Origin of the sequence: Marinobacter persicus, from assembly GCF_900114155.1 — a bacterium.
Classification (GTDB): domain Bacteria; phylum Pseudomonadota; class Gammaproteobacteria; order Pseudomonadales; family Oleiphilaceae; genus Marinobacter; species Marinobacter persicus.
On the sequence record NZ_FOSC01000001.1, the window covers coordinates 172,354 to 287,696 of the forward strand.

102 protein-coding genes (1 of these 102 running past the window's edge) are annotated in these 115,343 nt (G+C 57.1%); 45 read left to right on the forward strand and 57 right to left on the reverse strand.

What is annotated here, in order from left to right:
- The 23 genes from BMZ63_RS00840 to BMZ63_RS00950 all read right to left on the reverse strand — a co-directional run.
- Nucleotides 1-115, reverse strand: partial view of a glycosyltransferase family 2 protein gene (locus tag BMZ63_RS00840; protein WP_091700421.1) — the 5' portion only. The gene continues 824 nt to the left of window position 1, outside the view; the window shows 115 of its 939 coding nt (coding positions 1-115); it begins with the start codon at nucleotides 113-115; its stop codon lies beyond the left edge, outside the window.
- The gene (gene fcl, locus BMZ63_RS00845; RefSeq protein ID WP_091700423.1) at nucleotides 108-1,073 is read right to left on the reverse strand and encodes a GDP-L-fucose synthase; all 966 of its coding nucleotides are present in this window, start codon (nucleotides 1,071-1,073) and stop codon (nucleotides 108-110) included. Before fcl ends, BMZ63_RS00840 begins: the two co-directional genes overlap by 8 nt.
- 6 nt (nucleotides 1,074-1,079) lie before the next feature.
- Nucleotides 1,080-2,198 carry a GDP-mannose 4,6-dehydratase gene (gmd, locus tag BMZ63_RS00850; protein ID WP_091700425.1) on the reverse strand — a complete coding sequence of 373 codons (1,119 nt, stop codon included), beginning with the start codon at nucleotides 2,196-2,198 and terminating at the stop codon, nucleotides 1,080-1,082.
- Entirely contained in the window at nucleotides 2,195-3,160 is a 966-nt protein-coding gene (locus BMZ63_RS00855; RefSeq protein ID WP_091700427.1) for a glycosyltransferase family 2 protein, read from the reverse strand. The genes gmd and BMZ63_RS00855 overlap by 4 nt, the downstream gene beginning before the upstream one ends.
- A 118-nt stretch (nucleotides 3,161-3,278) precedes the next feature.
- Nucleotides 3,279-4,295, reverse strand: a complete 1,017-nt coding sequence (locus BMZ63_RS00860; RefSeq protein WP_091700429.1) for a GDP-mannose 4,6-dehydratase — start codon at nucleotides 4,293-4,295, stop codon at nucleotides 3,279-3,281.
- Nucleotides 4,292-5,167 (reverse strand): NAD-dependent epimerase/dehydratase family protein, encoded by an 876-nt coding sequence (locus BMZ63_RS00865; protein ID WP_091700430.1) that lies wholly within the window; start codon nucleotides 5,165-5,167, stop codon nucleotides 4,292-4,294. The genes BMZ63_RS00860 and BMZ63_RS00865 overlap by 4 nt, the downstream gene beginning before the upstream one ends.
- Nucleotides 5,167-6,480: a lipopolysaccharide biosynthesis protein RfbH gene (gene rfbH / locus BMZ63_RS00870; RefSeq protein ID WP_091700432.1), complete on the reverse strand. Its 1,314-nt coding sequence runs from the start codon at nucleotides 6,478-6,480 to the stop codon at nucleotides 5,167-5,169. The genes BMZ63_RS00865 and rfbH overlap by 1 nt, the downstream gene beginning before the upstream one ends.
- Nucleotides 6,481-6,518: 38 nt before the next feature.
- Nucleotides 6,519-7,586, reverse strand: a complete 1,068-nt coding sequence (rfbG, locus tag BMZ63_RS00875) for a CDP-glucose 4,6-dehydratase (protein WP_091700434.1) — start codon at nucleotides 7,584-7,586, stop codon at nucleotides 6,519-6,521.
- Between the two features lie 5 nt (nucleotides 7,587-7,591).
- Nucleotides 7,592-8,365, reverse strand: coding sequence for a glucose-1-phosphate cytidylyltransferase (gene rfbF, locus BMZ63_RS00880; protein WP_091700436.1), 774 nt, complete (start codon nucleotides 8,363-8,365; stop codon nucleotides 7,592-7,594).
- 18 nt (nucleotides 8,366-8,383) lie between these two features.
- Nucleotides 8,384-9,373: a 2Fe-2S iron-sulfur cluster-binding protein gene (locus BMZ63_RS00885; RefSeq protein ID WP_091700438.1), complete on the reverse strand. Its 990-nt coding sequence runs from the start codon at nucleotides 9,371-9,373 to the stop codon at nucleotides 8,384-8,386.
- A 3-nt stretch (nucleotides 9,374-9,376) separates the two neighbouring features.
- The gene (locus tag BMZ63_RS00890) at nucleotides 9,377-10,282 is read right to left on the reverse strand and encodes a glycosyltransferase (protein WP_091700440.1); all 906 of its coding nucleotides are present in this window, start codon (nucleotides 10,280-10,282) and stop codon (nucleotides 9,377-9,379) included.
- 16 nt (nucleotides 10,283-10,298) lie between these two features.
- Nucleotides 10,299-11,021: an FkbM family methyltransferase gene (locus tag BMZ63_RS00895; RefSeq protein WP_218141206.1), complete on the reverse strand. Its 723-nt coding sequence runs from the start codon at nucleotides 11,019-11,021 to the stop codon at nucleotides 10,299-10,301.
- Complete coding sequence (locus tag BMZ63_RS00900) at nucleotides 11,005-12,333, reverse strand: flippase (protein WP_218141207.1); 1,329 nt, start codon at nucleotides 12,331-12,333, stop codon at nucleotides 11,005-11,007. The genes BMZ63_RS00895 and BMZ63_RS00900 overlap by 17 nt, the downstream gene beginning before the upstream one ends.
- A 422-nt stretch (nucleotides 12,334-12,755) precedes the next feature.
- A complete protein-coding gene (locus tag BMZ63_RS00905) occupies nucleotides 12,756-14,078 on the reverse strand; it encodes an MBL fold metallo-hydrolase (protein ID WP_091700446.1) in 1,323 nt (440 codons plus the stop codon).
- Between the two features lie 214 nt (nucleotides 14,079-14,292).
- The gene (locus BMZ63_RS00910; protein ID WP_091700449.1) at nucleotides 14,293-14,628 is read right to left on the reverse strand and encodes a MarR family EPS-associated transcriptional regulator; all 336 of its coding nucleotides are present in this window, start codon (nucleotides 14,626-14,628) and stop codon (nucleotides 14,293-14,295) included.
- A 182-nt stretch (nucleotides 14,629-14,810) separates the two neighbouring features.
- Nucleotides 14,811-15,683: a hypothetical protein gene (locus BMZ63_RS00915; RefSeq protein ID WP_091700451.1), complete on the reverse strand. Its 873-nt coding sequence runs from the start codon at nucleotides 15,681-15,683 to the stop codon at nucleotides 14,811-14,813.
- A complete protein-coding gene (locus tag BMZ63_RS00920) occupies nucleotides 15,683-16,324 on the reverse strand; it encodes a hypothetical protein (RefSeq protein WP_091700453.1) in 642 nt (213 codons plus the stop codon). Before BMZ63_RS00920 ends, BMZ63_RS00915 begins: the two co-directional genes overlap by 1 nt.
- 12 nt (nucleotides 16,325-16,336) lie before the next feature.
- Nucleotides 16,337-17,209 (reverse strand): TIGR04255 family protein, encoded by an 873-nt coding sequence (locus BMZ63_RS00925; protein ID WP_091700455.1) that lies wholly within the window; start codon nucleotides 17,207-17,209, stop codon nucleotides 16,337-16,339.
- 227 nt (nucleotides 17,210-17,436) lie between these two features.
- Entirely contained in the window at nucleotides 17,437-18,369 is a 933-nt protein-coding gene (locus BMZ63_RS00930; protein WP_091700457.1) for a hypothetical protein, read from the reverse strand.
- 137 nt (nucleotides 18,370-18,506) lie between these two features.
- Nucleotides 18,507-19,196 carry an ATPase gene (locus BMZ63_RS00935; protein WP_091700459.1) on the reverse strand — a complete coding sequence of 230 codons (690 nt, stop codon included), beginning with the start codon at nucleotides 19,194-19,196 and terminating at the stop codon, nucleotides 18,507-18,509.
- Nucleotides 19,184-19,450 (reverse strand): hypothetical protein, encoded by a 267-nt coding sequence (locus tag BMZ63_RS00940; RefSeq protein WP_091700461.1) that lies wholly within the window; start codon nucleotides 19,448-19,450, stop codon nucleotides 19,184-19,186. Before BMZ63_RS00940 ends, BMZ63_RS00935 begins: the two co-directional genes overlap by 13 nt.
- A 46-nt stretch (nucleotides 19,451-19,496) precedes the next feature.
- Complete coding sequence (locus BMZ63_RS00945; RefSeq protein WP_177187002.1) at nucleotides 19,497-20,822, reverse strand: MBL fold metallo-hydrolase RNA specificity domain-containing protein; 1,326 nt, start codon at nucleotides 20,820-20,822, stop codon at nucleotides 19,497-19,499.
- Nucleotides 20,823-20,942: 120 nt separating this feature from the next.
- A complete protein-coding gene (locus BMZ63_RS00950) occupies nucleotides 20,943-21,728 on the reverse strand; it encodes a Wzz/FepE/Etk N-terminal domain-containing protein (protein ID WP_091700465.1) in 786 nt (261 codons plus the stop codon).
- Nucleotides 21,729-22,141: 413 nt separating this feature from the next.
- Here BMZ63_RS00950 and BMZ63_RS00955 point away from each other — a divergent pair, with 413 nt between their 5' ends.
- Nucleotides 22,142-24,844 (forward strand): response regulator, encoded by a 2,703-nt coding sequence (locus BMZ63_RS00955; RefSeq protein WP_177187003.1) that lies wholly within the window; start codon nucleotides 22,142-22,144, stop codon nucleotides 24,842-24,844.
- 35 nt (nucleotides 24,845-24,879) lie between these two features.
- Here the strand turns inward: BMZ63_RS00955 and BMZ63_RS00960 are convergent, their stop codons facing one another.
- The 5 genes from BMZ63_RS00960 to cysQ form a co-directional block, all read right to left on the reverse strand.
- Nucleotides 24,880-25,644 carry a SapC family protein gene (locus tag BMZ63_RS00960; protein ID WP_091700468.1) on the reverse strand — a complete coding sequence of 255 codons (765 nt, stop codon included), beginning with the start codon at nucleotides 25,642-25,644 and terminating at the stop codon, nucleotides 24,880-24,882.
- 49 nt (nucleotides 25,645-25,693) lie between these two features.
- Nucleotides 25,694-27,337, reverse strand: coding sequence for a ShlB/FhaC/HecB family hemolysin secretion/activation protein (locus tag BMZ63_RS00965; RefSeq protein WP_091700470.1), 1,644 nt, complete (start codon nucleotides 27,335-27,337; stop codon nucleotides 25,694-25,696).
- Nucleotides 27,337-44,787 (reverse strand): leukotoxin LktA family filamentous adhesin, encoded by a 17,451-nt coding sequence (locus tag BMZ63_RS00970; protein ID WP_177187004.1) that lies wholly within the window; start codon nucleotides 44,785-44,787, stop codon nucleotides 27,337-27,339. Before BMZ63_RS00970 ends, BMZ63_RS00965 begins: the two co-directional genes overlap by 1 nt.
- 396 nt (nucleotides 44,788-45,183) lie before the next feature.
- Nucleotides 45,184-45,663 carry a transcription/translation regulatory transformer protein RfaH gene (gene rfaH / locus BMZ63_RS00975; RefSeq protein WP_091700474.1) on the reverse strand — a complete coding sequence of 160 codons (480 nt, stop codon included), beginning with the start codon at nucleotides 45,661-45,663 and terminating at the stop codon, nucleotides 45,184-45,186.
- 4 nt (nucleotides 45,664-45,667) lie between these two features.
- A complete protein-coding gene (gene cysQ, locus BMZ63_RS00980) occupies nucleotides 45,668-46,435 on the reverse strand; it encodes a 3'(2'),5'-bisphosphate nucleotidase CysQ (protein ID WP_091700476.1) in 768 nt (255 codons plus the stop codon).
- Between the two features lie 163 nt (nucleotides 46,436-46,598).
- On the opposite strand from cysQ, the gene BMZ63_RS00985 reads away from it, so the two are divergent.
- Entirely contained in the window at nucleotides 46,599-47,243 is a 645-nt protein-coding gene (locus BMZ63_RS00985) for a transposase (RefSeq protein WP_227663694.1), read from the forward strand.
- A 14-nt stretch (nucleotides 47,244-47,257) separates the two neighbouring features.
- Here BMZ63_RS00985 and BMZ63_RS00990 read toward each other — a convergent pair whose 3' ends face one another.
- Entirely contained in the window at nucleotides 47,258-48,619 is a 1,362-nt protein-coding gene (locus BMZ63_RS00990; protein ID WP_091700478.1) for an MBL fold metallo-hydrolase RNA specificity domain-containing protein, read from the reverse strand.
- A 299-nt stretch (nucleotides 48,620-48,918) separates the two neighbouring features.
- On the opposite strand from BMZ63_RS00990, the gene BMZ63_RS00995 reads away from it, so the two are divergent.
- Together BMZ63_RS00995 and BMZ63_RS01000 are read left to right on the forward strand one after the other, a co-directional pair.
- Nucleotides 48,919-49,449, forward strand: coding sequence for a c-type cytochrome (locus BMZ63_RS00995; protein WP_227663695.1), 531 nt, complete (start codon nucleotides 48,919-48,921; stop codon nucleotides 49,447-49,449).
- Nucleotides 49,450-49,578: 129 nt separating this feature from the next.
- Nucleotides 49,579-49,968, forward strand: coding sequence for a glutaredoxin family protein (locus BMZ63_RS01000; protein ID WP_091700481.1), 390 nt, complete (start codon nucleotides 49,579-49,581; stop codon nucleotides 49,966-49,968).
- Between the two features lie 89 nt (nucleotides 49,969-50,057).
- On the opposite strand, the gene BMZ63_RS01005 is transcribed toward BMZ63_RS01000, so the two are convergent.
- Nucleotides 50,058-51,293, reverse strand: a complete 1,236-nt coding sequence (locus tag BMZ63_RS01005) for a hypothetical protein (protein ID WP_143072187.1) — start codon at nucleotides 51,291-51,293, stop codon at nucleotides 50,058-50,060.
- A 227-nt stretch (nucleotides 51,294-51,520) separates the two neighbouring features.
- On the opposite strand from BMZ63_RS01005, the gene BMZ63_RS01010 reads away from it, so the two are divergent.
- Together BMZ63_RS01010 and BMZ63_RS01015 are read left to right on the forward strand one after the other, a co-directional pair.
- Nucleotides 51,521-51,952: a nucleotidyltransferase substrate binding protein gene (locus tag BMZ63_RS01010; protein ID WP_227663696.1), complete on the forward strand. Its 432-nt coding sequence runs from the start codon at nucleotides 51,521-51,523 to the stop codon at nucleotides 51,950-51,952.
- Nucleotides 51,933-52,256: a nucleotidyltransferase family protein gene (locus BMZ63_RS01015; protein WP_091700485.1), complete on the forward strand. Its 324-nt coding sequence runs from the start codon at nucleotides 51,933-51,935 to the stop codon at nucleotides 52,254-52,256. The genes BMZ63_RS01010 and BMZ63_RS01015 overlap by 20 nt, the downstream gene beginning before the upstream one ends.
- 97 nt (nucleotides 52,257-52,353) lie before the next feature.
- On the opposite strand, the gene BMZ63_RS01020 is transcribed toward BMZ63_RS01015, so the two are convergent.
- Nucleotides 52,354-52,545, reverse strand: coding sequence for a DUF2283 domain-containing protein (locus BMZ63_RS01020; protein ID WP_091700487.1), 192 nt, complete (start codon nucleotides 52,543-52,545; stop codon nucleotides 52,354-52,356).
- Between the two features lie 2 nt (nucleotides 52,546-52,547).
- Nucleotides 52,548-52,871 (reverse strand): DUF4258 domain-containing protein, encoded by a 324-nt coding sequence (locus BMZ63_RS01025; RefSeq protein WP_308429657.1) that lies wholly within the window; start codon nucleotides 52,869-52,871, stop codon nucleotides 52,548-52,550.
- A gap of 39 nt (nucleotides 52,872-52,910) precedes the next feature.
- Between BMZ63_RS01025 and BMZ63_RS01030 the strand changes: the two genes are divergently transcribed.
- Nucleotides 52,911-53,114 (forward strand): nucleotidyltransferase family protein, encoded by a 204-nt coding sequence (locus BMZ63_RS01030; RefSeq protein ID WP_177187005.1) that lies wholly within the window; start codon nucleotides 52,911-52,913, stop codon nucleotides 53,112-53,114.
- 46 nt (nucleotides 53,115-53,160) lie between these two features.
- Here BMZ63_RS01030 and BMZ63_RS15210 read toward each other — a convergent pair whose 3' ends face one another.
- The 3 genes from BMZ63_RS15210 to BMZ63_RS01045 form a co-directional block, all read right to left on the reverse strand.
- Nucleotides 53,161-53,604 (reverse strand): pilin, encoded by a 444-nt coding sequence (locus tag BMZ63_RS15210; protein ID WP_091700492.1) that lies wholly within the window; start codon nucleotides 53,602-53,604, stop codon nucleotides 53,161-53,163.
- A gap of 80 nt (nucleotides 53,605-53,684) precedes the next feature.
- Complete coding sequence (locus BMZ63_RS01040; protein ID WP_091700494.1) at nucleotides 53,685-55,175, reverse strand: O-antigen ligase family protein; 1,491 nt, start codon at nucleotides 55,173-55,175, stop codon at nucleotides 53,685-53,687.
- 187 nt (nucleotides 55,176-55,362) lie between these two features.
- On the reverse strand, nucleotides 55,363-55,866 hold the full coding sequence (locus BMZ63_RS01045; RefSeq protein ID WP_091700496.1) for a pilin: 504 nt from the start codon (nucleotides 55,864-55,866) through the stop codon (nucleotides 55,363-55,365).
- Between the two features lie 407 nt (nucleotides 55,867-56,273).
- Here BMZ63_RS01045 and pilB point away from each other — a divergent pair, with 407 nt between their 5' ends.
- The 10 genes from pilB (at nucleotide 56,274) to BMZ63_RS01095 (ending at nucleotide 67,426) form a co-directional block, all read left to right on the forward strand.
- Nucleotides 56,274-57,992, forward strand: coding sequence for a type IV-A pilus assembly ATPase PilB (gene pilB, locus BMZ63_RS01050; RefSeq protein ID WP_091700497.1), 1,719 nt, complete (start codon nucleotides 56,274-56,276; stop codon nucleotides 57,990-57,992).
- Between the two features lie 2 nt (nucleotides 57,993-57,994).
- Nucleotides 57,995-59,215 carry a type II secretion system F family protein gene (locus tag BMZ63_RS01055; RefSeq protein WP_091700499.1) on the forward strand — a complete coding sequence of 407 codons (1,221 nt, stop codon included), beginning with the start codon at nucleotides 57,995-57,997 and terminating at the stop codon, nucleotides 59,213-59,215.
- Between the two features lie 93 nt (nucleotides 59,216-59,308).
- Nucleotides 59,309-60,184, forward strand: a complete 876-nt coding sequence (locus BMZ63_RS01060) for a prepilin peptidase (protein WP_091700500.1) — start codon at nucleotides 59,309-59,311, stop codon at nucleotides 60,182-60,184.
- A gap of 21 nt (nucleotides 60,185-60,205) precedes the next feature.
- Complete coding sequence (gene coaE, locus BMZ63_RS01065) at nucleotides 60,206-60,982, forward strand: dephospho-CoA kinase (RefSeq protein ID WP_091700502.1); 777 nt, start codon at nucleotides 60,206-60,208, stop codon at nucleotides 60,980-60,982.
- Nucleotides 60,983-61,007: 25 nt separating this feature from the next.
- The gene (locus tag BMZ63_RS01070) at nucleotides 61,008-62,072 is read left to right on the forward strand and encodes a hypothetical protein (protein WP_227663686.1); all 1,065 of its coding nucleotides are present in this window, start codon (nucleotides 61,008-61,010) and stop codon (nucleotides 62,070-62,072) included.
- Between the two features lie 2 nt (nucleotides 62,073-62,074).
- The gene (gene tsaA / locus BMZ63_RS01075; RefSeq protein WP_091700505.1) at nucleotides 62,075-62,827 is read left to right on the forward strand and encodes a tRNA (N6-threonylcarbamoyladenosine(37)-N6)-methyltransferase TrmO; all 753 of its coding nucleotides are present in this window, start codon (nucleotides 62,075-62,077) and stop codon (nucleotides 62,825-62,827) included.
- Between the two features lie 71 nt (nucleotides 62,828-62,898).
- Complete coding sequence (locus BMZ63_RS01080) at nucleotides 62,899-64,800, forward strand: response regulator (RefSeq protein WP_227663685.1); 1,902 nt, start codon at nucleotides 62,899-62,901, stop codon at nucleotides 64,798-64,800.
- 163 nt (nucleotides 64,801-64,963) lie between these two features.
- A complete protein-coding gene (locus BMZ63_RS01085) occupies nucleotides 64,964-65,524 on the forward strand; it encodes a YfaZ family outer membrane protein (RefSeq protein WP_091700507.1) in 561 nt (186 codons plus the stop codon).
- Nucleotides 65,525-65,622: 98 nt separating this feature from the next.
- Complete coding sequence (locus BMZ63_RS01090; RefSeq protein WP_091700509.1) at nucleotides 65,623-66,510, forward strand: glucosaminidase domain-containing protein; 888 nt, start codon at nucleotides 65,623-65,625, stop codon at nucleotides 66,508-66,510.
- Nucleotides 66,511-66,532: 22 nt separating this feature from the next.
- Nucleotides 66,533-67,426 carry an acyltransferase gene (locus BMZ63_RS01095; protein WP_091700511.1) on the forward strand — a complete coding sequence of 298 codons (894 nt, stop codon included), beginning with the start codon at nucleotides 66,533-66,535 and terminating at the stop codon, nucleotides 67,424-67,426.
- Between the two features lie 191 nt (nucleotides 67,427-67,617).
- Here the strand turns inward: BMZ63_RS01095 and zapE are convergent, their stop codons facing one another.
- Nucleotides 67,618-68,715 (reverse strand): cell division protein ZapE, encoded by a 1,098-nt coding sequence (zapE, locus tag BMZ63_RS01100; protein ID WP_227663689.1) that lies wholly within the window; start codon nucleotides 68,713-68,715, stop codon nucleotides 67,618-67,620.
- A 229-nt stretch (nucleotides 68,716-68,944) separates the two neighbouring features.
- Between zapE and BMZ63_RS01105 the strand changes: the two genes are divergently transcribed.
- Entirely contained in the window at nucleotides 68,945-69,394 is a 450-nt protein-coding gene (locus BMZ63_RS01105; RefSeq protein WP_091700515.1) for a Z-ring associated ZapG family protein, read from the forward strand.
- A 242-nt stretch (nucleotides 69,395-69,636) separates the two neighbouring features.
- Here BMZ63_RS01105 and BMZ63_RS01110 read toward each other — a convergent pair whose 3' ends face one another.
- The 11 genes from BMZ63_RS01110 to BMZ63_RS01165 form a co-directional block, all read right to left on the reverse strand.
- The gene (locus tag BMZ63_RS01110; protein ID WP_091700935.1) at nucleotides 69,637-70,380 is read right to left on the reverse strand and encodes a Nif3-like dinuclear metal center hexameric protein; all 744 of its coding nucleotides are present in this window, start codon (nucleotides 70,378-70,380) and stop codon (nucleotides 69,637-69,639) included.
- A gap of 222 nt (nucleotides 70,381-70,602) precedes the next feature.
- Nucleotides 70,603-71,664, reverse strand: coding sequence for a histidinol-phosphate transaminase (hisC, locus tag BMZ63_RS01115; protein WP_091700517.1), 1,062 nt, complete (start codon nucleotides 71,662-71,664; stop codon nucleotides 70,603-70,605).
- A gap of 8 nt (nucleotides 71,665-71,672) precedes the next feature.
- Nucleotides 71,673-72,977 carry a histidinol dehydrogenase gene (gene hisD / locus BMZ63_RS01120; RefSeq protein ID WP_091700519.1) on the reverse strand — a complete coding sequence of 435 codons (1,305 nt, stop codon included), beginning with the start codon at nucleotides 72,975-72,977 and terminating at the stop codon, nucleotides 71,673-71,675.
- 364 nt (nucleotides 72,978-73,341) lie between these two features.
- A complete protein-coding gene (gene hisG, locus BMZ63_RS01130; RefSeq protein WP_091700521.1) occupies nucleotides 73,342-73,989 on the reverse strand; it encodes an ATP phosphoribosyltransferase in 648 nt (215 codons plus the stop codon).
- A gap of 28 nt (nucleotides 73,990-74,017) precedes the next feature.
- Nucleotides 74,018-75,280 (reverse strand): UDP-N-acetylglucosamine 1-carboxyvinyltransferase, encoded by a 1,263-nt coding sequence (gene murA, locus BMZ63_RS01135; protein ID WP_091700523.1) that lies wholly within the window; start codon nucleotides 75,278-75,280, stop codon nucleotides 74,018-74,020.
- Between the two features lie 20 nt (nucleotides 75,281-75,300).
- Nucleotides 75,301-75,549, reverse strand: coding sequence for a BolA family protein (locus BMZ63_RS01140; protein ID WP_091700525.1), 249 nt, complete (start codon nucleotides 75,547-75,549; stop codon nucleotides 75,301-75,303).
- 60 nt (nucleotides 75,550-75,609) lie between these two features.
- Nucleotides 75,610-75,927 carry an STAS domain-containing protein gene (locus BMZ63_RS01145; RefSeq protein ID WP_091700527.1) on the reverse strand — a complete coding sequence of 106 codons (318 nt, stop codon included), beginning with the start codon at nucleotides 75,925-75,927 and terminating at the stop codon, nucleotides 75,610-75,612.
- Complete coding sequence (locus BMZ63_RS01150; RefSeq protein WP_091700529.1) at nucleotides 75,924-76,577, reverse strand: MlaC/ttg2D family ABC transporter substrate-binding protein; 654 nt, start codon at nucleotides 76,575-76,577, stop codon at nucleotides 75,924-75,926. The genes BMZ63_RS01145 and BMZ63_RS01150 overlap by 4 nt, the downstream gene beginning before the upstream one ends.
- A gap of 39 nt (nucleotides 76,578-76,616) precedes the next feature.
- The gene (mlaD, locus tag BMZ63_RS01155; protein ID WP_091700531.1) at nucleotides 76,617-77,066 is read right to left on the reverse strand and encodes an outer membrane lipid asymmetry maintenance protein MlaD; all 450 of its coding nucleotides are present in this window, start codon (nucleotides 77,064-77,066) and stop codon (nucleotides 76,617-76,619) included.
- A 23-nt stretch (nucleotides 77,067-77,089) separates the two neighbouring features.
- A complete protein-coding gene (mlaE, locus tag BMZ63_RS01160; RefSeq protein ID WP_091700533.1) occupies nucleotides 77,090-77,872 on the reverse strand; it encodes a lipid asymmetry maintenance ABC transporter permease subunit MlaE in 783 nt (260 codons plus the stop codon).
- The gene (locus BMZ63_RS01165; protein ID WP_091700535.1) at nucleotides 77,869-78,681 is read right to left on the reverse strand and encodes an ABC transporter ATP-binding protein; all 813 of its coding nucleotides are present in this window, start codon (nucleotides 78,679-78,681) and stop codon (nucleotides 77,869-77,871) included. The genes mlaE and BMZ63_RS01165 overlap by 4 nt, the downstream gene beginning before the upstream one ends.
- A gap of 202 nt (nucleotides 78,682-78,883) precedes the next feature.
- On the opposite strand from BMZ63_RS01165, the gene BMZ63_RS01170 reads away from it, so the two are divergent.
- From BMZ63_RS01170 to yjgA, 12 genes are all read left to right on the forward strand, one after another.
- Complete coding sequence (locus BMZ63_RS01170; protein ID WP_091700537.1) at nucleotides 78,884-79,873, forward strand: KpsF/GutQ family sugar-phosphate isomerase; 990 nt, start codon at nucleotides 78,884-78,886, stop codon at nucleotides 79,871-79,873.
- 25 nt (nucleotides 79,874-79,898) lie between these two features.
- Nucleotides 79,899-80,468, forward strand: coding sequence for a KdsC family phosphatase (locus BMZ63_RS01175; protein WP_091700539.1), 570 nt, complete (start codon nucleotides 79,899-79,901; stop codon nucleotides 80,466-80,468).
- Nucleotides 80,465-81,067, forward strand: a complete 603-nt coding sequence (gene lptC / locus BMZ63_RS01180; protein ID WP_091700540.1) for an LPS export ABC transporter periplasmic protein LptC — start codon at nucleotides 80,465-80,467, stop codon at nucleotides 81,065-81,067. Before BMZ63_RS01175 ends, lptC begins: the two co-directional genes overlap by 4 nt.
- On the forward strand, nucleotides 81,051-81,617 hold the full coding sequence (lptA, locus tag BMZ63_RS01185; protein ID WP_091700542.1) for a lipopolysaccharide transport periplasmic protein LptA: 567 nt from the start codon (nucleotides 81,051-81,053) through the stop codon (nucleotides 81,615-81,617). Before lptC ends, lptA begins: the two co-directional genes overlap by 17 nt.
- Nucleotides 81,595-82,320 carry an LPS export ABC transporter ATP-binding protein gene (gene lptB / locus BMZ63_RS01190; RefSeq protein ID WP_091700543.1) on the forward strand — a complete coding sequence of 242 codons (726 nt, stop codon included), beginning with the start codon at nucleotides 81,595-81,597 and terminating at the stop codon, nucleotides 82,318-82,320. Before lptA ends, lptB begins: the two co-directional genes overlap by 23 nt.
- A gap of 165 nt (nucleotides 82,321-82,485) precedes the next feature.
- A complete protein-coding gene (locus BMZ63_RS01195; protein WP_091700937.1) occupies nucleotides 82,486-84,018 on the forward strand; it encodes an RNA polymerase factor sigma-54 in 1,533 nt (510 codons plus the stop codon).
- 21 nt (nucleotides 84,019-84,039) lie between these two features.
- Nucleotides 84,040-84,348, forward strand: a complete 309-nt coding sequence (gene hpf / locus BMZ63_RS01200) for a ribosome hibernation promoting factor (protein ID WP_091700545.1) — start codon at nucleotides 84,040-84,042, stop codon at nucleotides 84,346-84,348.
- A 92-nt stretch (nucleotides 84,349-84,440) separates the two neighbouring features.
- The gene (ptsN, locus tag BMZ63_RS01205; RefSeq protein ID WP_091700548.1) at nucleotides 84,441-84,911 is read left to right on the forward strand and encodes a PTS IIA-like nitrogen regulatory protein PtsN; all 471 of its coding nucleotides are present in this window, start codon (nucleotides 84,441-84,443) and stop codon (nucleotides 84,909-84,911) included.
- Nucleotides 84,912-84,938: 27 nt separating this feature from the next.
- Nucleotides 84,939-85,823, forward strand: coding sequence for an RNase adapter RapZ (gene rapZ, locus BMZ63_RS01210; protein ID WP_091700550.1), 885 nt, complete (start codon nucleotides 84,939-84,941; stop codon nucleotides 85,821-85,823).
- 4 nt (nucleotides 85,824-85,827) lie between these two features.
- Nucleotides 85,828-86,097 (forward strand): HPr family phosphocarrier protein, encoded by a 270-nt coding sequence (locus BMZ63_RS01215; RefSeq protein WP_091700552.1) that lies wholly within the window; start codon nucleotides 85,828-85,830, stop codon nucleotides 86,095-86,097.
- A gap of 94 nt (nucleotides 86,098-86,191) precedes the next feature.
- Nucleotides 86,192-87,553: a magnesium transporter gene (gene mgtE / locus BMZ63_RS01220; RefSeq protein WP_091700554.1), complete on the forward strand. Its 1,362-nt coding sequence runs from the start codon at nucleotides 86,192-86,194 to the stop codon at nucleotides 87,551-87,553.
- Nucleotides 87,554-87,561: 8 nt separating this feature from the next.
- The gene (gene yjgA / locus BMZ63_RS01225) at nucleotides 87,562-88,089 is read left to right on the forward strand and encodes a ribosome biogenesis factor YjgA (protein WP_091700556.1); all 528 of its coding nucleotides are present in this window, start codon (nucleotides 87,562-87,564) and stop codon (nucleotides 88,087-88,089) included.
- Nucleotides 88,090-88,351: 262 nt separating this feature from the next.
- Here yjgA and BMZ63_RS01230 read toward each other — a convergent pair whose 3' ends face one another.
- From BMZ63_RS01230 to BMZ63_RS01260, 7 genes are read right to left on the reverse strand one after another with little or no spacing between them, the layout of a single operon-like run.
- Entirely contained in the window at nucleotides 88,352-89,179 is an 828-nt protein-coding gene (locus BMZ63_RS01230; protein WP_091700558.1) for a carbon-nitrogen hydrolase family protein, read from the reverse strand.
- Nucleotides 89,180-89,193: 14 nt separating this feature from the next.
- Nucleotides 89,194-92,847, reverse strand: a complete 3,654-nt coding sequence (locus BMZ63_RS01235) for a YhdP family phospholipid transporter (protein ID WP_091700560.1) — start codon at nucleotides 92,845-92,847, stop codon at nucleotides 89,194-89,196.
- Between the two features lie 6 nt (nucleotides 92,848-92,853).
- Nucleotides 92,854-94,335: a ribonuclease G gene (gene rng / locus BMZ63_RS01240; protein ID WP_091700562.1), complete on the reverse strand. Its 1,482-nt coding sequence runs from the start codon at nucleotides 94,333-94,335 to the stop codon at nucleotides 92,854-92,856.
- Nucleotides 94,332-94,940: a Maf family protein gene (locus tag BMZ63_RS01245; protein ID WP_091700564.1), complete on the reverse strand. Its 609-nt coding sequence runs from the start codon at nucleotides 94,938-94,940 to the stop codon at nucleotides 94,332-94,334. Before BMZ63_RS01245 ends, rng begins: the two co-directional genes overlap by 4 nt.
- 4 nt (nucleotides 94,941-94,944) lie before the next feature.
- Nucleotides 94,945-95,421: a rod shape-determining protein MreD gene (mreD, locus tag BMZ63_RS01250; protein ID WP_091700566.1), complete on the reverse strand. Its 477-nt coding sequence runs from the start codon at nucleotides 95,419-95,421 to the stop codon at nucleotides 94,945-94,947.
- On the reverse strand, nucleotides 95,421-96,296 hold the full coding sequence (gene mreC, locus BMZ63_RS01255; RefSeq protein WP_091700940.1) for a rod shape-determining protein MreC: 876 nt from the start codon (nucleotides 96,294-96,296) through the stop codon (nucleotides 95,421-95,423). Before mreC ends, mreD begins: the two co-directional genes overlap by 1 nt.
- A 29-nt stretch (nucleotides 96,297-96,325) precedes the next feature.
- The gene (locus BMZ63_RS01260; protein ID WP_091700568.1) at nucleotides 96,326-97,369 is read right to left on the reverse strand and encodes a rod shape-determining protein; all 1,044 of its coding nucleotides are present in this window, start codon (nucleotides 97,367-97,369) and stop codon (nucleotides 96,326-96,328) included.
- Between the two features lie 202 nt (nucleotides 97,370-97,571).
- Between BMZ63_RS01260 and gatC the strand changes: the two genes are divergently transcribed.
- The 4 genes from gatC to BMZ63_RS01280 are packed head-to-tail and all read left to right on the forward strand — an operon-like array spanning nucleotide 97,572 to nucleotide 101,519.
- Complete coding sequence (gene gatC, locus BMZ63_RS01265) at nucleotides 97,572-97,859, forward strand: Asp-tRNA(Asn)/Glu-tRNA(Gln) amidotransferase subunit GatC (RefSeq protein ID WP_091700943.1); 288 nt, start codon at nucleotides 97,572-97,574, stop codon at nucleotides 97,857-97,859.
- A gap of 50 nt (nucleotides 97,860-97,909) precedes the next feature.
- A complete protein-coding gene (gene gatA, locus BMZ63_RS01270) occupies nucleotides 97,910-99,367 on the forward strand; it encodes an Asp-tRNA(Asn)/Glu-tRNA(Gln) amidotransferase subunit GatA (protein ID WP_091700570.1) in 1,458 nt (485 codons plus the stop codon).
- 22 nt (nucleotides 99,368-99,389) lie between these two features.
- Nucleotides 99,390-100,841 carry an Asp-tRNA(Asn)/Glu-tRNA(Gln) amidotransferase subunit GatB gene (gene gatB, locus BMZ63_RS01275; RefSeq protein WP_091700572.1) on the forward strand — a complete coding sequence of 484 codons (1,452 nt, stop codon included), beginning with the start codon at nucleotides 99,390-99,392 and terminating at the stop codon, nucleotides 100,839-100,841.
- Between the two features lie 9 nt (nucleotides 100,842-100,850).
- Nucleotides 100,851-101,519, forward strand: a complete 669-nt coding sequence (locus BMZ63_RS01280; RefSeq protein WP_091700574.1) for a carbonic anhydrase — start codon at nucleotides 100,851-100,853, stop codon at nucleotides 101,517-101,519.
- A 4-nt stretch (nucleotides 101,520-101,523) separates the two neighbouring features.
- Here the strand turns inward: BMZ63_RS01280 and rimO are convergent, their stop codons facing one another.
- Complete coding sequence (gene rimO, locus BMZ63_RS01285; RefSeq protein ID WP_091700576.1) at nucleotides 101,524-102,864, reverse strand: 30S ribosomal protein S12 methylthiotransferase RimO; 1,341 nt, start codon at nucleotides 102,862-102,864, stop codon at nucleotides 101,524-101,526.
- A gap of 228 nt (nucleotides 102,865-103,092) precedes the next feature.
- Between rimO and BMZ63_RS01290 the strand changes: the two genes are divergently transcribed.
- From BMZ63_RS01290 to BMZ63_RS01315, 6 genes are all read left to right on the forward strand, one after another.
- Entirely contained in the window at nucleotides 103,093-103,551 is a 459-nt protein-coding gene (locus BMZ63_RS01290) for a PilZ domain-containing protein (protein ID WP_227663692.1), read from the forward strand.
- A gap of 116 nt (nucleotides 103,552-103,667) precedes the next feature.
- Nucleotides 103,668-104,582, forward strand: a complete 915-nt coding sequence (gene cysD / locus BMZ63_RS01295) for a sulfate adenylyltransferase subunit CysD (RefSeq protein WP_308429655.1) — start codon at nucleotides 103,668-103,670, stop codon at nucleotides 104,580-104,582.
- A gap of 1 nt (nucleotide 104,583) precedes the next feature.
- Nucleotides 104,584-106,242 carry a sulfate adenylyltransferase subunit CysN gene (gene cysN / locus BMZ63_RS01300; protein WP_091700580.1) on the forward strand — a complete coding sequence of 553 codons (1,659 nt, stop codon included), beginning with the start codon at nucleotides 104,584-104,586 and terminating at the stop codon, nucleotides 106,240-106,242.
- Between the two features lie 198 nt (nucleotides 106,243-106,440).
- Nucleotides 106,441-106,644, forward strand: coding sequence for an addiction module protein (locus tag BMZ63_RS01305; protein WP_091700582.1), 204 nt, complete (start codon nucleotides 106,441-106,443; stop codon nucleotides 106,642-106,644).
- The gene (locus BMZ63_RS01310) at nucleotides 106,641-106,931 is read left to right on the forward strand and encodes a type II toxin-antitoxin system RelE/ParE family toxin (protein WP_091700584.1); all 291 of its coding nucleotides are present in this window, start codon (nucleotides 106,641-106,643) and stop codon (nucleotides 106,929-106,931) included. The genes BMZ63_RS01305 and BMZ63_RS01310 overlap by 4 nt, the downstream gene beginning before the upstream one ends.
- A 71-nt stretch (nucleotides 106,932-107,002) precedes the next feature.
- Entirely contained in the window at nucleotides 107,003-108,019 is a 1,017-nt protein-coding gene (locus tag BMZ63_RS01315; protein ID WP_091700586.1) for a nucleoid-associated protein, read from the forward strand.
- A gap of 23 nt (nucleotides 108,020-108,042) precedes the next feature.
- Here BMZ63_RS01315 and trmH read toward each other — a convergent pair whose 3' ends face one another.
- A complete protein-coding gene (gene trmH / locus BMZ63_RS01320; RefSeq protein ID WP_091700588.1) occupies nucleotides 108,043-108,777 on the reverse strand; it encodes a tRNA (guanosine(18)-2'-O)-methyltransferase TrmH in 735 nt (244 codons plus the stop codon).
- Between the two features lie 359 nt (nucleotides 108,778-109,136).
- On the opposite strand from trmH, the gene miaB reads away from it, so the two are divergent.
- Genes miaB through lnt form a run of 5 tightly spaced genes read left to right on the forward strand, consistent with a single transcriptional unit; the run spans nucleotide 109,137 to nucleotide 114,348 of the window.
- Nucleotides 109,137-110,483, forward strand: coding sequence for a tRNA (N6-isopentenyl adenosine(37)-C2)-methylthiotransferase MiaB (gene miaB / locus BMZ63_RS01325; RefSeq protein WP_091700590.1), 1,347 nt, complete (start codon nucleotides 109,137-109,139; stop codon nucleotides 110,481-110,483).
- A gap of 29 nt (nucleotides 110,484-110,512) precedes the next feature.
- Entirely contained in the window at nucleotides 110,513-111,499 is a 987-nt protein-coding gene (locus BMZ63_RS01330; RefSeq protein ID WP_091700592.1) for a PhoH family protein, read from the forward strand.
- Complete coding sequence (gene ybeY, locus BMZ63_RS01335) at nucleotides 111,496-111,969, forward strand: rRNA maturation RNase YbeY (RefSeq protein WP_091700594.1); 474 nt, start codon at nucleotides 111,496-111,498, stop codon at nucleotides 111,967-111,969. The genes BMZ63_RS01330 and ybeY overlap by 4 nt, the downstream gene beginning before the upstream one ends.
- A complete protein-coding gene (locus tag BMZ63_RS01340; RefSeq protein WP_091700596.1) occupies nucleotides 111,966-112,811 on the forward strand; it encodes a CorC family transporter in 846 nt (281 codons plus the stop codon). The genes ybeY and BMZ63_RS01340 overlap by 4 nt, the downstream gene beginning before the upstream one ends.
- A complete protein-coding gene (gene lnt / locus BMZ63_RS01345) occupies nucleotides 112,801-114,348 on the forward strand; it encodes an apolipoprotein N-acyltransferase (RefSeq protein ID WP_091700598.1) in 1,548 nt (515 codons plus the stop codon). Before BMZ63_RS01340 ends, lnt begins: the two co-directional genes overlap by 11 nt.
- On the opposite strand, the gene BMZ63_RS01350 is transcribed toward lnt, so the two are convergent.
- Complete coding sequence (locus BMZ63_RS01350) at nucleotides 114,349-114,897, reverse strand: zinc ribbon-containing protein (protein ID WP_091700600.1); 549 nt, start codon at nucleotides 114,895-114,897, stop codon at nucleotides 114,349-114,351. It lies immediately after the preceding gene.
- Nucleotides 114,898-115,343 lie beyond the last annotated feature (446 nt).

The window sequence follows — 115,343 nt, forward strand, 5'->3', positions numbered from 1 at the left end:
CAGACAGGGCGCCAGATTCCGGTCCGAAACAGGAAGGCCGATCAGTAGTCAGGCGACGGGTGGTGGAGTACCCCGAGCTTGTCATAGCTGTGTCTTCAAGCAAGTGATCAGCCACGTAGTTCTTCCTGATGCTTCAGAAACCAATCATAGGTCTGCCGCAGACCATCTTCCAGAGATATGCTCGCCTCCCAGCCAAGTGCTTTTAACCGTGAAACGTCCATCAATTTACGCGGCGCGCCGTCTGGTTTGCTGGAGTCAAACACCAGATCACCCTCGAAGCCAGTCACAGCTTTCATGGTCTGAGCCAACTCACGGATAGTGCAATCCAGACCCGTCCCCACATTGATGTGCGACAACGTCGGTTGGGTGTTAGCCTCGTATGTTTCAGTCTCCAGGTTCATTACATACACACTCGCCGCAGCCATGTCATCGACATGCAGAAACTCTCGCATGGGTTTTCCGCTGCCCCAGACTACCGTGCTGTCTGACCCTGTGGTTCTGGCCTCATGAAAACGCCGCATCATAGCGGGAATTACATGGCTATTTTCTAGATGAAAATTATCATTCTGGCCGTAAAGGTTCGTCGGCATTACGCTGCGGTAGTCCCGGCCGTATTGCCGGTTGTAACTCTCACAAAGCTTGATACCGGCGATCTTTGCAATCGCGTAGGGTTCATTAGTGGGCTCAAGCGTGCCGGTAAGCAAAGCCTCTTCTTTCATGGGCTGCTCTGCCATCTTCGGGTAAATGCACGAAGAGCCCAGGAAAAGCAGCTTCTGCACGCCAGCAAGGTGGGCAGCATGGATGATATTGCACTCCATCATCAGGTTTTCGTAGATGAACTCCGCCGGATAGGTGTTGTTAGCATGTATGCCCCCGACTTTCGCTGCGGCGAGATAAACTTGGTCAAGGTTTTGATCCTGGAAGAACTGTTGCACTGTGGCCTGATCCAGCAGATTCAACTCCGACCTGCTACGGGTGACCAACTCTACATTCGGATTTTTCTGCAGCTGCCTTACAAGTGCAGAGCCCACCATACCATTGTGCCCTGCTACAAAAATACGTTGCCTCGCCATAACTGATTAATTCTCCAACGAAACTGGAATTTCGTAACCGTGCCGTTTAAGCAGCGCATGGCGCTTGGCGGTCTTAAGGTCGTCTGCCACCATTTCCGCACACATTTCCTGCGTGGTAATTTCCGGCGTCCAACCCAGCCTCTCTTTGGCTTTTGAGGGGTCGCCCAGCAGGGTTTCGACTTCCGCCGGGCGGAAATAGCGCGGATCAACGCGTACAACCACATCGCCAACGTTCAGCGCGGGGGCATCGTCACCTTCTATCGAATCAATCACTGCGACTTCATCAACACCCTGACCTTCAAACCGAAGCGTGACACCCAGCTCTCTGGCAGACCACTTAATAAATTCACGAACCGAATACTGCTTACCGGTCGCTATTACAAAATCCTCCGGCTCGTCCTGCTGCAGCATCATCCACTGCATACGCACGTAATCCTTTGCATGCCCCCAATCGCGTAGCGCATCCATGTTGCCCATGTACAGGCAGTCTTCCAGGCCCTGGGCGATATTGGACAGGCCACGGGTAATCTTGCGGGTAACAAAGGTTTCACCACGACGCGGCGACTCATGGTTAAACAGCACACCATTACAGGCGTACATGCCATAGGCCTCGCGGTAGTTCACCGTAATCCAGTAGGCATACAGTTTGGCCACGGCGTAGGGGGAACGCGGGTAAAACGGTGTCGTTTCCTTCTGGGGCGTTTCCTGTACCAGACCATACAGCTCTGATGTAGAGGCCTGATAGAATTTCGTCTTCTTCTCCAGACCCAGCAGGCGGATAGCCTCTAGCAGGCGGAGTGTGCCCATGGCATCCACATCCGCTGTGTATTCCGGAGCTTCGAACGAAACAGCAACGTGGGATTGCGCGCCTAGGTTATAAACCTCGTCTGGCTGAACTTCCTGCAGAATCCGCGTCAGATTAGACGAATCAGTCAGATCCCCGTAATGGAGAACAAAATTCTGGTTTTCGACATGGGGATCCTGATAAATATGATCCACTCGCTGGGTGTTAAAAAGGGACGCCCGGCGCTTGATGCCGTGTACTTCGTAACCTTTCTCAAGTAGAAACTCAGCAAGGTACGAACCATCCTGGCCAGTGATTCCGGTGATAAGGGCTTTTTTCATTTTTTCGTCCCAAATATGCGGTACATTTTCCTGTAAGCTCGAGCTGGCATTCTGCGCAATTGGTTCAAGAAGATCAAAGATACTAACAAGTAATTGACATTAACTTCTCTAAAGAAAAAGTCATCTACCTTCTCAATACCGAAGCGGCTGTGCCTAGGATAGGCTTTTAGCAAAATCCAGGTTTTAGCAACAACTCTGTCGACGATATCTTCTTGATAACGCTCTGCAAAATATGCACGAACCAACATGTAATGGAGCGGCAACTTTCCATCTCCGGAAGAAATACTTATCGAGCCTGGGTGCGACCTAAAAAAAGACAAAGGCTCCGCCACAAATCCAAATTTTTTATAATCCTTTGCTGTTAATAAAAACAGGAGAAGATCATTTCCGATTGCATGCATGGCGAAATCACTATTGACTTTCGTTTCAACATCCACTAGAAGGTTATTTATTACATCTTCCAAACGGAAAATCGCACAACCAGGGGAAACTGGTACGTTATCGGCTAGTAATGCCTTGGTTAGGTACTCAGATGAAGACCTATGCCCGGTTCTTCCAATAAAATAGTGAGGCGAACCTCTATCCGGATCGCTCATGAATATTTTTACGCCACTGTAAACAAAGGCGGTTTCTTCATCCATTAAAGGTATGCATTTTTCGATGAAGTCATGGGAGATTAGATCATCAGACCACAAAATCTTTGCGTAAAATCCCTTAGCCTCCTCAACACACCTTCTCCAGTTCCTGACCGGACCGACATTGCTTTCATTTCTAAACGCACGAATTCGGGTATCATTCTTTGATAATTTTTCAATAACGTCCCATGTGCCATCCGTGCTTGCATTATCCACAACTACAACTTCTATATTCTTATAGGATTGACTTAGCGCCGAACAAATGGTCTCAGCTATAATTTCTTCCCGATTAAAAACGGGAATTAAAATCGAAACTAACTTATTCATTAAAAATGTTGGCCTCGAAGAATAATGGCTTAAAATTTAAAAATACAAGGATGCATTTATGAAAAATAGAAACCAGACAAAGATCACCTAATACCAAATAATCTCAACATATTAGCTACTAGCTTTCTATCCATTCTATCATTTTCTTTATACCCAATGTTTTACTAACTTCAGGCTTCCATCCAATTAGCCGATAAGCCTTATCAATATCAGCCACAAATACTTTCTGATCGCTCTCTCTTGGAGGCAACTGATCGTAGTCCATCGACACTTTGAGCTCTTTCTCCAAGAACTCAAACAGCTCTAGCAATGACGAAGAATTCTTAATTCCACCACCAATATTGAATGCTTGACCCTTAATACTCTCAATATTATCAGCAGCCTTAAGATAAAGTGATACACAGTCGCTAGCATAGAGGAGGTCACGAACTTGCTTTCCGTTTCCGGAAATTGCAAATCGCTCTTTCACCGAACCGTTTTTTATCTCAATGGCTTTCTGAGTAAACCATCCCAACCAACCCTGATCGAAAGTTGCAAACTGTCGGCCTCCATACATTGATGAATGACGAAATACAGCCGTTTTCAAACCATAAATTCGCGCAAAATCTAGCATATATTGATCTACACTTCCCTTCGACGTACCGTAAGGCGAATGAAAATCGAGATTCACACCTTCATCAAACCCGTTAGGTTTTTCTATACATTCATATCGTGTTTCATTCTCACGATAACTGAATTGCTCTAGATCTCCGTATACTTTATTTGTTGATGAGTAAATAATCGCGCTTTCAGGAGAATAAAGCCGAACGGCATTCAAAAGGTTAAAACTTCCGCAAACGTTTACCTCAAAATCCATGCGAGGATTGGCTATAGAGGTTGTCATTGCAACCTGCCCAGCCAAATGATAAATCACTTGCGGCCGGTGGTTAATGATAGATCGCTCTACATCGTTTGTACTACGGATATCGCCATGAATGAATTCAAATTCACCTTGTTTTTTTAACCACTCAAGGTTCTGGTAGCTTCCAAATCGATATAAATTATCAAATATTATAACTTCATGACCTTGCTTCAATAACTCGCTAGATATATTAGAGCCTAAAAAACCACAGCCACCTGTAACCAAAAACCTCATAAAACCGCTCCTATCAACCTCTCCAACCCTTGTTCCTGAGACACTTTCGCTTCCCAGCCTAAACGTTTCAATGCTGTATTATCTACTTCTACAGACATCAACTCGCCCTCTCTCATTGGTATATCACCAAAGCCAAGCTGAGTTTTAATATCAGGTCTTTTACTTTTATATATGTCGTACAAAGTGGCCACAAAACTTCGCACACTGCTTAATTCACCAGTGCCAACATCGAACTCGCTATATGATAGTAGCTGTTCAGATTTCTTCAGTGCTGTCAAATAGGCCGAAACCACATCATCAATGTATATGAAGTCCCTTAATTGCCTTCCATCTGTTAAGGGAATTCGATCACCGCCTTTTTCTAACTGACTCACTAACCATGGCACGAACTTTTTCTGATCGTCCCCAGGGCCATACATATGTTCCAGCCGAAAATTTACCACCTTAATATATTCGCTTTTCCTCTTGAGCCATTCGGAAAAATGCTTCTTCGACAATGAATAGGCATTCAAATATTTGGGGAGTAAAGTGTCAGTATTAAAAAAGGTATGTGTATTGGAGGAGATGGCGGCGTCAACTACCTTCAAACCGAATAGTAGATTGCTTTCGATAACCTCATAATCCGTCTGTCCATGACGCCCATAACTACAGGCTGTATGAATAACAAAATCGACTTTTTTGGATTTAAAGGCATGGTCTATCGCCACCAGATCAACGTCAAACACGCTAACCTGGTCCAGTAGGTGTTTTATTCTCCAGGTATCCGAAGTAGAACGCTTTAGAATCGTCACTCGGTAGCCCTGCGCAAGCAGAGCTTCCAGTAAATGACTACCTAAAAATCCGGTCGCACCAGTGAGGAGTACGTGCTTCATCAGAAATTCAGCCCAAAAAACTCTTCGAGCTTTTCACCAACAAAATCGAAGTGCTCCTGGCCCAATGACGGCTGAACACCCAGCCAGAATGTCTGATTCATCGTCCGGTCAGTATTTGTCAGCTCACCGACTACGCGATATTCCACATTCTGAAAATAAGGCTGACGGGTCAGATTGCCGGCGAATAACAGGCGGGTGCCAATCTTGTGTTGATCCAGAAACTTCAGCAGGTCAACGCGCTGCACCCCGGCACTTTCTTTCAACGTTACCGGGAAGCCAAACCACGAAGGATCGCTGTTGGGCGTTGGTTCAACAATCTCCAGATAATCCCCAAGACTCGCAAGCCGGGCCTTCAGGAGGTCGAAATTGCGCCTGCGGGTGGCGATGAAGTCAGGCGCCCGTTCCAACTGGGCCAGCCCGCATGCCGCCTGCATATCGGTAATTTTCAGGTTATAGCCCAGGTGCGCGTACACATACTTGTGATCATATCCAAACGGCAAGGTACCAAACTGCTGACCGAAACGGTTACCACAGGTATTGTCGCAACCCGGCGCACAGTAGCAGTCGCGGCCCCAGTCCCGAAAAGATTCGGCAATCATTTTAAGTGTCGGATTATTGGTAAAAACAGCGCCGCCCTCACCCATGGTTATATGGTGCGCGGGATAAAAACTCAGTGTGGCAATATCACCCCAAGTACCCACCATCTGGCCATCGTAGGTTGCACCGAGCGCATCGCAGCAGTCCTCTACCAGCCAGAGGTTGTATTTCTCACAGAGGGCTTTGACTTTTGCCAGATTAAACGGGTTGCCCAGGGTGTGCGCCAGCATGATGGCTTTGGTTTTCGGGGTAATTGCGTCCTCGATAAGGTCAGCATTGATGTTATGGGTTCTACCATCGACATCCACGAAAACCGGCACCGCGCCAAACTGGACAATAGGGTTTACCGTTGTCGGGAAGCCAGCCGCCACACCGATGACCTCATCGCCTTTTTTAATCGCACGTTCGCCCAGCTTGGGCGACGTCAAGGTGCTGAAAGCAACCAGATTGGCAGACGAACCGGAATTAACCGTGAGCAGGTGCTTTACTCCAATGAATCCAGCCAGTTTCTGCTCAAATTCTACGTTGAACCGGCCAGTGGTAAGCCAACCATCCAGAGAAGCCTCAACCATCAGCTGCAACTCTCGTGCGCCGATGACCTTACCGGATGGCGGAATTACTGAATCGCCCGGAGCAAAGGGCTTCGGGGCCAGTGCTTCACTGGCGTACTTCTCAACCAGTGTACCTATCTCTTCGCGAATGCTTTCTAGTGTCATGAGTTGCCTGCAATAAAATCTTTACGTGAATATAGAATTCAGTGAGCCTGATACCGGGCGATCTGATCCAGAGTCATCTGGTGGACGTCGCCCTGCCCTAGCCAGCATTGGTGCCACTCTACAATGCTGCCCAGAGTCCGGGCCAACGACCAGCGAGGTTGCCACTTCAGGCAGGATGTCGCCTTCGATATGTCCAGCTTCAATAATTGAGCTTCGTGGGGCTGCGGGTTGTTATCCAGTTGCCAACTGGCACCATCCCCCCAATGTGTGACCATGTGATCCAGAATCCATTCCACTGGTTGAACGTCTTCATCCCGCGGGCCAAAGTTCCAGCCTTCAGCGTAGGTCTCACCTTCGCTATACAACTTTTCAGCGAGCATCAGATATCCGCTGAGCGGTTCCAGAACGTGTTGCCAGGGGCGGGTTGCCAAGGGGTTACGGATCACAACCGGCTGTTTCTGCTCAAAGGCCCTGAGGATATCCGGAATCAGGCGATCTTCCGCCCAATCACCGCCACCGATTACATTACCAGCGCGAGCTGAAGCCATCGCTGCCGAGTCCGGTGAGTTAAAAAAGGAACTTCGATACGCCGCCGTCACCAGTTCCGAGCAACCTTTGCTGTTGCTGTAGGGGTCGTGTCCGCCCATTGGTTCGTGTTCACGGTAGCCCCAGACCCACTCACGATTCTCATAGCACTTATCTGTAGTAACATTAACAATGGCTTTCAGGTCTGGGCATTGGCGTGCCGCCTCCAGTACATGTACCGTTCCCATTACATTGGTGCTGTAGGTTTCCACCGGCTTCCGATAAGACAGTCGCACCAGAGGCTGGGCCGCCATATGGATCAGAATGTCCGGGCTGAAAGCTTTCATGCTAGCACTAACAGCCGCCAGATCACGGATATCGCCGGTTTCAGATTGCATACCATCTGCCACCCTGGCTTCCAGAAACAACGCGGGCGTGGTTGGTGGCTCAAGTGCGAAACCTTTTACTTCTGCCCCCATACTTTGAAGCCACAGTGACAACCAGCTGCCTTTAAACCCGGTGTGGCCGGTTAGAAATACCTTTTTGCCTTTCCAGAAGGCTGGATTTACCGCTGAAACCATGCTGTTTAATCCCAGATTTTCCAGGGAGCATTGCCACTTTCCCAGAGTTCTTCAAGATGGTTTTTGTCCCGCAGGGTATCCATTGGCTGCCAGAAACCCTGGTGTTCATAGGCCATCAGCTCACCGTCTTCTGCGAGGTTAATCAAAGGTGACTGTTCCCAGATGGTGCTGTCGTCAGCCAGATAATCCAGAACCTTTGGTGTCAGCACGAAGAACCCGCCATTAATCATGGCGCCATCCCCTTTGGGCTTTTCTTTAAAGTTCATCACCTGCCGATTCTGAATATCCAGGGCTCCGAATCGCCCCGGCGGATAGGTGGCTGTCAGCGTGGCCGCTTTGCCATGATCCTTGTGGAAACGAAGAGTATCCGCAATATCAATATCACCGACACCGTCGCCATAGGTGAAACAGAAAGCTTCTTCATCCTGAACATATTTCGCAACACGGCGCAGGCGCCCGCCGGTCATTGAGTCCTCGCCTGTATCCACCAGAGTTACGTTCCAAGGCTCGGCCCGCTTGTTGTGTACTTCCATATTATTGTCACGCATATTGAATGTGACATCCGACATATGCAGGAAGTAGTTGGCAAAATACTCCTTGATGACGTAGCCCTTGTAACCGCAGCAGATCACGAAATCATTGATGCCGTGTGCAGAGTAGATTTTCATGATGTGCCAGAGAATTGGCTTGCCACCAATTTCCACCATCGGCTTGGGGCGCGTGCTGGTTTCTTCACTCAGACGCGTACCCAGACCGCCTGCCAAGATAACTGCCTTCATCCTTCCTCCAGAATTGAATTAGTTCGAGCTTACAAATGCATCAGAATAGAACCGCGAGGCCGGAAGACCCGCTTCGCCAAGCATTTCCCGTGCTGAATGGATCATTACCTCTGAACCACAGGCGTAAACGATCGCTTTCTCGACGTCGAATTCCGCTTCAAGCAGTGCGTCCTGCACGTACCCGGAAGCGCCCGACCACTCATGGCATGCTTGTGACAAAACGGCCGTGAAGTCAACGTTGATATTGGCGAAGTCCGGTTTCCAGAAAAATTCTTCAGGGCGGCGATTGCCCCATAAGACAAGCATCCTCCGGCCATCGACTTCTTCAGGGTTTGCATCCAGGTGCTCAAGCAACGCTTTTACCGGTGCGATACCTGTACCCGTGGCAAGGAACACAACCGTATCAGGCGGATCCTCCCGGAAGAAAAATGTGCCGAGCGGCCCTTCCAGCCTTAGCAGGTCATTTGTCTGGGCCTCGTTGAACCAGTAATGGCTCATCTCCCCGGCTTCAACCTTTTTTATATATAAAGCAATGCAGCCATCCTGCCTCGGTGAATTGGAAATCGAGTAGCTTCTTCTGATGCCGCCTTTACCAATCACATCAACGTATTGCCCCGGAAGAAACCTGACCGCCTGCCCCGGGGGAAACCGGAGCACTACCTCTATAACCTGTTCAGTCAGCTTCGTGAGCGAGCTGATCCGGCAAGGGACCGTCCTGGCCGGGTAGTCAACCAGTACGCCAAGATCCTCCGCATCCAGGGCAACATCGGAAACAGCCGTTCTGCAGCAGGTTAAAACAGCCCCACTCACGACATCTTCAGCTGTTATGGACTCCTCAGCTTTGATTGCCTTCGTTTCGCCTTCAAGAACCTTCGCTTTACAAACCCCGCACCGGCCAGTCCTACAGCTGTACTCGAGAAAAATACCCTGCTGAAGTGCGGCATCCAGGATTGTCTGCTCGCCACTGACACTGAATGTCTTACCATTGGCTAATTTTACTGAGGCCATATTTTAACGTTTCAATGATCTTTTGAGTTTGCCGGCCAGCCTACGGGCAAAACCAGGACGTGACTTCCACAGGAAATCCTTGATTCGGCTAACCACTTCAGGGTCTTCGCAAATATCCGACGGTAGTTCATGAACCGCTTTTTCTGAGACCTCTACCCGAAGCGTGCTGTTACTTCCACAGTGCTCACCAGACCCGTCAAACCCGATATTCTGAACCAGGGACTGGGTCGGGCCCAGGCATAGCCCACCGACCTTGAATATCGAAGCGTACCAATAAATTGCCCAGGTATTGATGCTGCCAGATTTATTCAACTCAACCTGTGACCAGAAATTATGATTGTCATCCAGATTGAACCGATACCTGTCCTGGCTGGAAAACTCAGAGAACAACTTATCTGCATCTTTTTCAAAGTGCGCCCACCGATCACTCCAGGTTGCCCAGCCCCAGCAGTTCATAACCCGCCAGAGGAAAGCATCGGCCAGGCCCGCAGTATCGATAGGGTAATTCCAACCGCTAATATGCCAGACTCTTTTTTCATCTTTATAGAAATCAAGCGCATCGTTCATAAACCGTAAAAACACCGGGCTGGTCACCATATCGTCTTCCATAACGATAACCATTCCGTAACGCCCAACAACATCCGTAACGCCATCAATGATGTTTGCAGCCAGGCCCCAGTTCTGCTCCCGCTCAACAACCGTTATGCTTTTAAAGCCAGTCAATGTGCTTATGTAATCCCGCACTTCCTGAACCTGACCGGTAGCCTTAGAGTTTTTCGCTCCATCAGCATAAATAATCAGGTCGCTATCGCTGGCAAGTGCATTTTTTTTCAAGGATTCCAGAGTCTGACGTGTATGCCAGGGGCGGTTGTAAACAAAAACCACGATTGGGGCTACTTCAGATTGCACAGATTCACCTCTAGAATTAAGACTTCGCACCTTCCAGCCTCTTGAAAAATACAGTATTCATCGATTTTGCGAAAATTGAATACTCATACTGCATCAGATAGTTTGAGACTTCAGAGTCTCTCAAGCCATCCAGAGAAGTTCCCAGTATTTCGACAAGAATAACACCCGGTGTGTATTTCTGAAGATCCAGAGACTTAAGAACCGCAAGATCCAGCCCCTCTACGTCCACACTCAAAAAGTCTATCTGCTTTCCGTGAGGCAGATGCTCATCAAGTATTTTATCAAGCCTCATGGTCTCTAACTCAACGACGGACTCAATCTCATATCCACCCTTACCATTTCGCTCTTCTGAAATAGCCGGGTCAAAGCCGTTCAAGGCAGGTTCGTTGAACATATAGTATTTGAGTTTTTCAGGCTGCTCTGAAACAGGGACTTCAAGGTTGACATCCCGGGGCCTAACCCTGGAGAAATCCTGCATACTTCCCGGCCTTGCATCTATATTGATGCCATTCCACCCTTTTCTATAGAAATAGTAGGTGTTAGAAAATCTTTTCGGGTGATGCGCGCCTACGTCAACGTAGAAACCAACGCTTTTTCTATCAAATATTCTTTTTAGAATCATATCCTCACCTTCCTGAGAATATGACTTTTCCCAATATCTCGGGAAATATTTATTCCTTATCCTCGAAAAAACACCGAAAAGGAATTCAGGCATATACTTTTTAATCGTTCTTTTCAACCAGTGCCCCTCCAAATATGCTTTTATTCAATCGATAGAAATTCGGCCTTGTTTCTACCCAGAAAAGATCAAAAAGGTACGCGGCAAATGCGTATGAAATAATTGTTGATAAAGCTGCGCCGAGTAATCCATAGCTCTCAATGAGATAATAATTGAGAATGATATTCATAACGGCGCCCAGAAGCTGGTTGATAAACCTGTACTTTTGTAAGTTTTCAGACAAGTACCACTTCCCGCTCGCAGCTCCCGCGAAGACGAAAATACAGGCCCATATATGTATCTCCAGAACCTGAGAAGCTTCTTTATAATCCGGCCCATACAGAAACTCGACCAACTGGCCGCCGAGAACGGAAAAGGTTACACCGAAAAGAATCGCTAGCCAGATCAGGAAAAAGTACAACCTCGACAACCGCTTTTCGTACAAAGCTTTCGACTGCGCTTTGGCATTCAGAATTGCCGGAAATAACGAGGCAGAAATCATCACTGGAACGAAATAAACCGCTTCGCTCAGGCGAACCGCGGCAGAGTAGATACCAACTTCATGCGCCCCGAGCATTTCCTTTACCATGATCTGATCGATGCGCATATAAATCATCACCACCAGTGATGACAGGATCAAGGGCCACGAATCTTTCAGTAACGCTTTTGCAATATTCCAGTCAAAGTTCCTGAAAAAGCCAGTATCTGTTTTCAACCGGAAAGCAACGAAATAGCTTAGAGCCAACCCGAGAACATCAGAGGCAGCCACCACCACAAACCAGAGAAGGTCTGCCTCCGTGAGCACCAGATACACCTTGATGAGGGACGACAGAGTAAGCTGGAAAACCTTACAGATGGAGATGAGTTTACCCAGCACCTGCGACTGGAAGTAGAACTCCACTACCTCAAAACCCTGAAAAACCAAACCTGCTGCAATAATGAAAATATACAGATTGGTGGAGGCATCGTTAGAGGTAAATGGCATAACCAATGCCATTATAGCCATCACCAGAAACGCGCCAGCCACTTTCAGCCAGAAGGCAGTACCCAACCAAGTGTCTCGCAACTCGGGCTGGTTGACCAGCTCACGTATCAGAATCCCGTCCAGCCCCAGCTTGGCAATACCACCGAAGATTGCGGTGAAAGCCAGCACATAGCTAAACACGCCAAATTGTTCCGGCCCAAGATAACGGGCGACCCAGACACCAACCAACAGGCCGGCGAAGATACGCAGTATTTTCTCAGCCATCATCCATGAGGTATTTGCCGCGTAACGCCGAAAGCCTTTGTGGCGTTTCAGTGCCCGAATCTTTCCGTGTAGAGCAGTTAACACCGGCCAGTTTCCAACAGTGACCTGAGTTCTTTTACTTGCTTACCTGCTCCGTATAGATCAACACTGACGTCAGTATTCGCCCCCAACAATAACTTTGTTTCGGAGTACCGCCACAAGTTTACGAGCAAATTCAAAAAATCCATGCTTAAACCGTCGCTTTCATTGACCTTCGGAGTTTCGGGTATAAAGAATTCGGCGCTTTCATAATGCAGGTCTGTAGATTCCCCACCTTAAAATTGATTTCTCGACTGTAGTGGTAGAATTTCTGGCGTTAATCAACGAACACTGATAGCGAATAGTCTTTTCGCACACCAAAGCCTTGACTCTCGATCAACTTTTCAATGTTACTCAAGACGGTGCGACCTGTTCCAGTAACGGGCTTGGAAGACGCTTCACCTTTTCCAAGTTCCAAGCCATCTTAGTTATGCGATAGCACTATCCAACCATTCTTTAAGGGCTCGCTTGGCACACTCTTCACCATGCACCAACCGGATGTCTTTCGGCATGCGGTTCATGCCCTTCACAAAACCCACCAATCCCTGCTGATCAGCATGCGCAGAGTAACCACCAATGGTTTCCACTCTGGCACGGATGGTGTGTTTTTCGTCATCCAGCCACACATAGCCGTTGTTGGGACCGTAGCGTTGTATGTCGCGGCCGGGGGTGCCTTCGGCCTGGTAGCCTACGAAGAGTACATCGTGCCTTTCATCGCCCAGCATCGCCTTGAGGTAGTTGACGATGCGCCCGGCGTTGCACATGCCGCTGCCGGCGACAACGATGGCCGGGCGGGCGCTGCGGGCCAGGTGGTGGACCATTTTCAGGTGTTCGTGGTGGCCTTCCACGGTTAGCAAGTTGCTGAAGGCCAGCGGTTTGCGGCTCTGTTGCAGTCGGGCGTGAGCTTCTTCGTCCCAGTAGGGTTGCAGTTCGCGGTAGGCGGCGGTGAATTTGGCCGCCAGGGGCGAATCGAGTATTACGGGCAGTTCCTCGCTGATGATCTCTTCGAGTTCGTACAGCAATTCCTGTGTTCTGCCGATGCTGAAGGCCGGGATGAGTACGGTGCCTTGGTTTTGAAGAGCCCGGTCTATGGCGGCTTTCAGGCGGTGTTTTCGGTCTTCCCGGCTTTCGTGGTTTCGGTCGCCGTAGGTGCTTTCGAGTACCAATACGTCGGCTTTTTCAGGCGACTTTGGCGCCGGCAGCAGCGGTGTGTGGCTGGCGCCCAGGTCCCCGCTGAAGACGATGCGGGTGCCGTTGTGGTCAACCTCTACATAGGCGGAGCCGAGTATGTGGCCGGCCCGTTGCAGGCGTATGTCTACCCGGTGTTCCGGGGTGTCTATTACAGTGTGCCATTGGTTGTAGGGTAATGGCAGCAGGCGTTGTTCGATGGTGGCCAGGTATTGTTCCACCAGTTGCCTGTCGCGGCTGATGCCGAGTTTGAAGGCGTCTTCCAGTACCAGGGGCAGCAGTTTGGCCGAGGGCCGGTAGCAGATGATGGGCCCGGTGTAGCCTGCGGCCAGTAGCCAGGGTATGCGGCCCACGTGGTCTATGTGTACGTGGGTGGCGATGAGCGCCTGGATGCCGCCGGTGCCGAAGTCAATTTCCTGGGTGCTGCGTGTGTTGCCGGCTTCCTGGCCCTGGAACAGGCCGCAGTCTACTAGCAGGCTGTTTTCGGGGTTGATGTGGAGTTGGTGGCAGGAGCCGGTTACGCCGGTTTTGGCGCCGTGGTGTTCTATGTTTACGTTTGGCATTTCCTTTGCCCTCTTTACTGATACTGATAAAGATTGTTTTTTGCCACGGAATCCACGGAAGGACACGGAAAAAGACAAGGATTAAAAGATTTTTTTGCCACTAAACCCACGAAAGAACACGAAAAAAAGATTTACTGCGGTAAGACGGTCTTTGTTTTTCTTTCCTGGGTTTCCACCGTGCCGTTCTGGGGGTCAGCTTCATCTCAAGGGTTGCTTAGCTGGCATCATGCCCTGAGGCGACGACTTCTTCTTTTAACTGTTCTATCTCCACCCTAAGCCGCTCATATTCAGCCATCTTGGCCTGCAAGTAATTGGCGGTAAGCCGGGTTTTATTCTCGATACCGCTGGGCGTCAGCAGGTAGGCGTATTGCAGCTTGTTGTCGTTGTTCTTGAAGTTACGTGCCTTTACCCACCCTTTTTCCAGCAGTGCTCGCAAGCAATAGTTGGCTTTGCCCAGGCTAACGCCGAGCTCTCTGGCCATGTCTCGCTGGGAGATGCCGGGGTTTTGTTCAACGAGCCTCAATACCCGGAGGTGAGTGTCTTCATTCATGGGTCACGAACTGAAATTTGGGCACGCTACCGCCCTACCCTGTTGCAGGCATCATGGACGATAAAGCTGTGACGATTTGTTGCGTTCATTGATTGAACGCATGGATGCTAGTGATTTGGGGCGTGGGTTGCAACTGGAATTGGGGGAATAAAAAGTAGAAAAAAGCATTAAAACTGTGAAGGTCACCCAACGTCAGGCCCCAAATCCTCATCCCCTTCTCGTAGAGACAAGTAATCCAGGTTGATTTTCATATATTGGGTCAGCTGCGCGACGGTGACGGCACTTTCTCTTTCAGCGTTGCCGGGCAGACTGGAGTGCTCCGCCAGCGTGAAGCCTTCTTTCTCTTCCAGCTCCTGAATCAGGTCTTCTACCTGTTCTTCGATGGCAAGCCTCTGGGCGTCTGGTGTTTCGTGTTTCAACAATGCGAGCAGTGCAAACTCGTAGTTGGCTGCATCTTCCTCAGAAGTATCAAGGTGCAGGTACAAGCCTCTTACGCAGCAGTTACCGTTTTCTGTGGAGTAAGCACCCAACTTATCGGCGTATTTTTCAAACAGGGGAATGAAGGCATGGTTAAAGCGGTCTGGGAGCGCGGCACGCTGATAGCGGTTTGCCTTCCATGCGGTCAAAATGCGCAGGTTTTCCGGAGTTAGCTGCGCAATATTCGCGCTTTCCGTATTCGCCTCTAACCATTCCAATAGCTGTCGCTTTGGCACAGTGACCGTAGCTCGAACCTTACCCTCATGGTTCTGACCATCAATGTTTATTTGTAGCGTGCGAGAGCTCTTGGCGTACTGGTTACCCGGGAAGAGTTTTTTCGGTTTGATGGGCGCCAGGGGTAGCAGTTCTATTTCTGGCTCCAGCTCATCTTTCGCAGCGATGTCGCAGTCCTGGCTCTGTACCAGTAGCAAGCAGTCTTTTTTAAAGCCTTTATCTCGCATTTCAGGATTGGGGCGAAAATGGCACCAGTCTTGCGGATATTCCGGAGCTGCAATGTAACTTCCCTGGCGGATACCCCAATTGACGAGCAACTGCTTCCCTGTTAAGTCCGTAGTCATCAGCAGTGCCGTGTCAGCTCATCCAGAGTGCTTTGATGGTGCTTTGCCGGTGCGGCGCTATCCATTTGTTCCACCAGCTGGTGGGCCAGCGCTTTCAGTTGCTCCAGGTCTGGTTTTTTCTGCTTTAACAACGACAACAAGGTTTCACCTTGCTCGTTCGCAACTCGTTTGGCCAAAGCACCAGGGCTGGCTGGGAAAATATGCCCCAGCTCGCTGATTTGTTTATCAACTTCCTGTAGGCGCTTCCAATTCGCATCGCTCGATTGATCTTTCTGTTTTTTGTAGTTGTAGAGCGTTTGCCGAGACACGCCATACACAGTTGCCAGGTCTTTCAGGCTGAGGCCGGTCACGGTTTGCGCATGAGTAATCATGCTAGCGGCGGTGATACTCGCACTGCCGTTCTGCGCTTCACTGGCGACTAGCCTTTTGGTGAACACATGTACAGTGGAAACCGCATTATTAGCGGCGTCAGAAACTACCCGCACACTTTCCCAATCTGACTTTGGAGCCTCCCACTCTGGCCAGCTTGGCTGGTCAGTAGCCAAGGTGCTGAGTGGAGGCGCTCCGGCAACCACTTGCTGATCCTGAGAATGGTAGGTGCTCAACAGCATTGCTTCTGCAGGCATGTCGGCGGCAAGCATGATTGGCTCCTTTTAGGTCCAACTGGCTATGGCAGTTTCGGTGGTGACTTCCCGGAATACGCTACTACAAGTTGCCTGGAGCTCCCGAAACTTGCCCAAGATATCAAACTCCTGTAACTGCGGGCTTTGCTGGAGCTGGCATATGTGCTGAGTATCGAGAATACCGTAGGTTTCAGTGGGTATGTTCCACCAATGCTCTTTTGCCTGAATACTTAGGCCACAGCGCTTGTCGTGCTCGGCGAGGTGGTCTGGCAGCACCTTTGTCAGGCCTCGGTTATTAACCGGAACTTCCTCAAACGCCACTCTCAATCTTTGGTCAGGTGCGGTTTCCACCAAGCGGAAGCTGCTACCAAACAGGAATTTCTGATCTTGCACGGCGGCTAATTGCGGCGGGCATATTTCCGGGGTGACTAGCTCACCCATTGTCTGGTTACCCGCTGGAACGATCAGGTCTACGTAATTGAGGGCGACACCTTTCAGGGCCGTTTTACCGAGTTGAGGCAGGCAATGTTTGAAAATGCCCAGTAATTGCTCCAACAGAGCGAAAAATTCTTCTTTACCCTGGTAGTCCGTGACTTTAAGAATCAAGCGGCCGGTGCCTTCCACCTGGTTCTGGGTAAACTCCACCAACCTGGTTTTACCCGCGTTGCGAAACACCAACCTTTTTATTTGGGTGACTTTCTGCTCCGTTTGCTGCTCAGATTCGGGAGCGGAAACCACTACCTCTACAGCTTGGCGAATTGTGTCAATCCGTTCCGGGAACCCGGCATCCAGCAACTCTGAGTGCAGGCGCTCAATCACATCTGAGGCGGGCTCAGGCAGACGCGAGAAGCTTATGTCGGCGACCACGTGCACCAGGGGTGCGTTTTTCATCACAGGTGTCATAACAGGCTATCTTTGGTTGCGGTGGGCACAACTTTACACGTTTTTTGACAGTTTAGCACTTGATGGCGCTTATAGCCGGGCGGGCGCTGCATGATTACCTGCTTGAATCAGCTTTTTCGTCAAATTCATGTCGCAACCGCTCATCTTCGTGAGCCATTGTGGACCACTCCCACTGGTGATCATCGCTCTTCCAGATAACCGCTCGGTTCATCAGTTTTGTAGAGGATTTATAATGCCCCAATTCTTCCAGCCTCATGATCCATATAAATCGGGTTAGACACAGATTTCCAGCCGTTAATGCCCTCCACCACGTCGTATACCAGGTCGCTCAGGGCTGCATAGTAATCCGGATTCACCACGTAACCATTCAGTGGCTCTGCGCTTGGTTGCGTGTCGAGGATCGGCTTGACGTCTAGTGTTACCGATTCGCCTGTCCCCAGGTTGTCAAAAATCAACGCGCATAGATCTTCCTGGACGATTTCAGTTCGAAACCCGTGAAGCTTCACACTGGACTTGAGAAAGACGTCATGATGAAGGGCGAGGAAAGCTTCGAGCATTTTGACCACTTCAATAAGGTAGATAATGGCTCTAACCTGGCTGTCACTCAGCCGTTCCATGATGAAGGCATTGGAGAGTACACCCTCAAGCCGGTTTAGTTCATCGCGCAGTGACAGGTCGGTCAGTTGAAATGCCAGATAACGCCCATCTACCAGGGCTTCAAATATACTTTCCCGTTCAAAGTCCAACAGGTTATCGATATCAGGCTTTACGTTTTCGGCTTCCTCTTCCTGAACGTAGATTTTGAGGTTCTCAATGTCTTCATCGTCAATCAGGAATCTGCCACTTTCGAAATATGCGAATGCGCCGCCGACTAACAGCTCAAGCTTTGATTTGACGGCTCTGATGCTTACTCGCATCTGGTTTTCCGCAAACTCGTACACGCTGTTGTTGAGCTTGCGGTGGGATTTCTCTTGCCAGATTTCGTAGAAGATGAAAGCCAGCGGAATAGAGACCAAACCGCCACCGATGCCGATTACCAGGCTTTTGAAGTCGCCTTGGAGCCAGGTTACGGCCAATCCGTAAAGACCAAAACCGGCGACAATGACGAGCAGCTTTGGCCAGAGGTTGTGGATTGCGGTTCTTAGTTTGGTTTGGGGCATTGGGTGTGCACGTATTCACGCAGCGCGGTGAAAAAACTCCTTTCAATGAGTCTAAGGGCTAGAAATATAAGATGCACCCCTCTGACTATAATGTTTTTAAAGCTGATAAGGCCTGCTTATCCGGGTCTAATCCAGCACTACAAACTTGCAATCCGCACCTTTTCTCTCGGCCATTTCTTTAACAAATGCTCAACAAACCAGGTTGGCTCTACCTGATTAAACTGCTTTTCGAAAATGTCGAGGTAGCCATCTGGAGTGATTTCGGAGAAATGCAGGTGTCGCTGGCTGGAGTTGTCAAAGAAGTACACCCTTCTGCATTTTCGGGCCATTTCACACAACAAGCTCAGGCTGCGATGGTATCGACCAAGAATTTTGTCTTCAGGTACTGGGTGTCCGCCAGATTCCACACGCTGCGCCACCCTTGCTTTATTGATATCCGGGTCCGAGGTGCAGATGTAGTACAGATAAGGCTCAAACCCTGATTCGATTGCCTTATCCACAAAATCCAGGTGACTTTTGTGGCTCATCACTGATTCGTACGTCAGCGAGAGATTGTAGGCCAGCCAGTCCTCACGCAATCCTGTGGCGATGCTCTGTGCCATGATAACAGCGAGATAGCGCTCAACTTCCACCGAGAAATCCTGGCTGTTCTGGCCAATGCCAAGTTCTTGATTGGTGCGTTTTAGGGTTGAGTTGAGGCTTATGTGGCGGGCGATGTCATCAGGATTGATGTACTGCCCTACTGGCACTTTGTTTTTTACTAGAGTTTTAAGCAGTGTTGTTTTGCCAGCCCCGTTTGGGCCGGCGATGAGCCTTATCCGTGGCACAGGTACTCCCTCAGGTCGAACTTTTCCTTGTTCTGCAGTTTCTTGACCACGGTTACTTCGTGATCCGGGTCTTCGCGAACGAGCTGTCCGTCTTTCATGTATACAACAGAGATGCCGGCTTCAAACGACTCACCTATCGCGTTACGTGACGCCAGTTGGGCATAACGCAGTAATTTTCGATTATCGTCAAAGGCGTTGATTCGGTTGTGTTTGCGTATTTTGGTCACGGTTTGTTTTTCCTTGCAGGTACTCATTTGAACACCTCCAGTCACATCAATTCTCAAGAGCATACGCCTTTGGCTATTTGTTCGCCAGCTTTGCTCGCAGGGCCTGTTTGGCGTGTTCTTCGCCGTGCACCAGCCGTATGTCTTCCGGCCTGCGCCTCATACCCTTAATAAAGTTCACCAACCCCTGCTGGTCAGCATGCGCGGAGTAGCCACCAATGGTTTCCACTCTGGCGCGGATAGTGTGTTTTTCGTCATCCAGCCATACGTAACCGTTATCTGGCCCGTACCGTTGTATGTCTCGGCCCGGAGTGCCTTCGGCTTGATAGCCCACAAACAGCACATCATGCCTTTCGTCGTTCAGCATCGCCTTGAGGTAATTGACGATGCGCCCGGCGTTGCACATGCCGCTGCCGGCGATAACGATGGCCGGGCGGGCACTGCGGGCCAGGTGGTGGACCATTTTCAGGTGTTCGTGGTGGCCTTCCACGGTTAACAGGTTGTCGAAGCCCAGCGGTTTGCGGCCCTGTTGCAGCCGGGCGTGGGCTTCTTCGTCCCAGTAGGGCTGCAGTTCGCGGTAGGCGGCGGTGAATTTGGCCGCCAGTGGCGAGTCGAGTATTACGGGCAGTTCGTCGCTGATGATTTCTTCGAGTTCGTACAGCAGTTCCTGCGTTCTGCCGATGCTGAAGGCCGGGATAAGTACGGTGCCCTGGTTTTGCAGGGCGCGGTCTATGGCGGCGTTCAGGCGGTGTTTTCGGTCTTCCCGGCTTTCGTGGTTGCGGTCGCCGTAGGTGCTTTCGAGGACCAGTACGTCGGCTTTCTCTGGCGGCTCTGGCGCTGGCAGCAGTGGCGTGTGGCTGGCGCCCAGGTCGCCGCTGAAGACGATGCGGGTGCCGTTGTGGTCTACCTCTACATAGGCGGAGCCGAGTATATGGCCGGCCCGCTGCAGGCGTATGCTTACCCGGTGTTCCGGGGTGTCTATTACGGTGTGCCATTGGTTGTAGGGTAATGGCAGCAGGCGTTGTTCGATGGTGGCCAGGTATTGTTCCACCAGTTGCCTGTCGCGGCTGATGCCGAGTTTGAAGGCGTCTTCCAGTACCAGGGGCAGCAGTTTGGCCGAGGGCCGGGAGCAGATGATGGGCCCGGTGTAGCCGGCGGCCAGTAGCCAGGGTATGCGGCCCACGTGGTCTATGTGTACGTGGGTGGCGATGAGCGCCTGGATGCCTTCGGTGCTGAAGTCAATTTCCTGGGTGTTGCGTGTGTTGCCGGCTTCCTGGCCCTGGAACAGGCCGCAGTCTATTAGCAGGCTGATCTCGGGGTTGATGTGCAGTTGGTGGCAGGAGCCGGTTACGCCGGTTTTGGCGCCGTGGTGTTCTATTTGGACTTCTGTTGTTTCTGGCATTTCCTTTTGCCTCTTTTTGGTGCTTCCTGTTGGTTTTTCTGTTCGGTGCATCCTGTTGGATGGGGTCAGCCCCCTGAAAGGCGGGGTCTGACCCCGTGAGGGCCGTGACTCTTTCGTCCCTCAGGCTTTTTCTTTCATTGCCTGGCGGACCTGGCTGGCGAATTCGGCCATGAAGGCGGCGAATATGCCGAGCATGAGGCCGAGTACGATGGCCAGGGCAAGGATGAGCTTTTTGCTGGTGCCTTTGTTTTCCAGGCTTTCGCGGGCGACTACCAGGGTTTCGGCGGGCTTGAGGGATTCAAGCTGGGCCTGTACATCAACCTGCTCTTGTATGGTTTGTGCGAGTGCTTCGCCGGCTACGTCCTGGCTGCTTAGGCGCTCCAGGGTGTTGCTGATGGACTCCAGGCGTTTCTCCAGCACTCGTTGCTGGCGTTTGAGCAGTTCAGACTGGCGCTGGGTGATTTTTTCTACCAGTTGCTGATGAACTGTCTCTACCTCACCCGCGTTTTCTGGTGACGTCTCGGTAGACAGCTTGATCAGCGTGGTTTCTTTGGGATTGCTGGCGTTGATACGGATCGGAAGCCTTTCGCCTTCAGTTTCCGCGTAGACCGCCTGCAACTCCGGGTACCAGCGGTTTTCAATAGCCGCTATAACCGTGGCGGGTTGTTCCAGCGGCTCCCGGCTTTCTTCTCCCTGCTGTTCACCCAGTTGAATCAGCGTGCTGTATTCCTTTACTTCACCCACAAAGACCAAAGCATACGCCGCTGCCAGTACCACCACGGAAACAACCACGGCATAAAACACCCGCCTACGACGGATAAAAGTGGTGGCCAAGTCTACCAGGCTGATCTCGTCGTCGTAGTACGGTTGCTGAGGCTGTTGCGGCTGCTGGTTGTTCTCGTTCATCGGTTTCCCTGTAATTGCCTGTTTTCCACGCTACCGCCCCACCGACCCGTTCACAGTGCATTCTGGCAATAGCTTTGGTTGTTGGTAATAGCGTGGGCCTAACTCGGCCATTAAAAATTATGGCGCAATTCTACGCACCCCACCAAGGGTGGCAAGGCGACCTATTAACTATCTCTGCCGGGATATGTGTCTTTTGGTAACGAATGAAACAGGCTCGCGTTAAGCCTTCCAGCCAAACAGCTCGTACCCTTCTCTTTAACGCACCGGGGTAAATTCCACCCGGGCCGTCCTTCCACTACAATCACCCTTTCCGCGGGAGGCAGCACAGGGAGCCATTAACAGTGAACCAACCGAGTATAAAAATAACACAGCGGTTTTTTGCCGCTTTTATCCTTTTTTTAATGGCGGGTTTAATGTGGGCCGGGCCGGTTGCCGGCGCCCCCCAGGACCGCCTGCAGCCACTGGACAGCGGCTGGGCATTTTACTGGCGGGAGTTTGTGCCACCGGGGCAGGTGCCGGAGGCCGGCAAGCCGCTAACCACGCAATTGTCGCTGCCCGGCAGTTGGACGCAACTGGCGGTTTCCGGCGCACCCCTGCCGCCTACCGGTTATGCCACCTATCGCAAGGTGCTGACGTTGCCCGACACCGCCGGGCCCATGGTGTTGCGCATTCCCATGGTGTATTCGGCCTACCGGTTATTTGTGAATGGTGAACTGGCCGCCCAGGTGGGCACGCCGGGCACAACAGAGGCCGCCACCCGGGAGGATTACGGCGAGCGGCAGGTGATTCTGGATACCGCCGGTGAGCGGGTGGAGCTGGTATTCCATGTAAGCAACTACCACTCCCGGAATGCCGGCTTTCCGAAAGTGCCCATGCTGGGCGCGCCGGATGAGATCAAGCAGAGCCTGGCCGCAGAGTTGATCACCAACAGCGTGCTTACAGGCGGCTTTCTGTTGATAGCCCTTTTCCAGCTTGCGCTGTTTTTTATTCGCCGGGAGTACACTTATCTGCTCTTTTCGCTGTCTGTCGGGGCCTGGGCGCTGCAAACCCTGCTCTCCGGGCAGTTGCTGAGTTATTACGGGTGGCATGTACCGCTTTCTGTTGCCCGGCCCCTGGATGGCTTTACCGCGCTGGCTTCCGGCGTTACCTACCTGCTGTTTCTGTCCACCCTGTTCCCCCGTTATATTCCCATGCGCTGGACCCGTTGGGTGGCGCTCACGCTGGTGATTTATGGGGTGGTGGCGGTGTTTTTCCCCGGCATGCCGCGCAGCCTTACTATTGGCTGGTTGCTGTATTTTGTGGTGGCCACCCTGGTTCTGGCCCTGGCGGGCGTGGTTCGGGCATGGTTGAACAAACATCCGGAATCGTCATTGATCTTGCTGGCCAGCGCGGTGATTGCGGCCACGGCCACCATTCAGATTTACTGGATGAACGAATCCGGCATTCGCGACATTATTGTCGGCTTTGGTTTGTTGGCGGCCATTGGCCTGCACGCCATTACCCTGGCCCGCCGTTACGCACGAGCCTTTGAGCGCACCCAGGCGCTGGAGGCGGACTTGCGCCGGGCTGACCGGCTGAAGGACGAATTTCTGGCCAATACCTCCCACGAGCTAAAAACACCGCTGCATGCCATTGTCGGGCTGGCCGACACCCTGCCCCGGGATAACCCGGCACAGCGCAAAACCATTGACCTGATTATGCACAGCGGCCACCGGCTGGCGCGTTTGGTGGAAGACATTCTGGCGTTCACGAAGATTCGCAACGATGCACTGGAGATCACGCCCGAGCCCGTGGCGGTCGCCCCGGTTGTGGAGGAGGTGGTCACCACCTGCCACCCGCTGATTGGCCAGCGCCCGGTGCGCCTGGTTACCCAACTGCCCGACGGTTTACCGCCGGTGATGGCGGACAGCGACCGGCTGTACCAGGTGCTTTTCAACCTGATTGGCAATGCAATCAAGTTTACGGATGAAGGCACAATTACCCTGGCGGTGGAGCAAACCGGCGAGGCATTGTGCTTTCGCGTGGAAGACGAAGGCATGGGCATTCCGCAAGACGAGCTCAGCCGCATGATGAAGCCCTACGAGCAGGGGCAGGATTCTTCTCTGGATGGCCACGGTGGCGTGGGCCTGGGCCTGGCGATCAGCCGGCAGATTCTGCTGGCCCATGGTTCCGACCTGACCCTGCGCCCGGCACAAACAGGTGGTCTGGTGGCGTCTTTTTCCCTGCCCGTGAGCCACGAGCCCGTGGCCGGCCAGGGTCGCCGCCTGCGCCGGGCGCCACCGGAGGCCATCATGCAAGGCGGGGAAACCGCCCATGACTCCCCGGCAGTCTGGCCCGGGGCCACGAAGTCAGCTGCCCCCGGGGCTTCAGCGGCCCGCATTCTGGTGGTGGATGACGACGACACTTCCGCCATGGTGCTGCAGCAACAACTGACCCAGGCCGGCTATGCCGTTGACCGGGCCGCCAATGGCCCGGAGGCGCTGGCCGCAGTTGCCAAGGCACCTCCACAACTGGTGTTGCTGGATGTGATGATGCCCGGCATGAGCGGCTTGGAAGTGTGCCAGCGCCTGCGTGAAGAGCACGACCCCAGCACCCTGCCGGTGATTATGGTGACCGCCAGAACCCGACCGGAGGATGTGCTGGAAGGCTTCAACGCCGGTGCGAACGATTATCTGGCCAAGCCGTTCTACCAACAGGAAATGCTGGCCCGGGTGCAGGCCCAGTTGACCATTCATGAAAATGAGCAGATGCGCTGGGAGTTGCAGGAGTCTCGCCAAAGCCCCGTACAGGCGTCGTCTCAAGACGAAAAATGCCCGCGCGCTTTACTGGTAAGGCTTTTGGAACAGTGTGTGCAAACCTGGGAACTTGAAACCGGCCAGCCCCGGGCCGATCTTGCCGAAGAAAGCGGCCTCTGGACCGTTACGCTGGATGGCTCTGTGCGCAAAACCCGAACGCTGGACCGCTATCTATCTGAGGATTCCCTGCCCAAACGCCCCCGCTGGGGCGTGGTGAGCAAGACGGCGGATTTTGTCAGGGAGCAGTTTCCGCAGTCGGCTCATGCCCAGCAGGTGGAGCAGTTGCAGAAACGGTTGCAGAAGCTCCTGAGCGCCGGCTAGGGGCGCTCAGGGGTGTTGGGGAAATCCCGGAGCAATCAGTGCAATTCGGGCTCTGGTTCGGGGTGGGTTTTAGGGGAGCCCTGCCGGCGTTTGAGATGGCTGTCAAACAGGCGGTTGGCGCTGCCCAGGGAGATCAGGTGGGCGTAGACCAGCCCCAGGTAGCCTTTCTGGTTGAGTTCCAGCACCTGTTTGTCATCCAGTTGCGCGAACTTTTCTTCATCCACCGCGTGGAAATCGTCAATCCGGTAGGTGGCGCCCTCCGGATGCTTCAGGTTCAGTGTTTTCCTGCTGAGCAGGTCCATATCATTCAGGGTTTTCACGAAATCGTCCGTGCGGTTCATTTCGCCAGTGAACCCTTTCAGGAATTCGATAACTTCATCCAGAAACGCGGTGTTCTTGCCGTCGCCATCAAAGAGCGGCTGGCCCTCTTCTTCGTTCCAGCCTTCAAAACCGGCGTCAAAGCATACGGAGAAACGGTCCTCGGCGTTGGTGGCCAGCACAAACGGGTAACGGCGGATAAAGGCCGGCACATAGGCACCCTGGGTCCAGGCACCCTGCTCGTCTATGTGCAGGTTAACGCCCTCTTCAAGACCGAGCAGCGCCAGGGGCGCCATGGTCTCGCCCTCTCCCACGAACAGGATGGGGTAGTCCCTCGCTGCCTGGTAAAACTCCTGGGCCGCCAAAGGTACGTAATGGGTGCCTGCGGCAAAGCTGAAACTGCTGGCCGGCTGCAAACGCAGGTTACGGTGCCGCTCACGGTTCAACAGGGTAATTTCATCGTAGAGCAGTAAGGTTTTCATTGTTCAGGTTCCTTCTCGGGGTGTTTAAAACGAGTTGCCTGGCGGCCAGTCACCACCGCCATTGCAGCTGGACGTAGAGTTGCCCGCTGTCCTGTTCGGGGACAACGTCATTGAATGCGCCGGCGTAGAGGGCGCTGAAGCTGAAAGGGCCGCCTGCGTTGTAGCCCAGGCCGAGGCCGGCACTGGTAATGGTGCTTTCCGGCAGGTCGTCGTCCACTACGTGCCCGGCGTCGATCAGCATGGACAGTTCCCACCCCTCGGTGAATGCCCAGTGGCCCTCAAGGCTGAGGTCTATACCGTGGGGCGCGGCCAGAATGCCTGATTCATAGCCACGGGTGCTGGCCAGGCCACCAAGCTGAAACAGTAGCGTGGAAGGGAGATCTTCCTCGGCGGACGCCCATTGCCAGCGGGTTTTACCAACGAAGCGGACCGTGTCTGTCCAGCGCCACTGGGTAAAACCGTTGCCCATCAGGCGCTGGTAATTACCGGTTGCGCCGTTCACCTGGTTCTCGGTGGAAGACGTATCGATTATTTGCTGGTATTGGGCAAACCAGTCGCCCTCGCGATAACGGGTGGTGCCTGTAAGCCGGAAACTGTCCACTGTGGTTTCGCTCAGGGTGAAGCCATCAAGCAGGGTGGTTTCGGATTCACTGCGCAGGTATTCAAGCCCTCCAGTGAGGGTCCATCGGCGGTTCAGCCACCAGGGCTGCTCATAACCAAGCCGGTATTCCATGGATTCACCCTCGATTTCCAGGTCCCGGTACGGACCATTGAGGATTTCCAGTTGGTTGCGGCTGACACCAGCAAACACTTCACCGTTGTATCGGTTCACCGGAATCCGGTAATCAAAGTCACCAAAGATGGTGCCCTCGGTGGCCTGCACCGTGGCAGAGAGAGTGTCCGCGTTGTTGGTGGGTGAAAACCATTTGCCCCGCAGCCCGGCCTGGTACTCACCAGAGGATTCGCTGCCGTAGTTGTTGGCGTACATGCGCAAGCCCCAGGGTTCTGGTTCGAACGGCTCCAGCGCCAGGCGGCTTGTGCCGAATTCGCTACCAGGCTCAAGGTTGACGGACAGCTGCGGGCCGGGTGTGGTGGCATTCAGCCGCTGTACGTCGTTCAGGAGCCGGGCGGTGTCCAGGGTTTCTCCCGGTTTGACCCTGATCCGCTCGGTGAAGAATGAGGCGGGTACCTGCTCTGGGTCTTTGGTCCACGCCACCCCTTCGAGCCGGGCTTCCACCAGCACGACTTTGAGCCGACCGTCGCCAATATCCTGGGGTGGAATCACTGCCCGTGACGTGAGCTGGCGTTTTTCCTGGTATATGGCGTTGATCTCATCCAGCAGGGCATTCAGGTCTTCGAAGCCAATGGTTCGACCCGTGTACTGGCTGGCGATGGCTTTCAGCCTTTCTTCGGTTATGTAGACCGAGGGGTTAAAACCGATGGCGTTGATGACAAACCGTTCGCCGGTTTCCGGCAGTTGCTGGCTGCCGGCATCGCCCCCACGCAGGGCCGGCACCTGGATTTCGTCCGCCTTGTCACGCAATTGAATGTCGCGCTCGCGCTGTTGTTTGTCCTGCAGGTCAAGGCCGGGGTCAAACAACCCGGGCCGGTCTGCGGGTATGGTTTGCTGCCCATGGGCGGTCCCGATGGCCATGGGCACGATCAGTGAGGCGTTGATCAGTAATGCTCGCATCAAATCTCCCGCCCCTTTTCCGGGCGTTGTTCGGTGTTGTCTGCAACGTCTGGCGTCAGGTCGAGGTTGACTGCGTTCAGCATGACACTGCCCGTATCCGGCACGTTGATTTCCGGCATTGTGGGCGCGGGAATCACACCGGTCTCCGCCACGCGGAACTCCCGCTCAATGCGGTCGATGTAACGGGATGCGGAAGAACCTGTGTAGTCCACACCTTCGGCTTCGTTGTGATCGGCCGTGAAGTTGGGCACGGTCACCTGGTGAGTGGGCTTGCGGTGCAGCACGTAGGCGTTGGTTTCACTCCAGTTGTGGTCTTGTGTCAGCCAGAAGGCTTTATCCAGCTCAACCAGTTGCACATCGGCACCGGCCCAGGCCGAGTTGGTGTTGTCCATCACTATCCTGGCCTGGTTGGTTTCCAGGTCCAGAACATCAATGTACTGGGCATCGTCAAAGGCCGCGTAGGTGCCATCCTGGCGAATCCGGGTATTGCGTGAGTAGAGCACGTTGCTCTCCACCCGCTCGGCTGTCAGGTTGGCTTCAACACGGTTTGCCGCTGCGCTGTTGAGACCGCGCACATCCAGGCCCAGGGCCTGGTTACCGGTGTAGATACCCCGGCTGATGTCTATCCAGGTGCTGGCGATATCGAGCAGGTCTGAGGAGCGTACTTCGTCGATGGATACTCTGTCGGCGGCCCGCAAGGTAATGGCCGAGCCGGTCATTTCACCCACTGAAAGCCCGCCATTGTCGGTGTATTGTGTGCGGTCGCGGCTGCCCACGTTCATAGTGAGCGCATCACCGGCCAGCGCCCGCTCCAGGTCCAGTTTCGGGCCGCCGGTAATGACATCCATGCGGGTGCCGGCGTGCAGCTCGCGGGTTGTGAGGCTGTCGTTGACATCGATATCCATGGTGCCGCGCTCTGCGGTGATGGATTCGCTGACGTCGAGATCACCACCAGAGCGCCAGCTCAACGATTCGCCGGCATTCACTCGCTGGCCAACCACACTGAACTGTCCGGATGTAAGGGCAGCCGAGCCCCCGGCAGTAATGAAGTCACCCACCTGCAGCTGCTCGCCGGTGGCGATTTCGAGATTGCCGCCAGCTGTGATGAATTCACCCACTTCCAGCCGGCCGCCGGCGTCGATCTGCATTTCGCCGCCCGCTTCCAGTTGTCGGTCAAACAGGATGTCTTCGCCCGCCGACAATGACATATTGTTGCCCGCCTTGGCGCCATCTGCCCGGATAAAGCCGGTGTGGGAGGTGATCTCCATATCGCGCCCGGCTTCTATCTGGCCGGTCAGGTCAATATCACCACCGGTGGCGACGGTGAGATCCCGACCGGCTTTCAGTGAGAGCGTGCCGCCCCAGCGAGTGTCGTCCAGCTTCAGGGTGTCGCCAGCCACAATGCCCAGGTCCCGGTGGGCCACTACACGCGCACCAGTGACGTTGCGTTCGGCCTGCAGGAATACATCCAGGGCGGAGCTGGTGACGTGGCCGAAGTTCAGGTCAAAGGCACGCATGTCGAGCCTGTTTACCGCGCGGGCGTTGCCACCGTAGATGTTGCCGGTGGCCAGCATATGCAGGGTATCGCCGGCATCCAGGTGGAAGTTGTTGTCTATCGGCTCGTCCGAGTTTTCCGGATAGCCGAAGGTGATGTCGCCAGCGCTGGAATGACTGGCCTCAAGGCGCATGGCGCCGCCGGTGCTGGCCTCACGTACGGTCATGTTGCCGTTGGCGGTGAGGAAGTCGGCTCTACCGGCGACATCGGCTTTCCGGACGCTCATGTCGCCCTGATCTACGGTGGCGTTCAGCTGGCCACCAGTCTTGAGCCTGTCTGCGCTGAGGTGGTTGGCTGCCTCCAGCACCATATCGGAGCCGGCTTGTGCCCGGCTGATGGTGGCTTTACTACCGGAACTGAGCGACAGAGTTTCATCCACCTCCATGGCCCAGTCGGTGTCGCCATCCTGGCCGATGACCACTTCGCCGGCATTGCCGTGGTTAATGGTGGCCTGACCGCCCACAACCGTGTGCTTCAGATAGAGGTTGCTGTTTCCGGTGCCGGTAACCCTCAGCTCAGAACCCGCACTCAGAGAACCAACGTTCATATTCCCTGTATTTATGGTGAGATCGGCCAGAGCCTGAACATCCGCGTCATTCATGAGCAGATTACCGGTGTTGACCCGGATATCGGCTGCGCCATCCACATCGGCGTTCACCAGCGACAGGTTGCCGTTAGACGTTTCCGCATCCAGGTTACCGGATACTTGGAGGTCGGCAATCTTCAAATCACTATTGTCACCGATCAGTGACGCCCGACCATCCGCTTTCAGATAGTCGGCTTCAAAGCGGCCGTCGCGGGTGGTGAGTTCAAGGGTGTTGGCTGCTTCTATCCGGCCGCCCTGAGCATCACCCTGCCAGTTCAGGTGCAGGCTGCCCGTGCCGGCTTTCACAATATCGAAAAAGGGCACACTGGCCAGCATGGGCGCATTCGCCATGCCAATGCTGCCGCCGGCAATCAGGCTCAGCGTGCCGGTATCAGTGCTGGCCAGGTTGGCACGGTTGGCGTCTGCCCGGGTAATGTCGCCGTCTGCACGGATGGACAAGTCGCCATTGCCCACAGCTACCTGCGACAGCACAGCATCGCCAGAGGCCTCCAGCGAGACCAGGTTCTCCCCGTAAATCCGGCTGTTTTCGGCCATAGTGAGCTGTTCCGTGATGCCAAGCAGCTTGGCTGCGTTGACACGAGTATCGATGCCAAGTTGCCAGTGATCGGCGTCAATCCGGCTCAGGCCGGCCACCTCCAGGTTGTTGTTGGCACCCAATGCCAGGTCCGCAGCATTCAGTTGCAGCTCGCCACCGTTTACATCCATGGTGAATCCGGTGCCGGTGGTCAGATTGCCGCTGCTTGTTATGTCCGCGTCATCGGCAACAACCACCGAGGCATCGGCACCGAAGTCTATTGTGGCAGCCGACAGATCAAGGTCATCGCCGATTCGGAGGCTGGCGTTATCCAGTAGTGAAAAGCCTTCGGTCACATCAAGCTGGATGCCGCCGCTGGCATCCAGCAGGCTCGTCCGCAGGGTGTTTTCGTGGCTTGTCAGGTACATTGGGCCATCCGCCGTGGCACTCAACGCACCATCGTCGCTGGTCAGGCGCAAATCCAAAGCGCTCGACGGCCCGCCGATGGCTCCGCCAGTGGCCAGCTCGATCGACTGCCCGCTGATGTTCAGGCCGTCGACTGTGCGGTACAGAGACCCGTTCGGTACGGATAACAACACGCCACCATTGGCGATAATGCGCTCAATGCCAAGATCGCCGTTGAGCCATTTGAGGGCGATATCGCCGGACGCCGACGCACTCAGCAGTTCACCGGCCACATCCAGCTCAAGGGCCGAACCATCCACGTTACCGATGGAACCTGCAGCCGCTCCGAGGGTCAGATCTCCGCCTACTTTGATCAACCCTGGCGCATTACCGGCCACAGTGATGTTGTCGTTGGTCAGTGCACGGACGTCGCCGGCAACGTCTATTTCCCCAATGCGCAGGTTACCAAGCCCCTGAATAAAGGTTGAGCCTCCGGAAAGCAAATCGAAACGACCGGCGGAATCCACATACAGCGGAATGGTCTGGTTCACACTCAGTGAGACGATGTCGCCATCGACGTTTTTCTCCAGGGTAACGTCGCCGGCTGTCCGTGCCATGGCGAGTGCACCAACGGCGGATTCGCTCAGGTTGCCGTCGATCAGGTCCTGATAATTGATCGTCAATGGGTCTGCAACTTCACCGATATCGCGGGCAGCTTCCAGCGTAACGTCCCGGGCCACAACATTCGGATTTTCAATATCGATGGTCGAGCCAGTGGTCGCTGCCTCAAGGGCGACCACATTGATGGAACGTCGAAGCTCGCTGTCTGTCCAGATTGCGTTTTCTGTCAACTGTTCCTTTTGGGCTGCGCTGGCCTGGAAGGAGAAATCTTCCCGATACCCGGCAAGCCGGTCATCATCGCGCCAGTCATTACCGAAGGCCTCTGTGAAGATTTCAGTAGCCTGCCGGTATTGCTCCGCAGCATAGTCTTGAACAGCTGTATCATCGGAGGATTGGCCCCGGGCGGCGAGCAAAGTGCGATAGTGTTCAATGCCATCTTTGCTGAGGTTTAGCTCTCCATTCTCGACAGTGCCTGAGTCAAGCAGGCGCCAGTAATCGGCATAGGCTCTTTCCACTTTTGCCTCGAATGCCGGAATGGTCAACTCACGTGCCCTGGCCTGGCCTCCGTCTTCTGCCCTCAGCCTGAGGCGTTTCCAAATTTGTTCGCGGGTTTCGGCGTTTACGGAATCACCGCCAACGCGGCGTTCAACATCCCGAATCCGCCCGGATTCTGCTACCAGGCGGGCATCGCCAAGTTCAGAGGTGACAGAGCTCACCCACAGGTCTCCCTGCCGGTCTTTAATACCTATATCCCGGTTGGCATTAACACTCAGAATACCGTCACGGGGTGCACCATCACCATTACTCCCTTCGTACAGATCAACCACCAGGAGTTCAGTGTTATTGATGCCACCTATCGAACCCAGCTCACTTGAGAGATTCAGATTACGGGCTTCAATATGGGCAACACCGCCCATCCGTATACCGGCCAAAAGTGAGTCGGTGGCGTTGATGAAGACATCACCTTCGCCCTCGCCGGCGTGGATACGATTCAGCTTCGCCCCGGAGTCAATCATCAGGTTGATGCCTTCAGCGCCGGATACGGCGTCAAGGTAGCCTTCTCCTGCCAGGTCGAGCCGCAATGGCAGGGTGGATGAGCCAATCGCTTTTTCCGCCGCCAGGCGGACTTCAGCGGACTCAATCATCCGGTCACCGGAGAGTATGGCGCCTTCCCGGGATGTAATATCGGTCAGGCCGGAGCTGTTCTGGATATTGCCACGCAGGCGAACGTCTCCGCCGTTATCTATTTTTACGCGGCCTTCATCAAAACCGGCAAAGTTGATGCCGATTTCATAATCGGCGCGCACTGAGCGGCTAACTTCGAGATAGCCTTTGGTGGGAAATGCTGCACGCCAGTAGGCAATACCGACATCGTCCCCATCGCTGTTTTTTTCGATGGAGGAGACCAGCATTCCGTTATCGCATTTGCCATCAAGCTCTGCCGGGCAGCCTTTGGTATATTTTCCTTTCCAGGCCGTTGTCCCGGAGAAGCGTCCATTGGTCTCCTGGCGATAGGCGCTGCTGTCACCCGTGTCCCTGACCAGGCGACCCGACCGTGAAACGTCCCAGGGATCCCTCTTGTCCTCGAAAGTCCAGTTCCCGATCCAACTGCTCAGATCTTTTGATTTGTCATAATCGCGGGAAAAGTCTGCCCGCTCTGTCCATTCCCAACGGATACCGGATTGTGGGCTGAAAGAGGCAGACTGGCCACTGAGGACCTGGCGGTTTGCACTGCCCATGGACACATTTTCTGTGCCTTGTGCAACAAATTTTTCCAGCCCTTCTCCCTGGGTATAACGATACCAGGCGGTCACGTCTTTCAGTTCATCGGCGATAACCACCATGCCTACCGAGCCGCTGCCGGTATCCAGCCGATTGACTTCGAGATCCGCCGACGATTCGTTGACGATGTCGATATGGCCATAGCCACTTTCAACGTCGATCTGCCCCATGCCGGTGGAGTTGATTACTTTGCCTTTCATGTAAAGGTAACCACCACCGGTGGCTTTTACATCGTCAACAACCACCTGATCACGGGCAAAGTCGTAATACACGGTCAGTTCTTCGGACCAGTCATCCCCCGGAGCCTTCGACAACGTCTTTACTTCCCCGGCCGTTAAGCTAAGAAATATCTCAGGAATTTCGACCCGGCCCGATTCCACTCCCAGTAATTTGAGTTCCTCAACCCAGTCATCCACTGCGGAAAAAAGGTGAATGCCCTGCGCGGTTTTTCGCCCGGTTTTCATGGTGCCGTTCAGATCGATCACATCTGCATCGATGGCGATGGCCTCACTTCCCTCCCAGTCCGCTGTGCCTTCATATCCGGAATCACTGCGTTTGTCCGCAACTTTATCCAGAGACCAGCGAGGTACAACCGGCACATGAGACTGGCGATCAGCATCACCTGTGCCGTTGATATCCAGGATCTGGGTGATTCCAAACCCGTATTTTTCGGCAGTGCTTTTCGTACAGGCATCAGTGCCGTTGCGGTCATAGACACCCGGCACACAGCCACCAAACAGAATAATGCTTTCGCCATCGTAGTCGGAGAAGTCTGTGCCGTCTTCAAGTAACGGCTTGTTTTTATTGTCAAGTTTGTCGTCGTAATACACGTTAGCGGCGTAGACAACCGCGTCTCTGGCATCCGTTGGCAAGTCGGCATAATTATCCCAGATATCCATAGGGTGGTTACCGGGGAACCAGTAACTGCCTTCCTGGGGACTGACAATCATTGGTCCGTCAACGTTTACCGAGACCAATCGGCCACGCAGAGTAGACAACGCGGCGAAGGCACCATTGGCGACGTTGATTTCAACAGTACCACTCTCGTTGGTAATTTCGTCTTCCTGGAAGAGTGCGGCACCGTAATCCGCACCAGACAGGTTGTCGGTGCGCGTATTTCGAATGGAGATTTCCGCACCTTTGTCTGCACCGGTTTTCGTGACGCTGATGGAACCTGCCACTGAGTCGGCCACGCCTTTGAACTGCAGGTTGCCGCCAGGGTTGTCCGGTATGGTGACCTTGCCAAGACGCAGGTATTGCAAGCTGTTATTTTCAACAGTGATGGAGGGGCCACCCCTGGCTTCAATATCGCCAGTGCCGTCCACGGTATCGGCCCTCAGAATGACATCGCCGCCCGAGGCAAACAGGCCATCGAGGAACCAGGCCTCTACATCCCGATCAACAATGCCTTTCTTGACCACTTCGGCTACTGCGGCATCCATATCAGCGCTATTGATCAGGTCTGTCGGGTTGAATTTCTGAGCCACGGCCAGGAAGGGCGCGGCGGAATCCTCGTTGTACGAAAGCATGCCATATTCGTCGATGACGATGTCGAGCCGATCGAAGACACCCGCTTTCAAGCTGCCATTCAGCCGAATATCGGAGCTAACTTCCTTCGCGCCTTCGCGGGAGTCCTTGTCTTCAATGGGGATGAAACCTGCCTGATAGCCTTTGGCCATTCCCTCGACGGTGTAGGAAATGGCATCGTTGTAGGCCGTGAGTTCCACATCACGACCGGCACTGAGGCTGGCCCCGTTACCCACGGAAATGCTGGCGTTGCTGGCCTGGTTGGCTGTCGCGGTGGCATCTGCAATGGCAATAATGCCCCTCACCAGGCTATTGGCTGTGGTTATGGTGGACAAGCGGTTTTCCTGCCCCCAGTCTGCCGCCAGGCCCGGTGCCAGGCTGAGGTAACCCCAGGCCAGCAACGATGCATTATCACCTATGGTGATCGACTGGTTATCATTGATGTTGGTGGTGGCTTCGGCATCCGTGGCCGCCACGCCGCCCCAGGTATTGGCAGAGGCATCGTGAAGCACGGAAGACCGTGTCAGTGTACTGACGGTAATATCACCACGGGAAGACAGGGTTGCTTCGCCTACACGAACACCTGCATTCAGATCGGCCTCGACTTGCGAGTAAACACCGCCGCCGGCCAATGCCCCGCCGGTAGCGAGTGAAGCGTTGGACTGAACAGCGAGACTGTTGACCGCTTCAATTATTAACTCGGGCACTTCACTATTGCCTCCACCGAGGAAGCCAACCCGGACAATCGCGTCATCCTGAATGATAACGTCGGTATCCAGGTCAAGGTCCGTTTTGTGATCCACCGCCTGACCGGAAGCCACACCTCCACCGGCGGCACTGGCGGATTGGTTCCCCGGATGGATGGAGCGTACGTCACTCTCGGCCACCAGGCTTGTGCCATTGGCCACATCCAGTGCGCTGCTACCAAGCGTCAGCGTATTGCTGCTATCAAGACCCGCCCGCGAGAAGGCACCGCTGGCTCCGAGAGCCGACGCGTTGATGCTATTGGCATGGGAGCCAAAATCGCCCCGGTAATCGCTACGGAAACCGGCATCATCGGATACGATGCTGCCACCATTGCCAATGGTTAGTGAAACGGTGTCGGCACCACTCTGCCGGGCAACGGATGCATTGCCAGACACCAGACCACCGCTGCCGGCAAGCGATTCCGCCAGATACTGTTCATGAGCATCGATGGCCAGGTTCACCCGTTCCATGGCAACTCCATCGCCAAGAGCAACGTTGTCACCCAGCGTCAATTTGGTGGTACTGCCACCCCCGGTTTCCGCCCACGCGGTGCCGGCAGCCAAGGCTCCACCCACGGCAAAACCATGGGCCCGGGATTCACGACGGGCATCGGTTGCCACACCCACGTCCAGGACAGCGTCGTTCATGGTCAAGCTGCTGCCCACATCCACTTCGGTGGTATCAGTCCCACTCACAAAAGCCAGGCTGGCATCCGCCCCCAGGAACGCCCCACCAGTAGCACTGAAGCTCTCCGCGCGGACATTGGCATCATCGCCTTCGCGCTTCTGTTTGGCGCTAACCGTGAGGTTATCGCCATCGTTCACCGTGACGTTATTGCCCAGGGTGGTTTCGATGGTGCGTTCGCTGTCGGCAAACGCGAGTGAAGCCCCCATGGACACGTTAAGGCTGACAGAGGCGCCCTGAGCCACGGACTCGACCTTGCCGCTACCCACCGAGCCAATCGAGGTGTCGCCCTGCAGATTGACGCCATCACCAATCACCGTGCCCACCGATGCCTCATCCTTGGCCACGGAAACCGCGCCGTTAAGCGCGACGCCAAGACCACCCGTGGCACTGCGTGCCCAGGCTTTGGAGCCGCCGCTGCTGTCGCTGTCGATGTGAATAGTGGGCGCTTCAAGCTGACTGTTTGCCGCCACCTTGCTTTGGATGACAGAGTCACGCTCACTGACCGCGATGGACACGCCAGCGGCAGCCGCCCCGGCAGCCGCACCATCGGCGCGACTGCGCAGCGACAAGGCGTCTTCCGCGTCAACATCGATGGAGGCACTGTCGTCGTCGCTGACTGACTGGTTGGCGGTGATGGTGCCGCCGAGGTTGGCGTTCACGGAATTTTCGAGGCTTCCAACGGAAACGGCGGCACCCAGGCCGGCACCAAAACCGGCGGCACCGGATACGCTATAGACATCGACGCCCCGATCACCGCCCAGATCGCCGGCCGTGGCTTTCACCCGAACGGTGTCTGCCTCGAGGGTTGCGTTGGTTATTTCCGCAGTCACGGCAGACCGGAGGAAGGTCATGGCGCCGGCAGCGCCCAAACCGGCGGACCCGCCCTGGGCCGAACCGGACAGATTGTAGGTGGCAAGGCGTTCGTCGGCATCGACTGATACATTGCCGGTGCTGTTAACGGTACTGTCGGTGATGGTTGCACGGGTTTCCTGCTGGCTTTCCTGCTCCAGCCGGTTGCCCACGGCAAAACCGGTGCCCTGATTCACCCGCGTTTCGGTCTCGCCGTCCAGCGCATCGCCTTCGATGTCGGCGCCATCGGCAACGTTTGTCCGCTGTGTAAGCGCCGTGCCATCGCCGGAACCGATGCTGTCGAAGATACTGAGTGTGCCGCTGCCGCCTTTGTTGAGCTCGTCCCGGGCGTCAACGTCCACACTGCCATCGTTGCCGGTATCGTCACTGTATTCCTGAACCGGCGCTCCCGGGCCAACCAGCAACAGGCCAAAAGAGCCGCCAATGGCGGCGCTTGAGGGAGACAGTCCGCCTGTGGCGGTGATCAGGGATGCGTCGAGTTCGTGAACCGCATCAAGATCCACCTTGCCGCTGGTACGAAGGTCACTGCGTTCAACAATGGCTCGGGTGGCATTATTGGTTACCACCACGTTGGCGCTGGCACCCAGGGTGCTGCCGCTGGTGGACACACCCGCCGTGCCGGAGTTGCTGAGAATGTCGCTGCGGTCTAAGGCATTGACCGTCAGGCTGCCGGCACGGGTGTCACCGCCATTCTCACCCCTCAGAGTGGCACCGGTTACCCGGGCCTGGGTAATGTTCTCAGCCGCTATGACGTTGGCGCTGCCGGCAATGCTGCCGCCGGCGGTGAAGGAACCTGCCGCCGAGTTAACCAGAAGATCGGTCGTTGAGTTTGCATCAACCGTGACATCACCGTCGGTGTTAACCCGGGTGTCTCTGTCTTCGTCGTTTTCGTCCGTGTCGCCGAGCAATGCGCTGACTTCGGATTCGTTCAGCCCCAGTGAAAAGGCGCCACCAGCAGAAACGCCGCCAACAACCACCGAGCCGGAGGTGACGCTCATGCGGGAATCGCCATTGGCGCGGATATCGAGCGAACCGGTTTTGGTGGTGCCACCCACAACCCGGGCCTGAGTCAAACCGGCCAGGCGGATCACACCAAGGGTTCCTGTGCCGTTGGCCACGGCACCGCTGGCGCCGGTGACGAAATTCGCGGCCGAGCGCACGCTGTCGGCCTGTACCTGCATGTCGCCTGCGGCCCGGGTATCGGCGCCGTCGACATCGGCTTTCGTGTCGTGATCAATCAGGGTGACATCAAGCGTGCCGCTCAGGGCCGCTGAACCAGACAAGGCACCGGCAAAGAGATAACCGACGCTGTAGGCGTTGCTGCCCGCCGACACATGCACATCCTGGCCGGCGCCAAGGAGTTCTTCATTGATTTGCGCATCTTCAATTCGGGCCTCGGTGCGTCCGCCCAGAACAGACGTGGTGCTTACGCCGGCCATGGCGGCGGAACCGAACGGATCTGGAACGGTGCCGGAAACGGCCGCCGAAAGAGAGCCAACCTGCTGGCTGCTCGCGGCGTTGACGGACAGGCCGGTTCGCTCTTCACTGCCGCGTTCCAGATCGGTCACCGGATTGAAATTGCTGGCATCGGACCAGTTGGTTACATCCGGGGCGTTGGCGATGTCGGTGGTGCCAACCGCGAGCCTGTCGTCGGCCAGGGAGCCACGGGCTTCCACCAGGGTTTGCGCGCCACTGATGTAGGCTTCGGTGACCGAATCAATCACATTCACCCCGACACCACCAGCTGCCCCGAAACGGGAACCGCCAATAGTCAGAGCACCGCTGACCGCCTGAATACGGCTGTCGTTGGTGGCATTCAGGCCGATATTGCCCACGGCCCGGACCTGCGCGCCCTCGGTAATGGCGGATGACACGCCGGCGTTAATCACGTTGACCGCCAGCGAGCCGGAAACACCGGCCGTACCACCACCGCCAGCCCCGGCGGCGACGGTGCGAATGGTCTGGTCCGCCTTGGCGTTCAGAGTGACACGGTTGGCATCCAGCGACAGCGGATCGTTATTGGTGTCCAGCGCATGGCCGGTGATACCGACATCCGTGCTGTTGCTGATGTAGTTAACCGCAGAGGCCGCGCCGCCGCCAAAGGTGCCGCCAATGCCCGCCGCCAGGCCAAATGAATAAATGCTGGATTGGTCATCAGCGGTCAGCGATACCTCGCCGGCCTGGCCATGAACGCTGTCCAGCATGACTTCATTGATGGATTCGATGGTGCCCACTGTGGCAGCCCCGGCCACACCGCCACTCTGTGACGCCGAGCCGGCGACTGACAGGCTGTATATTTCACCGGTTGCGCGGGAATTGAAGTTTGCTTCGCCCTCAACGTCGAGTTCAGTGTCGGTCAGTGAAATCGACCGTTGCTGGGCGATGGACGCCTTGGCCACGGAACCGCCCACGGCAGCGCTGCCACCACCGTTAATATTACCCGCGAGGGTGGCGATGCGGCTGGCGCCGTCGGTTACGTCGGCATCAACACTGTCTGCCGCCAGTCGGCTGCCGGTTACCGATACCAGCGACTCATCGTTAATGTAGTTGAAGGAAGCCGAGCCACCGGCGGCCACTGACTGGCTGGCCTGGCCACCCACCGCCAGGGAATAGATTTCGTTGGCGGTGCCGGAATCCAGCACCAGTTTTCCACTGGCATCGAGCGTGCTGTTTTCCACCCGGGTCTCTCGCTTGCCTTCGGTCAGGTTGATGGCGATTGAACCACCCACAGAGGCCGAGCCGGACGCCGCAATACTGCCAGCCGCTGACCAGATACTGGCGCCGGTTTCGGGCTGGGCCGAGCTGACGGTTAGCTGACTGGCATCGAGCGTTGAATCTTTTACCAAGGCGGTGGTTGTGCCATCAATACGGTTGTAGCTGAAGGCGCCACCGATGGCGGTGCTCTTGGATACGGCACCACTGACTGCCGCCGAGCGGATAACATTGGCACCGGAGGCAGTCACGTTCAGATTGTCGCTGCCGGTGTCGATATCGGTGTTGCGCAGGGACGACTCAACGGTATTCTCAATGTCGGTAATGCCGATAGCCGCGCCACCGGCGGCGGATTTGGAGGCCGCCAGCGCACCGGCAAAAGAATAGTAGCCGCCGGAGTGCAGGGCGTTCAGGTTGACCTGTCCTGTTTCAACATTCTCACCGGTGGTGTTATCCGTGAGTTCAGCGCTTACCTGGCCCCGGTCAACCAGTGCGGTCGCGGAGCCCAGCATGGCAACGCTTTTCGAACCCGCCGCACCCACGGCAACGCCAAGTGTTTCAACGCCATTCTCCGCCTCCACGTCCAGGGCTCCGGTGACTTCCAACTGTTTTACATTGCGCACGGTGGCGGAATAGTCAGAGCCGGAATAGATGACACCGGCTGCGCCGCCACCGGAGCCTTTACCACTGGCAGCCAGGGTGCCGGCGATCCCTACCACGAACTCGCCGGCCAGGTCGGAGTCAAACAGTGACTGGGTTTCAACGCCGGCTTCTTCATCTTCGTTGGCGACGTTTTCATCTTCCACTTCAACGTCGCTGTCCAGGTCTGCCAGCACGTTGCCTTCGAAATCCAGCCCGGCGTCGGTAACGCTGGCGTTGGCACCGGCCTGGAATAGCGAATCAAAACCCGAAAGCCCTTCCACGCTGTGAGCCCGGACCGACAGCGCGTCGGTTTTGATGGCTCCGGTGTTCTGGCCGTCCACCAGTGCTTCCACCGTGTTCGCCATGTAAACGGTGAAGCCGGAGCCCGCCAGGGCGGCGCCCTTGCCACCGCTGACGGCCGCCCCCAATGCGCCCGCCAGCACTCGGGATTGCGAGGCGGATTCCACAGAAACATCCACTGCATTTTCAACATTGGTACCCGTCAACCCGGCGGCAAGCTCGTTGGCAAGATAGCCGACAGCTACTGAACCACCGGCACTGCCACCTTTGCCCGAAGCACCGGCCAGGGCACCGCCACCGATCAGGTTGCGGGTGCGGTCGTAGCCCCGGATATTCAGTGCCCGATCGGCCTCTTCCGAATCGACAAATGTAAAGTTGCTGTCGAAGACTTCCGCCGCTGTGCGGGTCTGGTTGGCGGCCACGGAACCGGACATGGCGACGCTGATGCCGTCTGTTGAGCTTGTGTTCACCGACAACCCGGCGCCAAAGGCGATGTGGTCACCACCGGTGATGGCTGTGGTATCCAGCCGATCCAGCGACAGCGCTTCTACATTGTCGACGGTGGCGGTGGAACCGCCCTGTACCCAGTTAAGCGACAGTGCGCCGGACAGCGCAGAGCTGAACTTGCTGCTGTCTTTGCCGCCCATGGTCAGCGCGCCAGCGCCGGAGCCGCTGTATTGCTGCATCTGGGTAAGCGCACGCACATCCACATCCTGGCCTGTGGCCGGGTCAGCGTCATAGCCTTCAATGACCACATCGGCAACGCCAGCATGGGTGCGTTGGTCGGCAATATTGATCGAAGCGGAGCCAGCGGCCGACAACTCCACCGGCAGGGACTGGTCTTCGGTTTGTACGTCGGTGCTTTCGGCGGGTTTCTTGTCACCGGATTCCTGGTAACCGGCAAGCTTGCCTTTCCATTCACCGAACTTTTCGGTGACCGGGCTGACCGCCGATTTCAGGGAGCCGAACAGTCCCTCGCTTTTACCCTGTGCCTCGTCGCTGGATTTGGCGGTGTCGTCTTCGTTTTTGTCTTCTTCCGAACGCGCCACTGCACCGGCGATACTGAACGCCCCGCTTTGCCCCCGGGTCTCGGAACGCACCACCAGCGCGTCTATTTTCCAGGTTGCGTTCTCACCCGGTTCCCTGCCCGGCAGTCGTGTTGGCCGCCAGGCGGTCATGTCACCGACAACGGACTGTACATCGGTATCCACCTGGTTCACGGCAAGGCCGGCGCCAACACCGGCGTTCTCTGCGGCGGCAACCGCTCCGGCCACGCTCCACTGGCCAATATCGTGAAACGCCTGCAGACGCGCAACGGGGGCCTGGACGGATGTGGAAGAATCAACACCTGCAATCACATCACTGTCAACCAGATTGATGATCGCCGTGCCGTTGCCGGCAACGCTCTTGCCTTTGCCGGCAGACGGGGCCAGCATCATGCGCAGGTTGCGCTCGTCGGCCAGGACATCGAACCGGCTTGCTGAATGAACCTGACCATTGACGCCCATGCCCGCCAGGGTTCGGGAGTTGTGGTTGGCCATGTTCAGGGCCGCGCCGACAGAGCCCCCCTTCCCGGATTTGGACCCGAAAATCAACGCACCCAGATTACCGGCAACCGCCAGGCGCTCCATGTTGCTTTCCGAAACGATCTGGACACCACCCTGCCAGTCATGCTGGTCATCTTCCCGGTCCGCCGGATCGGTCTCGCTGCGGCCTTTCGCTGTCCACACCGCTTGCTGATTGCCATCTTCATCCAGCTCCCGGTACAGAACACTGCTCCAGGGCGTGGGATCGGTGGCGGTGGCTGTCAGGGAAACGCCATCGCCGGCCCAGGCTTCGGTGTTGGTGGTGGTGTTCATGACCGAGATGGCGCCGGCCATGGCGAGTTTCTCGCCCTCACCACTGGCGTTGGCGTATTGGCTGGGAAGATCCGCAACTGCTTTGCCGGCGTCCAGAACATCCTGTTTTGCGCGCTGAATGACCGACTGAAAAGAATCCCATTTGGAGAAATTACCCAGCACTTCACCCAGAGCGGTTGTCAGTGGCATTTCGGTGCGCGCGCCAACGGCGATGTTCGAGGCAGTGACTGTGCTGTCGTCGCCAATCCAGGCCCAGGTGTCCTGCCGGGTGTCGCTGTAAGCCAGCGCCACGCTCAACGCGATATTGGCGGCATCTTTGCGCTTGGCGGTGGAATTGACTGTACTAAGCGCGTGATTTCGCAGTTCTGCCTGATTCTGCAGGGCTACCACTTCCACATTTCCACCGGCATCGACGGTTGCGCCGCCGCCACTGCCAAGGCTGGCTTTGGCCTGATGGTGGGAGTCAGCCCAGGCCATGGCCGAGGCCAGCCTCAGGCCAGTGCTTCCCGAATCGTTATCGCTGGAGGCAAGGTTGAAGGTGTTGTTCACCTTTTTCGTTACGAAATCCAGATAGGGCGCTTTCAGCCCGTGTTTTTCCCGGAAGGTTCGCTGGACATGATCTGCGATACCACTACCGGCTTTGGTCTTGGCGCTGTTGCGTTGCTCAAGTACCCGGTTCAGCGCCAGGACTGAGAGGTCATCACCCCGGCTCAGGTCGGTATTAAATGCGGCTGACAGGGAGCTGTCGAAGTTGGCATAGGCAATGGCCGGGGCGGCGCTTGCACCCTTGCCAATGGATGAAAAGCTCACTTCGTTACTGAACATCTGCTCTGCCCGGGCACGCACCTGCACATCGGAGCTTGCCGATGTGGTGACTGTCGCACCGTCAGCCACTTCGGCTGATGTCCGGGTGTCAGCCATGGCGATGCCCACGGCCAGGCCGGTTGTTGTCAGCGGGTTGCCTTCGGCGTCGTGTCGATTCAGGCCGGCAGCGGTCTGCATGAGGGTGTTCTGGCTGCTGGCATCGAGGGACAGGTCTCCTTCAACGTTCAGCACCGCGCCGGAGCCAACGTTAACGGATGTTTCGCCGGCCAGTTCGCCATACGAGAAGCCGAAGCTGAAGGGCACGACGGCGTTGTAGGACTCAAGGCTGCCATCGGCGATGTTGTCGATGTGCCGGGTGGCGTGGGCATCGATATCCAGGTCACGTTCGGCAGTAACAGTGCCATTAATATCCACACCTGCATCAGCATCGGCAATGGAAACAGACACGATATCCTGGATCGACTGCAGCTGGGTGAGATCGTCTGCTTCAACATCAAAGGCGTCTTCAACTCCGGTGAATCCGGTCCTGTCGATAGTGGCGAAGGTGTCGTACAGGTTGACGAAGGTGTCTTCGTCATCCAATGCGAAATTCTCCAGAAAGCCGGCGCTGGTCATGGCGAGTGACCGGGCTTTGATGTCCACGTTGCCGCCGGCCACGTCGCCATCAACTGTAACCTGGGCACTGGTGGCTGCCTTGCCGGAGATCTGGACATCCTCGGCCTCGGCGGTGATTTCGACATCGCCGGATTTTGCGGCATCTGCCTTATTCCTTGCGTCGACAACGGCGCCGGCTTCAATGGTGACGCTGGCCCGGTTTGCACTGGCGTTCAGAGCGTCCGGGGCTTCGACCTCGCTTGTCTCAACCGTTGTGTTCTCTGGGTCACACGCCAGGCAACGGTCAATGGCGCTGGCGTGAAGCCGAATATCGCCGGCCTGATTGTTGTCAACCTCGCCGCTCACAACAGAGCCCGTGGCCCCTACGGTGATCTCGGAGCCGCGTATTTCCACATCGCCGCGGCCAGGATCGTCATCCCATTGGTTTTCCGCCTGCTCCATCAGGGTGGCCAGCCGGCCATCCACCTCGACCGTGTCCCCACCGATGGTTATGGCGCCAGCCGGATCTTCCAGCCCATCCACGTTCACTGCGGAGCGGAAGACTTCCCAGGCGTCGTCACGAACACTTACGGAGAGCTCGGCGCCATCGACAATGACTGCATTGGCGGCAAACAGGTTGATACCACCTTCCGCGTTGACCTGGCCCTCAATGCGGATCTCACCATCGGAAGAGGATTGATAATCGCCCCGCATCAGTCGGGCAACCTCTCGGTCCATGGCGGCGCCGTCGACTGAAGCATTGGTGGCAGAATCAAGTATGGCGTCCATTTCGCCCTTGGTTGGCGTGGTCACTACCAGGCTGCCAACGTTAACGACGCCTTGTGACCCAACCACAAGGCCATGAGGATCGGCGAAGATAATATTGCCGCCGATCTGGCCACTCTTCATGCCATTCAGGGTGCCGTTGATTTGCGCCTGGGCGTCATGGACAAGGTTAACCAGGTTGTCTTTGCCCGATGGGACGTGCAGATTGACGGTGTTGCCGGAGGCCACTTCAAAACGGCCGAAGGAGTTGAAGCCCGAGTTGCCTTTTATCGTGCCTGTTCTGATGTCTGTCTGGTTGCCGTCCACCTGGATCGAGGTGTCGGTTGAGCCTTCTTTGGTGATGTTGTTACCGAAAACAACCGCCGGCGAGGCCAGCACTGAAACCACCGCGGCCGAGAGCGGGTGCCGGCGAAACATTCGGTTAGCAGCACCTACGCGCGCGTGACGGGGTTTGGCAGGATGTGGACGGGCAGAACGCGAACTGGCCAGCGGCATTAACGGAACCTCCGAGATTGTTCTTTTAGTGCAGACACCCAACGGGTGATGGCCACGAAGCACTCCAGGCTTCCGGCCAAACCTTTACACTTTGTTACTGGCCGTTAACCCTAGTTTATGTACGACCAATGCCAAGGAACAATTCGGAACAGGAACTAAATATCGTTATATTTCAAAACCTTGGAAATCCATAAGGCCGTCAGGAACTGGAACCCTGTAAAAAAAATTGAACACACAACCCGTCACATCCTGTTACACATAACTGACAAAACGATGGGGTCGGGTACGGGGTCGGGTACAGTACCCGACCCCGTTAGATTAAGGCTTGATGGCGGAGACGGGGACTTTGACGGTTTGCTGCTTCTGCATGAAGGTGATGAGGACGATGGCGCGTTCTTCGCCGTCGTAAGCCTGGAAGATGGCGTTGATGCCTTTGAAGGGGCCGTCTTCGAGTTCGACTTTCTGGCCTTTTTTGATGCCGCCCTGGGCAGCGACTTTTTCCATGCTGGCTTTGATCTGGTCGATCACGGCGTCTGCTATTGGGGCGGGTTTGCCGGAAAACTTTACGACACGCAGCACACCAAGAGTGGAGCGCAGCTTGGCCCAAACAGGATCGGTTTGCTCAAGGTTTATGAAGATATAGCCGGGGAACAGCGGTTCCAGGCGTTTTTGGCGTTTGCCCGCGCGGATCTTTTCCACCTCGATTTTCGGGTAGAAACACGGCACCTCCTGGTTCTGGAGGTTGTGTACAGCGCGGTCGCCCTGGGCGGGTTTGTGTTGGAGTGCATACCAGGTCATGCGCCTAAAAATACCAGTTGCCGGCGGCGATGAAAAACGGGTTTTCAATATTTTCTTTCCCGTATTTCAACGGCTTGCCGTCTGGCGTTTGTACTTTACCGCCAGCTGCGAGCAGCACGGCGTGGGCCGCGGCCGTGTCCCATTCGCTGGTTGGACTCATGCGCGGGTAAATGTCGGCGTGCCCTTCGGCCAGGCGGCAGAATTTCAGCGAGCTGCCGGCCTGTACCGTTTCGTGGGGACCAAGCCTGGCGATAAAGGCACGGGTTTCTTCGTTCAGGTGGTTTTTGCTGGCCACCACACGCAGGCTGTCGCGGAGTTCGGCCACGCGAATACGATGCGCTTTGCCCGAGCGGTCTCGCTTGTAAGCGCCCTCGCCCTTCACGCCCCAGAAGGCTTCTTTCAAAGCTGGCGCGACAACCACGCCCATCACCGGCTCACCGTCTTCAATCATGGCGATGTTGATGGTGAACTCGCCGGAACGCTGGGTGAAGTCTTTGGTTCCATCGATGGGGTCGATCAACCAGAACCGGCGCCAGTGCTTGCGCTCTTCCCAGGGTGTTTCCGGGCTTTCTTCGGAAACAATGGGAATATCAGGGGCAATACGGCGCAGGCCCTTGACGATGATTTCGTTGGCTGCCAGGTCGGCGGCGGTAATGGGGGTTTGGTCTTCCTTGAAATGCACCTTGAAGTCGGACTGGTAGATATGAAGCACTCGTTCGCTGGCTTCGTCGGCGATTCTGATAACGTCCGTAAGGATGGTGCTGTAGTGCATTTTGGCGTCCTGCTTGGCATTTGCCGGTATTTTAGCAGAGTTTGGGGTCGGGTACGGGGTCGGGTCCTGTACCCGACCCCGTACCCGACCCCCAAAAAACAGTTGAAATATTCCTGCTCGTGCGGCAAGGTTTTAATTCCATTCAGTTCACAAGGATTTTGTGATGGCTCGCCGAACAAGGATTTGTCCGGCCGGGATTCCCCAGCACATTGTGCACCGGGGTAATAATCGGCAGGGCTGTTTCCATGATGTTTCTGATTTCGCCACTTATTACGCCTTTCTCGAGCAATATTCTGATGAGTTCCCGGTAGATATTCACGCCTGGGTGCTGATGACCAACCATATTCATTTACTGGTTACGCCACGTGAAAACGATGTGATCGCGCCCTTCATGAAGGCGGTTTCGCAGCGGTACGCGCAGTATTACAACTTCAAGAACCAGCGCACCGGCAGTTTGTGGGAAGGGCGGTATCGGGCCTGCGTGGTGGATACAGAGCCCTACTTTCTGCATTGCCAGCGCTACATCGAGCTGAACCCGGTGATGGCGCGCATAACCGGCCACCCGGATGGTTATCAGTGGTCGAGTTATGGAAATCATGCCCATGGCATGGCAACGGCGTTTCACACGCCTCATGAGTGTTATCTTGAGCTGGGTGCGCCTGGGCGGCCCAGGCAGCGGGCCTGGGAAGAATTTGTTGCCAGCCAGACACCCAAGGGCATGGCCGACCAGATTCGGCATTCGGTGATGTCCAGTTGGGCTCTTGGCTCACTGGCATTTAGAAAGCGGGTGCAGGCGCTGGTGGAATAGCGCCTGCCCGGCCCTCAAATCTCCACTTCTTCGAACAGCTCCGGCACTTCGGCATTCCAACCGAAGCGCTCCCGGATTCGCTTGCGCATGATGTCGCTGGCCACCGGCTCTCCGTGGGTTACATACACTTTCTCTGGCCTCAGACTGCCCTGCCCCAGCCACTCAAGTATTTCGTTGTAGTCCCCGTGGGCACTCATGGAATCGAGATTGTGGATTTCCGCCTTCACCGGCCAGTATTCACCGTGGATTTTGACTTTCTCCGCGCCATTCACCAGTGCATCACCCCGCGTGCCGGGCGCCTGGAAGCCGGCGAAAATCACGCTGTTTCTCTGGTTTGGCAGCAAGGTTTTCAGGTGGTGCAACACACGACCACCGGAGGCCATGCCGCTGGCCGAGATAATAATGCAGGGATATCGCACCATGCCCAGCTCGATGGACTCTTCAACCGTGCGCACAAAGTTGGTTTTATGGTCCATCAATTCGCACTGGGCATTGTTCAGTTTGTGTTCTTTGTGGTGCTTGCAGAAAATTTCAGTGGCGCGGATGGCCATGGGACTGTTCAGGTACACGGGCAGCCTGGGAATGCGCCCTTCACCCATGAGTTTGTGTACAACGTAAAGCAGCATTTGGGCCCGGCCGACGGCAAACGCCGGCATCAATACCAACCCGCCACGGTTAGCGGTGCGCGAAATGATGTCCGCCAGCTCCGTTTCCGGGTCACTGTCGCCGTGGGTGCGGTCGCCATAGGTGGATTCACACACCAGCACGTCTGCATGGTTGATCGGTTCCGGCGGGCGCATGATCATATCGTTCTGTCGACCAACATCACCGCTGAAGACGACGGTGCGTGCGGAACTGTTGTGGCGAACATGCACGCAGGACGAACCCAGAATGTGGCCGGCGGGAGTAAAGCTCACTTCAAACCCTTTTACCGGTTCGAACGTTTCATGGTAGTGCAGTGATTCAAAGTGTTTGAGCGCTTCCCGCGCATCTTTTTCGGTGAACAGCGGCTCCGGGTGCTCGTGTTTGGAAAACTTCTTGCGAGCCGCGTACTTGGCGTCCTCCTCCTGCAAGTAACCGGCGTCCGGCAGCAGTACTTTGCAAAGCTCGTGAGTGGCTTTGGTGCAGTAGATCTTGCCCTTGAACCCGTTTTTAACAAGAGCCGGGAGGTAACCGGAGTGGTCGATATGTGCGTGCGTGAGCACAACCGCGTTAATACTGGATGGCTCAACCGGAAACTGGGCCCAGTTTCGCCGGCGCAGGGTTTTCACCCCCTGGTACATGCCGCAGTCCACCAACAACCGGTGTTTGTCATCTGAAAGCAGGTAACGCGAACCGGTCACCGTACCGGTACCACCGAGAAAGCGTAGTTTCATGGAGTGTCCTTGTTCCTTGTGACTTCACCTCAGCATAACCTATTTTTTGGGGTCGGGTACGGGGTCGGGTACAGGGCCTGACCCTGTACCCGACCCCAGTGATAAATGCAGAATTTCTTGATCTTTCGCAAGAAGCGGCTAGGGTTGGCGGTTTACCCTTTAGACTTCATGACAGTGGTAGGAAAACTATGCGTCGAAATTTCTGGACGAAAACTCTGATAATTGCATTGGCTATGGCGGCTTCACCGGCGGTATTTGGCCAGTCCGTTTATAATGCAATTCAACAGGTTGAAGCCATTATGGCTGACGACGAATTACGCCAGCAGGCCTACGAAGAGGGCCATACCCGTATCCGTTTCTGCGGCTATTGTCACGGGGAAGACGGTAACAGCGAACGCACTTATATTCCGAACCTTGCCGAACAGCACCCGCTGTATTTGTTTAATCAATTCGAGAAATTCGGTGACGGCACCCGCGAGCATTACGTGATGACCAAGCTGGCACAAACGTTGACGCTGGAAGAGCGCATTAACGTTGCCATTTACTACAGCCAGCAGGAAGCCAAGCCCCGTGAAGCCGAAGACCCCGCCCTTGCCGCGGCCGGCGAGCCGATTTTCCAGCGCCGGTGTCAGGCCTGCCATGGCAGCAAAGCGGAAGGGTTCCAGGATATGCCACGCCTGGCCGGCCAGCCCGCCCGTTATGTGCGCGAGGCTCTGCAGCGTTTCAAAGACATGGAGCCGGGCGAGGACGACTCACCCATGATCGGCATTGCCGAACCGCTGTCAAAGGACGATATCCGCAAACTGGCCGCTTACGTGCAAACACTTTAAGCATAAGGGGCGCCGGCTGGCGCCCTGTTTTTATGTAGAATACCTTCCGAGGGTTAGCGGCCAGTGGGCGTTGTGGTACCTTAGCGCCCACCAAACTTACCGCTTTGCTGATTCATAAGGTACCCCTCTATGCGACCGATTATCCGCGCATTCTTCCGCCTGCTCCGGCTCGTGCTCACGCCGTTCATGCTGCTTTCCGAAAAGCTGTCCACTCCCAGGGCTGAAATCAAACGCAACCCGGAACAACAAGCCGAAGTGGACAAGCAAACCGCGAATCTCGCGCTTTACCAGTTCCGCGCTTGCCCGTTCTGTGTAAAGGTCCGTAAAGAAATGGCCCGCCTGGGACTGAACATTGAACTGCGCGACGCCCAGCACGATCCCACCCATCGGGAAGAACTCGAAAAAGGCGGCGGCCGCGTGAAGGTACCCTGCCTGCTGATTACCGATAACCTGGGAAACAGGCAGTGGATGTATGAATCAGATGACATCAATGCCTTTCTGAACCGCCAGTTTGGTTGATGATTTGGGGTCGGGTACGGGGTCTGACCCCGTACCCGACCCCAAAAAGAGCGGCTTACAACCTCTGTGTAACTGCAACAGGTGCCTGGTTAGTCCTTTTGTGCCAGGTTCTGCAAGCCCTCTTCATAAGCTGCTAATGCATCCTCCACCCTTTTGGTGGAAAAGCCCATTCTGGCCTCAATGCTGATGTTGCCATTTGGCGCTTGCTCCACCGTATGGGAGTTAATACCCAAGGTGCGGCTCAGTACGGTCACTCTCTGGTCGCTTTCAAGGTCGATCACATTAATTTTGCGAGTGCCGGCTTCCTGGACAACCGCAAATGGGCCTTTCGGGGTGTCCATCCAGTCGATACGCCAGAAATAATGGCCAGAGTTTCTGCTGCCGTCTGGCTCATACATGCTTTCATACACGTTCATGCCAGAGCATTCATTAATGAAGTCGTTCCTGGGCTGGCAGTTATAAAGCTCCTGAACTTCTTTGTCTTCGATGCTGATATCAAACTGAACGGTTTTTCCGGTTTTTGCGTGAAGCAGCATGTATCCGTCCGCTTCAGAAAGACCTACAGAAGAGCCCAGGGAGTTCACGATGCTGCCAAGTTCTGCCACCGAGCCTTTTTCAGGCGGCAGTTTCTCAATCAGCATGTAACCGGTCGACGCAAAATCACCTTTCTGCAAAGGTGCGACACGGTAGCCGTCGGGAACAACGGCACTAGTGGTGCTATGCCCGGGCACGTAGTGAAACGCCGAACCTTCGCGAGTCACCAAAACGCCCTTGGATGTGCCGATAACACTGTTACCGTTGATGGTTTGCCCGGTTACCGAACGGAAGGTTTGGCCTGTGGCGCCACGGGTAACTGTGCCAATAGTCACTGGGGTCAAAGCGCCAGTAGCTGAGACGTATTTCATTTTGATTTCGTCTCGGCCCACTCTTACAGCGTAGACAATGTCTCCCGTCAGCGCGTTTGCGGAGAAGTTGGTGATTTCCCCTTCAGGGTCAAGGTAAGGCTGCCCACCCAACCGCAAGCCATCACGGGAGCGCTGAATGGCAACTGGCTGGCCATCGCCTTGTACAGCAGCAATTTTGTCTGCCAGCGCTTCTTCAGAAATCGCTGGCTGCGCCTGAGCTTGCTGTTGGGTTTGAATACCTCGGGATTGGTTTGCCAACATCTTCTGGGTGCCGGCCTGCATTCGCTCAATGAACGCCTGCTGCATCTGTTGCTGCATGGCTTTTTGTTCAGCGGTTAACGGCGGCTGCTTGGCGGCGCAACCAGCCAGAGAAATGGAACCAATCAGAATTGCGGTAGACAGAAGTTTTTGCTGAGTCATGGCCAACCTTTTCATTTTTCCTTATGAACGAGTGGGTTAACAAGCATTAATCTAACGCTTAAAAAGTGCGGATGGATTGACCAAAGATAAAATTTTGCAAATTTTCACATCTGGGGTCGGGTACGGGGTCTGACCCCGTACCCGACCCCAGATGATTGGTAAGCCACCCACCCCGCCAGAAGGTGTCGTGTTATGCTTCTCTAAAAGATCGTGAGGAGATAATACTGGTGGAGCAAGATACGCGCTGGCTTCAGCGCCTCAGCAATTTCAAGAAAGCACTCAAACAGCTGACCTCTGCGGTTGAGTTGTCTCGATCCCGCGAGCTATCGGATCTGGAGAAGCAGGGGATGATCCAGGCGTTTGAATATACTTACGAGCTGGGCTGGAATTTGATTCGCGATTACTTTCGATGGCAGGGAAACACCAATATTGCCGGTTCGCGTGATGCCATTCGAGAGGCTTTTGCCAACGGCCTGGTGGAAGATGGGGAAAACTGGATGCGCATGCTGAAGGACAGAAACCGCACGTCCCATACCTACAATGAAGAAACCGCCCAGGAAATTCTGAACAACATCATTCAGCACTATCACTCACTGTTCATTGCACTGGAAATAAAAATGGACGACGAAGCCGCAAAAAATGACCTCACCAGCCTCTGAACCAACTGACCGTTTCGGCCTGCCTTCTTATGTACTGGAAAGCTTAAAAAAAATCTTCCAGAGACACACCCGCATTGAACATGCCACGGTTTACGGCTCTCGTGCCAAGGGCAATTACCGATACAACTCCGACATTGATATTATGCTAACCGCACCCGACCTACCATGGCAGGAGTTTATTCAGATGGAAATGGAAATTGATGATCTGCTGCTGCCTTGGAAGGTGGATCTGGCCTTGAAGCACCACGTGGAGAATCCAGACCTGCTGGACCATGTCGGCCGGGTAGGTGTACCAATTTATTAATTGCCTTGGGGTCGGGTACGGGGTCTGACCCCGTACCCGACCCCATTCAACTGGCAACGCACCCAGTAAAGACTTGTGTGAATGACTTGTAAGGCTGCTATGCCGCCTGGCTGCGCAGCAGCGGCCATGCCCCTTGCTTGGATGCCTCCAGAACCACGATCTCAACAATCGTGCCATCCTCGGCATAACTGATATGGGTGTTCCAGTCTTGTGAAACCTCTTTGGCTATAGCTTTTTCGGAAATGTGCAGGACCAGAATATCATCGGCCTCATCGTAAGTAGTTCGCATCTTTACCCCTGCCATTCAAAATGGTGCATTACGGTCTTCACCACCAGTGCGTCTTCGAGAATCACAGCTGCGCAAATGAGATTATCGTTACGGCCCGGCAGCGCCTTGGCCACCCAGGATCTTAACTCATCCTTAAACCGGGCATCACCGGTTTCCAGCAAATCGTGCAACATCGAATCATCGATATTACGCTGAACCATGCGCTCTCTGGCATGGCGTGTTACATAGACAGCGAGACCAAACCTTTCGCAATACATTCCTTGTTGTCGCCACCAGTTGCCAAGTATTGCTGTAAGTTTAGCACATCGCTGGCATTGGTACGCCATGCCCGGAAACAGTGATGATCAGTGCCGGTCCATCACACCGTGGCCAAGGGCAATTACCGATACAACTCCGACATTGACATTATGCTAACCGCACCCGACCTACCATGGCAGGAGTTTATTCAAATAGAAATGGAAATTGATGATCTGCTGCTGCCTTGGAAGGTGGATCTGGCCTTGAAGCACCACGTGGAGAATCCAGACCTGCTGGACCATGTCGGCCGGGTAGGTGTACCAATTTATTAATTGCCTTGGGGTCGGGTACGGGGTCTGACCCCGTACCCGACCCCATTCAACTGGCCACGCAGCCGGTAGGCAGATAGCTGTTTCGCCAGCCGGAGGCCGCACCCGCATCAATCACACATTGCCAGCGCCCTTCCGTGTTCCGCTCGAAACGAATCACCGCCCCCGCCAAACCACCTTGCACTCTGCCGCCGAGTGTCACCTGAAGGTGACCAGATCCGTCAGTATTGGCCGTGGAGATTTCGGTGGCCTTGTCGCCGGTGGTGAGTTGCGAGGGCACATAACCCAGGCTGGCGTTGTTGATTGCTTCGTTGTTGCTGAGACTGGTTTCGTACGCCGTTCGGTAGGCTCCGAGCTCGCTAACCGCCCGACTTACCTGGCTTTTGGCCACAAACCCTTGATAAGACGGTATCGCCAGTGTGGCCAGGATCCCCATGATGGCGACAACGATCATTAATTCGATAAGGGTAAAACCCCGGTGTTTTTGCTGCATGGCGGGTTCTCGCACGGCGTTGATAGCGGATTATGTGCGGAAAGCAGCAAATTGAGGGCCAGGATATGAGCCTCATGGTATTAATCCCGCGGGTAGTTACCGTGAAACCAGAACCTGGGGAGAGTTCCTTCACTTTCATGCTCGTAGTAGTAAGCCTCATCCGCCCGCATGTCCTGATAATACTGCCAGACCTCATTCATCCAGAGCGCCCACAAAATCAGGAAAGCGGCTGATAGCAAACCCGCGACAATCATGCGACGCCGAGGATTAGCGGTCGACCTAGCCTCTTGCAACGAATCTCCTGCAGGCAGGATCAAAGCCCAAAAACCTATCAGGACAAACAACCCCACCAACATAGATCCTGGTGCCATAAAAACAGCCGAGACCCCGGCGTGAAACAACGCAGCAGAAACGGATGCCGTGAAGCCCGCCAGCAACAGCAGCTGGTTGGAGTCGCCAGACTCAAACAACTCCGCCCTCCGCCGCCAAAAATTACGGATGGCCTGAACAACCACCAATCCCATGGCAGCAATCAAAAGCCAACCATATTCGGCAGCCCACATCAGGTACATGTTATGGGGGTGACCGAACTTCTTGCCGGTAGCATAAGCTTCTGTGATTGGCTCATGGGTCAGCCAGGATTGAGGCCCCATTCCGAACGGAAAGTTTTGCAGGCTCATCTTCCAAGCTTCCACAAACAGAGGAATACGGCCGGAACTATCCGTTTTGATGCTGCGAACCTGAACACCACCCTCCATAAACGAAGGAATAGCGACAGACAGCAAAAGCCAGATGACAATACCTGCGAAGAGATACTGCAGAAACACTTTCAACCAGGGAAACGCCTTCCGGCCAAATAACAGCAAAACGAGTACAACGCCAAAAGCGATTCCCAATGCGGAACCGCGCCCTGTGGTGAGAAATAGAATCCACCACCACATGCCCGCACCTAAAAGCACGACTCCTCGCCATAAACGAACGTCTTTGAAAGGACCGACCAATACAGCGAGCGGGATGAGTGGCAGGCACCAGGTAGCTATGTGGCTCCAATAGCGGATATTTACGAAGCCCCAGGGGATGAAATCAATGAGTTTGGTTACGCCGTCGAAGGTGGCGAATAGATAGACGTTCACCGAGGCCAAACCATAGAGGGCGCACAATGCAGCTACGAGTACTATTAGCCAAAATCCGAAAGCAGCAGCCCCGCCAGACCAGACGAGCCATCTACCACCGGCAACCGTTGCCAAGAAAAAGAATGCATACATTCCCGGCTCAACCCAGACATAACGTTGGCCCTGGAAAGACAGAGACAACAATAAAAAAGTGAGGCACAAAACCAGTGTCGGGAAAAACGCCTTCGCTGAAACACCCCGGCTTAACGGACTATGCCTTGCCTGTGCCCCGATGGAGGCCAAAATCAGAAATCCTGAAATGAAGGAAAGGGCTAAGCGCTGATCGGCATAGCCTCCGAAGGGAGTATTTAGGAAATCAGAGAAGAGAACTAATACCAATGCCGGCAAGGCTGTGCCGACGATGACGAGCACCCAGGCTGAATCGACTTCCTTATACATTTTCACTTTACTCCCTAAGGATCAGGTTAGTTGCCCTATACATGGCTTGCCAAGCTGAAACTGACTAGGTCAGCACAGCTGGTCACTACAACCAAGCAATAAAATAAAAAGGCCCGGCGGTTCTCACCGCCGGGCCTTTTCTAGTCAGACTTGGCCTGAATTACAGCTTCTTATACTAATGCCGACTTTAAGAAGCTGGGCACCCTGCAGGGGCGTAGCTGTCTTTCCAGCCACCGCTATTGCCAGACGGATCAACAATACAAGTCCACCGACCTTGCGCATCACGGGAAAGCTCAACTACCGCGCCAGACACAGCGGCGGAAGCCTGACCACCCAAAAATGCTTCAATGGTTGGAGTAGCAGTGCCACCGTCGGTAATGGTCACGCCGTTTGTACCCTGGGTGCCATCCAGCAGATTAGATTTCGTGGAATCGTATGCCAACGCGATTTGATTATTGGCGATATCGTCGGTGTAGCCATCCACGATAGTCGCACCACGCTGTAGAGCGTCCTCAATATTGGTCTTCAGTGCATTAACTTCACCAACGACACGAGTTACCTGCGACCGCGCCGTATAATCCTGATACTGCGGAATAGCCACAGCTGCCAGAATACCAATAATCGCCACAACGATCATCAGTTCGATCAGGGTGAAACCCTTCTGACCGTGATTCATCTGAATCTCTTTCATAATCAGTACCTTTCTTCGTTTTGGTTACCAAATATCGGCTTACGGCTCCGGGCATGGAGCTTTTGCCACTGCTCCCTGTGAGCCTATGCCGGCTACTGCACCCGCCATGCCAATTGTAAAACCACGTCAAAAACCATGCTCGCTTCATGGGCTTATAAACTTATGTGAAATGTATCACATTCATTTTTCAGCACTTTTTTGTGCCGCACCGCGACCAGGTGTGACGTTTTTTGTCACATCGATGTTGCGCATTTCGACAGGGTTACTGTGACTACATGTACACAGTATCCGCTTGAGTAAGGTCAAAGCTGTGATCCAGGCGGCTTTCCAAACCCCCTTCAGCCATCTAAACTCTGTTCTCATAAACACGAGATTCAGCGACTTACAAAACCTTCCTCAGAGCATTTATGGCGAGCAGCAACCGAAACGTGACGCTGACGGGTCTGGCCCGTCGATTTGTGGATGACGGGCTTCTGGATGAAGACACGGCAAAGGATGCCTTTTTACACGCCTCCCATAACCGCATTCCTCTCATAACCTACCTGGCCCAGCACGAGATGGCCGATAGCGCCAGAATGGCGTTTTCTGCCGCCATGGAATTCGGCGTTTCGGTGCTGGACCTGGACGCCTTTGCCCCGGAAATGCTGCCGGAGAAGCTGGTTGACGAGAAGCTGATTCGCAAACACAACGCCCTCCCTCTTTATAAACGCGGTAACCGCCTGTTTCTCGCGGTGTCGGATCCCACCAACATCCAGGCTCTGGACGAGATCAAGTTCAATACCGGCCTGAGCACCGATGGCGTGCTGGTGGACGACGCCAAGCTGCGCATTGCCATCGAGAAGTATCTGGAATCCCAGGACACCACCATGGGTGACCTGGAAGATGCCGACCTGGGAAGCGTTGAAACCGAAGGCGGCGATGGGGATGACGACAGCGATGCGGTCAAACCCACCGAGGTGGATGACGCGCCCATCGTCAAATATGTGAACAAGGTCCTGCTGGATGCCATTCGTACCGGCGCCTCGGATATTCACTTCGAGCCCTACGAGAAAGTTTACCGGGTACGCTACCGCACGGACGGCATCCTGAAAGAGGTTTCCCGCCCCAGCATCAAACTGGCACCGAAGATTTCCGCACGCGTGAAAATCATGTCTCAGCTGGATATTTCCGAGCGTCGGGTGCCGCAGGATGGCCGCATCAAGATGAAGCTTTCGAAAACCAAGGCCATTGATTTCCGGGTGAACACCCTGCCCACACTATGGGGTGAGAAGATCGTGTTGCGGATCCTGGACCCCAGCCAGGCGCAGATGGGCATCGATGCGCTGGGTTATGAGGAAGACCAGAAAGAGATGTACCTGAAGGCCCTGGAACAGCCCCAGGGCATGATCCTGGTAACCGGCCCCACGGGCTCGGGTAAAACCGTTTCACTGTATACCGGCCTTAATATTCTGAACACCACAGAGCGCAATATTTCCACGGCGGAAGACCCGGCGGAAATCAACCTGGAGGGCGTGAACCAGGTAAACGTGAACAACAAGGTGGGCCTGGGCTTTGCCGAAGCCCTGCGGGCGTTCCTGCGTCAGGATCCGGATGTCATCATGGTGGGCGAGATCCGGGACCTGGAAACCGCCAATATCGCCATCAAGGCGGCACAAACCGGGCACCTGGTACTGTCTACCCTGCATACCAACAGCGCCGCGGAAACGCTCACACGGATGATGAACATGGGCGTGCCCGCCTTCAACATTGCCACGTCGGTGAGCCTGATTATTGCCCAGCGCCTGGGACGGCGCTTGTGCAAGAGCTGCAAGGAACCTCTGGATGTACCCCATGAAACGCTTTTGAAGGAAGGGTTCACAGAAGAGCAAATTGACAGCGGCTTTACATTGTACCGGCCCAAAGGCTGTGATAAATGCAATGGTGGCTATAAAGGCCGCGTTGGTATTTATGAAGTGGTGAAAATTACCGACGAGCTGGCCAACATGATTATGGAAGAGGCCAGCTCGATCCAGATAGCAAAGCAGGCTCAGAAAGAAGGCTTCCGCACGTTGAGGCAATCCGCCCTGCGCAAGGTGATTGAGGGTGTGACCAGCCTTGAGGAAGCCAACCGCGTGACCAAGGATTAAACATGGCAGAGAAAGCACAAAAGCTCGAAGCGTTTGTCTGGGAAGGCAAGGACCGCAAGGGCAATAAAACAAAGGGCGAGATGGCCGGCTCCAATGTTGCGCAGATCAAGGCCCAGCTGCGCAAGCAGGGCATTCTGCCGGCCAAGGTCAAGAAAAAGCCCAAGCCGCTGTTTGGCGGCAGCAAGAAAATTACGCCGTTCGACATTGCCATGCTCACCCGCCAACTGGCAACCATGATGAAAGCCGGCGTCCCCCTGGTACAGAGCTTCGACATTGTCGCCGATGGCCTGGAAAACAAGGGCCTGCAAGAGCTGGTTATGACCCTGCGTAACGACATTTCCTCTGGCACCGGTTTTGCCACGGCGCTGCGCAAACACCCGAAGCACTTTGATGACCTGTACTGCAACCTGGTGGATTCCGGCGAAAAAGCCGGTGCGCTGGAGCAGATGCTCGACCGCATTGCGGTGTATCTGGAAAAAACCGAGATCCTGAAAAAGAAAGTCAAAAAGGCAATGACCTACCCGATCGCGGTTATTGTGGTGGCGATCATCGTGACCGCGATCCTGCTGGTGAAGGTGGTGCCGCAGTTTGAAAGCCTCTTCCAGGGTTTTGGCGCAGACTTGCCGGTGTTTACCCAGTTTGTTGTCGAGTTATCGGAATGGATGCAGAAGTGGTGGTTCGTGGTGCTGATTGGCATTGTGGGTTCCATTTTCCTGTTCAAAGAAGCCCGGCGGCGCTCGCAGAAATTCTCGGATTTTGTCGACAAATGGATTCTGAAACTGCCTGTGGTGGGTGAAATTCTGGACAAATCCGCCGTCGCCAAGTTTGGCCGGGTACTGTCCACAACCTTCGCCGCCGGTGTGCCACTGGTGGATGCGCTGGATTCTGTGTCCGGCGCCACGGGCAATGCGGTTTACCGGGACGCAGTGACCAACATCAAGAACGAGGTGTCCAGCGGTACCCAGTTACAGGCCGCCATGCGCAACCAGAATCTGTTCCCGGTGATGGCGGTGCAGTTGACGGCCATTGGTGAGGAATCCGGTAACCTGGATGAAATGCTGGGCAAGGTGGCCGAACATTACGAGGCCGTTGTTGATGACATGGTGGACAACCTGACTGCACTGATGGAGCCGATGATTATGGCGGTTCTGGGTGTGCTGGTGGGTGGCCTGATTGTGGCCATGTATCTGCCGATCTTCCAGATGGGTCAGGTTGTTGGTTGATGTTTCCGCTTGCGCGGGACTTTTTCACCCCCTCTCCCCTAGCCCCTCCCCCACCAGGGGGGAGGGGGATAAGACAACATTGATGAGTTTTTGATGCCAAGTTTAGACATATTTCTTTCCATCCCCTGGCTCCTTTACACCACCGTCGCCCTCTTCTCTCTCTGCATTGGCAGTTTCCTGAACGTGGTGATTCTGCGCCTACCGAAGATGATGCAGCAGGGCTGGCGCTGTCAGTGTGAGGAGTTTTTGGAGCTTCCGGCGGAGCAGCGTAAGAGTGATGAGCCGGTTACGCTGTCCAAACCCGCGTCTACCTGCCCTTCCTGTGGGCACAAAATCCGCGCCTGGGAGAACATTCCGGTCATCAGCTGGCTGGCACTCAGGGGAAAATGTTCTTCCTGCGGCGAGCGGATTTCGCCACGTTATCCCATTATTGAGGCGGTGACCGCCATCCTGGCGGTGGTTACCGTAATTCTATTGGGACCGACCGAATCAGCGCTTTGGGCGTTGCTGCTGGTATACGCCCTGGTGGCGCTCACGGTCATCGATTTTGACACTCAACTGCTGCCTGACAGCATCACCCTGCCCCTGATGTGGCTGGGGCTGGTGTTGAACTACTTCGGTGTTCTGACTGGTTTTGAGAGTGCTTTCTGGGGTGCCGTGGCCGGTTACCTTTCCCTATGGTCTGTGTACTGGCTGTTCAAGCTGGTCACTGGCAAGGAAGGCATGGGACACGGCGATTTCAAACTGTTGGCAGCACTGGGTGCCTGGCTGGGCTGGCAACTGTTACCGGCGGTGATTTTGCTGTCGTCGCTGGTGGGCGCCGTGGTGGGCATCAGCCTGATGGTGTTCCGCAAGCACGGTCGTGAGGTGCCGATTCCGTTCGGCCCTTATCTGGCCACGGCCGGGGTACTTTGTCTGTGGTTTGGGGACGAGATTGTGCGGGTCTGGTTTGGCATACTGGGAGTGTGACCGGTGGGTGATCGTCATGACATGGGGTCAGACCCCGTTCGGGGTCTGACCCCGGCCGGGCCTGAAACCCATATCGTCGGACTAACGGGCGGAATTGGCTCGGGCAAATCCACGGTGGCGAGGCTTTTTGGTGAGCTGGGTGTGCATTGGGTGGATGCCGATGATGTGGCCCGGCAGGTGGTGGAGCCAGGTACCCACGCCCTGAAGGCAATTACAGAGCATTTTGGGCCGGAGGTACTGCAGGCGGACGGTTCGCTCAATCGCGCCTGGCTGCGGCAGCGGATTTTTGAAGCGCCGGGGGAGAAAGAGTGGCTGGAGGCGTTGCTGCATCCCATTATTCGTAAGGAATTGATGAATCAGCTTTTATACCCCCTCTCCCCATCCCCTCTCCCACCAGGGGAGAGGGGTTACACAACATTAGGGGCAAACATTCCCTCTCCCCTGGCGGGAGAGGGCCAGGGAGAGGGGCGCAAAAGTACGTACGACTTACCGTACGTACTCCTCATCTCCCCCCTGCTTCTGGAAACCGACCAGCACGAACTGGTGGAAAGAGTTGTCGTGGTAGACGTTCCCGAATCCGTACAACTTGAACGCACGATGGTAAGGGATGATAATTCCCGGCAACAGGTAGAACGGATTATGGCAGCCCAGATGGCCAGGGACGAGCGGTGTGCACGGGCAGACGCCATTATTAATAATAACAACCCCTTGGCCGATGTGAGGCGTCAAGTTCGTGAATGTCATGATCGCTTCGTGCAGGAGTTTGTTAAAACGCCCGGCAAAGAGTCCGGCGGCTAGTCGGGCCAACTTTCCGGTAAAACAGATGACGCGAGGCTGGCTTTTTCTCGCCGCCCTGGCGTCTCCACTGACCTCCCAGGCCGAAGATCCCTCTCCGGGTGCCTTCGAGCCTCTGACCAATGAGTTGCTTTCGCCTTATCGGCTGCCAGCCTCTTTTTATACATTCGGGCCGGAAGAATACTGGGCCGAGCCACAGAAAAGCTGGTGGCTGGGCGCCAGCAACTGGGTGATTCACCAGGAGCGCGAATACAGCCCCACCGTGCAGGCAATCGGTGCCTGGGCCGACCGGACCTTGTCGGGTTCGTCGCGAGTATTACCAAACAACGAGAGTTATCTGCGCCTGGGAGCAGCTGCCAAATCGGAAACCGGCAACCTGCTGGATTTCGAGCCGGAAGTGCGGTTTCGCCTGGAGGTCCCCACGGCCGAGGAAACACTGAAACTGGTCATCGACAGTGAAAGTGAAGACCTGGTGCCTCTTGAGGAGCGAGACAGAGACCGGCAACTGGTTGACTCTGAAAGAACAGACTCCACCGCAACTGGCGCTTTGCGTTACATCACCGAAATTGGCGATGCGGTGAACTTTTCCACCGACATCGGCGGGCGTTTGCGCCTGCCGCCGGAAATGTTCTGGCGCGCCAAGATGGGCAAGGGCTGGCAACTGACCCCTGAGTGGAATGTGGCCGCCGAACAACGGGCTTATTACTACCACACCGAAGGCTGGGGTGCCCGTAGCTGGTTCGGCGCAAATCGCCCGCTGCCGGATGGCTGGCGTTTTTTTGCCTCCTCGGAACTTGAGTGGCTGCACGACGAACGGAAGTTTGAGGCGGCGCAGATTTTCAGTGTCCGGAAGCGCCTGAATAACCGCTCGGAACTGCGTCCCCGGCTGGGTATTCTGGGCGAAAGCCAGCCAGTCTGGCGAACCACGTCGTATTTCGCTGACCTGACCTGGCGTTACCGGGTTTACGAAGACTGGCTGTTTGCCGAGCTGATCCCCGCCCTCTCCTTTCCCCGGGATGAAAGTTTCCGGGAGCAGGCTTCCATTCTGTTTCGCCTGGAAATGTATTTCGCAGGAACGCTGGACCGAGACTAGTCATGCCCAAACTTCCCCACAAGAGCAAACCGGCAACAGAAGCCCTGACGCTAACCCCCATCGCCCTGACTCACTCCTGTTTCAGGGACAAGTTCGGGGTGCCAAGGCAGCCGGGCCTGACCCGCCATGCCCATGCCGAGCTGGTGATTCAGCCACCCTTCGACCGGGAAGACGCTTTTCGCGGCCTGGAATCGGCCAGCCACCTGTGGCTGACGTTTCAGTTCCACGAAGCGGTACGGGCCGAATGGCGGCCGGTGGTGCGTCCACCCCGGCTGGGAGGAAACAGGAAAATGGGGGTCTTTGCTTCACGCTCACCATTCCGGCCCAACAGCCTGGGCTTGTCCGTGGTGCGTAACGAAGGCCTGGCAAGGCGGGCCGATGGTCGGCTGGTATTGCGCATCCGCAACCATGACCTGATTGAAGGCACGCCCATTCTGGACATCAAGCCTTACCTGCCGTTTGCCGATTCGGTACCGGAGGCGTCTCTGGGCTGGGCCGATTCGGCCCCCACCGAGCGGCTGGAAGTGGTGTTTTCCGACGAAGCCGAAACCCAGCTTGCCCGGCTGCCAGAGGCCGACTATCCGGACTTCCGGGCGTTGATCGAAGATGTCACCGCCTATGACCCCCGCCCCTCGTTTCGACGGGGCCGTGATGAGGACCGTACCTACGGCGCCTGCCTGTATGACAAGAATGTCCGGTTCCGCTTTGTTACAGAGAACGGCCGGCACTGGGTGTTTGTGGTGTCGGTCTGTTAGACTTTGCCGGTCAGTTTTTAAACGAAACCTCAAAACATTAAAAAGTCTAACCGACACAGGGATTTGGTGCCTTGCCCTCGCTACTGATTGTGCTGCTATTACTGTGCCTGCTGCTTGGCGGAGTGCTGCTGTGGGCCTTGCGCTCCCGTGCCTGTATGGCAAAACAGTTGCAGACCATGGCCTCGCAGGTGCGCAAGCTCGACCTGGTCACACTGGTGGAGCCGGTAACGCCCGGCAGAGGCCGGCGGGAGCCGTCGGTTTCAGAGCTGGAGAAAGCCCTGAACACCATGCGCCTGAAACTGCTCGAGCGCGCCCGGGCGTTGCGCCAGAGCGCACACGAGACAGGCGTTGAGCGTGACGAAGCGCTCAAGGCAAACGAAGCAAAAACCCGTTTTCTCGCCAATATCAGCCATGAACTGCGCATTCCACTGCAGTCCGTTTCCGGTTATGGCAGCCTGCTGGCCGACACCCCGCTGGATCCGGAGCAGAGGGAATACACGCAGACCCTCCTTAGCGCCGCCGACAGCCTGTCCACCATCATCAGTGATCTGCTGGATATATCCAGCATTGAAGCGGGCAAACTGGAACTGGAAGACGCCCCCTTTGACCTTCGGGACATTCTGAACGACCTGGTCCACATGCTCGGCTCCCGGGCCCGGGAAAAGGGGCTGGAGCTGGATGTACGGGTAGATGGCAACCTGCCCTGGGAGTTGGCCGGTGACCCGGTTCGCATACGCCAGGTGCTGCTGAACCTGTTATCCAACGCCATCAAGTTTACCGACTCGGGGCATGTCCTGATCAGTGTGGAGGTACTGGCCCGCAAGGATGGCCAGGTCCGGCTGAGGTTGTCGGTGGAGGACACGGGCATTGGCATCCATCCCGAGGATATCGAGCGCATCTACGAGCCCCATGTACAGCTCAACCAACGGTTCAGCCAGCCACTGCCGGGAGCCGGCCTGGGTCTGACGGTCAGCCGGCAACTGGCGCAGTTGATGGGTGGTTCGGTGGATGTGGAAAGCCAGCCCGGCCAGGGCTCCACTTTCTGGACAGAACTGGTCCTGAAGGATTCCGGTAGCAGCTCGCAAGTTCTGGTGCGGCCGGACAACCGGCAGATTCGCGGCCGCCGTATTCTGGTACTCGACTCCTACGAACTGTCCCGCAAGATCACCCTGGAGGTGTTGTCGCGTCACGAGCTGGCGATTGATTCCGTGGGTTCCGGAGCCCGGGCGCTGGCATTGCTGGAGCAGGCCAGTGAGTCTGGCAACGGCTACGATGCGCTGATCATGGATGGCTTTGTTCCGGACACCGACAGCGAGCGTCTGTGTCAGCAGGTTCACAACGACCCCCGCTGGGCGACCCTGCGCGTGCTGATCCTCACCTCCAACCCCCAGCGCGGCGATGCGGAGCATTTCCGGGCAGCCGGGGCCGATGCGTTTCTGAGCAAGACGCTGCGCGAATCCTGGCTGATTCCCATGCTCAACCAGTTGTTTATTGATGCAGCCAATCAGGATCGGCGTTTTCTGACTCGCTTCTCGCTACAGGCTGTCACCGACATCAGCCGTCGCCACCAGAAGATCAGTTGCGGTCGCATGCGGGTATTGCTGGTGGAGGACAACCCCGTTAATCAAACCCTCACCCGTCGCGTCCTGGAGAAGCTCAGTTGTCAGGTAACCACCGCCAGCGATGGTCTGCAGGCCTCGCGCCTGTGGCAAAGCCGGGCATTTGACCTGATTCTGATGGATTGCGTCATGCCCGAGATGGATGGTTTTGAAGCCACCCGCCAGCTGCGGCGATGGGAGAAGGAACAGCGCCGCCTGCGTGTGCCGGTGGTGGCGCTGACCGCCAGTGCCTCTGAAGAAGATGAGGAACAATGCCATGCCGCGGGCATGGACTCGTTCATTGCCAAGCCGGTCAAGATGGATATGCTCAGGGCGGTGCTCGAACAATACTGCCCGGTGTGCGAGCCATCCTAGCCAGGCCAATGCAGATGTACGGCATTTAAACGCCCTGTAAGTTGTGCCCGGCGCCATGGCTGGTTACCATCTCAAGCAATACCATTGGGCTGCAATCAGGCCCCGGACCAAGCTGCTTTCATTCAAACCACGTTTCCATAACTTTGATAATAAGGGTGACCTCATGAAACTGACCCGTGTATCCGTTCTGGCGCTCTCCATGGCCGCTGCACCGGCATTCGCCTCCGACCTGGACCTGAGCCTGACCAATGATTCCGTCAAAGGTCAGTACAATTTCATGTCCAGCAAGGATGACATCCAGTTTGGCGCCGGCTACACCTACCACGAAGGTAGCCGCCATATCGCCAATGGTGATTTTTACGCCCAGGGCCAGACCGCACTGGGCAACCTGCCGACTACCGCCGGCCTCGGCGCCCGTGCCATTGGCTGGGATGACGACAGCGATGCCAATGGCGGCGCGGTTGCCCTGGGCGGCTTCAGCCAGGTTAATATTCCGGCAGTGCCCGGCCTGTCTGTCAGTGGCAGCCTGCACTACGCACCGAGCATTCTGTCGTTCGGTGATTCAGACGACATGACCAACGTGGAGCTGCGCGGCAGCTACCGGATTATCCGCAACGCCGAGGTGTTTGCCGGCTACCGTTACCTGAACACCGATATCGATGGTTCCAGCGCAGACATCAACCTGGATGAAGGCGTGATGGCAGGCATGAAACTGATGTTCTGACCCCCTTGCCATAAGCGCCCGGTCAAGGAGCCTTTGATTCACTCAGAGGCTTCTTAAGCTGTTATAATCCGTCTCTTTCCAAAGGAACGAGGAGAGTTATGACCGCGGTTTCACGGGCGCTACCGTTGTTTGTTTTTCTGGGCGTGTTTGTCCTGGCCGGAGCGCTGTATTCACCCCCTGTTTCCGACTCCGGCGACGAAGCCGATATCTCCCTGGCAACCCTGCCACCCCTGCCCAAATGGGCCAAGGCACCCCTGCCGGATTTTTCCCGGTACCGCGATGTAAACAAACGCAAGGCCGCCTTTTTCAGCTATCTTTACCCACGTATTGTTCTGGCAAACTCACGTATCCTGGTGGAGCGCCATTACCTGCAGAGCCTGGCGGGCAAAGAAACCCTGACCGAAGCCGAACAAACCTGGCTGGAGAGCCAGAGCGAACGCCTGCGGGTGACGGCCGGGGGCAAGGCCCGTTTCGCCGCGCTGAAAAAGAAACTGGATGTTATTCCGCCGTCACTGGTATTGGCTCAGGCAGCCAATGAATCCGCCTGGGGTCAGTCACGCTTTGCCACCCGCGGCAACAACCTGTTTGGCCAGTGGTGCTTTACGCAAGGCTGTGGGCTGGTGCCAAAGGGCCGCCCGGAGGGCGCCAATCATGAAGTGGCCACCTTCTCAAGTCCTTATTTTTCGGTGCGCTCCTACATCCAGAACCTGAACCGGCATAATGCCTACCGCGAGGTGCGGAACCTGCGTGCCGCCGACCGCCGCAATAACCGTCGTATCTCCGGCATTCGCCTGGCGGGAGGCCTGATGAGTTATTCCGAGCGGGGCGAGGACTACATCGAGGAAATCCGCTCGATGATCCGCTTCAATCAACTACAGGACTATGACCGGGCATTTGCCGATCTGCTGGAAGACCGCTCACCGGCCCGTCTTACACTGCTGGCCGCTGCAGAAACCGGGGCAGAGCTGCTGCCCGAGCAACTCTAAACCGACGTTGTGAGATTGAGACATGCTTGATTTTCTGCCCTCTCCCATAAAAGGCGCCCTGGTGGTGGTGCTGATTCTGCTCAATACACTGGTGCTGTTCCCTTTCCTGTTATTGCTGGGGATCATCAAGCTGCTGGTGCCGGTTACCGCCGTTCGCAAACTGTGCTCGGCCATTCTCAACGCCATCGCCCGCTACTGGATCGGATTCAATAATGTGCTGATGAAGGTGTTCCACAAGGTGGAGTGGGACATTCGCGGCGTGGAGGGGTTGAGTCGCAACCAGTGGTACTTTGTTACATGCAACCATCAGAGCTGGGCGGACATTCCCGCTATCCAGTACGTGCTGAACAGCGAGATTCCACTGCTGAAGTTCTTCCTGAAAAAACAGCTGCTGTACGTGCCGCTGCTGGGTATTGCCTGGTGGGCGCTCGATTTCCCGTTCATGCACCGGCACACCAAGGAGCAGATCGCGAAAAATCCGGCACTGAAAGGCAAGGACACCGAAGCCACCCGCCGCGCCTGTGAGAAGTTCCGTTATATGCCGGTGACCATTTTCAATTTCATGGAAGGCACCCGTTTCACCCCGGAGAAACACCGGCGGCAGAACTCGCCCTACAAGTACCTGCTCAAGCCCAAGGCCGGGGGCACGGCGTTTGTGTTCAGCGCCATGGGCGAGATGATCCACACCATGCTGGATGTCACCATCGTGTACCCCGATGGCCGGCCCGGCATCTGGGATTATCTGAGCGGCAAGGTACGCAAGATCGTGATTGACGTGAAAGTGCACGAGGTGCCAGCGCATTTCCTGGGAATGGATTACGAGAACAACCGGGAGGTGCGGGTGGAGTTTCAGCGCTGGGTGAGTGGTTTGTGGGCAGAGAAGGATGAGCGTATTGAGGAGCTGTTAAAGGGTTAACCAGCTTTTTATCCCCCTCTCCCTGGCCCTCTCCCACAAGGGGAGAGGGAATGTAACCCGCTAACATGGAAGCCAAAACTCCCCTCCCACAAGGGGAGAGGGAATGTAGCCCGCTAACATGGAAGCCAAAACTCCCCTCCCCCCTGGAGGGGGAGGGGCCGGGGGAGAGGGGGATAAAAAGACATAAGCCTTCAAGGCTTATGCGGCGCCTCGAGATATTCCTGGGACTGCATTTCCAGCAACCGCGATTCGGTGCGTTCGAATTCAAAGCTCAGTCGACCCCCGGAGTATAGTTCGGTAATCGGGGCCTCGGCCGAGATGATCACTTTCACGTTGCGGTCGTAGAACTCGTCAATCATGTTGATGAAACGCCGTGCCTGGTCGTCGTTGTGGGTGCCCAGAACCGGCACGTTGCTGACGATAATCGCATGGAACTGGCGAGCCAGTTCGATGTAGTCGTTCTGGCTGCGAGGGCCATCACACACGGCCTTGAAATCAAACCAGACCACATCGTCTGCGTGAGCCAGGGCCGGAATGTTACGGCCGTTGATTTCAATCGTTGCATCATGGGCGGCGCATTCCACCGCCAGGCCGTCAAAACTCTTGCGCAGGCTGATATCAGCGTCTTCATCCAGCGGGCTGTGGTACAGCTCGGCCTGCTCCAGCGTTCGCAGGCGGTAGTCCACGCCACCATCCACGTTCACCACATCGGTGTGTTTCTTCACCAGATCAATCGCCGGCAAAAAGCGGGCACGCTGCAGGCCGTCCTTGTAGAGGCCGTCGGGCACGATGTTGGAGGTACACACCAGCGTGACGCCACGGCTGAACAGGCCGTCCATCAGCGTGGCCAGGATCATGGCGTCGCCGATGTCGGAGACGAAGAATTCGTCGAAGCAGATAACCCGGGTTTCATCGGCGAATTTTTTCGCCACCTGGTCGAGCGGGTTTTTCTCGCCCTTCAGGGCCTTGAGTTCGTTATGTACGCGCTGCATGAAACGGTGGAAGTGCACGCGCATTTTGCGGTCGAACGGCAGGGCCTCATAGAAAGTGTCCATGAGGTAGGTTTTGCCCCGGCCAACGCCACCCCAGAAGTACAGCCCTTTGACGGGGGTTTCCTTGCCACCATTGAGCTTGAGTTTCAGCTTTGTGGCCAGGCTGTCGCGCTGGTTTTCCGCTTCCACCAGTTTTTCGTAAAGAGCCTGCAGGCGCTGCACGGCGTCTTCCTGGGCCGGGTCCTTCGCAAAGTCCGGGCGTTCAAGGTCCTGTTGGTAACGCTCCCAGGGGCTCAGGTTCGCTTCGGTTTCGGAGGACATGGCTTCTGTCATCTGGGTTTTCCCGGCTGTTGGTTGGAAATTTGAGCTGCGTATTGTTACTTATTTCGGGCTTTTTCTCCACATTTTGGAGCTTTTTCGGCCATACGACGATTGGCGACCGGTTTAGCCATGGGATGATACGTCAGGGGGCGTTATACTGATCTTAAGGTTTCCTCAATTGCGGGCAATAAAGGACGATTTTTCTATGACGAACCTGATTCTGGCGGCGGCTGCCGCGCTGGTGGTGGGGCTTATCATTGGTGTTCTGGTGGGCCGTTCGGGCCAGGGCGCGAATCTGCGTCAGCGCCGTGCGGAGCAGCAGATTGATGAGTTGCGAGGAGAATTTACGCGCTATCAGGCTCAGGTGAATGAGCATTTCATGGAGTCTGCGCATTTGCTGCGTCGGTTTAATGATGTATACCACGATGTGAATCAGCATATGGCACGCGGGGCGAATCGGCTGTGTAATGATGATGAGTGGCTGGATGAGTTGGAGCAGCAGTCTTCTGGCCGGCTGAGTCACTCTGAGGATGAAGCGCCTTCGGAGCCACCCCGGGATTATGCGCCGAAGTCTGAGCTGGATGATTCTGGCATGCTGGCCGAGGATTATGGACTGGATAAGGAGAAGGCCAAGGCTCGGAAGGAGTCTGCCTGATTTAGTTTGGGTTGGGTGCTGGCCTCTCTTGCGAGCCTGTTGAGTGTGGGGGAGGCCAGGCCAGGAAGGCCTTTCCAAAAACCGCTACGAGCACATCCCTGGCAGATTTTTGCTCCTGCAAAATCTGCACTTCCGCCATCCATGGCGGTCGTGCGCTATATCAAGCCACCCATGGCCTCAAAATTTTTGTGAAGGGCCCTGCCAACCCGGCTGATCTTAATGATTCACCGCCTGCCCTTACATTACACCGGATTATCACAGTCGATGAACTGGTGGCTCACTCCAAACTCCTTTGCCAGAGCTTCCCCCAGAGCCTGTACACCGTAGCGCTCAGTAGCGTGGTGGCCGGCGGCGTAATAGTGGATGCGGCATTCCCGGGCGGTGTGGGTGGTGGGTTCGGAGATTTCGCCTGAAAGATACGCATCCACATCGGCTTCGATGGCCATGTTGATGAAGCCCTGGGCAGCGCCGGTGCACCAGGCAACGGTTTCGATGGTGTCTTTACCCTCACCGACATGCAGCGGGTTTCGGTGCAGGGCCCGGGCGATGTGCAAGCCGAACTTCTCCGGGCTCATGGATTCTTTAAGCTTGCCCTGCCACACCAGCCCGCCTAGTGGCTTGGGATTCTGGATTTCGAGTACGTCAGCCAGCTGCCGGTTATTTCCGTATTCCGGGTGGTCATCCAGCGGCAGGTGGTAGGCGACGAGGTTGATGTCGTTTTCCAGCAACTGCTTGATGCGGTTCTTCTTCATGCCCCGGATGCACTGGTCCTCGCCTTTCCAGAAGTAGCCATGGTGTACCAGAATCATGTCGGCGTTGCGTTTGATGGCTTCGTCGAGCAATGCCTGGGAGGCGGTGACGCCGGTGATGATGGTGTTAACGTCTTCTTTGCCTTCGACTTGCAGGCCGTTTGGGGCGTAGTCCTGGAAGTTTTCGGGTTCCAGCCATTCGGTGATTTTTGCGAGGATTTCTTTGCGGTTTGCCATGGTGGTTGCCTCCGCCATGTTTATGAAGGTATGGGGCGGTTCTGGCGCGCAATGAGGTGCAATAGCAAGGGGCGGGGATGGGTTTCCGAAAATTTTGAGGGCCAGGGATGGCCCGAAATAAGCGCACATGGATGTGCTTGTAGCGGTTTTCGGAAACCCATCCCCGCCCCGCAGCCACTCTCAAGCCGAAGCGCCAGAACCTTGCTCGGACTTCTCAGTAGCCTAGAGTTCAGACAAGGCTTTGATCAAGGAATTGTTCTGATCAGAGGTGCCTATCGTGATACGCAGGAAGTCACTGATCCGTGGCTTGTCGAAGTGGCGGACGATGATGCCCTGCTCTCTCAGGCTAGCTGCGATATCCGCACCGGCTTTTTCCTTGTGCCGTGTGAACACGAAGTTGGCTTTCGACGGCAGAACTTCAAAGCCAAGCTCTTCCAGCTTTTCTGTAAGACGTTCGCGTTCGTTGATCACTCCGTTGCAGGAGTCTTCAAACCACTGGTTGTCCTCGAATGCTGCGACGGCACCCACAAGGGCCAGGCGGTCCAGTGGGTAGGAATTGAAGCTGTCTTTGACCCGGTTCAGGGCTTCAATCAGTTCTTCATCAGCCACCGCGAAGCCCACCCGCAAGCCGGCCAGGGAGCGGGCCTTGGACAGGGTCTGGCTGACGACCAGATTCGGGTAGTCGTTCACCAGGGTAATAGCCGTCTCGCCGCCGAAGTCGACGTAGGCTTCGTCGACCACCACTACGCTGTCCGGGTTGGCCTCGAGGATTTCAACCACGTGCTGCAGCACCATGAAACGGCCGGTGGGGGCGTTCGGGTTCGGGAATATAATGCCGCCGTTCGGGCGTTTATAGTCCGCCGGGTCAATTTCGAAGCTGTCGGTCAGCGGGATGGTTTCGCTTTCCACCTGATACAGGCTGCAGTACACCGGGTAAAAGCTGTAGGTGATGTCCGGAAACAGGATGGGCTTGTCCTGTTTCAGCAGGCCCTGAAAGATGTGAGCCAGTACTTCGTCCGAGCCATTGCCGACAAACACCTGCTTTGGTTTGATGCCGTGGTCGGTGTAGTAATGGGCGATGGCTTCTTTGAGCGCCTTGCTTTCGGGGTCCGGGTACAGGCGAAGGTTGTCGTTCAGCTCTTTCTGGATGGCTTCGATGACCTTCGGCGAGGGGCCGAACGGGTTTTCGTTGGTGTTCAGCTTCACCAGGTTGGCCATTTTTGGCTGTTCACCCGGCACGTACGGCTTCAGGTTCTCAACCAGGGAACTCCAGTATTTGCTCATTTAAAGCCTCAATCTTTAATACGGTATTCGGCAGAACGCGCATGCGCAGTCAGGCCTTCGCCACGGGCCAGCACGGATGCCACACGGCCCATGCGGTCGGCACCTTCGGGACTGAAGCCGATCAGGGACGAACGCTTCTGGAAATCGTACACGCCCAGCGGCGAGCTGAACCTTGCGGTGCCGCTGGTGGGCAGTACGTGATTCGGGCCGGCGCAGTAGTCGCCGAGAGCCTCGGCGGTGTGGCGGCCCATGAAGATGGCGCCGGCGTGGCGGATGTCGTCCAGCATGGCCTGCGGGTCTTCCACCGACAGCTCCAGGTGCTCAGGAGCCACCCGGTTGGATACCTCGGCGGCTTCCTTCAGGTCGGCCACCTGGATCAAGGCGCCACGGCTGGTCATGGAGGTGCGTATCATGTCTTCGCGCTCCATGGTCGGCAGCAGTTTGTTGATGCTGGCTTCCACGGCATCGAGGAAATCCCCGTCCGGGCTGACCAGAATGCTTTGCGCCTGCTCGTCGTGCTCGGCCTGGGAGAACAGGTCCATGGCGATCCAGTCCGGGTCGGTGTTGCCGTCGCAGATCACCAGGATTTCAGACGGGCCTGCGATCATGTCGATGCCGACCACCCCGAAGACTTCACGCTTGGCCGTGGCCACAAAGATGTTGCCCGGGCCAACGATTTTATCCACGGCCGGCACGGTCTCTGTACCATACGCCAGCGCACCCACAGCCTGGGCACCACCCAGGGCAAAGACGCGATCCACACCGGCGATGGCGGCCGCCGCCAGCACCATGTCGTTCACCACGCCATCAGGCGTTGGCACCACCATGATCAGCTGGCTCACACCGGCCACCTTGGCCGGAATCGCGTTCATCAATACAGACGACGGGTACGCGGCCTTGCCACCCGGCACGTACAAACCGGCCCGGTCCAGCGGCGTCACTTTCTGGCCCAGCACGGTGCCGTCTTCGTCTTCGTATTGCCAGGACTGCTGGTTCTGCCGTTCGTGGTAGTCCCGAATGCGCTCGGCGGCTTTCTCCAGGCCTTCACGCTGGTCCTGGGGAATCTTCTCCAGGGCAGCCTGCAGCCGGTCCTGGCTGATTTCCAGCTCGGCCATGGAGCTGACTTTCAGCCGATCGAATTTCTCGGTGAATTCCATCACCGCCGCATCGCCACGGGTTTTCACTTCATGCAGGATATGCCGCACCGACTCGTTCACCTGATGGTCAACACTGTCATCCCACGCCAGCAGCTTGGCCAGCGCACTGTCAAAGTCGCTCTGGGAGGCATTCAGTCTGGTGATCTTGTCGGTCATAACTTTAATCCTGCATGTGGATTGTTTGCTTAAAAGTGTGCCGGTTTGTCCGCCGGCACTTTCGGAATACTGCCAAGATGCCTATTACTCTGGGAGTAGCCGCCGTCAGGGAGGACCTTCCAAAAAGCGCTCCTGCGGCACGTCCATGTGGCGCTTATGCTCCGCCATCCATGGCTCCGCAAATTTTTGGAAGGCCCTCCCTGACAGCGTCTGAGCTACAGAGTCGGCAAAAGCCCTTGGGTAGGCCTTTCCAAAAATTTTGAGGGCCAAGGATGGCCCGAAATAAGCGCACATGGATGTGCTTGTAGCGGTTTTTGGAAAGGCCTACCCAAGGGCTGACAGCACCCAAACCAAACGGGAAGCCTTACTCCGGGGTCCGCCGTTTTTCGACTGCAGCCGCCATCTTCTCGATAATCGGATTAATCTGCTCATGCTTCATCTTCATCGAAGCACGATTCACCACCAGTCGACTACTGATGTAATCAATAAGTTCCCGAGGCTCAAGACCATTGGCCTTCAAGGTATTGCCGGTATCCACAATATCGACAATCTCATCCGCCAGATTCAAAATCGGCGCCAGCTCCATCGCCCCGTAAAGCTTGATGATGTCCGCCTGCCGGCCCTGGGCCGCGTAATAGCGGCGGGCAAGATTTACGAACTTTGTGGCCACCCGGATCCGGCCGGCCGGCGGATTGACGCCTTTCTTGCCGGCGGTCATCAGCTTGCAGCGGGAGATGTTCAGGTCCAGCGGCTCGTACAGGCCTTCACCGCCGTGTTCCATCAATACGTCTTTGCCGGTTACGCCCAGATCGGCACCGCCATATTGCACATAAGTCGGCACATCTGTGGCGCGAATAATCAGGATACGCACGTTCGGATCGGTGGTCGGGAACACCAGTTTGCGGGACTTTTTCACGTCGTCGACCAGCTCGATGCCGGCTTCGGCCAGCAACGGCAGGGTTTCTTCGAGGATGCGTCCCTTCGACAAGGCAATGGTAATCGTGTCTGTCATGGGTCTTTCCGGGTTCCCGTTTGTCGGTTTACGCAGGCAGGCGGCGGATACTGGCGCCCAGCAGCTGCAATTTCTCTTCAATACACTCGTAGCCGCGGTCAATGTGGTAAATACGGTCCACGATGGTGTCGCCGTCGGCTACCAGGCCGGCGATGACCAGGCTGGCTGAAGCGCGCAGGTCGGTGGCCATGACCGGGGCACCGGTCAGATGATCCACGCCTTTTATGATGGCCGCGTTACCCTCCAGGGTAATATCGGCGCCCATGCGGATCAGCTCCTGCAGGTGCATGAAGCGGTTTTCAAAAACCGTTTCCACGATGGTGCCACTGCCCTCGGCCACGGTGTTCATGGCCGCGAACTGGGCCTGCATGTCGGTCGGGAAAGCCGGGTATGGTGCGGTACGCAGGCTCACGGCTTTCGGGCGCCGGCCTTTCATGTCCAGCTCGATCCAGTCCGGGCCGGTGGTGATGTGGGCGCCGGCTTCCTCCAGTTTCAGCAGGACCGCTTCCAGAATGTCTTCGCGGGTGTCTTTCAGTTTCACCCGGCCACCGGTGGCGGCCGCGGCCACCAGATAGGTGCCGGTTTCAATCCGGTCCGGCAGTACTTCGTGGTGGCAGCCGTGCAGGCGCTCTACCCCATTGATTTCAATGGTGGCGGTACCATGGCCCTTGATGTCCGCGCCCATGGCAATCAGGCACTCGGCCAGATCCACGATTTCCGGTTCGCGGGCGGCGTTTTCCAAAATGGTTTTGCCCTCGGCCAGGGTGGCGGCCATCAGCAGGTTTTCGGTGCCGGTCACGGTCACCGTATCCAGGAAAATGTGCGCACCTTTCAGGCGTCCATTGGTCTTGGCGTTGATGTAACCATTCTCAACGGTGATTTCCGCGCCCATCATTTCCAGTCCATGGATGTGCAGATTCACCGGCCGGGTGCCGATGGCACAGCCACCAGGCAGGGATACCTGCGCTTCACCAAAATGCGCCACCAGCGGGCCCAGCACCAGGATGGAGGCGCGCATGGTTTTCACCAGCTCGTAAGGCGCGTGGAAGTGCTTGATGGTGTTGGCGTGTACTTCCACCGACATTTTTTCGTCCACCATCAGCTCAACGCCCATGCGCCCGAGCAGCTCGATCATGGTGGTGACGTCGTTCAGGTGCGGCAGGTTGCCGATACTGACCGGTTCATCCGCCAGCAAGGTGGCCGCCAGAATCGGCAGGGCCGCGTTTTTGGCGCCGGAAATACGGATTTCGCCATCCAGGGGCCGGCGGCCCCTGATCAGAAGTTTATCCACAATAATCTGTCCTGTTCGGTTCAGGCGTTGGCCTGTCGCTCGGCCCACTCGCTCGGGGTGAAGGCTTTGGGGTGCAGAGCGTGAATGGTGCCGTCCATCACATACTGGAACAGCGCCTTGTTGATCATTTGCTGCCGTTTGATGGTGGGCAGACCTTCAAACACGTCACCCACAACCACGACCATGTAATGGCTGCCATCGACCTGTGCCTCAACCTGGCAGTCAGGGAAGGCTTCTTTGACCAGTTCGGTAACCTGGGCGGCGTCCATAGGAAATCCTCAAATGTCTTGAAATCAGGGGCGGAATTGTACCCAATTCGGGGGCGGCGGTCAGCCGTGTGATGCAAATCCGGGGATCTGGTCATCCAGATTGCTGAGCGCGGCCAGGGAGACCAGCCGCTGGCCGGCTCCCCGGAACGTCAACTGGCGCTGATGGCGGCCAGCCAGTCGCTGCCAGCACAGCAGCATGGAAAGCACCGCGCTGTGGGCGGTTGCCAGGCCGGAGAGGTCGACAACCAGGGCGCCGCTCGCCTGGCGAATCAGGCGCTCACCCTCGGCGCGCAGGGGCATAACGTTGTCGGCATCCACCTCGCCGGACACCGTCAACACCTGGCCATCGAGTGTTACCCGGGGGGCCGGGCTACTCATGATTCGTCCATTTCCTTTTCCAGGTTGAGCGATTCCACCGCATCGCCCCAGCCATCAATCACGGTCTGAATCTGACCACGGTTCTGCTCCATCTCCTGGGCGAAGCGGTCCCGGAATGCCAGACCAATATTGACCCCTTCAACAATCACATTCTCCATCAGCCAGCGACCTTCACCGGTCTTGTACATGGAATAGGTGATGGCGTAGCGATTGCCGTCCGAGGACGTCAGCTGCATCTGCACCGAAGCGCGGTTACTGTTGTCTGGCAGGATCTCCACGTCCTGCACCGCCATTTCAAAGTTATCGGATTCCACCAGCGCCTGGGCGTAAGCGTCGAACAGGCTGCGTTTGAAGCGTTCGACAAAATCGTCACGCTGTTCCGGCGTGGTCTGGCGGGCATAGCGGCCCATCACCCGGGCGGCGATGCGGCGGAAATCAACGAACTCGTCCAGGGTTTCTTCCATTAACCGGTAAAAGGCCTGAGGATCTTCCTCGAACAGGCCCTTTTCTTCGGTCAGCTTTTGAACCAGTTTCTGGGTATTTTCATCCACATACACCCGCAACTCTTCTTCGGCGCTGGCGCGGGCCTGGCCGGCGGCCAGCACCAGCATGGCCAGAATCAGTAAAACTCGTGCTTTAAGTGCGCGCATGTTGGTCTCCTTGGTCAGGTTGTCCGGTTCCGTTCTGCCTCATCGGCCGGAAGCAAAGTTACTGATCAGCCGCTCCAGATTCATGGCCGACTGGGTCGAATAAAAGGTATCACCCGGTTGCAGCGACTCCATATCACCGCCCACCGAAACATCAATATACTGGTCACCCAGCAATCCGGATGTGCGGATGACGGCGGCACTGTCAGCGGGGATGTTGTCAACGTCCGCATCAATGGCCATTTTCACCCTCGCCTGGAAGGTTTCCTTGTCGAGCGTCACCGATTCAATGGTGCCGATGGTCACACCGGCCATGGCCACCCGGCTCCGGGGTGCCAGACCACCGGAATCGTTGAAGTTGGCATACAGCGTGTAGCGGTCGCTGGTGGCCTGCGGCGACAGGCCGCTGACCTGCAGCGCCAGGAATAACAACGCGGCCAACCCGGCAATCATGAACAGACCGACGATCACTTCAATACTTCTGTTGCCCATGGCAGGCTCCCTGAATAACTTGGTCAGAAATCACCAAACATAACGGCGGTCAGCGCGAAATCCAGCCCCAGCACCGCCAATGATGAGTAGACAACGGTTTTGGTGGTGGCCGAACTGATGCCGGCCGAGGTCGGCAGGCAATCATACCCCTGGTACACCGCAATCCAGGCACAGACAAACCCGAATACCACGCTCTTGACCAGCCCGTTGAGTACGTCATCAACGAAGTCCACCGAGCTTTGCATGTTGCCCCAGTAGGCACCGTCAAACACGCCCAGCCATTCCACGCCCACCAGCATGCCACCCCAGATACCCACGACGGTGAAAATCACCGCCAGCACCGGCATGGCGATAAAGCCGGCCCACAGCCGGGGCGCTATCACCCGGCGCAGCGGGTCCACCCCCATCATTTCCATGCTGGAGAGTTGCTCGGTGGCTTTCATCAGGCCAATTTCGGCGGTCAACGCCGACCCCGCCCGGCCGGCAAACAACAGCGCCGTGACCACCGGCCCCAGTTCCCGCACCAGCGTGAGCGCAATCATCTGGCCAATGGCCGATTCGGAACCGAAATCACTGAGAATGGTGTAGCCCTGCAAGGCCAGCACCATACCGATGAAGAGCCCGGATACCACCACAATGGCCAGCGACAGTACACCGACTGAATACAACTGTTGCACCAGCAGGGGAAAGCCCTTGATGGGCCGGGGCACCCCCATCAACACACCGGCCAGAAACCGGCCGGAACGGCCCAGGGAAGCGACCACCGCAATGCCCTGGCGGCCCAGGGCGGCGAGTTTATCGGTCATGCCCCACCTCCTGTCAGGCCAAAATCTGAAGCAGCGCCGGCCACCGGGTAATGAAACGGCACCGGGCCATCCGGCTGGCCATTCAGAAACTGCTGAACCCGCTCGGACGGATGCTCACGCAACTGGTCCGGTGTGCCCTCACCAATCACCTTGCCATCCGCAACAATGCAGGCATAGTGGCAGATACTGAGGGACTCGGGCACATCGTGGGACACCAGCACGCTGGTCAGCCCCATGGAGCTGTTAAGGTCCCGGATCAGCTTGACCAGCACACCCATGGCGATCGGGTCCTGCCCGGTGAACGGCTCGTCATACATGATCAGCTCCGGGTCCAGGGCAATGCTGCGAGCCAGCGCCACGCGCCGGGTCATGCCTCCGGACAGCTGGGCGGGCATCAGGTCCCGGGCGCCACGCAGGCCGACGGCCTCTAGCTTCATCAACACGATATCGCGGATCATGTCTTCCGGCAGGCGGGTGTGCTCGCGCAGCGGGAAGGCGACGTTCTCGTACACACTCAGGTCCGTAAACAGCGCGCCGCTCTGGAACAGCATGCCCATTTTCTCCCGCAACCGGTACAGGGTCTTGCGGTTAAGCTTCGGGACGGGCTGCCCGGCCACCATCACCTCGCCGGAATCCGGCTTGAGCTGGCCACCAATGAGCTTGAGCAAGGTGGTTTTACCAGTCCCGCTCGGGCCCATGATCGCGGTGATTTTCCCCCTGGGAATCTGCAGGGACACACCATCGAAAATGCGCCGGCCGGAGCGGGAAAACACCACATCCGTCAACGTTATGTAGGCAGAAGATTCCATAATCCATCCTTTCCGGGGAGCGGCTACAGTATGACAAGCGCCGGCCAAGCTCAATTACCCGATGATAAAATGTCGATATTGCAATGCAGATTCACTGGCCACGACGGGAATCCGGCCGGGCAGAAGTGATATACTGCCGCCCTGACACCGGCACCGGGTCTCTCCGGGCCTCCCTCACGGAACCAGCATACAGTCGGCCAAGATGACAGATTCAAACGCTCCGGCAAACCGGGATTTTTGCGCCTCCGCGCTGCGCGCCATTCGTATTGAGCGCGAAGCCATCGAAGCACTTGAACACCGGATCAACGGTGATTTCAGCCGCGCCTGCGAGGTCATTATGGCCTGCAAAGGGCGGGTTGTGGTCACCGGCATGGGCAAATCCGGGCACATTGGCAACAAGATTGCCGCCACGCTGGCGAGCACCGGGACACCGGCATTCTTTGTCCACCCGGGCGAAGCCAGCCACGGCGACATGGGCATGATCACTTCACAAGACGTGGTGATTGCCATCTCCAACAGCGGCAGCACCGGTGAAGTCGTCACCATTCTCCCCCTGATCAAACGGATGGGGGCACCACTGATCAGCATGACCGGCAACCCGGACTCGGTGCTGGCCCGCGAAGCCGTGGCCAACCTGGATGTCAGCGTCGCCACCGAAGCCTGTCCGCTGGGCCTGGCCCCCACTTCCAGCACCACCGCCACACTGGTGATGGGCGATGCTCTGGCGGTGGCACTGCTGGAAGCCCGGGGATTCAGCGCCGAGGATTTCGCTTTCTCTCACCCCGGCGGCAGCCTGGGCCGGCGCCTGCTGCTGCATGTTTCCGACATCATGCACACCGGTGACCAGATTCCCTCGGTACCCGAAGACACCACCCTGAGCGGCGCCCTGCTGGAGATCAGCCGCAAGGGCCTGGGCATGACCACAGTCGTGGACAGCAAGGGTAACCTGGTGGGCGTTTTCACTGACGGCGATTTACGCCGCACCCTGGACAAATCCCTCGACGTGCACACCACGCCCATCCGGGACGTGATGACCCGCAAGGGCACCACCATCGAGGCGGACCATCTGGCTGCCGAGGCACTGAACCTGATGGACGAGCTAAAGATCAACGCCCTGCCGGTCACCGACAGTGACGGCCGTCTGGTGGGCGCCATCAACATGCACGACCTGCTACGCGCCGGCGTGATTTAACAGGCTTTGCGAGAGGTTATCCGACATGAGCGCCCTGACACCGCCACTGGCCGAACACTGGAACCACAACCTGCTGGAGAAGGCCGCCAATATTCGCCTGATCGCCCTGGATGTGGATGGCATCATGAGCGACGGTCAGCTTTACTTCAGCGCAGGCGGCGATGAAACCAAAGCCTTCAACATTCTTGACGGCCTGGGACTGAAACAACTGATGAACGCCGGCATTACCGTCGCGGTGATCACCGGCCGGCGCTCACCGCTGACCGAAAAACGCATGGCCGACCTGGGCATCCCCCACCTGATGCAGGGCCGGGAAGATAAAAAAGTCGCCTTGCTGGAGCTGATTGCCGACAAGAACCTGCGTCCGGAGCAGATCGCCTACATGGGTGACGACCTGCCGGATTTACCGGCGCTGAACTTCGCCGGCCTGGGCATTACCGTGCCCAACGGCTACTGGCTGGTGCGCCAGCAGGCCGATTACTGCACCCGTGCCGCCGGCGGCGCAGGCGCGGTACGGGAGGCCTGTGATCTGATCCTCTGGGCCCAGGGCCAGTTGGGGCACGCCCTGGCCCGCTACACGGCCGAACAGCCATGATCCGCAAGGTATTCATCCCCCGATCCAGCGCCGACGCCTGGGCCAGAACCCTGGCGCTGATTGCCGTTATCGCCGCCACCCTGTTTCTGATGTGGCAAAGTGAAGAGCGCGATACCGGCAACCCGGAAGCGGAACAACTGCGCGGCCCCTCCGAGCCGGACAGTTTTGTGGTGGACAGTCATTACCGGGCCTTTGATGAACAGGGCAGGCTCGAGATTCGCCTGACCAGCCCACGCATAGAGCAGTTCGAAAATGATAACCGGGCCGAGCTGCAGGCACCGATTGCCCGGGTTTTCAGCGAACAGTCACCGGAACCGTGGATAATCGAAGCGGATGAAGGTAGCCTGCTGCAAGCACGGGGGTTGCTGCACCTGAACGGCAACGTACTGGTCACTCGCACCGCGCCGGCGGGCGAAACCACCCTGGCCACAGAGGCGCTGACCCTGAACGACAATGACAGCACGGTCTACACCGACCAACCGGTGACCATCAACGAGCCATACGGCACCACCCGGGCCACCGGCATGAAGGCCTGGATCGACGAACGCATACTGGAACTCAACTCGCAGGTGGAAGGGCGTTATGAAACCCTCAGGTAAGCACTTACTTCTCTGGCCTGCCCTGCTGGCAGCGTTATTCACAACCGGCCAGGTCGCGGCATTTGATCCGGACTCGGACCACCCCATCCGGGTAACCGCCGATTCCGCGCGGCTGGACGACAGCCAGGGCACCGCCGTTTACACCGGTGACGTGCAACTGGTGCAGGGCGAAGCCATCCTGGAAGCTGAACGTGTCGAGCTGCAGCGCAACGAACAGGGCATCCAGCGAATCGACGCCACGGGCTCGCCGGCCCACTACTATCAGCCCGCCCGTGGCAAGGAACAGGCCACCGATGCCTGGGCCCTGAACATCACCTGGTCCGCCGAGGACAGCATTGTCACCCTGGAAAAACAGGCCCGCATCGAACAGGGCGAAAACGAATTCCGGGGTGACATTATCCATTACGACACCGCGCACCGGGTGGTGACGGCCGAGGGCGGACGCACCGAAGAAGGCGATTCCGGCCGGGTGGAGATGGTTATCCAGCCACGCAATTCCGAGCAATCCGACAACGGGACAGGTTCTGATGGCAGTTCTCAGGGCCAGTAATCTGGCGAAAAGCTACAAGCAAAAGAAAGTGGTGATCGATGTCTCCCTGGAAATCCGTTCCGGGGAAATTGTTGGCCTGCTCGGGCCCAATGGCGCCGGCAAAACCACCTGTTTTTACATGATCGTCGGCCTGGTGCCCTCGGATCATGGCCGGGTAACCATCGACAACAAGGACATCACCCCCCTGCCCATGCACGGGCGGGCCCGCAAGGGCATCGGCTACCTGCCCCAGGAAGCATCGGTATTCCGCAAGCTGACCGTGCGGGATAACATCATGGCCATCCTGGAAACCCGCAAAGAACTCAAACGGGCGGACCGGGAAGCCAAGCTCGAGGAGTTGCTGGAAGAATTCCACATCACTCACATCCGCGACAGCCTGGGCATGGCCCTGTCTGGTGGCGAGCGTCGGCGGGTGGAAATCGCCCGGGCACTGGCCATGGAGCCGGCGTTCATTCTGCTCGACGAGCCGTTCGCCGGGGTGGACCCCATCTCCGTCAGCGATATCAAGCACATCATCCGCCACCTGCGGGACAAAGGTATCGGCGTATTGATTACCGATCACAACGTGCGTGAAACCCTCGATATCTGCGAGAATGCCTACATCGTGTCCGGTGGCCATATCATCGCCTCCGGCAACGCCGAAGCCATTCTGGCCAACCAGCAGGTGAAAGAGGTGTACCTGGGCAACGAATTCCATCTGTAACCCATTCACGCTGGCCTTTAGTCGAGGCCCGATTGTTTTGCCGGTCGGCAAGCAGTAAACTCGGCAGAAAAATTGCTTACATTTTTCCCGGTGTAACTCCAGGCGCAACGTGGATCGTTCGTTTTCGCTGGGATGTCAATCAGTTATGGATGCCTAGCCATGGTTATGAAAGCGTCTTTACAGCTCAAGATGGGCCAGAGCCTGACCATGACGCCTCAGTTGCAGCAGGCGATACGGCTGCTGCAATTGTCGACGCTGGATCTGCAGCAGGAAATCCAGCAGGCCCTGGAATCCAACCCCATGCTGGAAACCTCAGAAGACGACGAACAGAACGAGACCGCCGAGGGTAACGAGCAGAACAGCGACTCCGATAACGATCAGGAGCCCACCGCCGCCGATACCGCCTCGGCTGAGTCTGCCAGCGACTGGGACGAGTCGGAAAACGGCCCGGACTGGTCCTCGGAAAATGACATCCCGGACAACATCCCCGATGATCTTCCGGTCGACACCGCCTGGGACGACATCTACCAGTCCGCACCGGCGCCCGCCCCCAAGGGCGATGACGACAACGACCACGACTTCGAAACCCGCAACTCCGCCACCGAAACCCTGCAGGACCATCTGGAATGGCAACTCAACCTGACGCCCATGAGCGAGCGGGACAAGGCCATTGCCCATGCCCTGCTCGATGCCGTGGATGATCGCGGATACCTGACCGCCACCATCGAGGACATCCATGCGGGCCTGGCCGAGGACGCCGACGACGACCCACTGGAACTGGATGAAGTGGAAGCGGTACTGCACCGCCTGCAACACTTCGACCCGCCCGGCGTATTCGCCCGGGACCTGCAGGACTGCCTGCTGATCCAGCTGAACCAGCTGCCACCGGAGACCCCCTGGCTGCGCCAGGCCCGCCAGGTGGTCACTCAGTTCCTGAACCTGCTGGGCAACCGCGACTACGCCCAGTTGCTGCGCCGCAGCCGGCTGAAAGAGGATCAGTTAAAAGAAGTGCTGGCGCTGATCACCAGCCTGAACCCTCGCCCGGGCGACATGATTGACCAGGCCGAGCCGGATTACGTCATTCCCGATGTGATCGTGCGCAAGCACGAAGGCCGCTGGCGGGTGGAACTGAACCCGGAAATTGCCCCGCGCATACGGGTCAACGCCAGCTATGCGGGCCTGATTCGCCGGGCCGACAGCAGCGCCGACAACACCTACCTGCGGGACCAGTTGCAGGAGGCCAAATGGTTCATCAAGAGCCTGCAAAGCCGCAACGAGACCCTGCTGAAGGTAGCCACCCGAATTGTTGAGCACCAGCAGGAGTTCCTGGAGTACGGCGACGAGAAGATGAAACCGCTGATTCTCTCGGACATTGCCCAGGCGGTGGAAATGCACGAATCCACCATCTCCCGGGTGACCACGCAAAAATACATGCACACACCCCGAGGCATCTACGAGCTGAAGTACTTTTTCTCCAGCCATGTCAGCACCGCCGAGGGCGGGGAATGTTCCTCCACGGCAATTCGTGCGATGATCAGGAAACTGATTGCCGATGAAACCCCGAAAAAGCCGTTGAGCGATAGCAAGATTGCGACCATGCTTAAAGAGCAGGGCATTAATGTGGCGCGGCGTACCGTGGCCAAATACCGGGAGGCAATGCACATTCCTCCCTCTAACGAACGCAAACGACTGGTTTGATATTCCAACAAGGAGACGCCAATGCAAATCAATATTTCAGGCCACCACGTGGAACTGACTCCCGCACTGAAAGACTATGTGAACACCAAGTTCGAGAAGCTGGAGCGTCACTTTGACCACATCAGCAACTGCCAGGTCACCCTGGAAGTGGAAAAGGTCCGCCAGATCGCGGAAGCCACCCTGCACGTTGTCGGCGGCGAAATTCATGCAAAGGCTGAAAACGAGGACATGTACGCGGCCATCGACGGCTTGATTGACAAGCTCGACCGGCAGATCCTCAAGCACAAGGAAAAGAACGTTGACCGGGCACACGGCAACGGCAAGCACTGAACAGACACCGGCTTACCGGCTGTTTCAACTGATCGAGCTGCGGCGGGGAAAACCAGCCGCAGCCTTTTTTTATACGGAAACGCAGTCGATCCATGAGCGATAATTCCCTGACCATCGACAACATTCTGGCGCCGGAGCTGACACTGTGCCAGGTGCCGGCGTCCAGCAAGAAACGCGTTCTGGAGAACATCGCCGAGCGCATTCACTTCCAGGACCAGACCCTCAGTGAAACCGACATTTTCAACAGCCTGGTTTCCCGCGAACGTCTTGGCAGCACCGGCATCGGACAGGGCATCGCCATCCCCCATTGCCGGCTGGACGGGCTGGACCGGGTTATTGGCGTGCTGATGACGCTGGCCGAGCCGGTGGACTTCGACGCCATCGACAACCAGCCGGTTGACCTGACGTTCGCCCTGGTGGTGCCCAAGGAGGCCACCAGCGAACACCTGGAACTGCTCAGCCAGCTGGCTGAAAAGTTCAACGATGGCGCCTTCTGCCAACGGTTGCGTGAGTGTACCGACAGCGAATCGCTGTACCGCGCCATGCGCGAGGGCAACCGGTAACGTATTTGCTGTACAGGAGAGACTGCCATGAAGCTGATTATCGTCAGCGGCCGATCAGGGTCGGGCAAGAGTACGGCCCTGCACGTGCTTGAAGACCTTGGATTCTACTGCATCGACAACCTGCCCATTGGCCTGTTGCTGCCCCTGGCCCGGGAAGCGGCCACCCAGGAAGCGCCCGGCCGGCTCAAGCGCATGGCCGTCAGCATTGACGCCCGCAACCTCTCCGGCGAACTGGCCAATTTCGAGCAGATTTACAACCAGTTGCGTGACATCGGTGCCTCGGTGGACATTGTCTACCTGGATGCGGCAGAAAAATCCCTGCTCCAGCGTTTTCACGCCACCCGTCGCAAGCACCCCCTGAGCGACGAAAACACCTCGCTGCGCGAAGCCATCGAAAGCGAAAAAGCCCTGCTTGAACCGCTGTCTAAACTGGCGGACCTGTATATCAACACTACCGGGCTTTCCATGTACGAGCTGCGCGACATGGTGAAACAGCGGGTGGTGGGCCGCAAGGATCAGGAACTGGCGTTGCTGTTCCAGTCATTCGGCTACAAGCACGGCGTGCCCATGGACTCGGACTACGTGTTCGACGTGCGCTGCCTGCCCAACCCCTACTGGGACCACAGCCTGCGCAAGTACACCGGCACCGACCAACCGGTCATCGAGTTTCTCGAACGGGAACCGGTCACCGCCGACATGGTGGCCGACATCAGCCGCCTGCTGACCAACTGGCTACCGGCCTTTGCCGACAGCAACCGCAGCTACATGACCATTTCGGTGGGCTGCACCGGCGGCCAGCACCGTTCTGTTTATGTCTGTGAACAACTGGGCCGGCATTTCCGCGAGCATTACCGTAATGTGCAGGTGCGCCACAGCGAGCTGCCCCACCTTCAGGCCCGCGGAGAAATCTGAATTCATGCTTTGCCGTCCGATTACCATCATCAACAAACTGGGCCTGCACGCCCGTGCCACAGCCAAGCTGGTGGCGACCGCCTCGGAATTCGACAGCGAGGTGAAGTTGCGGGGCAAGGGCCGCGAGGTAGACGCCAAGAACATCATGCAGGTGATGATGCTGGCCGCCAGCCAGGGCACCGAAGTGGAGCTGGTGGCCGACGGGCCCGATGAACAGGCGGCCATCGATGCCCTGACCGCCCTGATTGACGACTATTTCGGAGAGGGCGAGTAAACGCTCCGATTTCGTCATTCACCTACAATCGTTTCTGACCTGTGTGGGCTAACTCCGCTATAATGCGGGAGTTTTCTGATAGCAGGTACGCTCCATGACCGATATTCTGGAAAAAAGCCAGGCCAAACAGCGGCTCCGCTCCCTGAGCGAAGCGCTCGACAGCGGCGCACTCAAGCAAGTCTCGCGCATTCTGAACGGCGGCCTGAGCCCCAGTGATATCGCCCACCTGCTGGAATCTTCCCCGCCCCGTCAGCGGGCCTTGCTGTGGAACCTGGTCGAGAAAGACCTTGAGGGCGAGGTTCTCCAGTACCTTAACGATGACATCCGTGCCTATTTCCTGAGCCAGCTGAACGCCCAGGAACTGGCCGATATCATTGAGGATTTCGAGTCGGACGATCTGGCCGACTTGCTGCAACAGCTGCCGGACACGGTGATCCAGGAAGTGCTGGACACCATGGACGAACAGGATCGCCTGCGGGTAGAGGAAGTGCTCTCCTACCCGGAGGACACCGCCGGCGGCCTGATGAACACCGACACCATCACGGTGCGGCCGGACATCAGCATTGATGTTGTGCTCCGTTACCTGCGCCGGCACCGGAACCTGCCACCGACCACCGACAGCCTGATTGTGGTCAGCCGGCGTGATGAATTCATTGGCGTGCTGCCCATTACCCGCATTCTGGTCTCCAACCCCGCCGCCACGGTGCGAGAGGTCATGGACACGGACATCGAGGCGATACCGGTGACCATGTCCGACAGCCAGGTCGCCACCATGTTCGAGCGCTATGACCTGATTTCCGCGCCGGTGGTGAACGAGGAAAACCGGCTGCTGGGCCGTATCACCATCGATGACGTGGTGGATGTTATCCGCGAGGATGCGGACCACTCGTTGATGAGCATGGCCGGTCTGGATGAAGACGAGGACACTTTTGCCCCGGTCTGGAAAACCACTCGCCGGCGTGCGGTGTGGCTGGGTATTAATCTGATTACCGCGTTTACTGCTTCGGCGGTAATCGGTCTGTTCGAGGCAACCATCAGCAAAGTGGTAGCTCTAGCCGTGCTGATGCCTATTGTCGCAAGCATGGGCGGCATCGCCGGCAGTCAAACTCTGACCCTGGTGATCCGGGGCATGGCGGTGGGCCAGATCAGCGCCACCAACGTGGGCTGGCTGCTGAACCGGGAATTCGTGGTAGGGGCACTGAACGGCCTGTTCTGGGCTGCGGTGGTGGCCACTGCCGCCGCCATCTGGTTCCAGGATATGATGCTCGGCGCGATCATTGCCGCCGCCCTGGTGATTAACCTGCTGGCCGCCGCGTTTGTCGGCACCATGCTGCCCCTGACTCTGAAAAAACTGGACATTGATCCAGCCCTGGCCGGAAGCGTTATTCTCACCACGGTGACTGATGTGGTGGGCTTTATGGCGTTTCTGGGGCTGGCCACCATTTTCTACGCCTGAGATTTTTCATGACCGACCAACACAACGACGCATTGAACGAAGAAGACCTTGGCCCCAGCAAATCCCAGATCAAACGGGAAATGCACGCGCTGCAGGAGGTGGGCAAGCGTATGCTGGATCTGAGCGATGAACAGCTTGATGCCCTGCCTGTCAGTGACACCCTGCGGGCGGCCATTGTGGAATCCCGCCGCATTCGCAAACACGAGGCCCGTCGCCGGCATCTGCATTATGTGGGCAAGGTGTTGCGTAGCGAGAATGACCCGGAGGCCATCGAGCGGGGGCTGGATGCGTTTGTTGCCGGCAGTGAGGAGCATACTCGCCGGCATCATCTGGCGGAGCGCTGGCGCGACCGGATGATCGAGGAAGGCGACAAGGTGGTGGGCGAGTTTATCGATTATTGTCCGGTTGCCGACGTGCAGCATTTGCGTAATCTGGTGCGTAATGCGCGCAGGGATGTGGAGAAGCAGAAGAATACGGGGCAGGCGCGGAAGTTGTTTCGGGCTTTGCGGGAGTTGGTGGACGAAGCGGAACAGTAACACCACAGCAAAGAGCCAGTGGGGTAACGCCTTCCAAAACTGTCTGCAGCCAGGGATGGCTGCAGTCAAGCCCTACAGGGATGTACTCGCGCGGCGTGTTTTGGAAGGCGTTACCCCACTGGCGCCACCTCGGATTGGCGTTCGAGCAGTCGGGCAGACCTTTCCAGGACACGCTTTAAATACTTCCCTGTAACGCTCGAGCTCCGCCATCCATGGCTCCGCACGGTCCTGGAAAGGTCTGCCCGACTGCTCTATCAAACTTTTAAGTTAGCCGTCTGTGCTCCCAGACTGGCATGCGTTCGCGGATTTTCTTCAGCTTTTCGTTATCCAGCTCTGAGATGACCACGCCGGGGCCCTCGTCGATTTCGTTTACGACTTTACCCCAGGGGTCGCAGATCAGGCTGTGGCCGTAGGTTTTGCGGCGGCTGCTGTTCTGGCCACCCTGCCCCGGAGCGACGACCCACACCTGGTTTTCGATGGCCCGGGCGCGGATCAGGGCGTGCCAGTGGGCATCCCCGGTTTGCCAGGTGAAGGCACTGGGCAGGCAGATCCATTCGGCGCCTTTTTCCCTCAGGGCGCGGAACAGTTCGGGGAAGCGCAGGTCGTAGCAAACGGCCACGCCGAGTTTGCCGGCGGGGGTGTCGACCACGACGACTTCCTCGCCTGGTTCGAAGGTGTCGGATTCGCGGTACTGGCCGTGGGCGTCTTCCACCATGGCGTCGAACAGGTGGATTTTGTCGTAGCGGGCCACTTCTTCGCCCTGGTCGTTGTAAACCAGGCACACGGCCCGTACCCGGCCGTCAAGCGGGCTGCCATCCGGGCGTGTGGCCATGGGCAGGGAGCCGCCCACAATCCAGAGTCCATGTTTTTTCGCCTGTTCCGAAAGGAACCGGCGGATGACGGGCTGGTCACCGGATTCTTTTTCGCCGGCTTCGAGCATCTGGCCGGTGGCCAGTACGGCAAAGTTTTCCGGTAGTATGGCGACTTTGGCTCCGCGCCCGGCCGCTTCCTGCAGAAGCCTCCCGGCTTCTTTCAGGTTGTCGTCAATGTGCTTGGTGCTGACCATCTGTATTGCTGCAACCTGTGTCATCCACGGACTCCTTTTTATTCGGTGTCAAAAACGCCACGCAGGTCCACCTGCGGATCGCTCCAACTGCCTGTGACATCGTAGGTGGCGCTGGTGAGCCGGCTCAGCGGGTCACCCAGCAGTTTATCCAGTACGAACAGCGCGCCGCCTACCGGCGCGCCCGCACCAAACAGCACGGCCGCCAGGGGCAGGTTCTGGGTGACCGGTAAGACCACCACCAGGCGCATATCCAGGGATTCGTCGGCCATGTCAGTGGACCCGCTCAGTTTGAACGCGCCGGATGGCCCTGCCAGCTGCAGTTCCGGATCCAGGGTGACCAGACCGTCGTTGATCGCGGCCTTGCCGGAGATGGCGTCAAAAGCCACACCGGCCTCGTAAAGGTCGGAGAAATCCAGTTGCAACCGACGCCACAGGGTATCGGTATTGAGCAGGTTAAACACCCGGAACAACTGCGCCGAACTGTTCTGCTCGAGAATAACACCATCGTCGAGCCGGGCGCGAACATTGCCATTCAGGCAGCGGATGTCGATGTCATTGGGCCCGCCGGGCCAGTCCAGGTCCAGCTCCAGCTGTGTTTCAGCGTTGTTGATCGGGATCGGGCTTCCGGTCAGGGCTTCAATATCCCGCAACGCTCCACCGGTCAGGTCGCCCTGGAAGCGGCTGGTCTCACGCCCTTCAACAACCGACCAGAGCAGGTTCCCCCGCAATACCAGGGAACCCAGTTGACCCCGTATGTCCTCGACATTGAGGCGATCGGTTTCCGGGCGCATGGCAAAACGCCAGCTGCCGGCCTGATCGTCGCCCAGAAACAGCCGGGCGATGCTCACATCGACATCCGGCCACTTGCCAATTTCCAGCGCCCGGAAGGCTTCCAGCTGCTCGTCGAGGGTGAGTAACTCCACCTCTTGCCGTGACCGGCTTTCACCTTCCCGGCCCAGGTGCAGTTCCTGCAGATCGGCCCGAATCAGACCGCCATCGATGGGCAGTTCAAAACGGCCTTTCGCCCTTTCGGAATCGGTATGGACCACCCAGCGGTCCCCCAGGTCCAGGGCAGTGACGTTGATGCGGCCCAGCTCGTGACCGGCCAGGCGGAGTTTTTCCAGAAGCAGATCAAAGCCCGATGCGGTCCACTGGAAATCAAAATCAAGCCGGTCCTGCCATTGGCCGGCCAGTTGAATGCCATCTTCTGCAAAGGCGTCCAGTGTGGCATTCAGCTCGGTGGCCTGCCCGGCGGTTTTCCCCAGCGGCTCGGGCCAGTCAATCGCCAGCCCGGTGAGGTCGGACCAGAGCAAGACTTTGGGCTCGGGGTCTTTACCAAGCCGGATCCGGGCACGGTAATCCAGCGTGCCACTCAGGTTGAGAGTGCGCGCTTCGTCCAGGCCCTGCTGCCAGAGGAAATCCGGCATGGGCAACCGGCCACTCTGGCGAACATCCAGCGTCTCGCCGCTGTCCGCCGTTGCCATCCGTATCGACACCGGCTGCCCGAAAAACCTCGCGGTTACCGGACCACCGGAAAACCCGTCGCGGGTATGGTATGTGATATCACCGGTGATCCTGCTCCAGCTCAGTCCCGTTTCGGGCAAGGTGAAGCGGCCATTGTCGGTTTGTGCGCGCACCCGGACCACCGGCTCGGTGCCTTCGGCCATGGGAATATCCAGACCCAGTGCCAGGCGAAAATCACCCTCCACTCCGGCTTCCTGCAGTGTCTGACCACCCCACTCGCCCAGGGGCGTATTGGCCAGCCACCACGAAACGTCCTCGCCAGTGGCCTCCGGATCGGCCTTCACCCGCAGCACGGACGGCGCATCCCCCTGTCCCGGCTGCAGCGCCACGGTCACCGGCCCGGTTTCCAGGCCGCCGACCCGGCCTTTATTCAGGTTGATCAGCGCCGACTCGTTGTGCACCTGGACCCTGCCGGCCACGCCGGTGGCCTCCGGCCAGCCGGGATCGTACTTTACCTGTCCGTCTTCGAACTCGTACCACATGCTGGAGGTGAACGAGCCATTGGGCGCATCCCGGTCTATTCGGCCGTGGCCATAATATTCACCGGCAATCACCCGCCCGCCGCGGATACTCTCCGTGAGCCATTGGTAAAGGCCCTCGTTGACCACCCTGGCGGGAACAAATTCACCAATGCGACTGGCGTCGGCGTTTTCAACCCCCACCCGCAGGCCCAGGTTGTCCTCGCCTTGTTTGTCCAGGCGTAAATCAAAAGCGCCGGTGAGCCGGGTATTGTCCCGATAGGTCATGCCCAGGTTGTCGGCGTAGACCCGGGTAATCGGGCCATCCATCTGCCAGGTTACCCGCCCCGCCGGTTCCCGGAACTGCCAGTCTGTGTTGAACAACTGCGGGAAGCCAAGGGTAACGGGGTGCGCGCTATCCAGTTCGATAAAACCGCCGCCGGCATCCAGCTTCAATCGACCATGAACGCCCTGCCCGCCAGGCGCGCCGTCCCAGGCCTGCACGCCCACGTTTCGCAAGCGGGCGCTTAGTCGAAACTGCCGGATCTGTTCGGGCAGGTGCAGGTACAGGTCATCCAGGTAGCCGGTCGGGCGATAGTTCTGCAGCGCCCGCACCGCCGGTGCAGGCAATAGCGGCAGTGACTGGGCTATCCTTCTGAGCGGTGCAATGGCCAACTGGTCGGCAACCAGCGCCAAAGCCCCCGGCTGGTGCTGCAACCTCAGATTGAATGGCTTGACCAGGGTGTCACGCCAGGCCCACTGCAGGTTCTCCAATACCAGCGCTTCGCCTGGCCGCCAGCCAAACCGGGCCCTGATGTTTTCAAGCGGCGCCAGTGACTGCTGCCGCGCACCCAGTTGCAGATAGGGCGTGTCCAGCCGCCCCTTGAGCTCCGCCAGTGCTCCATGCTCGAAGGTAAACCAGGCCTGGCCGCCCAGATCAAACCCCTCAACCCGGATTCCCCGCCAGCTCAAATCGTCCACCAGGCCATCAAACAGCCGGCCGGAAGCCACATCCAGATACACCTGGCCGGTGAAATCCCCCCGGAAAAAGTGCTGGCCGACCAGGGCGAAGCTGGCCAGTTCCCGGGACGTACCACTCTGCATGGCCCGGCCACTGGCCTGGAACAATCCCCGGCGATAAACCAGATCAAGTTGTGGCAGGTAGAAATCCCGCAACTGCTCCGGGCTGTCGCCCACCGATACATCAACCCGGGTAATCCGGGCCTGAGGGTCGGACAACCATTGTCCGGCCAGTTCCAGCCAGTCGGGTTGTTCACCGGATTCGGTGAACGGCGACAGTTCTTCCGCCGTCTCTTCAACCGGAAGCTCGCCGGGTTTAATGAGGGTCAGGGCCAGCCCGTCCGCTTCCAGGTCTTCAAAGACCAACCGCTGGCGATGGAGTGATGACCAGAAATCCAGACGCAGGCGGAGGTATTCCAGTCTGGCGTTGAGGGTGGCGCTATCCGGTGTCCGCACCTGCAGGTTGGAAGCAATGACGGTGGGGTCCAGCCAGTTCCAGCGGGAGTCGAGCTGGCCGATGCGCACATGGAGGCCGGTCTGCTCGGACAGGATGTCCTCGAGCTCGCCCTTCCATGCGTCAATGTGGCCGGTCAGCTGCCGGCCAATGGCCGCGTACAGCGCCAGCAGCACCAGAAAAACCAGCAGGGACCACCAGACCAGGCTGGCGAGCCGCGACAGCAACCGTGGCATCACTGGTCAGAGCAGCACCACATCGTACTGCTCCTGGCTGTAGAAGGGTTCAACCTGGAAGCGAACGGCCTTACCGATAAAGGTCTCCAGGTCCGCCACGTTATCGGATTCCTCGTCCAGCAGCCGATCGACCACTTTCTGGGAAGCCATCACCAGATAACTTTCCGCCTCGTAGGCCCGGTTAATGCGCATGATTTCCCGGAAAATCTCGTAACAAACGGTTTCCGATGTTTTCAGAAAGCCCCGGCCGTCACAGATCGGGCACGGCTCACACAGTACCTGGCCAAGGCTTTCCGTGGTGCGTTTGCGGGTCATCTCCACCAGACCCAGCTCGGAGACACCGGTAATCTTGGTTTTGGCGTGGTCCCGCTCGAGCATCTTCTCCAGCATGCGGTGCACCTGGCGCTGGTGCTCCGGGTCTTCCATGTCGATAAAATCGATGATGATAATGCCACCAAGGTTACGCAGACGCAGCTGGCGGCTGATGGCCCGGGCCGCTTCCAGGTTGGTCTTGAAGATGGTTTCCTCAAGATTACGGTGGCCGACAAAGGCACCGGTATTGATGTCGATGGTGGTCATGGCCTCGGTCTGATCGATAATCACGTAGCCGCCGGATTTCAGCTGCACCTTGCGGCTCAGGGCTTTCTGGATTTCGTCCTCTACCGAGTAAAGATCAAAAATCGGCCGTTCGCCGGGATAATACTCCACCCTGTCGGAAAATTCGGCGACAAACTCATGGACAAATTCCATGACCCGCTGATGGCTTTCACGGCTGTCGATGCGCACTTTCTCGGTTTGCGGGCGAATCAGGTCCCGGATGGTGCGAATAAACAACGGCAGATCCTGATACACCGCGGATGGCACCGGCGCTTTGGCGATGCGATCTTCCACCGACTGGCTGAGCCGGTGCAGATACACCATGTCGGCAATCAATTCGTCATCGCTGGCCGCCTCGGCGGCGGTGCGAACGATGTACCCCCCCTGAACGTCTTCATGCTCGGCGGCGGCCTGTTCGATCAGAGCTTTCAAACGGGCGCGCTGGCTGTCGTCTTCAATGCGCTGGGAAATACCCACGTGGCTGACGCCCGGCATGAACACCAGGTAGCGGGAGGGAATGGACAACTGGGTGGTCAGCCGCGCGCCCTTGGTGCCTATGGGGTCTTTGGTCACCTGCACCACCAGTGACTGCCCTTCACGCAGCAGTGAGCGGATATCCGGCACCGATTTCGGAGCATTGGCCAGTTCGTCGGCGGCGGGCTGGCTGCACACCACATCGGAGGCGTGAATAAACGCCGCGCGCTCAAGGCCAATATCGACAAACGCCGCTTCCATGCCGGGCAGTACCCGTACCACCTTGCCCTTGTAGATATTGCCAACAATGCCCTTGCGGCTGGTGCGCTCGATGTAGGCTTCCTGCAACATGCCGTTTTCCACCAGCGCCACCCGGGTTTCCACCGGGGTTACGTTAATCAGTATTTCTTCGCTCATGCCGGCGCTCCTTTATTATTTTCATTTGACCAAGACTGCCAGACAGGGTGCCCTGCCCCGGCGAGCAAAGCGGCGGTTTCCTGCAACGGCAGACCGACCACGGCGCTGTAACTGCCACTCAATCCGCTGACAAAGATAGCACCGAGCCCCTGAATACCGTAACCACCGGCCTTGTCCATGGGCTCGCCGGTGGCGACGTAGGCCCGGATTTCCTCCGCTGCCAGCTCCCGGAAGGTGACGTCTGTCACCGAGACCACTGATTGGCAGGCATCGCCGCAGGCCAGTGCCACCGCGGTCATCACCTGATGGCTCCGGCCCGACAGGCACGCCAGCATGTGTTGCGCTTCGGCCTCGTCGACCGGTTTGCCCAGAATTTCGCCACCAAGGACGACGGAGGTATCGGAACCAATCACCAGATCATCCGGTTGACCGTGACTGATGGCCAGGGCCTTTTCCCGGGCCAGGCGTTCCACATAAGCTTTGGGCGACTCGCCGGCCATCGGGGTTTCGTCGATGTGCGCCGGCTGGACGGCAAAATCCAGCCCGATACCGGTAAGCAGCTCGGCACGGCGAGGTGAAGCGGAAGCCAGAATCAGACGTTGCATGCCTTTAGCCCAGTTTTCGGTTGAGGCGATCCAGCACGGCAGTGACCGCCGGCCAGGCAATGGCGCTGGTCGCTGCCGGCCACAGGTAAACAAAGCCGGGACTGTCGGCCCCGACCATCTGTTTGAGGAAATGCACCAGCATCTGGTTGGTACCCAGAATCAGGAATACCACCAGGCATTGCTGTGGCAGCGGGTACATGCGCAAGCGCTGGTGCATGGCCAGCACCAGGAAGGCGACCACAGCCATGGCGGCGGCATTCACCCCCAGCGCGGTTCCTTCCAGCGAATCGAGCATCAGCCCCAGGCACCAGGCCAATAACACGCCAAACTGGGCCGGCGCCCGGAATGTCCAGTAAAACACCACCAGCCCGAGCCATTCCGGGCGGAAGGCAAGCCAGTCGACCGGAAACAGTGAAATGCTGAGCACCAGTGCGACAATGACCGATACCACAAACAGCGGATAACTGATTACCGATAACATCAGTCGCCCTCCCCGACCGGAGCCGCAACAGGTTCTGCCTCGGTCTGTGAGCCGGTTTCGTTTTCAGGCGGGAACACCACCAATACCAGGCGGCTCTGGTTCAGCCGGGCTTTTGGCGTGGCCTTGATACGAACAAAGGGTTCTCCCGGCTCCTTGACAATGTCACTGACCCTGGCCACCGGATAGCCGCGCGGGAATCGGCCGCCCAAACCCGAGCTGACCAGCATATCGCCTTCCCGGATGTCTGCGGTGTCCGGTACGTGCATCAGGTCCAGATGATCTCTTTCGCCATTACCCAACAGCACATAGCGCAAGCCGTTGCGCACCACCTCCACCGGCACCGCGTGACTGCTGTCAGACACCAGCAAGACCCGGGAGGTGAACTGGCTGGTCTGGGTGATCTGCCCCATCAGACCCTGGGAATCGAGCACCGCCTGGCCAGCTTCAAGGCCGTCGTTGGCGCCCCGGTTGATGATGATTTCATGGGAGAACGGGTCTGGCGATACACCCACCACTTCGCTGATCACGACCCGGTCATCCACCGCCTCGGAGGAATTGAGCAGCCGGCGCAACTCGTTGTTTTCCGCCGCCAGGGCCGCGTACTTCAGAGACCGGCGCTCGAGAATCAGCAACCGGGTTTTGAGCTCTTCATTTTCTTCTTCCAGATCCCCCCGGGTGACCAGCAATTCGCCCACCCAGTCGGTAAACCGGTAGGGGGCATAGCCAAGCCAGTGCACGGGGACAAGGCCGGTGGCCAGGGTACTGCGCACGGGGGCCGTCAGATGCTCAAAACGCGTATCGGCAGCGATCAACGCTGCCGATATCAACATCACGAGTATCAGGCGAAAGCCGGGTACCGGCCCCTGGACAAAGATGGTTTTAATGGTGAGCCCCTCCCACGGGATCAACCCTCCTGGGAGAACATCCCGATGCCGCTGCGGTCAATCACTTCCAGGGCCTTACCGCCACCCCGGGCTACACAGGTCAACGGATCTTCAGCGATGATCACCGGCAGGCCGGTCTCCTCGCTCAGCAGCTTGTCCAGGCCGCGCAGCAGCGCACCGCCACCCGTCAGCACGATGCCGCGTTCGGCGATGTCCGACGCCAGTTCCGGCGGAGACTGCTCAAGCGCGCTCTTCACGGTCTGAACAATTTGCGCCAGGGATTCCTGCAGAGCGTCCAGAATTTCTTCGCTGTTCAGGGTGAAGGAGCGCGGCACACCTTCTGCCAGGTTACGGCCGCGCACGTCGATTTCATGTACATCCAGGCCCTCGTAGGCGCAGCCGATCTCGTGCTTGATGCGCTCGGCGGTGGAGTCGCCGATCAGGCTGCCGTAATGGCGGCGTACGTAGGTGACAATCGCCTCGTCGAACTTGTCACCGCCCACGCGAACGGATTCGGCATAGACAATACCGTTCAGGGAGATGATGGCAATTTCCGTGGTGCCCCCACCAATGTCGACAATCATCGAGCCGCTGGCTTCTTCCACTGGCAGGCCCGCACCAATGGCGGCGGCCATGGGTTCCTCGATCAGGAACACTTCCCGGGCGCCGGCACCCAGGGCGGATTCACGGATGGCCTTGCGCTCGACCTGGGTGGATTTGCTGGGTACACACACCAGCACCCGGGGACTCGGGGTGATAAAGCTGTTTTCGTGCACTTTGTGAATAAAGTGCTGCAGCATTTTTTCCGTCACCACGAAATCGGCAATCACGCCATCTTTCATCGGGCGAATGGCGGTGATATTGCCCGGCGTGCGGCCCAGCATACGCTTGGCTTCGGCGCCAACAGCAGCAACCACTTTCTGTGAGTTGTTGGTGCGGATGGCAACCACGGACGGCTCGTTCAGTACGATGCCGCGCTCACGCACATAAATCAGCGTGTTAGCGGTGCCCAGGTCGATGGACAGGTCGCTGGAAAAGAGGCCTCGGAGTTTTTTAACTAACATTCGTGTTGTTTCAACCTGAGAGTTGCGGCGGTGGAAAAGAATCCGGCAACTTTAGCAGTGGGGGCATGCTCAGGCAAGGCAGCATTGCTGGTTTCGGCCACCTAATATGTGACCATTTGCAAAGGTTTTCCAGGTCCATCATGCCCGGGATTCTGGTAACATGCCGGCTTTCTTTATCAGGCAAATTCAATTTGGAGGCAACGTGAGCATTTCCCGCGAGGACATTGAGAAAGTTGCCATGCTCGCCCGCATCAAGGTGGATGACGAGCAGGTATCGGCACTGGAGAAGGATCTGGGCAATATTCTGGACCTGGTGGACCAGCTCGGTACGGCGGATACGGATTCGGTGGAGCCGATGGCGCACCCGCTGGACGCCGTTCAGAAGCTGCGCGCCGATGAAGTCACCGAAACCAACCAGCGCGAAGCGTTTCAGGCGATTGCCCCGGCCACTGAGGATGGGTTGTATCTGGTGCCCCGGGTTATTGAGTGACCCGCACCGTTGAGTGATTTAGCCATCCACTGACGATTTCAGGATTCACCATGCATAACAAATCTGTAGCAGAGCTTTCCCGGGAGCTGGAAAGCGGGAAAGTGTCCAGCGTGGAGCTGACTCAGCAGTTCCTGGACCGCATCAAGCGCGAAGACGGGAAGTTCAACAGTTTCATCACGGTTTCCGACCAGCAGGCCCTGGCCGAGGCGAAAGCGGCCGACGAGATGCGTGCGGCGGGCAAGGCCACGCCCTGGACCGGTGTGCCGTTTGCCCACAAGGACATTTTCTGCACCAACGGAATTCGCACCTCGTGCGGCTCGAAGATGCTGGATAATTTTGTCCCTCCCTACGATTCCACCGTGGCCGCCAGTTTCCGGGCCGCCGGAGCGGTTTGCCTGGGCAAGACCAACATGGACGAGTTCGCCATGGGGTCATCCAACGAATCCAGCTTTTACGGTCCTGTCACCAACCCCTGGGGGCTGGCCAGCGGCGACAAACGGGTGCCGGGCGGCTCGTCCGGTGGCTCGGCCGCTGCCGTGGCCGCGCGTCTGGTACCTGCGGCGACCGGCACCGACACCGGTGGCTCTATTCGCCAGCCGGCCGCCCTGTGCGGCATCACCGGCCTCAAGCCCACGTATGGCCGGGTGTCCCGCTACGGCATGATTGCCTTTGCCTCGTCTTTGGACCAGGGCGGCCCGATGGCGCGCACGGCCGAGGATGCGGCATTGATGATGAATGTGATGGCAGGTCATGACCCGAAGGATTCCACCTGCATTGATCGCGCCGTACCGGATTACACCGCGACGCTGAACGAGCCGCTCAAGGGCCTGAAGATTGGCCTGCCGAAGGAATATTTCAGCGACCAGCTGTCACCGGCCATGGAAGAACAGGTTCGCAACGCCATTGGCGAATACGAGAAGCTGGGCGCCACGGTGAAGGAAGTCTCCCTGCCCAATGCCAAGCTGGCGATTGCCGCCTACTACGTGATTGCCCCGGCGGAGGCCTCCGCCAACCTGTCACGGTTTGACGGTGTGCGTTACGGCTACCGCTGTGAAGACCCGAAAGACCTGCTGGACATGTACACCCGTACCCGGGCCGAGGGTTTTGGCAACGAGGTCAAGCGCCGGATTCTGGTGGGCACCTACGCACTTTCCGCCGGTTATTTCGACGCCTACTACCTGAAAGCCCAGAAGGTACGCCGCCTGATCCAGCAGGATTTCATCAACGCCTTCCAGGAAGTGGACGTTCTGATGAGCCCGGTAACCCCATCACCTGCGTTCCGGCAGGGCGAGAAGAATACCGACCCGGTTTCCATGTACCTGGAAGACGTGTTCACCATCGCCATCAACCTCGCGGGCATTCCGGCCATGTCGGTGCCGGCAGGCTTTGTCGATGGCTTGCCGGTCGGTCTGCAGATCATCGGAGATTACTTCTCCGAAGCCCGTCTGCTGAATGCCGCCCACCAGTTCCAGCAGGTGACCGACTGGCACCAGCGTGACCCCAAATAAGCCCGACAGAGGAGACGAACACATGCAGTGGGATATCGTGATCGGGCTGGAAATCCACGTTCAGCTCGCCACCCGGACCAAGATTTTTTCCGGCTCCAGCACCGCCTATGGCGCCGAGCCCAACACCCAGGCCAACGCGGTGGACCTGGCCATGCCCGGCATGCTGCCGGTGCCGAACGAAAACGCCTTCCGCTACGCGGTCATGTTCGGCCTGGCCACCAATGCCGAGATCGGCCGGCGCTCGGTGTTTGAACGCAAAAACTACTTCTACCCGGATCTGCCCAAGGGTTACCAGACCACCCAACTGGCCGAGCCCATTGTCGGCCCCGGCTACGTCGACATTGATCTGGCCGACGGCAGCAGCAAGCGGGTACGGATTCACCACGCCCATCTTGAGGAAGACGCCGGCAAGTCCCTGCACGAGGACTACCACGGCATGACCGGCATCGATTTGAACCGTGCCGGCACGCCGCTGATCGAAGTGGTCACCGAGCCGGACATGAACAGCGCCGAGGAAGCCGTGGCCTTCGCCAAAAAGCTGCACAGCCTGGTGACCTCGCTGGGCATCTGTGACGGCGACATGTCCCAGGGCTCCATGCGCTTCGACGTCAATATTTCCCTCAAGCCCAAAGGCTCCGGGGAACTGGGCACGCGCACCGAGACCAAGAACCTGAACTCCTTCCGTTTCATGGAACAGGCCATTGCCCATGAAGTGGAACGGCAGATGGACATTCTGGAAGACGGGGGCGAAATTGTGCAGGAGACCCGCCTGTACAATGGTGACCGGGACGAATCGCGCTCCATGCGCACCAAGGAGGAAGCCAACGATTACCGATACTTCCCTTGCCCCGACCTGCTGCCGGTGGAAATCGATGATGCCTTCATCGAAGACGCCCGGGCCCGATTGCCGGAACTACCGGATGAACGGAAAGCCCGCTTCCGGGATCAGTACAGCCTTAACGACTACGACGCAGGGGTCTTGTCGGGCGATGCCAGGCTTGCCGCCTTCTTTGAGGAAACCGTACAACACGGCAAAGATGCCAAGCTGGCCGCCAACTGGATTCAGGGCGAATTCTCCGCGCGCCTGAATGCCGAAGAGAAAACCGTTGCGGACTCACCCATTTCCGGTGCCCAGCTGGGCGCCCTGGTGGTGCGCATCGCCGATAACACCGTGTCTTCCGCCGGTGCCAAGAAGGTATTCGAAGCGCTCTGGATTGGCGAAAACACCGATGTTGATGCCATTATTGAAGAGAAGGGCCTGAAACAGGTATCGGATACCGGCGCCCTGGAGGCCATGGTGGATGAAGTGCTGTCCAGCATGCCCGAGCAGGTTGAGCAGTATAAGAACGAGGACAACCCCAAGAAGCGCAAGAAGATGCTGGGCGGCTTCATGGGGCCGCTGATGAAGGCCTCCAAAGGCCAGGGCAACCCGAAACTGTTCAACGAGATACTGCTGAAAAAGCTGGAAGGCTGAGGAGGCCGAATGGATCACGTGGTCAAGGGTGTTCTGGATTTTCGCAGGAACGTCTATCCGGAACACAAGGACCTGTTCGGCGAGCTGGCCACCGGCCAAAGCCCGGAGGTGCTGTTCTTCACCTGTTCGGATTCACGTATTGATCCGAACATGATGACAGGCACCCATCCGGGCGACCTGTTCATCTGCCGCAATGCGGGCAACATCATCCCACCCCACAGTAATGAGACCGGCGGCATGACTGCCTCCATCGAGTTTGCCGTCGCGGTGCTTCAGGTGCGCCACATCATCGTCTGTGGCCACACCGATTGTGGAGCGGTGAAAGGTGCGTTGGATATCGACAGCCTGAAGGGCCTGCCACACGTTCAGGAGTGGCTTGGGCACTGCCGCTCAGCCATTGAGATCGTCCGTGAGCGGCATGGCATTCGGCCGGGCGAGCCACTGGACGGCCAGTACCTGAATGAGGCCATCCGGGAGAACGTGCTGCAGCAGGTCCAGCACCTGCGCACACACCCAACCGTGGCGGCCAAGCTGGCCACCGGCAAGATCCAGATTCACGGCTGGGTATACGATATCAAATCCGGAACAATTTGCTGTTGTGGGCAGGACAGCTTCGAGTTCCAGGAGTTTGAGACGTTTTACGCGGATATCATCAAGAAAATCGAGGCGCAGAAATAGCGCCTCACATCAACGACGCCCAGAGGTCGTGTTCATCGGCATGCTCGACCACGGCCTGCACAATCTGACCGGGCTGCAGGTCAATTTCCCCGTTGAGGTACACCATGCCGTCAATTTCCGGGGCATCGGCTTTTGACCGGCCAATGGCGCCTTCCTCGTCCACCTCGTCAATCAACACATCAATGGTCTGACCGATTCTGGCCTGCAAGCGGGCAGCGGAGATCTCCGCCTGTTTTTCCATGAACCGGGCCAGGCGCTCCTCTTTCACATCTTCGGGCACGGCACCTTCCAGCTCATTGGCCGGAGCCCCTTCCACCGGACTGTAGGTGAAGGCACCCACCCGGTCCAACTGGGCTTCGTCAAGCCAATCCAGCAGGTACTGGAAGTCTTCCTCGGTTTCTCCGGGAAAGCCGACAATGAAGGTTGAACGGATGGTCAGCTCGGGACAGATTTCCCGCCATTTTTTGATCCGCTCCAGGGTCTTGCTGTTGTGGGCCGGGCGCTTCATGGCTTTCAGTACACGGGGGCTGGCGTGCTGGAAGGGAATGTCCAGGTACGGCAGGATCTTGCCTTCGGCCATCAACGGGATCACGTCGTCCACGTGAGGGTACGGATAAACGTAATGCAGGCGCACCCAGACACCAAGTTCGCCCAGCGCTTCACACAGCGCCTGCATTTTCGTTTTCAGCGGCCGCCCCTGCCAGAACCCCGTGCGGTATCGGGTGTCGACGCCATAGGCCGAGGTGTCCTGGGAAATGACCAGCAGCTCTTTGACCCCGGCATCCACCAGGCGTTTCGCTTCATCCATCACCTCGCCAATGGGACGACTCACCAGGTCACCACGCAGCGCGGGGATAATGCAGAAGGTGCAGCGATGATTACAGCCCTCGGATATCTTCAGATAGGCATAATGGCGCGGCGTGAGCTTGACGCCCTGGGGTGGCACCAGATCGGTGAACGGGTCGTGCTGTTTTTTCGGCGGCACATACTGATGCACCGCGCCGACCACTTCTTCATAGGCCTGCGGGCCCGAAACCGCCAGCACACCCGGGTGGGCCTCGCGAATCCTGTCGCCGTCAGCGCCCATACAGCCGGTCACAATCACCTTACCGTTCTCGCTGATCGCCTCACCGATAGCGTCCAGGGATTCCTGCTTGGCGGCATCGATAAAGCCGCAGGTGTTCACCACCACCACATCGGCATCGTTGTAGCTGGGCACCACATCGTAACCGTCCAGGCGCAGTTGGGTCAGGATGCGCTCGGAATCAACCAGTGCCTTGGGGCAGCCCAGACTGACAAAACCGACTTTACCGCTGGAGGTGGCTTGCTGTGTTTTCTCGCTCATAATTCTCTGCAAAAATCCCGGAGCAGTGCTCCCGATGAATGAACGGTAATCTTACCCCAGCCCGCCGCCAACTTCAGCCATAACACAAGGCCTGACAAGCCCCCGTTTAGTGACTAAACTCAAACGCGCTTCATAAATGTGACATTTTTTGTCGCCCCATACTTGCTGATCACTTTTTGGGCACCTAGAATCCTTGAAAATTATCGGGATTTATAGTGGAAATTAGCTATGGGTAAGGCAGCGTCTTTTGAAACCGGACTGGCCAGGAGAGTCAGAATCAAAACACCGACCGTCAGGCCCAGCTTACGAAACCAGCAGCGCGTGGACGTGACCATCGATGTCACTCTGGAAAGCCCGGATGGGCAATGCGTGGTCTGCAAGGCCCTCAACCTGTCCCGCGCCGGAGTCATGCTCTGTTGCGACAAAAATACCGTGCAGCAACTGATTCCGGGTATGCGCCCACCCGCACCCGGCAACTGGATTGACATCAAGACCCGGTTCCCGATCCCCCTGAGCACCAGACACCCTGAAAACGTTTCCGCCGACGGGCATATCATTCACATGCGCCGTGTGTCGCGGGATGAGTTCCAGATTGGTGTCCAGTTCTGCGAATTCGAGGGCAATGGCTTCGACTACATCGACAAGTTTGTATCGAAGCTGCTGGCAGAGCAGAAAACCGGGGCCTGAACCCCACGCGCGCCCATATTGGTAGATCAAAAAATTCTACCTGTTTTAGTTTTTATACCAAAAATCCACTGATATAGTTGGTCATCCACTGATCACGTCGCACCCTGCGCAAACGGATGACCATGACCACGTATAACCTGACCCATCTCAAACAGTTGGAAGCCGAGAGCATCCATATAATCCGGGAAGTCGCCGCCGAGTTCGACAACCCCGTCATGCTCTACTCCATCGGCAAAGACTCCGCCGTGATGCTGCACCTGGCATTGAAGGCCTTTTATCCCGGCAAGCCGCCATTCCCGCTGATGCACGTCGACACCACCTGGAAATTCCGGGACATGATCGAGTTCCGGGACAAGCAGGTACGCCGCTATGGCCTGGATTTGATCGTGCACACCAACCAGGAAGGCGTGGAGCAGGGCGTGGGGCCCTTTACCCACGGCAGCGCCAAGCACACGGACATCATGAAAACCCAGGCCCTCAAGCAGGCCCTGGACAAATACCAGTTTGATGCCGCCTTCGGTGGTGCCCGCCGGGACGAGGAAAAATCCCGCGCCAAGGAGCGGGTGTATTCCTTCCGTGATGAACACCACCGCTGGGACCCGAAAAACCAGCGCCCGGAGCTGTGGAACATCTACAACGGCAAGATCAACAAGGGCGAGAGCATTCGCGTGTTCCCACTGTCCAACTGGACCGAGCTGGACATCTGGCAGTACATCTATCTGGAAAACATCGACATCGTCCCGCTGTACTTCGCCGCCGAACGCCCGGTAGTGGAGCGCGACGGCACGCTGATCATGGTGGACGACGACCGCATGCCGCTGAAGGAAGGCGAGAAGCCCGAAATGAAATCGGTACGCTTCCGCACCCTGGGCTGCTACCCGCTGACCGGCGCCATTGAATCCAGGGCCGACACGCTGCCGGACATCATTCAGGAAATGCTGCTGGCCACCAGCTCCGAACGCCAGGGTCGGGTGATCGACCACGACTCGGCAGGCTCCATGGAACAGAAAAAGCGGGAAGGGTATTTCTAAGATGTCACACCAGTCTGATCTTATTGCTGACGATATTCAGGCCTACCTGAAACAGCACGAAAACAAGCAACTGCTGCGCCTGCTCACCTGCGGCAGCGTGGACGACGGCAAGAGCACCCTGATCGGCCGCCTGCTGCACGACACCAAGATGATCTACGAAGATCACATGGCCAGCCTGCAAAGCGACAGCGCCAAGATGGGCACCACCGGCGAGAAGCTGGACCTGGCCCTGCTGGTGGATGGCCTTCAGGCCGAGCGGGAACAGGGCATCACCATTGATGTGGCCTACCGCTATTTTTCCACCGACAAGCGCAAGTTCATCATCGCCGACACCCCGGGCCATGAGCAGTACACCCGCAACATGGCCACCGGCGCGTCCACCGCGCAACTGGCGATCCTGATGATCGACGCGCGCCACGGCGTGCTGACCCAAACCCGCAGGCATTCGTACATCGCTTCCCTGCTGGGCATTCGCCACATCGTGGTGGCGGTGAACAAGATGGACCTGGTGGATTTCAGCGAAGAACGCTTCAACGAAATCAAGGACGACTACCTGGCGTTCGCCGCCAAACTTGGCCTCAAGGATGTTCGTTTTGTACCCATCTCGGCGCTTGATGGCGATAACGTGGTGAACAAGAGCGAAAATACGCCCTGGTTCACCGGCCAGCCGCTGATGGACATTCTGGAGACGGTGGAAGTCTCCCGGGACAAGAATCTGGAACACTTCCGTTTCCCGGTGCAGTACGTAACCCGCCCGGACCTCAACTTCCGGGGCTTTTGCGGCACCATTGCCTCCGGCGTGATCCGCCCGGGTGATAACGTGATGGCCCTGCCCTCACGGCGCACCAGCAAGATCAAGGAAGTGGTGACCTTCGATGGCAATCTGGAGGAAGCCTACATCGACCAGGCCGTGACCCTGACCCTGGAAGACGAAATCGACGTCAGCCGCGGCGACATGCTGGTGAAGGTCGAGGACGAGCCGGAAGTGCACAACCGGTTCAACGCCAACATTGTGTGGATGACCGACGCACCGCTGGAAACCGGCCGCCTTTACGACATCAAGCTCGGGCCCACGTTCACCTCCGGCACGGTGAAAACCATTCACCACCAGACCGATGTGAACACCCTGGAGCAACAGGCCAACCCGCAGCGCCTGCAACTGAACGAAATCGGCCTGTGCGAGCTGACCCTGAACCAGCCCATCGCGTTCGATGCCTACCAGCGCAATCACGCCACCGGTAGCTTCATCGTGATCGACCGGCTGACCAACGTGACCATCGGCGCCGGCATGATCGAAGGCCTGGCCGACGGCATTGAATCGCTGGATCCGGTCACCACCGACGAGCGCGAACGCCGCCTGGCCCAGAAGCCGGCCATCATTGCCTGTGGTGGCAAGCACGCGCCAGAACTGGCCCTGGCGGTGGAGCGCGCCCTGTTCGATCAGGGCAAAACCGCCGTGGTGGTCTCCGAGGCCAACACTGGCGATGCCGACGAGCGTCGTAACGTGGCCCAGCTGCTGACCGCCCATGGGTTGATCGCCATTGCCGAGAACCTGGGTTCGGACATCGCCAATGCAACGGTGAGCGCCGATGCGGAACAAGACATTCCGGCGGCGGTCTCAGGGCTGGTTCAGGAGCTGGTTCGTAGTAAGCGGATCTGATTTTCCAGTTCAACGTTAGAATCGAAAGACCCACACTTCGGTGGCTGCCGCCGGAGCTCGTGGGTCTTTTTCTTTCGGAAAAACAACTCGCTGCGCTCAGACATTTTTTCCTGCAGAAAAAGACCCACCAGCCCCGTCACCGATTGTTGCTAGGAGTGGTACACTTTAGGCAGTTAGGTTTATGGCAGGGTTCGCGAGATGGATACGATCGAGAAAATGACGGATCTTGAGAAAGTCCAGGCTATGGAACAGCTTTGGCAGTCACTGACGGTCAATAAACAGATGCCAGAGCCACCAGAATGGCATGGTGAAGTACTTGCCAAACGTGCCGAAGCTATCCATGAGGGCGAGACAAATTATACCTCTCTTGCGGACCTCAAGGAGCGTGGCCCGCTGCGATGAAACACAGGGAAGTCAGGCTCACGGACGAAGCCATTCAGGATATTGATAACGCCGTTAACTTCTATGACCAGATCGAGCCTGGGCTCGGCGACTATTTCTTTGATTCCATCACAACCGATGTGGAAGCTCTGGAATTCTTTGGCGGGCTTCACCAACAGCGCTTTGGCTATTACGCCTGCCCCGCAACGCGGTTTCCTTTCGTTATTTACTACACGGTTCACCATTTGTTCGTTGATGTCATCGCCGTTCTGGATACCAGAGAAAACCCTGTCAGAACCAACCAATGAAGTTAACCCCCAACCATGGCAGAATCACCACCGCCTGAATAACCCGCCAAAGCCAACAGGAGCTGAACTCAATGGCCATCAAACACCTGCGCACCGCTTTCGCCAGCCAATACCAACCGGGCCAGCCCGCGCGCCTTGTTGCCGGTGAGGCCATGCAGGAGCCCGGTGGCGATTACGAGGCCCTGCACAAGCAGATGAAGCGCCTGTTCAACAGCAAGCCCGGCAAGAAATACGGCCGATTCTCCGAGGACCTGGGCGAATGCCCGTTCAGCGCCTGGCTGAAGGATTACCTGGAAGACAAACAAAGCTTCAGCGCCCTCACCGACCGGCTGTTTGGCCAGTGGCAGGAACTGCTCAACGCCTGCCAGGAAGAATTCGACGGCCACCTGATGCTCGTCCACGAAGCCCTGGCCGACTCCGAAGTGGCCTACCTGCTGGTGCTGGAAACCGACAGTGCCATGCGTTTCGACGGCAGTGAACGGCTGGATGCCACCGACATCATCAGCCTGTCCCGCCTGAACCTGGCCGTGCGCATCGAGCTGGACGACTGGCTGGGCGAGAACGGCAGCGATAACTATCTTACCCTGGTCCATGGCCGGGGCACCGGCGAGCCCGGCGACTTGTTTATCCGTCTGGCGGGTTTCACCAACAACGTGGACGTGGAAAAAGAAACCCTGACGTTCCTCGATGCTGTGGAAGCGTTCGCCAAGAACTCCGAGCCGGAAAAAGCCGGCGAAGTGCGCGCCAAGGCCTACGAATTCTGCAAGGACCAGCACGCGTTGGGCGAACCGGTGGAAATTGAAGCCCTGTCCGGCTACCTGGATGAAAACCAGCCCGAACGCTTCAAGGAATTCGCCAGCCAGAACGCCGAGTTGCCGGAAAGCGGCGTGCTACACCCGGACCACCGCAAAGTGAAAAAGCTCGTCCGCATCGCCGGCTCTGGCGGCGGCATGAGCGTGTCCTTCTCCTCGGACCTGGTGAACCAGGCGGTCTACTACGATCGCGACAACGACGCCCTCACCATCACCCGCCTGCCCAAGGCCTTGCGGGAGCAGCTGCAGCGCTACCTGGAAACCCGGGAAGAATAACGGGCAAGGCACATCACCGCCGATTACTCGCCGGCGATGTTCTCGGGCTGTTCGTCCCAACGTGGCCGACTGGCCCGCTGCTTGCGCACCCCCTGCATCCACCCCACCCCATCGATCAACTCCCCGGTTGCCGGATCAATCGGCGGGTACGGCAGTTTCCGGTCATCGCAGTAACGCTTCACGGTGGGCTGGCACCAGCAGAACAGCAGGCGCTGGTATTCCTCATCCGGCAGGCGTTGGTGATCAAACATCCCCGCCAGCTTCCGCTGGCGCTGGGCCTCTGAAAGAATGATCGAACACGCCGAAGACACATTCAGCGACTCCACCATCCCCATCATCGGAATCACAATGTGCTCATCCGCCTGCTCGGCGGTAACCGGGTTCACCCCGTCCACCTCGTTACCCATGACAATGGTGCACGGCACGGTGTAATCCACGTCCCGGAAATCCACCGCCCGGTCCGACAACTGAGCGGCGTAGAGCTTATGCCCCTGGGCTTTTAATTCCGTCACCGCATTATCCATGGTGGGATGCGTGTGGGTCGTCACCCAGTTGTAACTGCCGCCGGCGGTTTTGCGGAAGGCCCGAAAACCCTCCTTCGGCCAAACCACGTGCATGTTCGCCACGCCAAAGGCATCGCAGGAGCGAATGATGGCCGACAGGTTACGGGGCTTGTGCACCTGGTCGGTCAGTACCCGCAAATCGGGTTGGCGGGTGTCCAGGGTTTGTTTGATTCGGGCTAGGCGTTCGGGGGTCATGGTTTGTGTCGTTTTCTGTTCAGTTAGTCTGCCAGGCATTAGCTGGCCTCAAAGTCTGGGGGCTGGCGAACTCAAGCGTTCGATAGAAGGGCTTTGGGGATGCCTTTCCAAAAATTTCGAAGGCCATGGATGGCCTGAGAGAAGCGCACATGGATGTGCTCGTAGCGGTTTTTGGAAAGGCATCCCCAAAGCCCTTCCAACTCCCAAGCCCGAGGAAACAGGATCATAGCACAAAGCCAAATAAGGAATAGCGAGACAACGGTGGTTGAAGTTTAAGCACACAGTTATACTACGCAGTCCCATTTTTATCCGCGCCCCACACCACACCCGGCGCCCATACACCAAATTACGTGAGACCCATGGCCAAGAAGCTGTACATCAAAACCCACGGCTGCCAGATGAACGAGTACGACTCCGCCCGCATGGCCGATCTGCTCAAAACCGGCGAAACCGTGGAAATGACCGACTCACCGGACGACGCCGACATCCTGCTGCTGAACACCTGCTCCATCCGCGAAAAAGCCCAGGAAAAAGTGTTCCACCAGCTCGGCCGCTGGAAAGGCCTGAAGAGCAAAAAACCGGATCTCATCATCGGCGTGGGTGGCTGCGTGGCGTCCCAGGAAGGCCAGGCCATCATCGACCGTGCGCCCTACGTGGACATGGTCTTCGGCCCGCAGACCCTGCACCGCCTGCCGGATATGATCACCGAGATCAAAACCAAGGGTAACGGCGTGGGCGTGGTGGATGTCAGCTTCCCGGAAATCGAGAAGTTCGACAACCTGCCAGAGCCCGGCGCCGACGGCCCGTCTGCGTTCGTCTCCATCATGGAAGGCTGCAGCAAATACTGCACCTTCTGCGTGGTGCCCTACACCCGGGGCGAGGAAGTCAGCCGCCCGGTGGATGACGTGATTGCCGAGGCCGCGCACCTGGCCGACCAGGGCGTGCGGGAAATCAACCTGCTGGGACAGAACGTGAATGCCTACCGGGGCGAGACCCATGATGGCGACACCATGGACCTGGCGGAACTGATCGAGGTAATCGCCACCATCGACGGCATTGACCGCATCCGCTACACCACCTCGCACCCGGTGGAGTTCAGCGATTCGTTGATCGACGTGTACGAGCGCGTGCCAGAGCTGGTCAGCCACCTGCATCTGCCGGTGCAAAGCGGCTCGGACCGCATCCTGGCGGCCATGAAGCGCGGCCATACGGCGCTGGAGTACAAATCCAAGCTGCGTCGTCTGCGCAAGATTCGCCCGGACATCAGCTTCTCCTCGGACTTTATCATCGGCTTCCCGGGTGAAACCGAGAAAGATTTCGAAGACACCATGAAGCTGATCAACGACATCGGCTTCGACATGTCCTTCAGCTTCATCTACAGCGCCCGGCCGGGCACGCCGGCCTCTGATCTGCCGGATGATACCCCGATGGAGGTGAAGAAACAGCGCCTGAGCATCCTGCAGGATCGGCTGAACCAGAACGTGATGGACATCAGCCGCAAGATGGTCGGCAATACCGAGCGGATTCTGGTCACCGGCCTGTCCAAGAAAGACCCGGGCGAGTATGCGGGCCGCACCGAGAATAACCGTATTGTGAACTTCCGCCACGAGAACCCGGAAGTGGTGGGCCACTTCATCGATGTTGAAATTGTCGAGGCCTACCCGAACTCCTTGCGCGGCGTGCCGGTTAATTCCGAACTGCTTTAACGGCACCCCCAACACCAAGCGGAGAAACTTTGAACACTCACGATTCCAGACAGTTTGACCTGCACCCGGTGGACCAGCACCGCCTGACCACCCTGTGCGGACAGTTTGATGAAAACCTCAAGATGATCGAAAAGCGCCTTGAGGTGAAAGTCGGCCGGCGCGGCCACCACTTCCGCGTGGAGGGCCCAACAGAAAATGTGGCGGCCGCCACCGAAGTGATTCGCCACCTGTACCGGGAAACCGACGCCACCGACGACATTCCGCCGGATACCGTGCACCTGTATATCCGCGAAACCGGCCTGGAACGCCTGCCGGAAGATGTGCCCTACGACAGCGGCCAGGTCACTGTCATAAAGACCCCCAAGTTGACTGCCAAGCCACGCGGGCGGAACCAGCAGAAGTATGTGCACAACATCCGCACCCACGATCTGAACTTCGGCATCGGACCGGCCGGCACCGGCAAGACCTGGCTGGCGGTGGCCTGTGCGGTGGAGGCTCTGAAAGACGAGCAGGTGAAGCGCATTTTGCTGGTGCGTCCCGCGGTGGAGGCCGGTGAAAAACTCGGCTTCCTGCCTGGCGACCTGGCACAGAAAGTCGACCCTTACCTGCGCCCGCTTTACGATGCGCTGTATGAAATGCTTGGGTTTGACCAGGTCACGCGACTGATCGAAAAGAGCGTCATCGAGATCGCTCCACTGGCGTTCATGCGCGGGCGTACCCTGAATAACTCGTTCATCATCCTGGACGAAAGCCAGAACACCACCCGCGAGCAGATGAAGATGTTCCTCACGCGGATCGGTTTTGGCTCCACGGCGGTGATCACCGGCGATACCACCCAGGTGGATTTGCCCCGAGGCCAGAACTCCGGCCTGATCCACGCCGCCAGCGTACTGAACAAGGTGCCCGGCGTCGGTTTCACCCGTTTTGATGCCAAAGATGTGGTACGCCATCCGTTGGTGCAGCGCATTGTCGAGGCCTACGATGCCTTTGATGACGGGAGCATCGCCGGGCAATGAGTGAACTGACGGTCGATCTGCAAGACGTCTTCACCGGTGATGGCGTACCTGGCGAAAAACAGTTTCAGGCCTGGGCGCAACTGGCCTGGCTGGGCGATGAGCCGTCCGAGGTAACCATTCGTATTGTCGACGTACCGGAAAGCCAGGCCCTGAACCACCAGTACCGGGGCAAGGACAAACCCACCAATGTGTTGTCCTTCCCATTTGAGGCGCCAGCCGGTATAACAGTGCCATTGGCCGGCGATCTGGTTATTTGCGCACCGGTTGTTGAAAAAGAAGCCCGGGAGCAGCATAAAGAACCGGTGTCCCACTGGGCGCACATGGTGGTGCATGGCATGTTGCACCTTCAGGGCTATGATCATATTGAAGACGAGGAAGCCGAGGTCATGGAAGCCCTCGAAGTCCGGTTGCTGGCGCAGCTCGGATTTGGCAATCCCTACCAATCAGAGGAAACGGAACCAGACTCATGAGCGACGATCAGTCGAGTCGCAGTCAGGGCAGCAAGTCCTGGCTGGAGCGTATATCACAGGCCTTTTCCAGCGGGCCTGAGTCCATCGAGGACGTGCTGGAGATCCTGCGAGATGCGGAATCTCAGGATATCATCGACACCGATGCCATGAGCATCATCGAAGGCGCCATGCAGGTGATCGACATGCGTGCGGATGAAATCATGATCCCCCGCTCCCAGATGATCACCGTCAAGGCCTCCCAGGACCCAGGCGAATTCCTGCCCGAAATCATTTCCTCTGCGCACAGCCGTTTTCCGGTCATTGGCGAAAGCCAGGATGACGTTATTGGTGTGCTTCTGGCCAAGGACCTGCTTCCGCTGGCCATCAACAACGAGCTCGACTGGAACCACATTCGCGAGATTCTGCGTCCGCCCACCTTTGTGCCGGAAAGCAAGCGCCTGAACCAGCTGCTCAAAGAGTTCAAAGAGAACCGCAACCACATGGCCATTGTGGTGGACGAGTACGGCGGTACGGCCGGCCTGATAACCATTGAAGACGTGCTCGAGCAGATCGTCGGTGAAATCGAGGACGAACACGATTTCGACGAAGAAACCCATATCAAGGCCCGGGGCGACGGCGTGTTTGCGGTCAAAGCCGCCACGCCGGTGGATGATTTCAACGAATTCTTCGGCACCGAGATGGATGAGGAAGAGTTCGACACCATTGGCGGCCTGGTTCTGAAGGAATTTGGTCACCTGCCCAGACGGGGCGAAACGGTTGAATTCGGCGGGCTGACGTTTACTATTGCCAACGCCGATAACCGAGTCATCCGTCTGTTGCAGGTAACCCGCAGTGAGTCATGAAGCCGGCACCCGCCACCCGCTGAATCTGCCATTTCTCGATAACCGCTGGCTGAGCGCGGCGATCCTTGTGATCGCCGGCGCCCTGCAAACCCTGACCCTGGCCCCCTTCAACCTCTGGTGGCTGGGCCCGGTTTCCCTCTTCCTGATTCTTGCGGTCACGGTGCCACAGACACCCGGCAAGCTGTTCCGTTCGGGCTGGCTGGTCGGCGTGGGGCTGTTTGCCTCTGGGGTTTCCTGGATTTACGTCAGCATCAGCGAACACGGCAATACACCGATAGCCCTGGCCGTCGTGTTGATGGTGCTGTTCATCGCCGGCGTCGCCCTGTTTCATGCCCTGGCATTCTGGTTCTGGGGCAAACTGGCCAAAGATTCGCCGGTACGTCGTTTGTTGCTGTTCCCGGCCATCTGGGTGCTGGGCGACTGGCTACGCAGCTGGCTGCTCACCGGCTTTCCCTGGCTGTACCTGGGCACCGGCCATGTGGATGGTCCGCTGGCCGGGCTGGCGCCACTGACCGGCGTGCACGGCATCACCTTCTGGATTACCGTCACCGCCGCGGCTGCGTACGCCGCCTGGTGGCTGGTGCGCGAAAACCGTCGAAAAACCGCCAGCGCCGTGGTTGTGGCCGGCCTGCTCCCGTGGCTGATTGCTCCGGCCATGAAACAGGCCGACTGGACCGAACGGGATGACCAGCCACTCAGCTTTGTTGCCATGCAGGGCAACATTCCCCAACAAATCAAATGGGACCCGGAGTTCCTCGAGAAGCAGGTGGTTACCTACCTGGGCATGACCGAAGAACACTGGCAAGCCGACATTATCCTCTGGCCGGAAACCGCCATCCCCTTTACCCAGGATGAAGCCGGGCCGATCATCGACCACATCAGGGAGCAGCTGGGCGATAACAGCACCCTGATCACCGGCATACCCTGGTACACCTACAGCGAGCGGATCGAGGATTACACCTTCCATAACAGCATCATGGCGCTGGGCAACGGCGACGGAGCCTACCACAAGCAAAAGCTGGTACCTTTCGGCGAATACGTGCCTCTCGAAAGCTTGCTGCGCGGACTCATAGGCTTCTTCGACCTGCCCATGAGCAGCTTCACCCCGGGACCCGATAACCAGTCGCCGCTGCGAGCCAATGGCAAACGGGTCATGCCCTACATCTGCTACGAGGTGGCCTACCCGGATTTCGCCGCCTTCAATGCCCGCAACACGGACATACTGGTAACCATCAGCAACGACGGCTGGTTCGGCGATTCCATCGGCCCTCTGCAACACCTGCAAATGGCCCGCATGCGCGCCCTGGAAACCGGCCGCTTCCTGTTGCGCGGCACCAACAACGGCGTCACGGCGATCATCAACGAAAAGGGCGAGATCACCGAACGAATCCCACAATTCGAGCGGGGCGTACTCACCGGCGAGGCCTACACCGTCACCGGCAACACCCCCTACATGCAGACCGGCTCATGGCCGGTGCTGACGCTGGCGTTGATTCTGATCGTGTTTGTGCGGGAGCGGGTGATTCCCAAAAACTGATCACTCTTCTTTTGGCGGCCAGCGGCTGGTTACACGCTCGAAATAATGGGAGCCGCAGGCCTCACAGGGGTGAAAGTGGCTGGTTTTGGTCAGGCACACCATGTGATTACAGTTCAGGCAGCGGAACATGCCGGCGGTGGCCACTTCACCAGAGATGTAGTGGCTGACATCCTGATTTTCCAGCTTCTGCCGAAGCTCGAGAGTGTCCACGAGGGTTTTGTCTGCGACGGAAAGCAACCTGTCAGCCAGGGTGTGTTCCAGCAGCGACATGTCCAGCTGCAGCCACTCCTTGAGCCCCTCACCGGTTTCATCAACGAAGTGCATAAGGTGCTGCAGATCCCGTTTCAGGTAGGCACTGAGCAGATCCACTTCCTCGCGGGTCATCTCTTCCAGTTCGTACTCAAACTCCGCGGCCCGCTGGATTTCATCTTCCAGCGTCTCCAGCGAGGTTTTCTGAACCTCCCGCAAACGGGTCTGAACCCGCTCCAGCATCCGGTCGTAGGCCTCCAGGGCTTTTCCTGACAGCCGGTTTCGTTCTGATTCGCTCATATTTGTGTCCTTTTTCGGTCTGGAACTTTGGTGCAAGAGCCGGACTGTGGATGTCCTTTCCGGGACACGCTGTAGATACGTCCGTGTACGCTTGACTGCAGCATCCCTGCTGCAGACAGTCCCGGAAAGGACATCCACACTCCAGCTCCCATACTCTGAACTTGCCTTCAACTATTCTCAGCAGACAACTGTGCAGTTAAAAGGCCGGGGGCAGGTATCACTTCCCAAGACTGTCTGCAGCAGGGATGCTGCAGTCAAGCCCCCATGGATGGGTTCACGGCGTGTCTTGGGAAGTGATACCTGCCTCCGGCCGCCCCCAACCCTGACCCATGGCGGAATACGAGCACAAAATCGAATACCCATGATTCATAACTGAAGTCTGGCACAACACAGCAAAATTGGCAGACTACCTGTAAAGCCCAGTGTGCGTTAGAATGTCCGGCCCC

Coding starts and splice junctions, on each gene's coding strand:
- BMZ63_RS01280 (WP_091700574.1), top strand. CDS start 100,851: ATGGATCACGTGGTCAAGGGTGTTCTGGATTTTCGCAGGAACGTCTAT.
- BMZ63_RS01060 (WP_091700500.1), top strand. CDS start 59,309: ATGCCAAGTTTAGACATATTTCTTTCCATCCCCTGGCTCCTTTACACC.
- BMZ63_RS00995 (WP_227663695.1), top strand. CDS start 48,919: ATGGCTGACGACGAATTACGCCAGCAGGCCTACGAAGAGGGCCATACC.
- BMZ63_RS00985 (WP_227663694.1), top strand. CDS start 46,599: ATGGCTCGCCGAACAAGGATTTGTCCGGCCGGGATTCCCCAGCACATT.
- BMZ63_RS01215 (WP_091700552.1), top strand. CDS start 85,828: ATGCTTTGCCGTCCGATTACCATCATCAACAAACTGGGCCTGCACGCC.
- BMZ63_RS01175 (WP_091700539.1), top strand. CDS start 79,899: ATGAGCGCCCTGACACCGCCACTGGCCGAACACTGGAACCACAACCTG.
- tsaA (WP_091700505.1), top strand. CDS start 62,075: ATGCCCAAACTTCCCCACAAGAGCAAACCGGCAACAGAAGCCCTGACG.
- BMZ63_RS00925 (WP_091700455.1), bottom strand. CDS start 17,209: ATGACACCTGTGATGAAAAACGCACCCCTGGTGCACGTGGTCGCCGAC.
- BMZ63_RS01025 (WP_308429657.1), bottom strand. CDS start 52,871: ATGGCGTACCAATGCCAGCGATGTGCTAAACTTACAGCAATACTTGGC.
- BMZ63_RS01140 (WP_091700525.1), bottom strand. CDS start 75,549: ATGGACGCCGCCCAGGTTACCGAACTGGTCAAAGAAGCCTTCCCTGAC.
- gatA (WP_091700570.1), top strand. CDS start 97,910: ATGCATAACAAATCTGTAGCAGAGCTTTCCCGGGAGCTGGAAAGCGGG.
- lptA (WP_091700542.1), top strand. CDS start 81,051: ATGAAACCCTCAGGTAAGCACTTACTTCTCTGGCCTGCCCTGCTGGCA.
- cysD (WP_308429655.1), top strand. CDS start 103,668: ATGACCATGACCACGTATAACCTGACCCATCTCAAACAGTTGGAAGCC.
- BMZ63_RS01110 (WP_091700935.1), bottom strand. CDS start 70,380: ATGGCAAACCGCAAAGAAATCCTCGCAAAAATCACCGAATGGCTGGAA.
- rfbG (WP_091700434.1), bottom strand. CDS start 7,586: ATGGTTTCAGCGGTAAATCCAGCCTTCTGGAAAGGCAAAAAGGTATTT.
- BMZ63_RS00955 (WP_177187003.1), top strand. CDS start 22,142: ATGTGGGCCGGGCCGGTTGCCGGCGCCCCCCAGGACCGCCTGCAGCCA.
- BMZ63_RS01070 (WP_227663686.1), top strand. CDS start 61,008: ATGACGCGAGGCTGGCTTTTTCTCGCCGCCCTGGCGTCTCCACTGACC.
- cysQ (WP_091700476.1), bottom strand. CDS start 46,435: ATGCACTACAGCACCATCCTTACGGACGTTATCAGAATCGCCGACGAA.
- mlaE (WP_091700533.1), bottom strand. CDS start 77,872: ATGACCGATAAACTCGCCGCCCTGGGCCGCCAGGGCATTGCGGTGGTC.
- BMZ63_RS01105 (WP_091700515.1), top strand. CDS start 68,945: ATGACGAACCTGATTCTGGCGGCGGCTGCCGCGCTGGTGGTGGGGCTT.
- BMZ63_RS00940 (WP_091700461.1), bottom strand. CDS start 19,450: ATGAGTACCTGCAAGGAAAAACAAACCGTGACCAAAATACGCAAACAC.
- pilB (WP_091700497.1), top strand. CDS start 56,274: ATGGCGAGCAGCAACCGAAACGTGACGCTGACGGGTCTGGCCCGTCGA.
- BMZ63_RS01165 (WP_091700535.1), bottom strand. CDS start 78,681: ATGGAATCTTCTGCCTACATAACGTTGACGGATGTGGTGTTTTCCCGC.
- rng (WP_091700562.1), bottom strand. CDS start 94,335: ATGAGCGAAGAAATACTGATTAACGTAACCCCGGTGGAAACCCGGGTG.
- BMZ63_RS01310 (WP_091700584.1), top strand. CDS start 106,641: ATGAAACACAGGGAAGTCAGGCTCACGGACGAAGCCATTCAGGATATT.
- ptsN (WP_091700548.1), top strand. CDS start 84,441: ATGAGCGATAATTCCCTGACCATCGACAACATTCTGGCGCCGGAGCTG.
- hpf (WP_091700545.1), top strand. CDS start 84,040: ATGCAAATCAATATTTCAGGCCACCACGTGGAACTGACTCCCGCACTG.
- BMZ63_RS00910 (WP_091700449.1), bottom strand. CDS start 14,628: ATGAATGAAGACACTCACCTCCGGGTATTGAGGCTCGTTGAACAAAAC.
- BMZ63_RS01055 (WP_091700499.1), top strand. CDS start 57,995: ATGGCAGAGAAAGCACAAAAGCTCGAAGCGTTTGTCTGGGAAGGCAAG.
- gmd (WP_091700425.1), bottom strand. CDS start 2,198: ATGAAAAAAGCCCTTATCACCGGAATCACTGGCCAGGATGGTTCGTAC.
- BMZ63_RS01095 (WP_091700511.1), top strand. CDS start 66,533: ATGCTTGATTTTCTGCCCTCTCCCATAAAAGGCGCCCTGGTGGTGGTG.
- lptC (WP_091700540.1), top strand. CDS start 80,465: ATGATCCGCAAGGTATTCATCCCCCGATCCAGCGCCGACGCCTGGGCC.
- mgtE (WP_091700554.1), top strand. CDS start 86,192: ATGACCGATATTCTGGAAAAAAGCCAGGCCAAACAGCGGCTCCGCTCC.
- BMZ63_RS00865 (WP_091700430.1), bottom strand. CDS start 5,167: ATGAAGCACGTACTCCTCACTGGTGCGACCGGATTTTTAGGTAGTCAT.
- BMZ63_RS00970 (WP_177187004.1), bottom strand. CDS start 44,787: ATGTTTCGCCGGCACCCGCTCTCGGCCGCGGTGGTTTCAGTGCTGGCC.
- fcl (WP_091700423.1), bottom strand. CDS start 1,073: ATGGCGAGGCAACGTATTTTTGTAGCAGGGCACAATGGTATGGTGGGC.
- rimO (WP_091700576.1), bottom strand. CDS start 102,864: ATGAGCGAGAAAACACAGCAAGCCACCTCCAGCGGTAAAGTCGGTTTT.
- ybeY (WP_091700594.1), top strand. CDS start 111,496: ATGAGTGAACTGACGGTCGATCTGCAAGACGTCTTCACCGGTGATGGC.
- lptB (WP_091700543.1), top strand. CDS start 81,595: ATGGCAGTTCTCAGGGCCAGTAATCTGGCGAAAAGCTACAAGCAAAAG.
- BMZ63_RS00945 (WP_177187002.1), bottom strand. CDS start 20,822: ATGCCAGAAACAACAGAAGTCCAAATAGAACACCACGGCGCCAAAACC.
- cysN (WP_091700580.1), top strand. CDS start 104,584: ATGTCACACCAGTCTGATCTTATTGCTGACGATATTCAGGCCTACCTG.
- mreD (WP_091700566.1), bottom strand. CDS start 95,421: ATGTTATCGGTAATCAGTTATCCGCTGTTTGTGGTATCGGTCATTGTC.
- BMZ63_RS00965 (WP_091700470.1), bottom strand. CDS start 27,337: ATGCGAGCATTACTGATCAACGCCTCACTGATCGTGCCCATGGCCATC.
- BMZ63_RS01290 (WP_227663692.1), top strand. CDS start 103,093: ATGGGTAAGGCAGCGTCTTTTGAAACCGGACTGGCCAGGAGAGTCAGA.
- coaE (WP_091700502.1), top strand. CDS start 60,206: ATGGGGTCAGACCCCGTTCGGGGTCTGACCCCGGCCGGGCCTGAAACC.
- BMZ63_RS01235 (WP_091700560.1), bottom strand. CDS start 92,847: ATGCCACGGTTGCTGTCGCGGCTCGCCAGCCTGGTCTGGTGGTCCCTG.
- BMZ63_RS01195 (WP_091700937.1), top strand. CDS start 82,486: ATGAAAGCGTCTTTACAGCTCAAGATGGGCCAGAGCCTGACCATGACG.
- BMZ63_RS01340 (WP_091700596.1), top strand. CDS start 111,966: ATGAGCGACGATCAGTCGAGTCGCAGTCAGGGCAGCAAGTCCTGGCTG.
- hisC (WP_091700517.1), bottom strand. CDS start 71,664: ATGAGCAAATACTGGAGTTCCCTGGTTGAGAACCTGAAGCCGTACGTG.
- BMZ63_RS01150 (WP_091700529.1), bottom strand. CDS start 76,577: ATGCGCGCACTTAAAGCACGAGTTTTACTGATTCTGGCCATGCTGGTG.
- BMZ63_RS00920 (WP_091700453.1), bottom strand. CDS start 16,324: ATGCTTGCCGCCGACATGCCTGCAGAAGCAATGCTGTTGAGCACCTAC.
- BMZ63_RS00960 (WP_091700468.1), bottom strand. CDS start 25,644: ATGAAAACCTTACTGCTCTACGATGAAATTACCCTGTTGAACCGTGAG.
- yjgA (WP_091700556.1), top strand. CDS start 87,562: ATGACCGACCAACACAACGACGCATTGAACGAAGAAGACCTTGGCCCC.
- trmH (WP_091700588.1), bottom strand. CDS start 108,777: ATGACCCCCGAACGCCTAGCCCGAATCAAACAAACCCTGGACACCCGC.
- gatB (WP_091700572.1), top strand. CDS start 99,390: ATGCAGTGGGATATCGTGATCGGGCTGGAAATCCACGTTCAGCTCGCC.
- BMZ63_RS00855 (WP_091700427.1), bottom strand. CDS start 3,160: ATGAATAAGTTAGTTTCGATTTTAATTCCCGTTTTTAATCGGGAAGAA.
- rfbH (WP_091700432.1), bottom strand. CDS start 6,480: ATGACACTAGAAAGCATTCGCGAAGAGATAGGTACACTGGTTGAGAAG.
- BMZ63_RS01085 (WP_091700507.1), top strand. CDS start 64,964: ATGAAACTGACCCGTGTATCCGTTCTGGCGCTCTCCATGGCCGCTGCA.
- BMZ63_RS01005 (WP_143072187.1), bottom strand. CDS start 51,293: ATGACTCAGCAAAAACTTCTGTCTACCGCAATTCTGATTGGTTCCATT.
- mlaD (WP_091700531.1), bottom strand. CDS start 77,066: ATGGGCAACAGAAGTATTGAAGTGATCGTCGGTCTGTTCATGATTGCC.
- rfaH (WP_091700474.1), bottom strand. CDS start 45,663: ATGACCTGGTATGCACTCCAACACAAACCCGCCCAGGGCGACCGCGCT.
- BMZ63_RS01090 (WP_091700509.1), top strand. CDS start 65,623: ATGACCGCGGTTTCACGGGCGCTACCGTTGTTTGTTTTTCTGGGCGTG.
- BMZ63_RS01015 (WP_091700485.1), top strand. CDS start 51,933: ATGACCTCACCAGCCTCTGAACCAACTGACCGTTTCGGCCTGCCTTCT.
- BMZ63_RS00990 (WP_091700478.1), bottom strand. CDS start 48,619: ATGAAACTACGCTTTCTCGGTGGTACCGGTACGGTGACCGGTTCGCGT.
- BMZ63_RS00915 (WP_091700451.1), bottom strand. CDS start 15,683: ATGACTACGGACTTAACAGGGAAGCAGTTGCTCGTCAATTGGGGTATC.
- miaB (WP_091700590.1), top strand. CDS start 109,137: ATGGCCAAGAAGCTGTACATCAAAACCCACGGCTGCCAGATGAACGAG.
- BMZ63_RS01145 (WP_091700527.1), bottom strand. CDS start 75,927: ATGAGTAGCCCGGCCCCCCGGGTAACACTCGATGGCCAGGTGTTGACG.
- BMZ63_RS01045 (WP_091700496.1), bottom strand. CDS start 55,866: ATGAAAGAGATTCAGATGAATCACGGTCAGAAGGGTTTCACCCTGATC.
- BMZ63_RS00885 (WP_091700438.1), bottom strand. CDS start 9,373: ATGGCCTCAGTAAAATTAGCCAATGGTAAGACATTCAGTGTCAGTGGC.
- BMZ63_RS00860 (WP_091700429.1), bottom strand. CDS start 4,295: ATGAGGTTTTTGGTTACAGGTGGCTGTGGTTTTTTAGGCTCTAATATA.
- BMZ63_RS01020 (WP_091700487.1), bottom strand. CDS start 52,545: ATGCGAACTACTTACGATGAGGCCGATGATATTCTGGTCCTGCACATT.
- BMZ63_RS01315 (WP_091700586.1), top strand. CDS start 107,003: ATGGCCATCAAACACCTGCGCACCGCTTTCGCCAGCCAATACCAACCG.
- BMZ63_RS00930 (WP_091700457.1), bottom strand. CDS start 18,369: ATGCCCCAAACCAAACTAAGAACCGCAATCCACAACCTCTGGCCAAAG.
- BMZ63_RS01230 (WP_091700558.1), bottom strand. CDS start 89,179: ATGACACAGGTTGCAGCAATACAGATGGTCAGCACCAAGCACATTGAC.
- hisG (WP_091700521.1), bottom strand. CDS start 73,989: ATGACAGACACGATTACCATTGCCTTGTCGAAGGGACGCATCCTCGAA.
- BMZ63_RS01260 (WP_091700568.1), bottom strand. CDS start 97,369: ATGTTAGTTAAAAAACTCCGAGGCCTCTTTTCCAGCGACCTGTCCATC.
- BMZ63_RS01350 (WP_091700600.1), bottom strand. CDS start 114,897: ATGAGCGAATCAGAACGAAACCGGCTGTCAGGAAAAGCCCTGGAGGCC.
- BMZ63_RS01305 (WP_091700582.1), top strand. CDS start 106,441: ATGGATACGATCGAGAAAATGACGGATCTTGAGAAAGTCCAGGCTATG.
- BMZ63_RS00950 (WP_091700465.1), bottom strand. CDS start 21,728: ATGAACGAGAACAACCAGCAGCCGCAACAGCCTCAGCAACCGTACTAC.
- BMZ63_RS01170 (WP_091700537.1), top strand. CDS start 78,884: ATGACAGATTCAAACGCTCCGGCAAACCGGGATTTTTGCGCCTCCGCG.
- BMZ63_RS01000 (WP_091700481.1), top strand. CDS start 49,579: ATGCGACCGATTATCCGCGCATTCTTCCGCCTGCTCCGGCTCGTGCTC.
- BMZ63_RS15210 (WP_091700492.1), bottom strand. CDS start 53,604: ATGCAGCAAAAACACCGGGGTTTTACCCTTATCGAATTAATGATCGTT.
- BMZ63_RS01245 (WP_091700564.1), bottom strand. CDS start 94,940: ATGCAACGTCTGATTCTGGCTTCCGCTTCACCTCGCCGTGCCGAGCTG.
- rapZ (WP_091700550.1), top strand. CDS start 84,939: ATGAAGCTGATTATCGTCAGCGGCCGATCAGGGTCGGGCAAGAGTACG.
- rfbF (WP_091700436.1), bottom strand. CDS start 8,365: ATGAAGGCAGTTATCTTGGCAGGCGGTCTGGGTACGCGTCTGAGTGAA.
- BMZ63_RS01040 (WP_091700494.1), bottom strand. CDS start 55,175: ATGTATAAGGAAGTCGATTCAGCCTGGGTGCTCGTCATCGTCGGCACA.
- hisD (WP_091700519.1), bottom strand. CDS start 72,977: ATGACCGACAAGATCACCAGACTGAATGCCTCCCAGAGCGACTTTGAC.
- BMZ63_RS00905 (WP_091700446.1), bottom strand. CDS start 14,078: ATGCCAAACGTAAACATAGAACACCACGGCGCCAAAACCGGCGTAACC.